We start from the raw sequence: 80,897 nt of genomic DNA, 5'->3' as shown, positions 1-80,897 counted from the left end.
TGCCTGGCGGCGATAGCGCGGTGGTCCCACCTGACCCCATGCCGAACTCAGAAGTGAAACGCCGTAGCGCCGATGGTAGTGTGGGGCTTCCCCATGTGAGAGTAGGGAACTGCCAGGCATCAAATTACACAGGTGCGCTGATATGGCTCAGTTGGTAGAGCGCACCCTTGGTAAGGGTGAGGTCCCCAGTTCGACTCTGGGTATCAGCACCAGTTATTTGGGTTAATGTTCGGCTTAAAAAAGAATTTACCTGGCGGCGATAGCGCGGTGGTCCCACCTGACCCCATGCCGAACTCAGAAGTGAAACGCCGTAGCGCCGATGGTAGTGTGGGGCTTCCCCATGTGAGAGTAGGGAACTGCCAGGTTTCAATTAAGACAAAAGGCCATCCTGTTAAGGATGGCCTTTTGTTTATTTTTATTTCAGGATATTAGCCCTTTCCTTTTACCTGAATAGACTCTGCTTATCTTTTTATTAACTCTCCTCATAATAACGTTTTGTTTATATCTGCTTTATTTATCCCGGTTTCATTTAATGGTAATTAAAAGCACTGCCTGTGTTGTTACATTAATAAATTATTACAATCAGGAACTTTTTGCTTCAGTGTTTAAGTGCTGCTTTACTATAGCGGGCATCGTTTCATGCCCGGAAAAACAGGAGAATAAATAAGATGACTGATCTAACGGAGAATGCGAAAGATACGCGTCAGCGTATTCGAGCTATAGTTGGCGCTTCATCGGGTAATTTAGTCGAGTGGTTTGATTTTTATGTTTATTCCTTTTGCTCAATCTATTTTGCCCATATCTTTTTCCCTTCGGGAAATACCACGACTCAATTACTACAAACAGCAGGGGTTTTTGCAGCAGGCTTTTTAATGAGACCGATTGGCGGTTGGCTTTTCGGTTACATTGCTGACAAGCATGGTCGTAAAAATTCAATGCTAATTTCGGTTTGCATGATGTGTTTTGGATCTCTGGTTATTGCATGTTTGCCAGGATATGAAACTATTGGCACCTGGGCTCCCTTTTTATTGTTATTAGCTCGCTTATTTCAGGGACTTTCCGTCGGTGGGGAATACGGTACCAGTGCAACATATATGAGTGAGGTTGCCGTTGAAGGAAGAAAGGGATTTTATGCCTCTTTTCAATATGTCACGCTGATTGGTGGCCAACTGCTGGCACTGTTAGTTGTTGTGATATTGCAGCAAATTCTGAGTGATGAAGATTTGCATGCGTGGGGATGGCGTATTCCTTTTGCTCTCGGTGCTATTTTGGCGATTGTTGCGCTTTATTTACGTCGCTCCCTGAATGAAACGTCTGATAAAACAACTCGTGAACATAAAGATGCTGGTTCGCTTGCGGGGCTGTGGAAACATCGTCGCGCCTTTATTACCGTACTAGGTTTTACAGCCGGCGGTTCCTTAGCCTTTTATACGTTTACCACTTACATGCAAAAATATTTGGTGAATACAGCAGGGATGCATGCGAAAACGGCTAGTGGATTAATGACCCTCGCACTGTTTATCTTTATGCTGCTTCAGCCGTTCTTTGGTGCATTGTCGGATAAGATTGGCCGTCGTAGCTCAATGCTCTGCTTCGGCGGACTTGCGGCACTGCTGACGGTGCCGATTCTGACAGTGCTACAGGGGGTGACTAGCCCTGTTATTGCCTTCGCGTTGGTGATGCTTTCACTGATTATTGTCAGTTTCTACACGTCCATCAGTGGTATTTTAAAAGCGGAAATGTTCCCGCCTGAAGTCCGTGCATTAGGCGTTGGCTTATCTTATGCCGTGGCTAATGCCTTGTTTGGTGGTTCGGCGGAGTATGTGGCGCTTTCGCTGAAATCGTTTGGCATGGAAACGACGTTCTTCTGGTATGTCTCGGCAATGGGGGCGATTGCATTTATTGTGTCATTAACGCTGCATCGTAAAGGCAGTGGGATGAAGCTTTAGTGTTCAGATAATTGCCATAGCGCGTAGCCGGTGGTTGCACCGGCTACATCCCAGACGAGATCCTGCCAGCTCCACCCTGTTCCGCCTTCCCGGCTATCATAAAGCTCTTTTGCCATGCCGAGGCTGATTGACAGCATAATGCCGAATCCGCCGCTACGATCTGAACTCCAGCGCTGATGCGTGCCATATTCATATCCGGCGGCGCTGATGGCAGCTGAGGCGAGAAAATGTTGGGCTTTATCCTGACCTGTCCAGCGATCTTGCGCAATGTGGCTACATCCAGAGCAGCACATTATTGCAGCAACGCACAGTAAGCGCATGGAACCTCTCCCTATAGATAATAAAAAACCCCGGAAGCCGAGGTTTTTCAAAGTATAGCGTGAGTCTTAGAGAATGCGACTGATGAGCCGGTCGATACGAATACGGCGCAGGCGTCGTATTAGCTTACGGACTTTCACTGGGTATTGCGCGATGCTCTCCAGTTCCATATAGCTTTTTACGATGTGGGTGTGCGTCCTGATTTTATCCAGTTCGTCAAGACGTTGCTGCAATAGAACCTGCTGAGGGTCGTGAATCAGGATGGCGTTTTCCAGATCAAGACGCCATGCGCGAGGGTTAAGGTTGTTCCCCGTCAGCAGTTGCCATTTATCATCCACCCACATACCTTTCAGGTGGAAGCTGTTGTCGCCATCTTTCCATAGGCGCACAACAAGCTGTTGATTCTCAATGTAGCGTTCCAGACGACTCAGGAAGCGACGCAGGTTGATCTCATAGAGATACGGTAACGCCCCGATGATTTTGAAAGGCTGGTCTTCCGGAATATAGAAATCGTTAGCGGTCTTATCGCCAATAATAATTTCTACTTTCTTGCCATCCCGCAATAGCCGGATGATATTTCTGACCAGCAGCGCTGGCAGGTTGAAATACGGAGTACAGATAACCAGATGCTCGTCGGCGCAATACATCAGGTGGTGTATAGTCTTATTCAGCGGGCTTTGCTTTCCTAACCCGACCAATGGCGTGACGGTTAATTCGCTCGCATCCGCACGGTGTTCTGGAGCCTGATAGCTGGCAGTACGCAACGTTTGGCGGAACTGCTTGATATCATTTTTGATTTCCAGACTCTTCGGGCGATCGGTATGATCCAATCGTTGCACTGCCGGTGCCGACAGCATTGTCTGGATATATTGCACCATCGTATCAGCCAACACCGGATTATGAATCAGCTGGTAGCGGTCATAGCGGTACCTCTGATGCTGATGCAGATAAACATCATTCAGGCTGGCTCCGCTATAGATGACGGTGTCATCGACAATAAACCCTTTCAGATGCAGCACGCCCAACGCTTCGCGTGTGTTGACAGGAATACCATAGATAGGGAAATGGGTGTCTGGATGTTTTTTCGCCATATCGCAATACCAATCGGCATTGGTATTTTCTGCCGCTGCGCCGATCCTGCCACGCTGAGCACGATGCCAGTCTACCAGAACGCGGACATCCAGTTCTGGGCACTGCCGTTTGGCTTCATAAATTGCGGATAGAATCCCCATGCCGCCGTCATCACGTTCAAGATACAACGCCACGATATAGATGCGCTTTTTAGCACTCAAAATGGCGTTAATCAGCGTCGTGCGGAAAAGCTCAGGAGAATGCAACGTCTGAACATCGTCTGCGTTCTGAGGGATTCTGGGCAGTTGTGCAAGGTGCTGTTGGTATTTATTGCGTTTAAAATTTGACAGCATCACAGTGCGTTTCTTCTCTCATCAGTTTATACCCACCATACTTCGAGCTGCACTAGGGTATATGACCTTCTGGTCATTATCAAAAGTTAAGGAGTAGCCGAATGGGCGATAATACCATTACTTTCCGGCTGTTGTGACCCTGTTTTGCTATAACAATTCCCGTTGCAAGAGCCATGTCACGTCGTGCGATCAGTCTTTCAGCGGCAACTCCAGCGTCACAATACCCTCTTCTAATTGTACGTCGATGTGAAAACCGAGCTTTTTGGACAGCTGGATCATGCCTTGATTATGCGGCATGGTGATGCCGGTCAAGCGGAAGAGACCGTGCGCCCGGGCGTAATCGATCAGCTTTTCCAACAACCGTCTGCCAAGGCCCAGCCCTTTTAGATCGGATCGCACCAGCACGGCAAATTCCGCATCCGTATTATCCGGATCGGAAATCGCGCGCGTCACGCCAATAATCTCTGTTTCCTCACCGAGCTGGCGTACGGCAACGAATGCCATCTCACGATCGTAGTCAATTTGCGTCATATTGGCTAAGTCTTCGTGAGTAAATTCATTAATTTCGCTGAAATAACGGTAATACAGGTCTTCTTTCGTCACCCTTGCGATGAACGAGCTGAGCAGCGGTTCGTCTTCCGGCAAAATCGGTCTGAACAGGCAAATATCACTATTTTTGAGGATGACCGTTTCTTCCAGTTCATGTGGATAGGGGCGGATTGCCAGCCTTGACTGGGGATCGCCACTGAACGGTGTCAGATGCAGCGTGACATCCAGCAGCGTAAACGCATCCCCAGATGCCAGCAGCGGATGAATGTCTAGCCGGGAAATTTCAGGGCAGTCGAGAATCAGGTTGGAAACCTGAACTAGCAAGCGGCTAAGCGCGGGAATATCCAGCGGACGCAACGCGCTGTATTCGCGAATCTTGCCGCCTTTCACTGCTTGCAGCACCAGATAGCGGGCCAGCGTCATATTCAGCGGAGGCAATGCGACGGCGGTCTGCTTTTCTCGCCATTCAACGCCGCCTTCGCCCAGCATAATCAGCGGACCAAAAACGGGATCCTGTTCGACGGCAATCCTGAGCTCCTGCGCGCCGGCGCGATTTGCCATGCTCTGCACCAGCAGGCCGTAAATGCGCGCCTGCGGATAGGTGCGTTTCACCCGGTCAAGAATGGCATCCGCCGCCTGTTGAACTTCTCTGGCGGTTCGCAGATATAGCATGACGCCCTGAACTTCCGATTTATGCGGAATATCTGGCGATCTCAGTTTAATCGCGACCGGGTAGCCAATCTGCTCGGCAATATGGACGGCTTCTGCGCTGTCGCCAGCAATCCAGGTAGGTAATGTATTCAAACCATAGGCTTGCAGGATTGGCTGAACTTCATGCGTATCGAGCTGAGTGACGCCATCGGACAGTGCCTGATGAATCAGCGCATGTGCCTGACTGGCGTTGATGCCTAAATCCAGCGGCAGCGCCGGGGTTTCCTTTAACTGTTTCTGATTACGTCGATATTCGACGATATGCATAAATGCTGTTACCGCGCCTTCTGGCGTGCGATAGGTCGGAATGCCGGCGTCGTTAAACAAGCGCCGCGCTTCCTGCGAGGAGAATTCGCCGCACCAGTTGGTCAGTAGCGTAATTCTCTTCCCACGCGGATGTTGTTGAAAGAGCGTAATCAACTGCGCAGCGCTCTCGGTGCTGGGGGCGGCAGCGCTGGGCGCGTGAATGATCAAGAGTGCATCGACGTCGTCGCTGTCGAGTAAGACAGAAATCGCTGCCAGATAGCGGGCGGCTGTCGCATCATCACGCAGGTCGAGCGGATTACCGATAGTGACGGTCTGCGGTAACGCTTCCTGTAACGCTTGGCGGGTCACCTCGCTGAGCTGTGCCAGCTTGCCTTGTCGGCTGAGAAGCTGATCCAGCGCCTGTGCGGCCGGCGACGCGCCGTTGCTCACCAACATCAAGCGTTCACCGCGCAGCGGTCGCAGGTGGCTTAAAGTTTCCACCGCGGAAAAAAGCTCATGCGTATCCCGTACCCGCAACAAACCTGCACGCTGAATGGCTGCGTCATAGGCGGCATCCAAACCGTGGCGCTGGTCATTCAGCAGTTGCTGTGCCTGCTGGCTGCGCCCGCTTTTTATCACCAGTATCGGTTTATTTCGGGAGGCACTACGGGAGGCGGAAAGAAAGCGGCGTGCATCGCTGATGTGTTCCAGATGCAACAGAATTGCACTGGTTTTTCCATCGCGTGCCAGAAAATCTAATAGGTCGTCGACATCGATATCCAGGCTGTCGCCCAAGGCGATAAAATAGGAAAAGCCAATACCGCGCTGCTGCGCCCAGTCCAGTATCGTGTTGGAAACGGCGGCCGACTGCGAGATAAATGCCAGTTTGCCTTTCATAATCGGGACTGGGGAGAAACTGGCATTCAGGCCTTGCCAGGGGGCGAGTAGCCCGAGGCTGTTGGGGCCAAGCAGTCGCATGTGGTAGCGCACGGCGCAGGCCTTTAATTCGCTGAACTGGGTTGGCGGTGCGGAGAGGATGATGACCGTTTTGCAGCCTTTCTGTCCAAGAGCTTCTAACAGCGTGAGATTACGGCTGGCATTGGTGCAAATCACGGCAAGGTCGGGCGTCATCGGCAGGCTGTCGACCGTCGGGTAGGCCAGCACGCCGCAAACGGCACGATATTTCGGTGTAACAGGCAACACGGGACCGCTGAAATGACCGTCCAGCAGGTTTTTCATCATTAGAAAACCGGCTCGTCCCGGTTTTTCGGATGCGCCGAGAACGGCGATAGACTTAGGGCGTAACAGTGCTTCCAATCCGCGCTGGCTCATGCGTCACTCCTTACACATCAATCCCCTTTGATACTAAACGCTTTCTGCCAGTTGTGCTGTGACGATGGGTAAATTTTCCCGCACGTTGTGGTGTGATTTCCCTGCCAGATAGTGTCGCCGGAAACGGTCAAAGTGCTGCGATAGCGCGTCAGCCGCAACGGTGTCGCCTGCCTGAGCGAGCAGAGCGATAGCAATCTCGGCGGTGCAGTGTTGTCCTGCGCTACTGGCTTCACGCAACTGATAGCGGGAAAGTGCCTCTACATTCAGCGACAGGATCGGCAGATTGTCCAGATAGGGGCTTTTGCGGAACATTTTACGCGCTTCCGGCCACGTACCATCGAGTAAGACAAATAGCGCAGGCTTTTCCGTTGCGGGAAGTTGGTGAAACACCTGGCGTCCTTCTTCCGCGGCATCGGCAAGGAAAACCAGATACGGCTGAACGTCCGGGTTTTGCAGAGTAGCCAGCAATTCGGGATCGGGATCGGTACGTGACCAGCGAAACGCCTGCGTCTCAGGGAGAATATCGGCGATAAGACGTCCGGTATTGCTCGGCTTTAACGGTTCGGTATCAAACATTACCAGACAGACGCGGCTGCGGGACTCCTGCGCCTGAATGGTGTGACACAGGCAGTTGGTTGCGGGCAACAAACACTGCTGGCAGCGTACTACGCGGCAGCCACGGGCGCGGAACGGTTTGGTTGACTGCTCAAGACGCTGCTGGCGCAGGCGGAGTACGGCATTGTCCCTGGTAGGACGGTTGACCATTAAAGGATGGTTGATCATGAAATAGGTGACGCCATGAGATTCTGCAACGAACCTGCTTCGTTTTAATGCTTGAGAAGCAGGTTCAGAAAGGCGACATTCTAATCGACAGGCGGGTTGACCAAAAGGGGAGGAGGCAATAATGCCTCACGATCCTATCCCAATTCTCTACAGCGATTCGTCCAGCCAGCTCTCAAACGGTGCTTTTGGCAATGCGCCGTTGAGGATATCCACCATCTGGCCCTGTTTGAAGATCATGAGGGTTGGAATGCTGCGGATGCGGAAACGAGCGCTGAGCGCCGGTTCGGCTTCGGTGTTGACCTTAATAAAGCGGATTTTCCCACTACGTTCCTGCGCGACATTTTCAAATATGGGAGCGAAGTTGACGCAGGGGCCGCACCAGGGCGCCCAGAAGTCGACCACGACGGGAAGATCGTCCTGCAACAGTTTATCGAGCGTTGCCTCTGTGGCATTGATGACGTCACCGCTGAATAAGGTTTCTCCGCAACGACCACATTTTGCATGGTCATCAACACGCTCTTCTGGCAGGCGATTGGTTGTTTGGCAAGATCCACATACCGTATTCATAACAGGGCCTCAGATAAAAGGGCTAAAATAAAGATGTCGCTGATAAAATGCGCGTAACGCGGCATTGGAAAGTCAACGGCATGTTGCTTAAGCGTGAATAAATTATGGTGGGGAGACATTATGGCAACAACGTGGTTTGCCCAATAGCTACAATAGCTTCTGACTGTTAGCGCTCTTTTACCACAAGCGTGTGGCTAAGCGGGTGTACATAAGGTAATCTTCGCGCCCAGCGCGTAGGTGGAGAAAACAATGAGCGATTCATTCAATAGTAAAAGCGGCAAAGTCCGCGTGATGTACGTCCGTAGTGATGATGAGGGCGAGAAAGAGAATAAAAACAAGCGCCCTGCTGACAAAGATCGCCGTGGCGATCGGCGTGATGGCGGCGGCTCACGGGATCAGCGTGAAAAGCCGAAGCATCCGCGCGACGTTAACCCGCGCTATGCCCGGGAAAATCCGTCCCGCGACGGCGATAGCAATGCGAAAACGCCGTGGGGCAATAAAGATCGTAACGAACGCAGCGGCGATCGTCCTCGGCGTCCACGCGGTGAAGAGACGGGCGGTTATGAATCCCCGTGGAAAACCGTGTCTCGTGCGCCGGGCGACAGCGAAACGCCGGATCACGGCGGTATTACGGGCAAAAGCCAGATCGATCCTGAGCAACTGCGTCGCCAGCGTCAGGAAGAAACACGGGTTTACGGCGAAAACGCCTGTCAGGCGCTGTTTAAAAACCGTTCTGAGGTGATTGTTCGCGCCTGGTTCCTGCAAGAAGTGACGCCGCGTTTCCGCGATGCACTGCGCTGGATGGCGGCAAACCGCAAGGCGTACCACGTTGTGGAAGAGGAAGAGCTGATCAAGGCTTCCGGTACTGAACACCACGGCGGCGTCTGCTTCCTGATTAAAAAGCGTCAGGGAATGGATGTGCGTGAGTACCTGAAAACGGCGGGTGAGCATGACTGTGTACTGGCGCTGGAAGATGTGGGCAACCCGCACAACCTCGGCGGTATTATGCGCAGCTGCGCACATTTCGGCGTGAAAGGTATTCTGGTTCAGGATGCAGCGCTGCTGGAATCTGGCGCGGCCGTGCGTACGGCGGAAGGCGGGGCAGAACACGTTAAAGCGATTAACGCTGACGATTTCCTGTCCGTGCTGGCGGAATTCCGTCGCGCTGGCTACACCATTGTGACCACGTCCAGCCATAAAGGCACGGCATTGTCGCAAGCGACGCTTCCGGCGAAAACCGTGATCGTGCTGGGTCAGGAAGGTGATGGCCTGTCAGATAGCGCCTGGCAACAAGGGGATGTAAAAGTCTCTATCGGCGGTACCGGTAAGGTTGAAAGTCTGAATATTTCTGTCGCAACGGGCATTTTGCTGTCCGAGTGGTGGCGACAGAATCAGGCCTGATAGTACGTGTTGGCTGATCGTGCGCGTCGGCTCTCAGGGGGAATGCCCCCTGAGAAAGCATAACCACGGATGAGAGAACGAGTAATGAAGCAGAAAGTTATCGCGGTATCGTTGCTGTTGGGCGCACTACTGGCAAGCGGTTGCAGTTCGCTGCCGCGCTCATCCACTGCTGTTGCCGCTGCACCGGCCGCTGAGTCGTGCCAGATTGGCGACAAGCAGGTGCAGACCACGCTTTATTTTGGTTTGAATCGTCCTGCTGGCCCGGTGATTTCCGATGCCGAGTGGAAAGCGTTTCTGGACGGTGAGGTAACACCGCGCTTTAAAGAAGGGCTGACGGTGTTCGATGCCAAAGGACAATGGCTGGGGAACGATGGAGTTGTTGCCCGAGAGAACAGCAAGGCGCTGATGTTGATTCATGGCGCTGATAAAGAGCGCGATATTGAAGCGTTGCGTACCCTCTACAAATCACGTTTCGCGCAGGAATCCGTTATGCGGATTGATGCGCCCGTCTGCGTCGCATTTTGATCCTTCATCAGCCCCTCTTTCAGGGGCCGATTCAGGCCGTTTGCAAATCTATCTACAGAACAAGAACGGTGATAATGGGATAGAAGAGTAAAGCGTTTGCGCCATGGATGGCGCAATCCGAGCGTACAGGGATGTATTTACAGCGTCTTTACGATCTACCCATTATCATCGCTCGACTGAATTTATCATCAGCCTAATGATTTTCATCACACACGTTTACAGCACCAGTCCCGCGACTGCCGCAGACAGTAAACTCACCAGCGTAGAACCATAAACCAGCTTCAGGCCGAAGCGCGATACCACGTTGCCCTGTGCTTCATTCAGCCCTTTGATCGCACCGGCGATAATGCCGATTGACGCGAAGTTGGCGAAGGAAATCAGGAACACGGACAAAATGCCCAGTCCGCGTGGTGACATCTCTGCCGCGATATTCTTCAATTCGATCATGGCAACGAATTCATTCGCTACCAGTTTGGTTGCCATAATGCTGCCCGCGTTCAGGATATCGGAAGACGGAATGCCGATCAGCCATGCCAGCGGTGAAAAGACATAGCCCATAATTGCCTGGAAGCTAATACCGAAAATGGTGCTGAACAGCGCATTGACGGCGGCAATCAAGGCCACGAAACCGATCAGCATCGCCATAATAATCATCGCCACTTTAAAACCAGCAAGGATGTATTCTCCCAGCATTTCAAAGAAGCTTTGGTCTTCATGCAGCTTTTCCAGCTTCAATTCTGGTTCATCATCAGGCTGATAAGGGTTGATGATCGACAGCACGATAAAGGTGCTGAACATATTCAGAATCAGCGCTGCAACCACGTATTTGGCGTCCAGCATGGTCATGTAGGCGCTGATGATCGACATCGAAACGGTCGACATCGCCGTCGCGGCCATCGTGTACATCCGCCGTGGTGACATGTCAGCAATGATGCCTTTATAGACGATAAAGTTCTCCGACTGCCCGAGCATCAGCGTACTCACGGCGTTAAACGACTCCAGTTTCCCCATCCCGTTGACTTTGGACAATAACGTACCGATGCCTTTGATAATCAAAGGTAAAATTCGCCAGTGCTGCAAAATGCCGATCAGCGCGGAAATAAAGACAATAGGGCAGAGCACATTGAGGAAGATAAAGGAAAGCCCTTGTGCGTTCATGCCGCCAAACACAAAGTCGGTGCCTTGATTGGCGAAAGATAAGAGCTTTTCAAACAAACCGGCAAAGGAACTAATCGCATTAAGCCCGATGCTGGAATGCAAAAGGAAATAGGCCAGCAAAACTTCGATGACCAGCAACTGCACAATAAAGCGCAGGCGGATGCGTTTTCTGTCATGGCTGACGAGTAGCGCCAGCAAAAAAATTGCCGCCGTTGCCAAAATGAAATGTAAAACCTGTGACATAGAAGAATCACTCAATCCCCGAATAAAAAGAGGCGCATTGTAATCGGAATGTGAAAATATGTTTATCCCGAATCTGTAAATCGTTATTCGCTACTGTGCTATCAGGAGAGTGGCGGGAGGCGTCTGATTAATCAGGGAAAGATGGGAAGAGTAAAAGAAGGGTTCCCCTTCGGCCCGCTGTTGGCCGAAGGGGAAAAACAGCGTGTAACGAACTAGTGCGCGCCACCGCCTCCGCCGCCGGTAGTAAAGGGCGGTTTAGCGAACCAGACCAGTACCAGCAGCACCAGGAATACGCCGGCAGCGGCCCAGAAGATCTCGTTGGCGGAGATAATCAGTCCCTGCGCGGTAATCTGCTCTGCGATGTAGGCCGAGGCCTGCGTTTGGTTCATTCCCATCGCCTGAAGCTGCTGGTACGTTTCCTGCGCAATCGGATTATACGGCGTGATAGATTCCGTCAGGTGCGCATGGTGCAGCGACTCACGCTGTGTCCAGAGCGTGGTGGTAATCGACGTCCCGATCGATCCCGCCAGCGTGCGGGCAAAGTTCGACAGGCTCGATGCTGCCGCCAGCCGCTCCGGCGGAAGCCCAGACAGCGTTATGGTCGTCAGCGGCATGAAGAAGCAGGCGACGGCAAACCCCTGAACGAACTGCGGCCAGGCCGATGCGCCGAAATCCATGCCCGGCTCGAAGGTGTACGCACGCCAATAGAAACAGACGGCATACATAATAAAGCTGAACGTCACCAGCTTGCGCATGTCCAGACGCGGTGCGAAGCGACCGATAATCGGCGACAGCACCACCGGCATCAGCCCAACGGGTGCGGACGCCAACCCGGCCCAGGTGGCGGTATAGCCATACACCTCCTGCAACAGCTGCGGCAAGAGTACGATCGCCCCAAAGTAGAACATGTAGGCGAGACTGATACACAGACAGCCAATGGTGAAGTTACGCGACTTAAACAGCGACAAATCTACCACCGGGTGGTCATCCGTCAGTTCCCAGACAATCAGGAACGCTATCGCGACCACGGCCACTACGGTCAGGGTGATGATTTCCGTCGAGTTAAACCAGTCCAGCTCTTTCCCGCGGTCAAGCATCATCTGCAGGCTACCGATGCCGACGATCAACAGTGCCAGCCCGATAGTATCAATGGGCTTGATCTCGGTTTTGGTTTCTCGCCCGCGCAGTGTTTGCATGGCAATAAATACCACGGCGATGCCCAGCGGAACGTTGATGAAGAATATCCAGCCCCAGTGATAGTTGTCGCTAATCCAGCCGCCCAGAATCGGGCCACAGATCGGTGCGACGACCACGGTCATTGACCACAGCGCCAGGGCGATGCTGCGTTTCGCGGGGGGATAGTTGCTGAGCAACAGACTCTGTGACAGCGGGATCAGCGGCCCTGCAACAATCCCCTGCAACACGCGGGCGAAAATCAGCATTTCCAGGCTGGTGGATACACCACACAGCCAGGACGTCAGGGCGAAGAGCGCCGTTGACCACAGGAACAGGCGGACTTCACCAAACCGTTTGGCCAGCCAGCCGGTGATAGGGATGGAGATGGCGTTAGCGACCCCGAACGAGGTGATGACCCATGTTCCCTGCGAGTTGGACGCACCCAGATTACCGGCGATGGTCGGAATAGCGACGTTGGCGATGGTGGAATCCAGCACCTGCATAAACGTTGCCAGCGACAGAGCAACGGTCATCCAGGCCAGACTGGCACCTTTAAGCGGTTCTCTCTGCACGTTTCTCTCCTGCCCGATTAACCGGCGTTCGCCTGAATAATGGCGCTGATGTCCTGGTTAACAGGGGTGAGATCCAGCGTCAGCGCATCGCTTTGGTAGGCTGGCGTGGTTCGTGAGGTTTCTGCTAACGCGCTGCCTTCTGTATTGGCGGTATCGACATTAACCAGCGCGGACAGGCCGATACGCAACGGATGTTCGGCGACCTGCTGTGGATCGAGTTCAATACGGACGGGCAGGCGCTGAACGACCTTAATCCAGTTGCCGGTTGCGTTCTGGGCGGGCAGCAGCGAGAACGCGCTACCGGTTCCCATATCGAGACCGACCACTTTTCCCTGATACACCACATCGTCACCGTAGATGTCTGCGATCACGGTAGCCGGTTGGCCGATACGCATATTGGCTAGCTGTGTCTCTTTGAAGTTAGCATCGATCCACAGGTGATTGGCAGGAACGACGGCCATCAGCGCTGACGTCGAAGAGATACGCGCGCCAATCTGCACGCTGCGGCGTGAGACATAACCGTCGATCGGGCTGACGATTTTGGTACGCTGTAACGCCAGCCAGGCATCGCGCATTTCTACCGAGGCTTGCTGTATGGCAGGCTGCTTCTCAAGCGGGGTATCCAGAATCATTGCCTGATTCGCCTGATATTGCTGTCTGGCGACTTCCAGCGCGGCTTTGGCGGTCGCGACGGCATCACGAGCATGCTGCACTTCTTCACGCCCGATGGCGTTGGCGCTGCCCAGCGCTTCCCGGCGGCTCAAGTCGCTTTGCGCCTTGTTCAACTCGGTTTGGCGCAGTTCAATATTGGCCTGGTACTGCTTGCTGTTAATAATCAACTGATGCGTTTGGCGCACGCTGTTGGCCAGCCCGGTTTTTGCGCGTTCAAACGCCTGCTGAGCATCGGTAGGATCAAGCTCCACCAGTACCTGTCCCTGCTTAACAAAATCGGTATTGTCGACGTTAACATGGGTGACGCTGCCGCTGACCTGCGCCATGATCTGAATCTGATTACCTGCGACGTAGGCATCGTCGGTGCTTTGGTGGTGTCTGAGTACCAGGAACCAGTAAACCAGCCAGGCGCAGCCCAGCACGACGAAAATAAATGTCATCAGCGATAGCACTCGCTTACGTTGCTGTTTTTTGTTTCTTTGTGGCGTTTTCGGCACCTGATTTTCCACACTTTCACTCATGCTGTTCTCTCTCTTTTTATTCTCTTTGTATCGGCTATCGCACCAGACTGTGCAGCCTGGCGATAGTCGCAATGAATTCATCTTGCTGTGCTGCTCGGGGGGATCTTTCAGATCGCTGCGCCCGGAGCGTGAGATTGCCGTTTTGCCAAGTCGCACGTTGCGACTGCGGGCTGGTCATGCCTATTTTTCGCAGCAAAACCCACCTGCCCGATACGTATGCATCGGGTCATTCCGGGTGAAAAAGGTGCCGACTATGATGCTTTGTTGTTGTTTTTCTGTTGCTATTGACTGTCGACGCTATTGGCTATCGATGTTATAGGTTATCGAGTTCGTCCATTTCATCCAGCCGAACCAGAAGTTTTCTCATCAGGGTTTCGAGCTGCTTTTGCTCGCCGGATTCAAGTGATGAACAAAGCACATGCAGGCTGCTGTGCTGTGGTGGAATCAGTTGACCGAGAAACGCTTTCCCTTCTTCCGTCAGGTGCAGGTGCAGGCAGCGTCTATCGCTGTTGCTTTCACGTCGCTCTATCCAGCCTCTTTTCTCCAGATCGTCAGCGATGCGCGTTGCATTCGTACGTGAAGATCCCAGGGCAGCGCTGAGCTCGGAAGGTTGAATACTGTAAGATTCCTGAGATTCCAGCGTCAGCAACGCCATAAAGAGGGTTTCGTTGATTCCCTGATCTTTCAGCATTCTGTTTCTGTGTTCCAGAATTTTGCCCTGAACGTGCATGAATAGACGTAGTAGCAAAACTTCCTGACGTGGAAATCCGGGTTTACGTGAAGCACGCAGGTCGAGCATTTGTTCTATAGGAGTGAATGAACTGTCCATTTTTTATATAAACCTCATTAATCACGGTATGCATAGTAACTAATGTTACTAACTGGGTAAACGCCATTCAGGTGGGAAATTGTGCTTATTTCTGTGACAGAAAGTAAGCGGAGAATCGCGTTACGTGGAAATAATTCACCGTTTACTTTATTTAAATCAAAATGTTATTTGATAATCCAGACTGCGGATTCAAAGCAGCTTAAAAGCAATTCCGTAGCACAGCGCTCCCAGTAATGTCGATAAGACGATACTGCGGGTTTTATAAAAACAGGCCGTCAGCGTCATAAAGCCTACCAGCGTTGGCAGCAGTTTTTCGTGATGCGCGAGAATATCCGGTACGCTGGAAACGATCAGCAGCGCACAGATAGAGGCAATGCCGATGCTGTCCAGTACCAGTGCTTTTTTACCGCGCTGCAGCGAGCCGGAAGCACGCGAGGCACTCAGCCGGAGAGGCAGATAACGGAAGAGGTAGTTCACCAACCCCACAATCAGTCCGATAAGAATGACTTCCGTACTCATGTGTTCACCTGTGACGTGGCGGGGTTAACCAGCGAAGCCAGACAGCCGCTGAGAATGCCGAGCAGTATTGCGGCTGGAATGGAGGAAAGCAGTAATCCCAGCAGCGCGCCGCCTAGCGCGCAGGCGACGACCAGACTTTGTTTGCGCTTGAAAGAGGCGAGTAAAAAGCTCAGGAAAAGCGCGGGTAGCATGAAAGACAGCGCGGATTCGACGGCTGGGTAGTCATCCAATGGGCCGTTGCCGAATACGGCGCCGATCACCGTGCCGAGCACCCATGAGAGCCAGGCGAGCAGTGATACGCCCATCATCCAGTTTTCTGACCAGCGTCGGTTATCTTTCGCCAGCCGGGTCGCGGCGGCGGCAAAGACTTCATCCGTCAGACCGAACGCCCAGAGCGCCGTTTTCCGGGTGGGCAGCCGTTGTGCAATGCGGTGCCGTAACGCGGGTCCATACAGCACATGGCGGACATCCATCGCCATGACGGTCAAGGCTGCCACCCAGATGGACATGCCTGCGCTGAGCAGAGCGGTGATGACGAACTGGCTGGCGCCAGCGTAAATGATGCAGGAGAGAAAAATGCCTTCCAGCGGCGTAAATCCTAACTTGACGGCGTTCATGCCAAACGCGAATGCCACAGGCATGTAGCCGATAACTATCGGCAGACTGTCAAAGACGCCTTCGCGAAAAGACGCAGATTTTGTCGGTACCGATGATGCGGGGGTGGTTAATGTCTTCACTGGCCTGATATTTTTTGTACTTAAAGGAAATTAATCGATAACACTAGCAAAGCGTTACCGGAATTTCACGCTATTGCGAAACGGACGTGATGATTTTTGATGCAATGGTCTCGGGCGTAACTTTCCCGGAGGAAACCGTCTTGAATAAGAGGGTCTCGACCGGGAGAGTGACAAACGAAAAGGCTACAGCGCCGCCATGGCTTCCTGCGTCTCGTGATGATGGCTTCGCCACCACACCAGCAGGTTCAACAGGCTGATAATCGCGCCTGCGGCACAGACGCCCAGCCAGCCCCATTGCTGGTAAGCCGAGGCTGAGAGAAGTGAGCCCAATGCGCCACCAATGAAGTAGCTGGTCATATAGCCAGCTGTCAGGCGATTACGTGCTTCGGGCATCATTCGGTAGATTACGCTTTGGTTGGTTACGTGCACGCCCTGAACCGCCAGATCCAGCACGATGATACCAATGAGCAGCGCCGTGATGGAATGAATGCCGAGCGCGATACAGCCCCATGAGAGTAAAAGCAGGATAATCCCCACGCTGGTGGTTGGCTTGGCTTTGCCCTGATCGACCAGACGTCCGGCGCGCGAGGCCGCTAAGGCTCCCGCCGCGCCAACCAGCCCGAACAGGCCGATAACGCCTTCGGAATAACTGTATGGCGGCGAGGCGAGCAGGAATGCCATCGACGTCCACAGAATGCTGAAATTGGCAAAGGATAGGCAGCCCAGGATGGCGCGCGTGCGCAGCAGTGGGGTGGTGGAGAACAGGCGGAAGATTGAGGTCAGCAACTGCGGGTAGTTCAGCGTGCTTTGCTGAGGAATGCGCGGCAACGCCCGCCACAGAATCAGCGCCATGATGACCATCAGCGTGCTGGCAACCCAGTACACGGTACGCCAGTCGCCGAGCGAAGCAAGCGCACCCGCGACGGTACGCGCCAGCAGAATCCCCAGCAGCAGGCCACTCATAATCGTGCCGACAACTTTACCACGGGTTTCCGGCGTCGCCAGCGTCGCGGCAAGAGGCACCAGCAACTGGGCGACAACGGAGAACAGCCCGGTTAACGCCGTACCGGCAATCATGAGCCAGAGCGTAGGCGCGGAGGCGGTGAGCAGCATCCCGCCCGCGGCGAGTAACGTCATGCCGACGATCAGCGTCCGGCGTTCAAACATGTCTCCCAGCGGAACCAAAAACAGCAGGCCGACGGCATAACCCAGCTGTGCGGCGGTGACAATGAACCCCGCCTGATTGACGGAAAGCTCAAACACTCTGGCAATGGTTTCCAACAGCGGCTGGGCATAATAGTTACTGGCGACGGCGAGGCCGGTCGCGATAGACATAATCAGGGTCAAAGACAGGCTGAGCCCCGGTTGCGGCTGGGGTGATACAGATTGTTGCTGAAGAGACATAGTGTGAACGTTAATATGATGTTAAAAGCAGAAGCTATAGTATCCGGCAGAGCCTAATCAGATACCAGAATATCTTTACATGTATGACGGGAATGTTTTGTTTTTTCTGAGATTGATTTAGCTTATCGCCAACGTTATACGACTATCGACAGGGGACAGTATGTTTAAACATTATCGGGTGTTTAAGAAAAAAAGCGTTGCGGTATTAATGGGATGTGCACTTTTTCCAGCCGCAGCGCTGTGGTCGATGGGGGCACAGGCGGTAACGGCCGTCTACGTCTCTGCGGCCACTGACGGCGCAATCGACGCCTATACGCTCAATACGCAAAGCGGCGAATTGACCGCTATCGGGAAAGTGGCCGCAGGGCCGAAAGTGATGCCGATGGCCGTTAGCCCGGATAAATCGTTCCTCTATGCGGCCACGCGCGGTATTCCTTACTCGGCGGTGAGTTATAAAATCAATCCTAAAAGCGGTGCGCTCAGCCCGTTAGGCAAAGCGGAACTGCCGGACAGCATGGCTTACCTCTCGACGGATTTCACGGGTAAGTGGTTGTTCAGCGCCTCGTACGGCGGTAATAAAGTTGCGGTTAACGGCATTGATAAAGATGGCAAGGTTAACGCGAGCGCGGTCACGGTGGTGCCGACAGGGGAGAAAGCACACAGTATTATTGCCGACCGCCAAAATAAGTTCGTCTTTGCCAGCAATCTGGGCAGCGATCAAATTGTACAGTTCCGATTTGATGCGAAAACAGGCACGTTGACGCCGAATGAACCGGCGGAAATTAAATTGCCTGAAGGGAACGGGCCGCGTCATCTGGTGTTATCGCCAGATAATAAAACGCTCTATGTGAGCAATGAACTGTCTGGCAAGGTCGCGCGTCTGGCGCTGAATGAAAAGACGGGGCAGCTTACACTACTGGATTACACGGACACCGTTCCGGCCGATGCAGGAATGCGGGCGGGGACGATGACACCGGATAAAAATAGCACCGACAACCGACCGCAGATATGGAGCGCCGATTTACGTCTGACGCCAAATGGAAAATTCTTGTACGTATCGGAACGTACCAAAAGCACGATTACGCTGCTGCGGGTAGAACCGAAAACCGGTCAGTTGAAATACATTACGCGCTACCCGACGGAAACCCAGCCGCGCGGTATTCAGATCGATCCAAGCGGGAAATTCCTGATTGCCAGCGGTGAGAAATCGACGTCGCTGTCGGTGTACCGTATCAATCAGGACAACGGAGACTTAGTGCGAGTTGGGCAATATCCGACCGGAAAAGGCGCGAATTGGGTCGAAATCGTTAACCTGCCGTAATTGCTGGAGCTTCAATAAAAAGCGCCCTTTCGTTAGAAAGGGCGCTGATCTACAGGTGGTTATTTCGCGGCGTCAGCGGCGGTTTTCACCCAGCCGTCAAACAGCTGCTGGTGGGCTTTGATCCAGCCATCAACATGACGTTCGATATCCTGCTGTGAACCCTGGCCTTCATGCATACGCAGGTTCTGCGCATTCACGTCGGCAATCGGTAGTTTCATGATGGCGAACAGCTTGGCCGCTGCCGGATTTTTCTCTGCCCATGCCTTATTCGCGGCAATTCTCATGTTGTTAACCGGGAAGCCGTAGTCGGCCCCGTTGGGCAGTTTGGTGCTGACATCCTTCATTTCTCCCGGTTGAGAAGAGAAGGGTACCTGCAACCAGACTACGTCACGCCCCGGTACCAGCACATCACTCACCCAGTACGGCGTCCAGGTGTAGTACAGGATCGGCTTACCTTCTTTATAACGGGTGATGGTGTCGGCGATCATCGCCGCATAGTTACCTTGGTTATGCTCTACCGTGTTGGTTAAGCCATAGGCGGGAAGGTGGTGATTGATGGCTGCTTCACATCCCCAGCCCGGCGTACAGCCTGTTAGGTCGGCTTTGCCGTCACCGTTGGTGTCAAACAGCTTGGCGATTTTCGGATCTTTTAACTGCGCAATATTGGTGATTTTGTATTTTTCAGCCGTTTTCTTATCGATCAGGTAACCCTGTGCGGCGCCGGAAACATATTCACCCTGACGGTAGAATTTTGCGTCCCCGCCTGCGGCTTTATATTGGTCGGCATGTAGCGGATCCCAGTTCACGGCGATAAATGTCGCATCGCCGGAGGCGATAGAGGTGTAGGCCACGTTGTAGTCCACTTCACGGGGAGGCTGCACGTCATAGCCCAGCTTTTCCAACGCGCGGCTGACCAGCAGCGTCTGGAACGTTTCCTCGGAGATGGTGCTCTGCACCGGAATAACGGAAATACCTTTACCAGGTTGCGCGGTGTCTACAGCGTAAACCTGCGTACTCAACAGTGTGGTCGTCAGGGCGGCGGCCCAAAGTGTGGTGTTACGCATCATGATTCCCTCTGTTTTTATCGTGCGTTGATTCGCGAGTGTTGCTAATAAAATGAATAGTGCTGATAAAACGAATAGTGAATGTCGCCGCTTGTCTGATATCGTCCAGACAAGCGGGACGAGCGTTACTGCTTGATGAAAGGACGGGTCAGCAGGCCAATCGGGCCGCTGGCGTACCAGCTCTTGTTGCCTTTGCTGCGGCGATCGCGTCCCAATGATTGAGTCAGACGGTCAAGAATAATCGCCAGAATAACAATTCCGACGCCGCCGACGGCAGCTAAACCCATATCCAGACGGCCAATACCGCGCAGCACCATCTGACCCAGACCGCCCACGGCGATCATCGAGGCGATAACCACCATCGACAGTGCCAGCATCAGCGTTTGGTTAACCCCGGCCATGATGGTCGGCATAGCCAGCGGGAGCTGAACCTTAAACAGCATCTGGCGCGGGCTGGCACCGAATGACTCGGCGGCTTCAATCAAATCGGCCGGTACCTGACGAATACCCAGAATCGTTAAGCGAATAATCGGTGGCAGGGCAAAGATGATGGTCACCACGACGCCCGGCACGTTACCGATACCGAACAGCATGACGATAGGCACCAGATAGACAAACGCAGGCGTGGTCTGCATGGCATCCAATAGCGGCCGGATGAACTTCGCCGCCCGTTCGCTACGCGCCAGCCAGATCCCCATGGGGAGCCCGATGAGCACGCAGAAGAACAGTGCCGTCAGCACCAGCGCTAAGGTGATCATGGCCTGCGACCAGGCACCAATCGCGCCGATGGCGATCAGCGACAGCAGGGTGGCGACACCCATGCCGAGGCTGGACATCTGCCAGGCAAGCAGTGAAAACACCAGAATGGCAATGGGGGCCGGCATCCCCAGCAGAAACTGCTGGAAGCCGCTCAGAATAAAATCGACCGGGACGCGAACGCCCTGAAAAACCGGTCTGAAGTGCAGCACAACCCAGTCGATACCGTGGGTAACCCAGCTGTCCAGCGGGATCAGCGTGTCCTTAAACGGATCGAGCAGGTTGAAATGCTCGGGTGTCGCGGGAGCCGCACTGTTTAACCAGTCACTGCCGGATTGCGCCGTCTGATGGGCCGCATCGGCGGAACCATCGGGAGCTGGCGAGCTGCTCCAGGCATCGCTGCCGTTAGTGGGCGCATCTTGTGCTGGCGCGCCAGTAGACCAGGGATCGCTCTGCGGTGCGCTGTCTGGCGTCGCGCTGTGTTGGGCTGGTGCAGAATCGGCTGGCGCGTTCTGCGTGCTGGTCGCCCACGGATCGTTCTGCTGTGCGCCATTGACCTGTTCAGGTGCTGCGCTCTGGTCGGCCGGCTGATGCTGTGCCGCGGCGTTGTCCCACGGGTTCGATGTTGATTTACTCATTGGTCACTCCTTCCTTATCCAGTGCTTGCAGCAACATTCCTTTGGAAATGATGCCAATGTACTCATGGTTTTCGCCGACGACAGGAACGGCACAGGGGGCCTGTGCAACCTGAGAAATCAGCTCGTTGAGTGACATATCTGCGGGCACGGGAGCAGGTTCGGGCAGTAACGCCTGTTCCAGCGGCTGCTGTTCTTTCAGCGCCTGCTTCAGTGAATCAATAGACACGACGCCAATGAAGCGTTTTCCGCCTTCCAGCACATAGCCGTAATCACGGTCTTCGTCCTGAAGGATTTTCAGCGCAGAACGTGGGCCTACGCCGGGTGTTTTACGGATGAGAGTGACTGGGCGACGACGGGCGATATCTTTGGCGCTAAACACGTGGCTGATATCGACACCGCGGAAAAAGGTGCGCACATAGTCATTGGCCGGGTTATTCAGGATCTCATCGGGCGTACCGACCTGAATCACTTCACCGCCGTGCATGATGGCAATCCGGTCACCGATGCGCATCGCTTCATCCAGATCGTGCGAGATAAAGACGATAGTGCGTTGATGACGAGACTGGAGTTTGATCAACTCGTCCTGCATTTCAGTACGGATCAGCGGATCGAGCGCGGAGAACGCCTCATCCATCAGCAGGATATCGGGATCGTTCGCCAACGCGCGAGCCAGACCGACACGCTGACGCATCCCGCCGGATAGCTCATCCGGGTAAGACGCGGCGTAGGCTTCAAGACCGACCTGCTGCAAGGCATCCAGCGCTTTTTGCTCACGTTCCGCTTTCGGCACGCCAGCGAGTTCCATACCAAACGCGGTATTGCTGAGAATGTTCAGGTGCGGCATCAGTGCAAAGGACTGGAACACCATACTGATCTTCTTGCGGCGCACGTCGCGCAGCGCGGTATCGGATATCTGGGAAATATCCTCACCGTCGATCAGCACCTGACCCCGAGTGGGTTCTATCAGACGATTGAGAAGGCGTACCATGGTTGATTTGCCGGAACCGGATAATCCCATGATGACAAATATCTCGCCTTCTTCAATGGCCAGACTGGCATCTTTTACCCCGACAGTAAGCCCTGTTTTTTCAAATACCTGATCTTTGCTCAGGCCTTTATCAATCAGTTTAAATGCTCTGTCTGGGTGCTCGCCAAATATCTTATAAAGATTCTTTACTTCAAGTTTAATTGCCATGAAATTATTGTTTTCCTGTGTCGTTTATAATTCTATAACGTAGCCCTGATAATGATTAAACATAATCTACCCTACCATACTCAGATTCTGAGACAACCCTTTATTGCCTTTGCGAGGTTTCTAGCCATGCCAATATCAGCGATATCGGCAGCGCTATTATTGCTGTCTTATCTTCATGATTTATGTGATATTTATGATTCTGTTCTTGAGGGTAATTCTTTTTATAACAGTACGTTATCTATTGATTTCTACGTGATGTATGAGTGGCTGATATAACCTTTTCTGATTATGGATAAACCGCGATTTATAGTGAATTCCACTAATCGAATAATATGATAAATAAATCACATTTTTTGTCTTATAGACACCAAAATAGACCGACGTAAGTACATTTTTTACTTATGTTATCTGTCGGTATTTTATACAGTATAGCAAAGATATAATGGGTGAAATGATAGTGTTTATTCTCACCAATAAATGAGAGTGTTCTGAATAATATATCTGTCATATTCAGAGGAAATACAGGGGAAATAAAAGCAGGGTAGTAATGCGGATTCGATAAGCTGTTTTGCCAGCTATCGCGCCTTTCTATTTTGCCGATCGCGATCATGTTATCCATGTGAAAGTTATGGTTATAGTGGCTGGTTCCATCACGACTTCATTCATAACGACTATCGAAAGAGGTTAACGTGTTAGATCACCTGAGCATCCCGGTGAGGGATATTGCCCGCAGCCGACACTTCTATGAAGCGGCACTCAAGCCGTTGGGTTATTGCCTGATTAAGGATATGTCATTCGCCGTCAGTTTTGCGGTAACGGAAGGGTATGGTCAATCAAGCGATCCCGGTGGTGAATTCTGGATTTACCAGTCAAAGGGCGAGCCCTGTCCGGCGGTGCATTTTGCGTTCAGCGCCGCCTCGCGAGAGCATGTAGACGCTTTTTTTGCTGCCGCGATAGCGGCGGGAGGTCGCGATAATGGGCCGCCGGGGCTGCGCCCGAATTATCATCAGGATTATTACGCCGCATTCGTGCACGATCTCGATGGGTACAATATTGAAGCGGTCTATCACCGTCAGCCTTGAAGTATCTACTCAGTAACAGGAGGGGGAAATCCCCCGCCATCATTCGCTCATCAGGCTGACGTGGGCGGCGACAATGCGCCAGCCTTCGGGCATTTTTACCCAGGTTTGCATTTGGCGACCAATCTTCGTGCTGCCTGCGCGGGTGAACTCCGTACTGGCGACGGCCATATCGTGGCCGTAAGTGGTGATGACCGTATTACGTAGCGTCCTGTCCAGACCGGCTGAAGGGCGAGCGAGGCGAAAAGCACGGATTTCCTCGATCCCGTACAGGTTTTCTCCCGCGCCGTAGCGCACCGTTTTTTCATCGTGCCAGAACAGCTCATCCAGCACCGCAATGTCATTTCCCGTTAGGGCTTTCTCGTAGCGATAGAACGCGTCGGTCACGTCGGCCAGCACATCCGGCTGGTTAATATCGTCAGGCAACATATTTTCTTTCCTCTACTGTATAGGTGATGCCCTGTTGCTCAAGCACCCACGCCGTCCGCAAACACAGGTCTTCGCGCCACGGTGCGGCAATAATCTGCACGCCTATCGGTAAGCCGTTGGCGGTCGCCACCGGCACCGTTACGACTGGCAGCCCGACGAAAGAGATCGGCTGTGTCAGCATGCCCATACTGGCGCGCACGGGCAGGTCGGTATCATTAATGCGCATGGTTTCCTGCCCGATGAGCGTGGCGGAGCAGGGGGTTGCAGGGGCGATCAGCAGGTCGGTATGTTCAAACAACGACAGCGTCTGTTGGCGGAAATAGTTACGGAAGCGCTGTGCCTGCACATACCAGGCGGCGGGGATCATCGCGCCAGCCAGCAGCCTCTCGCGTGACAGCGGTTCGAAACGCTCAGACTGAGTACGTAAGTCAGGCAGATACTGGTTCCCGCCTTCGCTGGCTGACAGAATAAAGGCGGCGCTGCGTGCCAGTGCGGCATCGGTTAGCGTCAGGCTCTCCTGTGCGCCCAGCGCCTGTGCGATCTGGCGCACGGCGGCGTTGGCTTCCTCGCTGGCCCAGGTAGAGAAATAGCCATCCAGCACCGCGTAGCGTAATCCCTCGCTGCCGATTTCCAACTGCTCTGCGGTATGCCGCGTTTCCTGATTAGCCTGAAAACGATCGTGCTCATCGTGACCTTGTAAGGTGTCGAACACTAATGCCAGATCGTCCGCACGCCGCGCCAGCGGGCCGATGTGGTCGAGGCTGGCGACAAACGGGTGGCTACCGTGGCGTGATAAGCGACCAAATGTCGGCTTCAGCCCGAAAATGCCGCACAGCGACGACGGCACGCGGATCGAACCATTGGTGTCGCTGCCGAGTGTGAAGTTAACCAGTCCGGCCGCGACAGCCGCTGCCGACCCGCCAGACGATCCGCCGGCGATGCGCTGTGTGTCGAGCGGATTACGCGTGGGGCCGTAATGGCTGTTTTCGGTGGTAAAGCCATAGGCATAAGCGTCCATATTCAACATGCCGGACAGCAGCGCCCCCTGGTTGGCAAGCTGGCGGATGGCAAAAGCATCCTGCGTAGCGGGTGGGCGCTGGCTGAAAAGTTCGGCACCTGCCAGCGTGGTTTCACCGCTGACATCAAACAGGTTCTTGACGGCGTAAGGCACACCAGCCAGCGGCGGTAACGTTTCTCCACGTTGGCGGCGCGTGTCGATACATTTAGCTTCTGCCAGCATACGTTCGCCAGTGACATGGGTGTAGGCATTGATGGTGGGATTGGCTTGCTCAATCGCGTCCAGCGTCTGCTGCGCCAGCTCTCTCGCGGAGAACGTGCCAGCCTGCAAACCTTGTTGTATTTGCCGGATCGAGAGCGATGAGGACGCGTTTCGGGCGTATAAACTCATAACGTATACACCCCGGCAATCTCCTGATGCTCATCAAGAGGAAAAGCCATCAGCGGCTGCGCCATGGCATGAATGCGGCTGAACTGCACAAGCAGCTCCTGACGCCGCTCTTGGCTAAGTTGCAGCGCCAGTAGCGTTTCCATCTGTTGCAGATAGGCTGCAAGGGCATCGTGTTCGATCATTGTCATTCTGTTTTCTCCCGGTTAAATAAAAACTAGAAACCTGCCGCGCTGCCGTTGCTGCGTGGATCGAACGCCCCTTCCAGCATGCCGTTGGTGTGTCGCACGATGGCACCGGCGTGGCCGACCGTTTCACTAAAGCTGCCCAGCAGCTCGACGTCGTGGCCTAACTGACGCAGGGCATCCACCGTGGCAGGCTTAAAGCGATCTTCGATCTTTAGCGTATCGGAGGCTTGTCCCCAGGTTCTGCCCAGCAGCCAGCGTGGAGCGGTAATCGCCTGTTGCAGGGGCATGCCTTGCTGGACGTGGCGGATGAAGAGCGCTGCCTGCGTCTGCGGTTGCCCATCACCGCCCATCGACCCGTAGACCATCGTCCGTCCGTCGGACAGGCGTGCGGCGGCGGGGTTTAAGGTATGGAAAGGCTGCTTACCCGGTTCTAACGCCAGCAGGTGTGCGGGATCGAGGCTGAAGGAGGCACCGCGGTTCTGCCAGAGCACGCCGGTTCCCGGCAATACCACGCCGCTGCCGAACTCGTGGTAAATACTTTGAATGAAAGAGACGCACAGGCCGCTGCTATCGCATACGCCCATCCAGACGGTGTCCCCGGGGCCTTTGCCTTCTCCCCACGGTGCGGCGTTGCGGGTATCGATTTGCCGGGCCAGCACGCCGAGCGTATCGCTTTCCAGCAGCGCCTGAACGTCCTGCGTCATCAGTTTGGGATCGGTAATGAAACGGTCGCGCAGGCCAAACGCCAGCTTGGTCGATTCGACAATGCGGTGGATCGTCTGGCTATCGTTCAGATCTTCCATGTCTAAATGATCGGTCAGGCCGAGAATGGCGAGCGACACCAGACCTTGCGTTGGCGGCGCGAGGTTATAGATGTCGCCTTTACTGTGCTTCAGCACCAGCGGCGCTGTCCGTTTGGCGCGGTAATTCGCCAGATCCTCAGCCGTCAGCGGCATACCGATCAGCGCCATCTGTGCCGCCAGCCTGGCGGCGATGGAGCCGCGATAAAAACTGTCCAGCCCTTCAATGCTGAGTGTCGTCAGGGTATCGGCTAGATCCGGCTGCGTGAAACGGCTGCCCGCGCGCGGGACATTCCCCTGCGGCATAAAAAGCTGGCTAAAGGCAGGGAAATCGATCAATTCGTGATAGCGCTGGGTAAGCGCATCTTCCTGCGATTGCGTGACGGGAATACCGTCGGCCGCATAGCGGATCGCGTCAGATAACAGGCGGGCCAGCGGCATCGGGGAACTGCCCATTTCTTGTGAGTAGGTCAGTTCTTGTGAATAGGCCAGCGCTTCCTGCCAGCCGCCGACGGTGCCTGCGACCGTCAGCGCCGCTTTAGGGCCGCGATGCGGAATGCGGCTTTCGCCCTGATAGTATTCACGGCAGGCCAGCGACCCGGCAGCACCGCTGGCATCAATGGCGACAGGGTCGCCGTGTGGCGGAACAATCAGCCAGAAACCGTCGCCGCCGATTCCATTCATGTGTGGGTACACCACGGCAATAGTTGCCGCTGCTGCGACCATGGCTTCAATGGCGTTCCCGCCCTCACGCAGAATGGCTAATGCGCTGGCACTGGCTAAATGATGAGGTGCCACCGCCATGCCCAACGGGGCGGTATTGCTTTGCATCATTTCAAGATTCCTTTTTTATGTAGGGTAAGAGTGAGTTGCTCCATTAACCCTAGCAACAAGCAAACGGCGTTCCAGTTTTTCGGGACGCTGGAAAGTCTGTCTGCGGTTCCAAAAGGGGTATCTGTATCATCCCGACAATCCTGTGCTATGTTCTGCGACATGAAACAAACGTTACAGCAAGCGCAATGGGTGAGAGACGATGATGCAAATAGATGAACGATTACGGGATCGCTATGGCGAACTTTCACCGCAGGAGCAGCGCGTCGCGGATTTCATCTTCGATCACTTTGACGATTTAATTAGCTACAACAGCGCCGAGCTGGCGCGGCTGAGCGGCGTCTCCAAAGCGACCGTCAGCCGGTTGTTCAAACGGCTGGGCTACCCCAGCTACCGCGACATGCGCGATGAGCTCAGAACGTTGCGCCAGAGTGGGATGCCGCTGGCGGATAACCGCGATGCCGTGCAGGGCAATACGCTGCTGGCGCGGCATTACAAGCAGGAGATGGCGAATCTGACGCAGTGGATAAGCCAAATTGACCCTGTGCAGTTTGGCGTGGTGATTCAGGCGCTGATGCAGGCGCAGCGTTTGTGCCTGATTGGGTTGCGCAATAGCTATCCGGTGTCGCTGCACCTGCGCCAACAGCTACTCCAGATTCGCCAACAGGTCACGCTGCTGACGCAGCCGGGGCAGACGCTATCCGAAGAGCTGGTGGATCTCACTGCGCAGGATGTCGTGATTGTGGTGGCCTTTCGTCGCCGCCCGCGCCTGATTCAGCCGCTGCTGGCGCAGCTGCAAAAACGCGGTGTGCCTGTGCTGCTGCTGTGTGAACCACAGGTCAGCACGTTGATGCCGCTGGCAACCTGGTCATTGTGCGTCCCGCTGGACAGCGTCTCGGCGTTTGACAGCTATTCCTCCGCCATGAGTTTGGTGAATGTAGTCAGCAATGCGCTACTGCATGAAATGCTGCGTGATGGACGCCAGCGTATCCACCAGATCGCGGATCTTTATGGTGAACTGGATGAGCTTGAACAACGCTAATGGGGCGTTGGGATGGTGCTATTGCACCAATATGGTGCAATTTGGTTGGTGTTTGGTGTTCTTCTGATGCCCTTATGTGTCATGCCGTCATGTGGATCTGTCATATAGTCATGCAGATCGTTTCGGGCGTGATAGCACCGGATTATTTTTGTGACGCAGTGCTGTGGATTGTTTCTCGTTGTTATCTGTTCATAGGCGTAAAAAATTATGATGAGAAATGCGGGTCATCCCGAATGAGCAGCATGGACGCTGCGAAAGCCTGTGCCGCGTCGGGAGCGCGTCACAGGCGGTTCGACAGGATGACACGCGTTTCGAATGTACCGCGTAGCGGCATAATTCACGCCGAAAGCCAGGGTTCGTAGGGCTGCGGCGACTGAGCAGCCCTACGTCGGGCGTGGTGCATGAGTTGCATAAATGATCTCTCTGTAATCACGCCCGAAACTGTTCTTCAATATTCCATATCCACAGCTATGCCATATTCCAGCATGATTCTCTGACCTTCTACGTTGTTCCTCACAGTCAAAGGTAACCACGTGATCTGGCATGCTACTTGCTTAATGTCTGTAACGATAGTTTCAATATTTGTTTTTAAAGAATCTTTCGTTTCAATTACACTAACCGGGGGCAGAGACGATGTTGATCAATAAACTGGGCATCAAAAAAGGGTTACTGGCGGTGATGGGCGCGGCAATGTTACTGGTTCAGGCCGGTAGCGCGATGGCCGATCAGTTGCAGGATATCGAGAAGCGCGGCGTGCTGCGTGTCGCTGTGCCGCAGGATTTCCCGCCGTTTGGATCGGTCGGGACGGATCTGCAACCGCAGGGGTATGACATCGATATTGCTCGCTATCTGGCGAAAGAGATGAAACTAAAGTTGCAGCTGGTTCCGGTAACCAGCGCCAACCGCGTGCCGTATCTGCAAACCAACAAAGTTGACCTGGTGATCTCCAGCTTGGGCAAAAACGCCGAGCGTGAAAAAGTGATCGATTTCAGCCGCGCCTATGCGCCGTTTTTCCTCGGTGTATTTGGGCCGAAAGACAGCACGCTGACATCATCAGAAGCGCTGGCAGGCAAAAGCATCGGCGTCACGCGTGGTGCGGTAGAAGACATGGTACTGACGGATATCGCGCCGAAAGCCGCACAGATTAAGCGCTACGAAGATAACAACACCACGCTGTCGGCGTATCTGTCCGGGCAGGTGGAATATGTTGCGACGGGGAACCTGGTTGTCGCGGCTATCGCTGAGCAGAACCCGACGAAAGCACCAGTGGCGAAGTTTATGCTGAAAGATTCGCCGTGCTACATCGGGCTGAAAAAGGATGAACCCGCGCTGAAAGCGAAAGTCGATGCGTTAATTGAGCAGGCGCTGAAAGACAACACGCTCAATACCCTGTCGGAAAAATGGCTGAAAGCGCCGCTGCCGGCCAGCATCAAGGCTTAATAGGAGCACGCCATGACCTATCAGCTTAATTTTTCCGCGCTGTTTCCGTTCTGGCCTGAGCTGCTGGCGGGGTTGTGGGTCACCATTGAGCTGACGGTCATGGCCACCCTCGGCGGTATTGCTATCGGTATCTGCGGGGCGGCCTTGCGCAGCGGCAAACCCACCCTGCTGAGTCGGCTGTGGGGAATCTACGTCGAGCTGATCCGCAATACGCCGTTTGTGGTGCAGCTGTTCTTCATCGTCTTCGGTTTGCCGAGTTTGGGCTGGAAGCTCACCGCCGGGCAGGCCGCGCTGTTGGCGATGCTGATTAACCTCGGTGCGTACAGTACCGAGATAATCCGTGCGGGGATTCAGGTGACGCCGAAAGGCCAGTGGGAAGCGGCCCGCGTGCTGGGGCTGACGCGGGTGCAGACCTTTTTACGTGTCATTCTGCCGCCCGCGCTCCAGCGGATTTATCCGGCGTTGGTCAGCCAATGCATCATCGTCATGCTGGGATCGTCGGTCGTGTCGCAGGTGTCTTATGAGGAACTGACCTTTGCCGCCAACCTGATTCAGTCCCGTACGTTTTTAAGCTTTGAAGTGTATCTGGCGACCACGCTGTGTTATCTGGCGCTGTCTGTCCTGATGCGGCAACTCTTGCTGCTGGCGGGACGGCGTTTCTTAGGGAGTCAGTCATAATGGCATTTACCGACTGGGATATTGTGCGCAACCTGCTGCTGGCGGCGCGCTGGACGCTGTTGTTGTCGCTGACGGCCTTCATCGGCGGCGCGCTGGTGACGTTTCCGCTGATGCTGCTGCGGCTGACCAAACGCAAATGGCCGACGCGCTTTGTCCATCTGTATTCCGAACTGTTTCAGGGCACGCCGCTGCTGATGCAGCTGTTTCTTGCCTTTTTCGGGCTGGCGCTGTTCGGCATCGATGTGAGCCCGTGGACGGCGGCGGCACTGGCGCTGACGTTATTTACCAGCGCCTTTCTGGTTGATATCTGGTGCGGCAGCGTGGAAGCCTTGCCGAAAGGGCAGTGGGAAGCCTCGCGCTGTCTCGGGCTGGATTTCGGCCAGACGCTCTATCGGGTGATTGCGCCGCAGGCGATGCGTATCGCCATCGCGCCCACGGTGGGGTTTTCCGTACAGGTCATTAAAGGCACCGCGCTGGCGTCAATCATCGGATTTGTCGAACTGACCAAAGCGGGAACCATGCTGAATAACGTGACCTATCAGCCGTTTAAAGTGTTCGGATTGGTGGCGCTGGGCTACTTCCTGATGTGCTATCCGCTCTCTTACTACAGCCGCTATCTGGAGAAGAAATTCAATGCCGCTCATCACCATTAATCAGGTTCAAAAGTATTACGGCCAGAACCATGTCCTGAAAGGGGTGGATCTGGATATCGAAATGGGCGAAGTCATTTCGATCATCGGGCGCAGCGGCTCCGGTAAGAGCACGCTCCTGCGCTGTATGAACGGTCTGGAAGGCTATCAGGACGGCAGCATCAAACTGGGCGGGATGACGGTCACCGACAGGGATTCACAGGCGCGGGAAATCAGCCGCTCGGTCGGGATGGTGTTCCAGAATTTCAATCTGTTTCCGCACATGACAGCGTTGGAAAATGTGATGCTGGCACCGCGTCGCGTGCTGGGTAAAAGCGCAGCGGAATGCCATGAGCTGGGCGAACAGATGCTCAATAAAGTCGGGTTGGGTGAGCGCCTTCACTACTATCCTGCCAACCTGTCGGGCGGCCAGCAGCAGCGTGTCGCGATTGCCCGCGCGCTGGCGATGAACCCGAAAGTCCTGCTGTGCGATGAAATTACCTCGGCGCTCGATCCTGAATTAGTCGGCGAAGTGCTGAAAGTGCTGGAACAGCTGGCCGCAGAAGGGATGACGCTGATTCTGGTGACGCATGAAATGAATTTTGCCCGTGAAGTGGGTGACCGCGTGGTGTTTATGCATCAGGGCACCGTCTGGGAGCAGGGCGACAGCAAAACGCTGTTTGCTAACCCGCAGACTCGTGAATTGAAACAGTTTATCGCCTCGGTCCGGGGACTATCGGAAGCGTAATGACGCTTGTCGAATGTGTAAGTCGAAACAAAAGTTTGGAGCATATAACCATGAGCAGCGAACTGTACGCGCAAATTAACCCACCTCATCGCTTACTGATGGGGCCGGGGCCGATCAATGCCGATCCGCGCGTATTACGGGCAATGGCCAGCCAGTTGGTTGGCCAGTATGACCCCGCGATGACGAACTACATGAATCAGGTCATGGAACTCTATCGTCAGCTTTTCCGCACGGAAAACCGCTGGACGATGCTGGTTGATGGCACTTCGCGCGCGGGGATCGAAGCGATTCTGCTGTCGGCGATCCGCCCCGGCGACAAGGTGCTGGTGCCGGTGTTCGGTCGTTTTGGTCATCTGCTATGCGAGATTGCCCGCCGCTGTCGCGCTGACGTTCATACTATCGAAGTGCCGTGGGGCGAGGTGTTCTCGCCAGATCAGATTGAAGATGCGATCAAAGCGGTACGCCCGCGCCTGCTACTGACGGTGCAGGGCGACACCTCCACCACCATGCTGCAACCGCTGGAAGAGCTGGGCGAAATTTGCCGCCGTCATGGCGTGCTGTTTTATACCGATGCGACGGCGTCTTTTGGCGGCAACCCGTTGGAAACGGATAAATGGGGATTGGATGCGGTTTCCGCTGGATTGCAGAAGTGTCTCGGCGGGCCGTCTGGCAGTTCACCGATCACGCTCAGCCCGCAGATGGAAGCGGTGATCCGCCGTCGTAAATGCGTAGAACAAGGGATCCGAACGGACGCGCATCAGGATGGCGATGACGAGATGATCTATTCCAACTATTTCGATCTGGGCATGGTAATGGATTACTGGGGGCCGGAGCGTCTGAACCACCATACGGAGGCGACGAGCATGTTGTTTGCCGCCCGCGAATGTGCCCGAACGATCCTCGAAGAGGGGCTGGATCGCAGTATTGGCCGCCATGCGCTGCATGGTAATGCGTTAGTGGCGGGGATTCAGGGAATGGGACTGGAAACTTTTGGTTCGTTGCCCCACAAAATGAATAACGTACTGGGCGTGGTGATTCCTGACGGTGTGCACGGTGAGCAAGTGCGTAAGCTATTGCTGGAAGATTTCGCTATTGAGATCGGCACCTCATTTGGCCCACTTCAGGGCAAGATCTGGCGCATCGGCACGATGGGCTACAACGCGCGTAAAGACTGCGTGATGCAAACGCTGACGGCGCTGGAGGCGGTGCTGAATCGCCTTGGCTTCCGCACCGTGCAGGGCGAAGCCTTGCAGGCCGCCTGGAATTGTTACACGGCGGATGAGGGACGTGCATGAGTGAAATCTTGATGTCGCCCGCTGCTGCACGGGCCGCTGCTGAGCAGATTATGTCGCGCTGCGATACGCTGGCTGAAATCAGCGAAACGCCCGGCCAACTGACCCGCGTTTATCTGTCGCTGGAGCACCTGCGTGCCAATGCGCAGGTGGGAGAATGGATGCGCGAAGCGGGTATGAACGTCTGGCAGGATAGCGTGGGCAACATTTGTGGCCGCTATGAAGGATTAACACCGGATGCGCCAGCGCTGTTGCTCGGTTCGCATCTGGACACGGTGCGCAATGCCGGACGATATGACGGCATGCTGGGCGTATTGACGGCAATTGAAGTCGTGCGCGCATTCCATCAACAGGGGATACGTTTGCCCGTGGCGCTGGAAATCATCGGTTTCGGCGATGAGGAAGGTACGCGTTTTGGTATTACGCTGCTGGGCAGCCGAGGGTTAACGGGCACCTGGCCGGAGAACTGGCTGGATTGTCAGGATGCAGAAGGCACTAGCGTGGCGCAGGCGTTGACTATTGCGGGGCTGGATCCGCTTGAAGTGGCACAGGCCGCACGTCCGGTCAGCGATATCGCCGCCTATCTGGAATTGCACATCGAACAAGGGCCGTGTCTGGAACAGCAGGATCTGGCGCTGGGAGTGGTCACCGCGATTAACGGTGCGCGGCGGCTGAACTGCACGTTCCTCGGGCTGGCGGGGCATGCGGGCACGGTGCCGATGACGCAGCGGCAGGATGCGCTGGCGGCGGCGGCGGACTGGATGGCGCAGGCAGAGCGGGTCACGCGGGAAAGCGATCCTCATCTGGTCGCTACATTTGGCACGTTGCAGTGCCTACCGGGCGCGGTGAACGTCATCCCCGGTGAGGTGAAGATGACGCTGGATATTCGCGGGCCGGAGGATACACCGCTGGATGCGTTGTTAGAGAAACTCCTGACGCTAGGGCAGGCTATTGCACACCAGCGCGGCTGCCAGTTCAGCGCCGAAGAGTATTATCGTATCGCGGCCACCCGCTGCGATCCCGCGTTGCAGTCGGTACTAAACGACGCGGTGACGCAGGTGCAGGGGAAAACGCTGATGCTGCCAAGCGGCGCGGGGCACGATGCGATTGCCATCGCCGAATGCTGGCCGGTGGCAATGCTGTTTGTTCGCTGTCGCGGTGGCATCAGCCACCATCCTGACGAATCCGTGACCACGGCGGATGTGGCGCTGGCGCTGTCAGCACTTTATCGCACGGTGCATCAAGTGGCGTGATGTAATAGGTAACGATAGGTATTTTATTTTTCTGATTGAATCATCATTCTGACATCGCTCAGGCAGCCTTTAGCCTGAGCGGTATTATCCTTTCCTTAGCGTTCTCCTGCTTATTGTTCTTATTTTCATATAACAACTCTGATATTTAATGGCATAACCGGATTTGTTTTTTATATCGTAGATATGTTTTATCGCTATATGAAATGTTTATTTGTTATTTTCGGTTTGAAGCGTGAGTGTGTTGTTTTTTATGGATAATTTACTGTTATAGGTGAAAGCGAAAGGACTGTATCTGTATACGCAGAATTATCGCTGTTTTACTTCGTTTGTATTATTCCAATAAATAATAACGAGTGAGATAGCATAATGAGTGATAAAAAACTGTCGGATAATGAACGGCTTAAAACACAAAGTAATTATCTGCGAGGAACCATTCAAGACGATTTGGCCGACCCGTTAACGGGAGGATTTGTCGCAGATAACTTTCAGCTAATTCGCTTTCATGGGATGTATCAACAAGACGATAGGGACATCAGGCAAGAACGTATCGCTCAGAAATTAGAGCCACTGCATACCGTTATGCTGCGTGTCCGCTTGCCGGGTGGGATCATTACGCCGCATCAGTGGTTAGGTATCGATGCCTTTGCGCACGAGCACACGCTTTATGGCAGCATTCGTATTACCAATCGACAGACGGTGCAACTGCACGGCGTGCTTAAAGATGACATCAAGCCGGTACATAAACTGCTTAATCATCTCGGGTTGGATTCGCGAGCCACCGCAGGGGATGTTAACCGTAATGTGTTGTGTACGGCTAACCCGGTTGAATCTATTTTGCATCGTCAGGCCTGGGAATGGGCAAAGAAAATATCTGAGCACCTTTTACCGCGTACCCATGCTTATGCCGAGGTGTGGCTGGATAAAGAGAAAATTATTCAGACTGATGAAGAACCGATTTTGGGAAAAAGTTATCTGCCGAGAAAATTCAAAACGGCAGTGGTTATTCCGCCGCAGAATGACGTGGATATTCACGCCAACGATCTGAGTTTTGTTGCCATCGGTGAGGGTGACCAGTTGGTTGGTTTCAATGTATTGGTGGGCGGCGGGTTGGCGATGACGCAGGGAGACACCAGCACGTATCCTCGTCTGGCGACGGAGTTTGGTTTTATCCCATTGGTGCATACGCTGGCGATTGCCGAAGCGGTGGTATCGACCCAGCGCGATTGGGGGAATCGTGAGAATCGCCGTAACGCGAAGACAAAATATACGCTTGAACGTGTCGGGGTCGATGTCTTTAAAGCTGAAGTCGAGCGGCGTAGCGGAGTGACGTTTTCTCCGTTGAGACCTTATGTCTTTTCTGAACGTGGCGATCGTATTGGTTGGGTTGACGGGATTGATGGCAAACATCACCTGACCCTGTTTATTCCCAGCGGGCGTCTGTTGGATAAACCGGGCTTACCGAATAAAAGCGGGATTGCGGCAATTGCCAACGTGCATAAAGGTGATTTTCGCCTGACAGCGAATCAGAACATCATCATCGCTGGGGTGGCAAGTGAAGACAAAGCGCAGATAGATGCGCTAGCTCGGCAGTATGGATTGCTGGGGTCATCGCTATCGTTACAGCGTAAGGATTCGATGGCCTGCGTCTCGTTTCCCACTTGCCCGCTGGCGATGGCCGAGGCGGAGCGGGTTCTGCCGGATGTGGTTTCAGCGATAGAGCATCTGCTACACCAATATGGCGTAGGTGATGAGTCGTTCGTTTTTCGTATCACTGGCTGCCCAAATGGCTGTGGACGAGCCATGTTAGCGGAGGTGGGACTGATTGGACGCGCGGTGGGGCGCTATAGCCTTTACATTGGTGGCAATCGTAAAGGGACGCGCATTCCTCGCTTATATAAAGATAATATCGACGTACCGACATTACTTAGCGAAATCGAACGGCTGATTGGTTTATGGGCGAAAGAGAGGACGGCGGGTGAAGGCTTTGGTGATTTTGTTATCAGGGCGAAAATTGTTATGCCTGTACTTAATGCGCCCGTGGATTTTCATACGGCGGTGTAGCTGAAACGGTTTCCCAACCTCATCTTTATATGACGGGGTTGGGATGATGCGTTCGGTCTCTATAGCGTAAAGCGGTCGGCGTCGCGCCAGGCGGGGAAGGATTCCCGGTAGCTTTGCAACGCTTCCAGCGACAGCTCGGCGTCCAGACGGGCGGGCTGGTTGGGGGCGGCAGAGGCCAGAATCTCTCCCTGTGCATTAATAATCAGGCTATCGCCACGGTAGCTGTGGCCGTTGCCGTCGGTGCCGATGCGGTTACAGCCTGCAACGTAGGCCTGATTTTCAATGGCGCGCGCGGCCAGCAGCGTCTGCCAGTGTGCTGCGCGAGGCGCAGGCCAGTTGGCGACATACAGCGCCAGATCGTAGTCCTGCCGATTGCGCGACCAGACCGGGAAACGCAGGTCGTAACAGATCATCGGGCAGATGCGCCAGCCGCGCCACTCAAGGGTGACGCGCTCCGTGCCTGCCTGATAGTGGTGGTGTTCGTCCGCCATGCGGAACAGGTGGCGCTTATCGTAGTGATGCACCTCGCCGTGCGGATCGACCAGCAGGAAACGGTTCACCGCGCCTTTCGGCGTATTTACCGCGACGCTGCCGCCGATCAGCGCGTTCGTCTTCTGCGCCCACTGATGCAGCCACGCTTCTACAACCGATTGATCCAGACTGCCTTTGGCAGCTTCCATCGCAAAGCCGGTAGTGAACATCTCCGGCAGCACAATAACATCACGTCCGCCTATCTCCGCCAATAAGGTATCGAAGTGGCGCAGATTGGCTTCCCCATCGCGCCAGACCAGCGGCTGTTGCAGCAATGAAATCTTTAAAGTCGACATAAACGCTCCGCAGCGGCATCCAACGTGGCTTCCTGTTTAGCAAAGCATAGCCGAATCAACGTATGTGGGAACGGATCGGCGCAAAAGACGGAAAGCGGAATGGCGGCAACGCCAACGTGCTCGGTCAGCCAGCGGCAGAAGCTGACATCGTCCAGATCGGAAATCGCCCGATAGTCCGCCAGCAGGAAGTAGGTGCCTTCGCAGGGCAAAATGTCAAAACGGCTACCCGCCAGCGCATTGATGAAGCGATCACGTTTGGCACGGTAAAAATCGGGCAGTTCACGCCAGTGTTGCGGCTGTTCACGCAACATATCGGCAAGGGCGAACTGGGCGGGTGTGTTCACGGAGAACGTCAGATACTGGTGAACCTTACGCACTTCTGCGCTCAATACCGCAGGTGCGACACAGTAGCCGACTTTCCAACCGGTCATATGGAACGTTTTACCAAATGATGAAACGGCGATGGCGCGTTGGCGCAGCGATGGGTGTGCCAGCACGCTGGCGTGCCCTTCGCTGTCGAAACAGATGTGCTCGTAGACTTCATCGCTCAGCACAAAGATGTTACGCGCGGCAATCGCCTGCCACAGATGCTCGAAATCCGCTTTCTGCCAGACGGTGGCGGACGGATTGTGCGGCGTATTCAGAATAACCAGCCGGGTGCGATCGCTCAGCACATCGGCAAAATGCGACCAGTCCACGTGAAACGTGGGCGGCTGCAAGGCGATGCGCTTGAGTACGCCGCCAGCCAGCGTCACAGCGGGTGCATAGCTGTCATAGCTGGGATCGAAACAAATGACTTCGTCGCCGGGACGTACCAGCGCCGCAATGGCAGCAAACAGCGCTTCGGTCGCGCCTGCCGTGACGGTCACTTCGCTGTCGGCATCCGGTCGCCAGCCGTACAGTTCTTCCGTTTTTTCGGCAATCACCTGACGCAGCGGCGCCACACCGGTCATCGGCGCATATTGGTTGGCGCCCTGACTGACGTGATACGCCAGCCGCTGCTGTAAATAGTCCGGGCCGTCAAAATCAGGGAAACCTTGTGATAGATTGATGGCCTGATGCTGTTGGGCCAGCGCACTCATCTGAGTAAAGATGGTGGTGCCCAGCGAAGGCAGTTTACTGTCGGGGATTAACGCGGCGCTCATAGCGGGTAGGACTCCTGCAAGCCTGTATTGCCTCGTAATATAACATGCTGTTAGTATTTGGCAATCAAGACGCTTGGACGTTTAAACGGCTAAATGCTTTTATGTACTAAGACATAACAAAAGTATCTAAATCGCCAAAAAGCATCCAGAAACGTTGCTAGAAAAATGGACCAAAAACGGGAAGCCTCATGACTGAAAATCAACAATTGACGGCGCTGCTTGCGGCCTGCCACTGGATAGGTGAGAAGGGCTGGTGTCCGGCGACGGGCGGCAATATGTCCGTACGCCTTGATGAAGCGCAGTGCCTGATTACCGAATCGGGTAAAGATAAAGGCAGCCTTCAGGCAGAGGATTTCCTGCTGGTGGAAATTGCTACTAACCACGTGCCAAGTGGCCGCACGCCGTCGGCGGAAACGGGGCTGCATACGCTGCTGTATCGCCGCGAGCCGACTATCGGCGCGGTGCTGCACACGCACTCGGTGAACGCGACGGTATTATCCCGTGTAGAGAAGGGCGCTGAACTGGTGCTGCACGGCTATGAAATGCAGAAGTCGCTGGCGGGGCAAATCACCCATTTGGATCGCGTGGCGATCCCGATTTTCGATAACGATCAGGATATTCCGGCGCTGGCGCAGCGGGTAACCGAGTATGCCAGCCACACGCCGCTTCGCTACGGTTTTCTGGTACGCGGCCACGGCCTTTACTGCTGGGGCGCGACGGTGAAAGAAGCGCGTCGTCATCTGGAAGGGCTGGAGTTCCTGTTCCAGTGTGAATTGCAACGGCGACTGCTGGAGGCGAAAGCATGATTAAGGCCATTGTGACGGATATTGAAGGGACTACCAGCGACATCCGTTTTGTTCACCGCGTGCTGTTTCCTTATGCCCGCGAACGTCTGGCCGACACCGTTCGGCAGCACGGTAGCGAGCCTGAGATTGCGCAGGCGCTGAACGCATTGCGTCAGGAGCTGGGTCAGCCGGATGCGGATAGCGAGACGCTGATCGCCGCGCTGAACCAGTTTATGGATGAAGATCGTAAATCTACCGCGCTGAAACTGCTGCAAGGTATTATCTGGCGGGCGGGCTACCGCAACGGTGATTTTCAGGGGCACTTGTATCCTGAAGTGGCGGCGCAGCTCGCCGCATGGCAACAGCAGGGCCTGCGCCTGTATGTGTACTCGTCAGGCTCGGTGGAAGCGCAGCAGTTGCTGTTCGGCTATAGCAACGCTGGCGATCTACGCCCGCTGTTCAGCGACTATTTTGATACGCGCGTCGGTGCGAAGCGCGAGACCGACTCTTATCGCACGATTGCACAAGCCATCGGGCTACCGGCGGAGCAACTGTTGTTCCTGTCGGACATTCGTCAGGAGCTGGATGCCGCACAGGAAGCCGGTTGGCACACCTGTCAGCTTATTCGTGATGACGCGGATAACGTAAGCCGTCACCGTCAGGTGGCACGTTTTGACCAGATCGACTTACCGGAGTACGCCCAATGAGTGGATTAACCATTTTTAGCGACAGCGATGCAAGCCAGCCGATTTGGCAAAGTCAGGATGCTGAGGCGATTCAGAAGCAACTGAACGAAATTGGTGTGCGTTTTGAACGCTGGGAAGCCAGCCAGAAGCTGAGCGACGCGCCGTCGTCGGAGGAAGTGCTGGCGGCCTATCAGCATGAAATCGATAAGCTGGTGGCAGAAAAAGGCTATCAGAGCTGGGACGTCATCAGCATGCGTTCTGATAACCCGCAGCGTGCGGAGCTACGCACCAAGTTTTTATCCGAGCATGTGCATCACGAAGATGAAGTGCGCTTTTTCGTGGAAGGCGCGGGGCTGTTCTGTCTGCACCTGAACGGCAAGATTTACCAGATCCTGTGTGAAAAGAACGATCTGCTGTCCGTACCGGCGGGCACGGCGCACTGGTTTGATATGGGGCCGGAACCGCACTTCACCGCCATCCGCCTGTTCGATAACCCGGAAGGGTGGATCGCGCATTTTACCGGCGATAAGATCGCCGATGCGTATCCGAAGTTGGAGCGCTAGCGCACCGCTAATTATTTAAGATGAAAGGGCATTTTTATCGGTCAGATGCTTGTAAGCATCTGACCGATTTTTTATAGGCGTAAAAAATTGTGCTGAGGTGGGCATGAGGGCTGGGTGAGCCGCATGGATGCGGCGAGAGCCAGTGCCGCGTCGGGAACGCGTCACTGGCGGCCCTCAAGCAATCATGAACGCCGAAGGCACCGCGCAGCGGCACAATTCACGCCGAAAGCCAGTGGTCAAGGAGCTGCGGCAATTGAGCGCTCCTTGTCGGGCGTGTGATGAAATCACAGAAGAATCGAGCAATTAACACGCCCGAAATATTCGCGCTATCGGACATAGAAAAATGGCGTTTTCTGCCACTCAATTGCTTTGCAACGCCATCTGAAATATCCCTTCTTTCACGTCCTGTGGCGTGACCACTCCAGTGTCGAGTACCCAGCCGCTGATTAATTCGGCGGGGGTGACGTCAAACGCTGGGTTGTATACCGCGGCGTTCTGCGGTGCCCACTGGCAGTGACCGAAGCTGCCGGAAACGCCGGTGACTTCGGCGGCGGCGCGCTGTTCGATAGGGATGGCTCGACCGTCCGGGCACGTGGGATCGTGCGTGGTGTGCGGTGCCGCAACATAAAACGGAATCTGATGATAGTGCGCCAGCACCGCGAGGCTGTAGGTGCCGATCTTATTGGCGACGTCGCCGTTGGCGGCAATGCGGTCTGCGCCGACCCAAATCGCATCGACCTGACCCTGCGCCATCAGGCTGGCGGCCATCGAATCACAGATTAGCTGATAAGGAATGCCTAGCTCACCCAACTCCCAGGCCGTGAGACGTCCTCCCTGTAAGAGCGGGCGCGTTTCATCGACCCACACCTGAGTGACCTTTCCCTGCTGATGCGCACGCAGCAGCACGCCGATGGCGGTGCCGATACCTGCCGTTGCCAGTCCGCCAGTGTTGCAGTGGGTCAGCAGGCGGCTGTTGGGTTTCACCAGCGCTGCGCCGTGATCGGCAATGCGTTCACACAGCGCGCGATCTTCTTCTACCAGCCGCAGAGCTTCCTGCACTAGCGCGTTGACAAACTGCGGCTGTGCCAGCGCCAGCTTCATGCGATCCAGATTGTTCATCAGGTTCACGGCGGTAGGGCGCGATGCTCTCAGCGTCTCCAGCGCCTGCGCCAGTTCGGCCTGCGATAATCCTTTCTCCGCCAGCAGCGCGAGTAGCAGGCTCGCGGACAGGCCAATCAGCGGGGCGCCGCGTACTCGCAGCGTCTGAATATGTTCAACCAGTGAGGCGACATCCAGGCAAGGGCGCCAGCGTTTTTCTTGCGGTAGCGCCTGCTGGTCGAGGATCCACAGTTGGTTATCAACGATTTTCAGGCTGGTTGTGTTAAGTGTCTGCATAGGTCGTTAAATCCATGTTGCATCGATATTCTTATTCTGCCAAGATGCCTGATAGATGTATAGACGTCCGAACGTTTTTATGTCCGTATCTTTGGTTTTAGAATCGTTTTGATTGCGGAAACGGTTTTGATTTCGGAAATAGTTTTGATGGCAGAATAGCGAGGGGTTGGAATGTCACTTTACCGCACTTTTACGGCGGATGACGCTGTTGAATATGCCCGCCAGTACGGCGGTGTCAGTCAGCCGCAGACGCTGGTAGCCGCAGAAGAGATCGGCGATGGCAATCTGAATCTGGTGTTTAAAATTAAAGATGAAACGGGCGTTAGTCGAGTGATCGTCAAACAGGCGCTGCCCTACGTGCGCTGCGTCGGGGAATCCTGGCCGCTGACGCTTGACCGCGCCCGCATTGAAGCCGAAACGTTGCTGACGCACGCGCAGTTTTGCCCGCAGCATACCGTGACCGTGCTATATCACGATCCCGAACTGGCGGTGATGGTGCAGGAAGATCTCTCCGATCATCGCATCTGGCGCAGCGAGCTGGTTAACGGCGCGGATTATCCGCAGGCGGCGGCACAGCTGGGAGAATATCTGGCACAAACGTTATTCCACACTTCTGATTTTCATCAGCACCCGCATGAGAAGAAGGCCGCGGTAAGCCAGTTCACTAACCCTGAGCTGTGTCAGATTACCGAAGATCTCTTCTTTACCGACCCCTATATCGACCATGAAAGAAACCAGTTTGACGCTGCGCTGACGCCGGATGTACAGGCGTTGCGTGACGATCGGGCGTTGAAGCTGGCAGTTGCCGGACTGAAGCACGGCTTCCTGAGCAAAGCCGAAGCGCTGCTCCACGGTGATCTCCACAGTGGGTCGATCTTTGTCGCAGAAGGGCGTTTAAAGGCGATTGATGCTGAATTCGGTTTCTATGGACCAATAGGTTTTGATGTTGGCACGGCAATTGGCAACCTGCTGCTGAATTATTGTGGCCTGCCGGGGCTGTTGGCACCGCGTGAGGCAGCGGCGGGGCGTGAACGACGTCTGGAAGATATTCGTACGCTGTGGCAGACCTTTTCCGCCCGTTTTCTGACGTTGAGCGAAAATGACAGCTGCGATCCGGCGCTGGCGGAGTCGGGCTATGCTGCGATGTTTTTACAGCAAGTGTGGCGGGATGCCGTTGGCTACTGTGGCACCGAACTGATTCGCCGCACGATTGGGCTGGCGCACGTCGCCGATCTGGACGGCATTCAGGAGACGGAAGCGCGTTTAGCGTGTCAGCGTCATGCGATTTCACTGGGCAGAACGCTGGTGCTGGCGGCTCCGCATATTGCAGATGTTGACGCGCTGCTGGCGCGTGTACGGCAGAGCGGTGCCTGATTCGCGGCACGATTAATGAACTGGGCTATTTAATGCTTCGTGGCACCATGAATTAGTTGCTGTACGATGCAATTCGTCGCTCCCATCGTGAACCGGATGGGAGCGGCAACAGATTATTTCTTCCCTTTATTCATCATCGCCTTCAAATCCGCGAAAGGATTATGAGTGGCAACGCCGACATCCTTCTGCGCATCTTCACCCGCGACAACAGTCGAACCGTACATATCCGCATCGGTATACTTTGAATGCTCATTGTCGTGGCAGTAGAGGCACAGCATTTCCCAGTTACTGCCGTCTTCCGGGTTATTGCTGTGATCGTGATCGATGTGATGAACGGTTAATTCACGCAGGTTGGAATAGACGAATTCGCGTGAACAGCGACCACACACCCACGGGAAAAGTTTGAGCGCTTTTTCGCGGTAGCCGCTTTCAAGTCTGGCGTAGTTCTTGGGGATGTAAGCCATGTGTCGGGTTTCATTCAGAAGGAAAGATGACGTAGATTTTACAACTGATGGGCGTCTAAAAGAAAGAACAGGCCGCCATATTGGCGGCCTGAGATTGTGAACAAAGGCCATTGAGCAGTAGTAACGGATAGGTCGTAAAGACGCTGTAAACACGTCCCTGTGCGCTCGGCTTGCGCAGATATGAATCTCATCCCTGAGATTCACCCTTTCAGGGCCGTCGCTAGCGACGTTCAAAAACGTTCCTGACGTTTTTGTCCCTGGCGCAAACGCTTTACTCTTCTATTCCGTTACTACCGTTTTCGTTCTTCAAATATCAAAGGTCTGAGGCCGGTATAACTGGCCTGATTCTGTTTATGCTGCTTCGGTTTTTCTTTCCGGCTGCGGTACGGGCGCGGGCTTGTTGGCGGCCAGTGCATCGAACGCAAAGTCATCCACGTTGATTGAACGTAAGCGGCTGGCTTCGGCTTTGGTCAGAATATTCGCTTCTTCTGCGGTAATCTGACCTTCCACCAGCGCCTGTTCTGCCAACTGATCCAGTCGCATGAACGGCAGCGGTTTGTCGCTGGCTTTAGACAGACGTTGATAAATCGGCTCGGCGGCGATGATATCCAGCAGCGCCTCTTCCAGCAGCCCGACCGGGTTGTGCTCGCTGGCAACCAGATATTGACCGCGTCCCAGACGATTACGCGTCTCTGACGGCGTTTGCAGAATCTTCGCGACCTCATGGTCGAGGCGGTCAGACGGGGCCGGGCAGCGCAGACCCAGTGGGAAGATGATGAACGTCAGCAGCCCTGCAACAACACGATTCGGGAAGTTACGCAGCAGATCGTCCAGCGCCTGCTCGGCCTGATGCAGACTGTCCTGCACGCCCCAGTGCACCAGCGGTAAATCCGCTTTTTGACGCCCTTCGTCCTCATAGCGTTTCAGCGTCGCAGAAGCCAGATAGAGCTGGCTGAGAATATCCCCCAGACGCGCCGAGATACGCTCGCGACGCTTCAGGCTGCCGCCCAGAACCGCCATCGACACATCCGCCAGCAGGGCCAGGTTCGCGCTGAGTCGATTGAGCTGCTGATAGTAGCGGCGTGTTTTGTCGTTCACTGGCGCACGACTCAGGCGGCCGTTGGTCAACCCAAGCCAGAAGCTGCGCACCTTGTTGCTGCCGACGTGGCCGATATGACCAACCAGCGCACGGTCAAAGCGTGATACGTCGTTCTCCTGCGCCGCTGCCATCTCTTCCAGCACATAAGGGTGACAGCGGATGGCGCCTTGCCCGAAGATGATCATACTGCGCGTCAGGATATTTGCCCCTTCCACGGTGATCGCAATCGGTGCGCCCTGATAGCTGCGCGCCAGGAAGTTGGTCGGGCCGAGACAGATACCTTTGCCCCCGGCGATATCCATCGCATCCATCACGCTGCGCTGACCGCGGTGGGTACAGTGATATTTGACGATAGCCGAGAGCACCGCCGGTTTTTCACCCTGCATGATGCCGCTGGTAATCAATGTGGCGGCGGCGTCCATCACATAAGCGTTACCCGCGATGCGTGCCAGCGGCTCTTCGATGCCTTCCATCTTACCGATAGAGATTTTGAACTGGCGGCGAATGTGCGCGTAAGCACCGATGCCGAGAGCAATGGACTTCAGTCCGCCGGTGGAGTTGGACGGCAGCGTAATACCGCGCCCGACTGACAGGCATTCCATCAGCATACGCCAGCCCTGACCCGCCATCTTCGCGCCGCCGATGATGTAATCCAACGGGACAAAAATGTTCTCACCCTGCGTCGGCCCATTCTGGAATGGAACGTTCAGCGGGAAATGGCGGCGGCCGATTTTAACGCCGTCGGTATCCGTCGGAATCAACGCGCAGGTAATACCTACGTCGTCTTCATCGCCTAACAGATGGTCGGGATCGTACAGCTTAAAGGCCAGCCCCAACACGGTAGCGACTGGCGCGAGTGTGATGTAGCGTTTATTCCAGGTCAGGCGCATACCTAAAACCTGTTCGCCGTGCCAGTTGCCGTAGCAGACAATACCGGTATCGGGAATCGAACCTGCATCCGAGCCCGCTTCCGGGCTGGTCAGCGCAAAGCAGGGGACTTCCTGACCGCGTGCCAGACGTGGCAGGTAGTGATCTTTTTGCGCTTCCGTTCCGTAGTGTTGTAGCAGTTCGCCGGGGCCGAGTGAGTTAGGCACGCCGACGGTGATTGCCACAATACTGGAGACGCCCGCCAGTTTTTGCAGCACCTGCGCCTGTGCGTAAGCCGAGAATTCCAGCCCGCCGTATTGCTTCTTGATGATCATGGCGAAGAAACGGTGCTCTTTTAAAAATTCCCACAGTTCTGGTGGGATATCGGCGCGTTCGTGGGTGATTTCAAAGTCGTTTGCCATCCGGCAGGCTTCAGCAACCGGCCCGTCGATAAACGCCTGCTCTTCGGCGGTCAATTGCGGACGAGGGTAGTTATGCAGCTTTTTCCAGTCCGGCGCGCCGCGAAACAAGTCGCCTTCCCACCAGGTTGTCCCAGCATCAATTGCTTCTTTTTCCGTGTTCGACATCGGTGGCATGACTTTCTGGAACATGTGCAGCGCGGAAGCGGAAACCAGCTTTTGGCGCAGAGAAGGCACCGTAATCGGAATCAGCAGAATCACGAGCGGAATCATCAACCAGACGGGCCACAGTAACATCGCGGACATGGCTGCGAAGTAGGCCAGCAGAATGGCGCTGCCGAGCAGCAGGCTGAGCCGATGATAAAACATCGCTCCGATGATAATCAGTAGTAGGAGGATACTGACAGCAACCATAACGTGTCTCCAGCATTGTGATCGAATGGAGGGTTTTCATTCTTCCCCGAGCGTTGTGTGACGGGGAAAGCGAGAACCGTTTTCATCAGTGAAATAAGGCGTAATAGGTCAATGTCGTAAGAGGTCTGACCTGTTGCTTATATTCGTTGTAGTTTATCTGATTATTTTTATCAATTCGTTTACATCATAATTACAACTCACTTCACAAACCGAACGACAGTCGTGCGTTTTCTGACGCGCGTCAGCGATCCTCTCGATCCCGTGATTACGCGCTTCTCGCTGTTAGTACGATCCGCTACACTGCATGGCAGAAGATGATACTGTCACCAGACAAAATGAGAGGATTCCATGTATCAGGATTTAATCCGTAGTGAACTGAAAGAAGCGGCAGAAACACTGAATAATTTCTTGAGTGATGATGCAAACATTCAGTCGATCCAAAACGCTGCGGTGCTGTTGGCTAACGCTTTTAAAGCGGGTGGTAAAGTGATTTCCTGTGGTAACGGTGGTTCACACTGTGATGCCATGCACTTTGCTGAAGAGCTGACGGGGCGCTATCGCGAGAACCGTCCTGGCTATCCGGCCATTGCGATTTCCGATCCAAGCCACCTGTCCTGTGTCAGCAACGATTTTGGCTATGACTTTGTCTTCTCGCGCTATGTCGAGTCACTGGGGCGTGAAGGCGATGTGCTGCTGGGGATTTCCACTTCGGGCAACTCCGGCAACATTATTAAAGCGATTGCCGCAGCAAAAGCGAAAGGCATGAAGGTCATTACGCTGACCGGGAAAGACGGCGGTAAAATGGCAGGTTCGGCCGACGTGGAAATCCGTGTTCCGCACTTCGGCTATGCTGACCGTATTCAGGAAATCCATATTAAAGCGATTCACATCCTGATTCAGCTGATTGAAAAAGAGATGGCGGATCAGTAAGCCACGTTAACATGCTCTAAAAAGGCGAGAAGGGAAGGGTAGAAAGTCAGATGTGTGAACTGCTGGGGATGAGCGCGAATGTACCGACGGATATCTGCTTTAGCTTTACCGGGCTGATACAACGCGGTGGGAATACCGGGCCGCATCGGGATGGCTGGGGGATTACCTTTTATGAAGGGAACGGCTGTCGTACGTTTAAAGATCCGCTGCCAAGCTATAACTCGCCGATTGCCCGGCTGGTGCAGGATTACCCAATCAAATCATGTGCGGTGGTTTCACACATTCGGCAGGCGAATCGCGGTGCGGTGTCGCTGGAAAATACCCATCCTTTTACCCGTGAGCTGTGGGGGCGGAACTGGACGTACGCCCATAACGGGCAACTGAAAGGGTACAACACCCTGAAAACGGGGATGTTTCGCCCCGTAGGCCAAACGGACAGCGAATTTGCTTTCTGCTGGCTGCTCTCCCAATTGTCTGAACGCTACCCGCGCACGCCGGGCAACTGGCCAGCGGTATTCCGCTATATCGCCAAACAGGCGGATGTCCTGCGGGAGAAAGGCGTGTTTAACATGCTGTTGTCGGACGGGCGCTTCGTGATGGGGTACTGCTCAACCAAACTCTACTGGATCACCCGTCGCGCGCCGTTTGGTAAAGCGACGCTGTTGGATCAGGATGTGGAGATTGATTTCCAGCAGCAGACGACACCCAATGATGTCGTCACCGTGCTGGCGACGCAGCCGCTAACGGGCAACGAAACCTGGCATCAGATCATGCCAGGTGAATTCGTTCTATTTTGTTTCGGCGAGCGCGTACTTTAAGGTCGGCTGAGTGGTCATCAGCGGTGGGTTAACGACGTATTGCCCGTTAAATACCGTGACGGCCGGTGGCTGATTGTGCTGATTAAAATAGGCGTACCCCGGCTGAAGCTGTTTCCAGAAGCTGGCGTAGGTGGAATTACGGTGGCGCTGCATGTTCTGTTCCGTCATGCGGAACGGGTAGATGGCGATATCAATCTTCGCCTGTCCATTGCGTAACGCCGCTTCGGCATAGCGATAAATCTCATCCATGTAGGTGTTGGTCATGGCATAGCAGCCAACCGACACACATTCGCCGTGGATCATCAAATAGCGGCCAGAATATCCCTGTGATTTATCATAGTCGTTGGGGAAACCGATATTGATCGCGCGGTAATATTGGCTGTCTGGTTTTAACTGACGCAGATCGACCTGATAGAAACCTTCCGGACTTTTTAAATCGCCTTCAACGCGTTTTGGCCCTAACCCGCCCGAATATTTACAGATGGGGTATTGGTCCAATAAACGGTATTCGTTACCGACTTTCGCATAGAGTTCGAATATTCGCTCTTCTTTAAAGATCTGAATATAGATCGGAGAGCCTAATAATTGCTGTTTTAATTCTTTTGCTATCGGCGCTAGCGGCGGTGCGGTCTCGCTGGCTGCGCTGGTAACAACAAGAGAAGGCAAAAAAAACAACATCGCAAACGACAGCGCGATTTTTTGCATTATGGTTCCTGATAATAAAATTGCCTGCTACACGCGGCATCCGCGTCGCGCTACTGGTGTGTTAGCGAAAGCGTTAGGACAGCCGTTATCGGTATATATTTCGCCGGCGAATAGATAACGACGAAAACGAAATCACATTATCATTGGTTTCATATTAATCAAGCGTTGAAAAGCGCTAAAAAATAACATTTACAAAAAACAGCCCGAATGGATTGGGCTGCTCAATGTGAGGTTGTTAATGGCAGGGGAAAGCGGGTCAGGCGCGGGTGGCTTCTATCATCATTATGTCGGTGACAAAGGAACCGTCTGCCTGTACGTCAAAATGCTGCACTACCTCGTGCGCCAGCGTTTTTTGCAGCTCGCGAATCGCGACAGAGAAATGTTCTGGCGTACGCATACGTGCGATCCAACTGCTGAACTCCAGCATCAGCCTGTCACTGGTGACGTTACGCACGATAAAGCCTGCTTCCGTAAACAGACTCAGCCACTCGCCCGGTGCGTAATTACGCACGTGTGAAGTGTCGCGCAGCTTCTCTACCGTCTGCAAATAGCTGTCCAGCAGCGGATGGCCGGGAGACACGACATCCATCATGATCACGCGCCCGCCCGGTTTCAGGACACGCCGCATTTCACGTAACGCCTGTCCGACATCATGCCAGTGATGCGCGGAGTAACGGCTGATGATGATGTCTGCGCTGCTATCCTCGAACGGTAAAGACTCGGCTACGCCTTGCTGAACGTTAATGTTGTACAGTCCTTTGTCTGCGGCAGCCTGACTCACCACGTCCAGCATTTGGGAAGACAGGTCGTAGGCAACAACCTCTGCAACGGCCTGTGCGGCAACGAAGCTGGCGTGTCCGGCACCGCAGCCGAGGTCGATCACCCGCGCCTGCGGGAAGGGCGCTAATAACGCGGCCAGTTGGGTTAAATCTTTGCCCTGTGCATGCACCGCACTGGTCAGGTAGTTCTGCGCCTGTGAGCCGAACTGGTGTTCGACGCGATGATTATGGTTCTGTTTTTCTTCCATCATTGCTCTCGCTTTATCTGAATTGCTTTCGTTTCATCATGGTTAAACGGCGGCGCGCCAGCCACTAAAGAAGACGTCGGTCTGAGAACACTATCCTTGGTCTAAGAACACTGTCTTTGGCTTAAGAACACTATAGTGAGGGAAAAATACGGGTACAATATGAGCATTTATACGGGTATAAAATACTCCCTGTTTGATTAACATCGCTTTCACTCATGCTGTTGCCGTCTCGAGCTTGCCTTGACGAGCAGGATGAAAAGGACACCTGGTTATGTCTGCAAATTCATTTATGTCTGCCAGTTCTCTGAGCGGCCCAAAGGCACTGGGAGCTTTCTTACGGGCGCTGCGTGAGCGAACCTCGCCGGAAATGGTCGGCCTGCCAGCATCCGGGCGGCGGCGCACCAGCGGATTACGCCGCGAAGAGTTGGCGCAAATCGCCCGCATCAGCACCACCTGGTATACCTGGCTTGAGCAGGGGCGCGATGTGTCCGCTTCAGCCTCGGCGCTGACTCGCTTGTCGCTGGCTTTAAAGCTGGAACCCGCAGAGCATGACTATCTTTTTAGTCTGGCTGGCGTGAAGGATCCTCAGAAGCAGAGTAGGGCAACGTCGCTGGATACGCAGATTGCCGCCAGCCTGCACCATATTACCTGTCCTGCGTATCTTCTGGATGGCTGCTGGAACATGCTGGCGTGGAATGCGCCGTCGGAACAGCTGTTTGCCGGATGGCTGGGAAGCGATCCTGAACCGAATCTGCTGCGCTTTATGTTTCTCAATCCGCTGGCACACTCACTGGTGGTCGATTGGCCGGAACGCGCCAAACGGGTGGTGGCGGAGTTTCGGGCGGAATCCAGCCATTACGCGTCTGCCGAGGCCGTGCGGCAAGTCGTGATGGCGCTGTGTGAAGAAAGCCGTGAGTTCAACCTCTGGTGGTCGCAGCAGGCGGTAACCGCCCGTGAAGGTGGCGAGCGACGTTTCCACCATCCTTCGCTTGGCGATATTGCCTATCATCAACAGACTTTCCACCCTGCCGTGCAGAGCGAATTTAAGCTGGTGATGCTGATCGTGCAGTAAACGCGGGCAGTATCGCGCTGCTTGTCTATACTGACTTTGATCTGTATATTTATACAGTGTTGTCAGAGGGCCAGTATGCGCAAAATCATTCATGTTGATATGGACTGCTTCTACGCAGCAATTGAGATGCGTGATAACCCGCGCCTGCGCGATATTCCTCTGGCGATAGGGGGGAGCGCCGATCGTCGTGGCGTCATCAGCACCGCTAACTACCCTGCCCGACGCTACGGCGTCCGCAGCGCGATGGCGACGGCAACCGCTTTGCGCCTGTGTCCACACCTCACCTTGTTGTCGGGGCGCATGGAGGTGTATAAGTCCACCTCGCGCCAAATCCGCGAGATTTTCTCTCGCTACACGTCGCTGATCGAACCGCTTTCTCTGGATGAAGCTTATCTGGATGTCACCGATAGCCCGCACTGCAACGGCTCGGCGACGCGCATCGCCGAAGACATCCGTCGAACCATCGCGGATGAACTGGATCTGACCGCCTCGGCGGGGATTGCACCGATCAAGTTTCTGGCGAAGATCGCGTCTGAGTTAAATAAGCCGAATGGACAATATGTGATTACACCCGAGCAGGTGGATGATTTCCTGTTGGCGCTGCCGCTGGAGAAAATCCCCGGCGTCGGGAAAGTGACGGCGAAACGGCTGGAAGAACGCGGCCTGCATACCTGTGCGGATGTGCGGGGGTATGCGCTGGCGGATCTACTTAAAGAATTCGGCAAGTTTGGTCGCGTCCTGTGGGAGCGATGTCAGGGGATCGATGAGCGACGGATTTCACCGGATCGGCTGAGGAAGTCGGTCGGCGTGGAAAAGACGCTGGCGCAGGATATTCACGACTGGGAACAGTGTGAAAACCTGATCGAACAGCTTTATGAGGAACTGGAAGTTCGCCTGAAACGGGTGAAGCCCGATCTGCATATTGCGCGTCAGGGCGTCAAACTCAAGTTTGATGATTTTCAGCAAACGACGCAGGAACATGTGTGGCCGATGTTGAATAAACAGGATCTGCTGAAGCTGGCGCAACAAACCTGGCAGGAGCGGCGTAAATCCAGAGGCGTTCGGTTGGTTGGGCTACATGTGACGCTGCTCGACCCGCAAATTGAGCGACAGCTGGTGTTTGATTGGGGATAAGGCTGTTTAGTTGAGGATAAAAAAGGGGCGACGTCTATGCGCCGCCCTGATTTTTACTCGTGTACGTTTTATTCGTGGGCGATTAAGCGCGGGGCGGAATCGCTTTCAGCAGCGCTGTCAGCAATTTCCAGTACAAATCGACGCTGCCGATATGCACTTGTTCATCCGGCGAGTGCGGCCCGGTGATGGTCGGCCCGATGGAAACCATATCCATGTCCGGGTAAGGTTTCTTGAACAGACCGCATTCCAGACCGGCGTGAATCACCATGATGTTTGGCGTCTTGTTGAACAGCTTCTGGTAGGTTTCGCGCACCAGCGCCATGACCGGCGAATGCGCATCCGGCTGCCAGCCTGGGTAGCCGCCTTTCGGTGACGTTTTCGCGCCAGCCAATTGGCCCAGCGACGTCAGCGTACCGACGACGGCATCTTTACCGCTGTCGATCAGCGAACGAATCAGGCAGATAATTTCCGCGTGGTCGTCTTCCATCGTCACAACGCCCAGGTTCAGTGACGTTTCCACCACGCCTTTGACTTCGTCGCTCATGCGGATCACGCCGTTTGGCGTGGCATTGAGCAGCGCCAGCAGACGATCGCGGCTGTCCTGCGTTAGCGGGTGCTCATTGCTGTCGCTGGCTTCCACCAGTACGGTCAGGTTTTTCTCAACGGCGGACAGTTCATTTTTCAGCACGGCCAGATACTCCTGGCTCAGCGCTTTTAACGACTCGACGTTCGCCGCTGGCAGTGACAGCGTGGCGAAGGCTTCACGTGGAATCGCGTTACGCAATGTCCCGCCGTTCAGATCGAGAATGCGGATATCCAGCGCTTTCGCCTGCTCGGACAGGAAACGTGCCAGCAGTTTGTTGGCGTTGCCCAGCCCCAGATGGATGTCGCCGCCGGAGTGGCCGCCTTTCAGCCCTTTAATCGTCAGCTTCAGCGTGTGATAGCCAGCCGGCGGTACTTCGCGCGTCAGCGGCAGACGGGTAATGAAATCAATACCGCCTGCGCAACCCATGTAGATCTCGCCTTCTTCTTCCGAATCGGTATTGATCAGGATTTCACCCTGAAGCCAATTTGGTTGCAGGCCAAATGCGCCATCCATACCGGCTTCTTCCGTCATGGTCAGCAGCACTTCCAGCGGACCGTGCTCAACACTTGGATCGGCCAGTACCGCCAGCGCAGATGCCATACCAATGCCGTTATCCGCGCCCAGCGTGGTGCCGCGCGCTTTCAGCCATTCGCCGTCAACATAAGGCTGGATCGGATCGGTGGTGAAATCGTGTACGGTGTCGTTGTTTTTCTGCGGCACCATGTCCAGATGCGCCTGCAATACGACAGGTTTGCGATTTTCCATGCCTGTGGTTGCCGCTTTGCGCAGCAGAATATTGCCGACCTGATCGCGCTCGGCATGTATGCCTTTCTCTTTAGCCCATTCCAGAATGTGTGCGGCCAACGCTTCTTCATGATAAGACGGGTGCGGAATGGAACAGATCTTGGCGAAAATATCCCACAGCGGCTGGGGGGAAAGTTGAGACAATTCAGACACTATTTCAGTCTCCTTGTTAGCGGCCAGCCTTCGTGTTCTGGCGGGCAGGGCTATAGGTTAAAAGTTAATCGCGGTTAGCCACATAACATGGCGTGTCACAACAGAATATCATTTTCCATCAAAGCAGGGGAATTGCCGTCGGCCCTGCCTTATTTTTCCTGCTGCAATATGAACCAACGGGCTCGGCAGGGTGCAGGTTGACGGGAAAAACTCGGCTCTCACGTTGAGAAAAACTGGTTTTTATGTTGTTGGCTATCTATAATCTCGCGCAACCTTTTTCCCCCCTCAGACTCAAATTAAGCCGACTTTTATTCGGCTGGGATATATTTTATGAGCGAAAAGTACGTCGTAACCTGGGATATGTTGCAAATTCATGCCCGCAAACTGGCACAGCGTTTACTGCCTGCCGATCAATGGAAAGGCATCATTGCCGTTAGCCGTGGTGGTCTGGTGCCAAGTGCACTGCTGGCGCGTGAGCTGGGCATTCGTCACGTTGATACCGTTTGCATCTCCAGTTATGACCACGACAACCAGCGCGAAATGAAAGTGCTGAAGCGTGCCGAGGGAGATGGCGAAGGGTTTATCGTGATTGACGATCTGGTTGACACGGGCGGTACGGCGAAAGCGATTCGTGATATGTACCCGAAAGCGCACTTTGTGACCATTTTCGCCAAACCAGCTGGTAAGCCTCTGGTTGACGACTACGTGATCGATATCCCGCAGGACACCTGGATTGAACAGCCGTGGGACATGGGCGTGGTATTTGTTCCGCCGTTGTCTGGCCGTTAATCGCTAGAGCGAATATCGATTTCCACCAATGCCCGGTTTAGCCGGGCATTGTTGTTTTTGAACCTCATCATTTTTGCCGTAGGCTTTGATCCGATCGTGTGTTTCTGCCGTTGGTGTTTGTCTTCTCTGGCCTGAGTTCGTTACACTTTAGCGGGTGACGAAGAAGTCGTCTGATGTCCGCTAACAGCGGTTTACATTAATGGAGGCTGCTGTGGCGCAAGCTAACCTGTCTGAAACGCTATTCAAACCATCCTTTAAACATCCAGAAACCTCGACGTTGGTCAGACGTACGCGGAATAGTCAGGATGTGCAGGGGCTGCATTCTACGCTGGAAGGGGAGAAGACCCGCAGCTGGTATCGGATGATTAACCGGCTGATGTGGATTTGGCGTGGCGTCGACCCGTGGGAAATTGAAGATGTGCTGTCACGCATCGCAGCCAGCAAGGCTGACAGAAGCAACGAGCAGCTGCTTGATACGGTGATCGGCTACCGGGGCGGTAACTGGATTTATGAATGGGCGAAGCAGGGCGCAGACTGGCAGCAGCGAGCAACAGAAAGCGGTGATGACGCACAAACCGGGCAGTTCTGGTTGAATGCTGCCAACCTCTACAGCATTGCTGCCTATCCGCATATTAAAGGCGATGAGCTGGCGGAGCAGGCGCAAACGCTGGCAAATCGCGCCTATGAAGAGGCCGCCAAATACCTGCCTTATGAACTCAAAGAACTGACCTTCCCGATTACGGGTGGCGGCACGCTGACCGGTTTTCTGCATATGCCATCGCAGGCGAAAGCGCCTTTCCCTACCGTTCTGATGTGCGGCAGCCTGGAAATGTTGCAGAGCGATTATCATCGCCTGTTTCAGGACTATTTTGCGCCAGCTGGCATGGCGATGCTGACGATTGATGTTCCTTCCGTTGGATTTTCTTCCCGCTGGAAGCTGACTCAGGATTCCAGTTTCCTGCATCAGCAGGTCTTGCGCGCGCTGCCGGATGTCCCGTGGGTCGATCACTCCCGCGTTGTCGCGTTTGGCTTCCGTTTTGGCGCCAACATTGCCGTTCGGCTGGCGTATCTGGAATCGCAGCGCTTACGCGGTGTGGCCTGTCTCGGTCCTTTGGTGCATCATCTGTTAAGCGATCCGAATCGCCAGCAGCAGGTGCCGGATATGTTTATGGATGTGCTGGCGAGTCGCTTGGGCATGCCGTTCTCGACGGATACCTCGTTGAAAACCGAGCTGGGGCGCTATTCGCTGAAAACGCAGGGGCTGCTAGGACGCCGCTGCCCGACGCCGATGCTGGCAGGCTACTGGGATAACGATCCGCTCTGCCCGAAAGAAGAAGCCAGCCTGATTGTGAATTCATCCGCACAAGGGAAACTGCTGCCGGTTAATTTCTCGCCGGTGTACCAGAATTTCCACCGCGCACTACAGCAAATCAGCGGTTGGTTGCAGGATAAAGTGTGTTAAGCATGATCAATGGCAGGCGTAGAACCTGCCAATTTTTTACCCGTTTGGGGATCGTTGAAGGATGCAATGATGTGGGGAATATTATCTCGTCAGCAGCAAAGTCTGCATGACATCTGCTGTTCAGAACTACCGCTGGAAAAGAAAAAACGACAAATCGACCGCTTTCTGGCGCAGGGTGGCAGCATCAATGAAAGGCAGCGCCATACTGCTAATATACTCGGTTTGCTAACGGTCAATACGGACGCGCCGGATACGGAGTTGGTTCGTTACCTGCTGGATAAAGGGGCTTTTATTGAACAGCCTGGAGGATTCAGCGCATTGCATAATGCGATCGAGTTTTTCCATCTGGAACTGGCCGAGCTCTACCTTCAGTACGGCGCTGATGTGCACTACCTCAATTTCTTCAGCAACTCATGGCTGAACTACCTGTACTGCCCACAAGATCGACATACCTACACCGACGACCAGCGTAAGCAAATGCTCGATCTATTGTTACGCTACGGCTTGGATCTCAATCGTGAAACCATTTTCTGGACATCACTGGAAACCAGCTTTCCGATCGAGATCGTGATGTGTGAGAAGGATGTGAGCCTGCTGGAGCACATCTTTCAGCTTGATATCCCGATTCATTTCGCCGAAACCGGCATTTTTGAACGCCTCTTTAACTATAAAAGCGAGTGGCTGCCACTCCCGCTCTTTCAGCAGATCGTGAAACGGGCTGGGGGATCGGCTTATCGTGAGCCCGGTGTGATTCTTTCCGAAGACAAGAAGATCCGTACCGATGGATCGCTATTGGAAATGGCCATTTTTTACGCCGCGGACGAACGACTCTGTGAATACTTGCTTGATACCTATCCTGATATCCGCTGCGATTTAAGCAACTACAGTTTTGTTCTGGATGCCTTGCTTAACCGCTATTCGACCGCGCTGGTGGAGCGGATTATTCAAAAAACGGCAGATATTGACCGACCTTATTCCCTGTTCATTTCTTCTGGCCGGAAAAAACAGAGCGGGTGGGAGGCCGATGCGTACCCTGACGTCGGTAGCTCGGCCATGATGCAATTTGTGGACAACCGTCTGATAAAGGCGCTGAGCGAGCCTGACTATTACGCCTATTTTTACGATGCCATGAGCCTGTTGCTGCAATACGGTGCGTCGCCTCTGGTTGATAAAATGAGCGGGGGGCGTAGCTATGAAATGCGGAACTGGTCATTGCTTTACCTCGTTTGCGTTGAAATGGTGTCGGCGAATAACTTTCGCCCCGATCTGCTGGATTTACTGGTGGCACACGGTGCGAATTTCAACGTGAAGAAAAGTGCGGTCAGCGAACCGCTCTGCATTACGCTGCTTCAGCGTGGCTACAATTCGACACATGAAGATGTACTGCTTCAGGTGATGAACTACCTGTACGAACACGGTATGGATTTGCAGGCGACCAATGCTTACCTGATCAACACGGCAGCCGCTGCGGGAATAGGCTCTCGACCACAGGTTTTACAGTGGCTTATTGCGCACGGTGTGGATATTCACACGCTGAGCGGATTCGACAATTCCCCCGTTCTGCATAAAACCATCAGCCTGTATAGCGATGAAGCGCTGACGCCGGAGCGACGTGCTGAAACCGTCGCGGTGCTGCTGGATAACGGCGCGAATATTGATGAGTTCTCGATTGATGAGCAGTTCACGCCGCTAATGTGCGCGGCTTACTATGGTGAAGCGAAGTGTGCCGAGGTGCTGCTGGTGCGAGGAGCCAACCCGCATGCCCGCAGTGCTAACGGCATGACACCCCTGCGCTGTGCGCTACACCGCGCCGATGCGGCGGCGGCGCGAATTGTGACCCTGCTTCATCAGTATGGCGTGACGATCGCGCGGGTGGACGAAGCGGGTAACGATCTGCTGGTTCGCTGTATTCGCAATAAACACGAAGCGGTGTTCAAAGCGCTACTGGAGATACTGTCTCCCAGTCTGGATGACATGCATCGGCTGCTGGACTGGCTGGCGCAGGGCAACCGCTACTGCTATTTCTCCGATCAGCTACGCCAACAGATTGCGCGACTCAGCGCAGGCGAGTCGTCGTCTTCCCATCATCCGTTGCCGCTATAAGGACGTCGTATATGTTTGATTCATCTTCCAAAACGGATACGTTAGAGGCGATTTGCTTCTCTGATGTCCCCACCAGCAAGAAGCGGAAACTGATCGAGCGCTATCTGTTGGCTAAAGGCGACATCAACGTGCTGAGCGGCGGGCAAACGGTTTTGCATCAATTGAGTCAGGATCGCGACACGGAAATCGATCTTGTCCGCCATCTGCTGGAAAAAGGGGCGAGTATCGAAACGCCTGAGGGCGAAAGTGCGCTCTTCGCGGCGATCACGTCTTACTCTCCTGAGATTGCGACATTACTTTTACAGCACGGGGCCCGGCTGGATTTTCATGATAATCAGGGGCGCAGTTGGCTACACTGCTTTTTTGATCTGCCCGAAAGCCCGGTCTATACCCATGCTCAGCGCAGTACGATGCTGGAGCTGTTGCTGGCAAACGGGTTGGATATCAATCAGCCCGTCCTGTTTCACCCCGAGGCGGAGAAACGCCATCCCGTCGATATTCTGCTGGAAAAGCAGGATCGCTTTTTGTTAATGCGGCTGTTCCACGCGGATAGCCCGGTACGCCTGACGGGGACGTCGATACTGGAAACGGTATTTCGGCATGCCGGGTCATGGATGACGCTGGAAGTATTTCAGCCGATCGTTGCACAGGCCGAGCGAGAAGGCATGCTGGAATCGGGCTTTACGCTGTCATTTAATCAAACCCTGAAAAATCAGGAACAGAAAACCTCGGTGACCTGGCTGGAATTGGCGCTGCATTGCGGCCTGCCTGCGCCGTGCTGTGCGTTCTTGCTGGACAGATTCCCGGATATGCGCTGCGATGTGCCTGCACACAGCGTCCTGCTGGATGCGCTGGAAAGGTCGTTTCCTCCTGCGCTGATACGGCGTATTGCGGAACGGACTGCCGATCTCGATCGCCGTTATCCGCTGCGTTTTGAACAGCACGAACCTGACGATGATGAGGATGACGCAGAGTACGAACGCGATGCTGAGCGCGGAAATGATGTCAATCAGGGTACGGTGCTGGCGCAATATCTTGTGCTGCGAGCCAAAGCTGCGGTAACGGATAGCCGCGTCCAGCGCGTGTTTTCTTCCTCTCTCGAACACCTACTGGAATCAGGTGCTTCTCCCAATATTGGCTATACGATGTGGGAGGAGGAGGACGATACGCCGACAACGTGGCCAGCGCTTTATACGCTCTGTGAGGCGATGATTGCCACCGGACAATATCATGCTGACCTGCTCGATCTGCTGCTCGCGCACGGTGCTGATTTCAATCAACAGCATGTGCTGCAAGAAAGCGGTGCGCTGCCGCTGGGGATGGCGCTGTTGCTGTATTTACAGCCCGGCCCGCATGAAAGCGTGCTGCTTGATATTTTCCGGCATCTGCATTCCTGTGGGATGAACCTGCATAGCACGGCACCAGACGGGATGAACATGGTTTATGCCGCTGCGGCAGGGTGTCGTCCGCTGGTGCTGAACTGGTTGATTCAGCAAGGCGTTGGTCTCAATGCGGAAACGGCGAGCACCCTTGCGCCGCCGCTGCATCGAGTGATTGATAATACGAGTGTGACGCCCGAACGGCGTAAAGCAACGCTTGAGGTTCTGTTGCAACAGGGGATAGAGAAGGACGTCGCGTGGGGTGAGCCCGCGATGACGCCGCTGATGCTGGCAGCGAAACAGGGCGCACAGCATTGCCTTGAGGTGTTGCTGCACTATGGCGCCAATCCGAATGCGCGTATCGCAGGCGGAATGACCCCCGCGCTGTGTGCGATAACGAGTCGCCGTTCTGTTGATTTCCCGCCGCGCCCGGAATCGGTATCCGCCCGCATGCTGGCGATACTACATGCCTACGGTGCGGATCTCCGCCAAAGCAATGATGATGGAGTAACGCCGCTGTCACTCAGCGTGCAGGACGAGCGGAAAGAGATCTTCGAAGCGCTGCTCAGGCTGACGCCATTTACAGAAGCACAGCTGCGAAGTGCGCTGGACGGCAAGCATCCGGTTCACGCTTATTTTGCTGAACGTCTGCAAACGCTGCTGGCATTGCCTGCGCTACATACTGAAACAGGGCTTTCACGCTTTGCCGTGCAGCGTCAACCGACCGCATAGGAGCACGTCGGTGTAAAAGCTGAAAAGCCGGGCGTTGGGCAGTAACCTGACGCCAGGTGGTTGATAAATTGCCATTCTCTGCTAAAAAGAAGGTTCAACCAGAGGAGATCGTAAATGATGTTACCGAGTGGACACCCCAAAAGCCGACTCATGAAAAATTTTACGTCGTTGGGGCCTTATATCCGTGAAGCGCAGTGCGAGGATACCGCGTTCTTCTTTGATTGCCTGGCGGTTTGCGTCAACATCAAGCCTGCGCCAGAAAATCGTGAGTTCTGGGGCTGGTGGCTGAATCTGGAAGATACTGGCCAGGCTTTTGCCTATGATTATCACTACGGTCTGTTTGATAAGCAGGGCAACTGGCGTGAGGAAAAAATCAAGGATAAAGCCGTGATGGAACAGGTGGAAAATGCCAAACAGGCTTTCCATGTCCGACTGGAGAAACTGCTGCGCTCGCTGGAACCCGCCTGTACCCTCGTCGCCCGACCGTGATGCTTCCCTGACGATCCCCGATTTATTCGCAGGTTTTCGCGTTGTGCCTGTTGGCATAACGCGTCTGTCCTGCTACAACGTTTTCCTTATTCTTATTTTTTGACATCCAACGGCAGAGAAATTATGAGCGGCAGCCAGACTTTGGTTGTGAAACTGGGCACCAGCGTGCTAACCGGCGGTTCGCGCCGTCTTAACCGCGCCCACATTGTTGAACTGGTGCGCCAGTGCGCGCAGCAACATGCGGCAGGGCATCGGATTGTTATTGTCACCTCAGGGGCGATTGCCGCCGGGCGTGAACATTTGGGTTACCCCGAACTCCCGGCCACGATTGCGACCAAACAACTGCTGGCCGCCGTGGGTCAAAGCCGCTTGATTCAACTGTGGGAACAGCTTTTTTCCATCTACGGTATCCACGTCGGGCAGATGCTGCTGACGCGTGCGGATATGGAAGATCGTGAGCGTTTCCTCAACGCGCGCGACACCATGCGGGCGCTGCTGGATAACAATATTGTTCCGGTGATTAATGAAAACGACGCCGTTGCCACCGCCGAAATCAAGGTGGGTGACAACGACAACCTGTCTGCGCTGGCGGCGATTCTGGCCGATGCGGATAAGCTGCTGCTGCTGACCGATCAGGCCGGGCTGTTTACCGCCGATCCGCGCAATAATCCTGATGCGGAGCTGATCCGTGAAGTCACTGGCATCAACGATGCGCTGCGCAGCATTGCCGGTGATAGCGTGTCAGGTCTCGGAACGGGCGGTATGTCGACCAAATTACAGGCTGCCGATGTGGCCTGTCGTGCTGGTATCGATGTGGTGATTGCCGCAGGCAGCAAGCCGGGCGTAATTGGCGATGTGATTGCGGATATCTCCGTCGGAACGCGTTTTCATGCGCTCGATGCGCCGCTGGAAAGCCGTAAACACTGGATTTTCGGCGCACCGCCGGCGGGGGAAATCACCGTCGACGACGGCGCGCTCTCGGCGATCCTCGAGCGTGGCAGTTCGCTGCTGCCTAAAGGTATCCGCACCGTAGAAGGGAATTTCTCCCGTGGTGAAGTGATCCGCGTGCGTAGTCTGGCGGGGCGCGATGTGGCGCATGCCGTGACGCGCTATAACAGCGATGCGCTGCGTATGATTGCCGGACACCACTCTCAACAGATTGCCGATATTCTTGGCTACGAATATGGTCCGGTGGCTATCCACCGCGACGATATGATTATCAATTAAGGAGTTCGCGATGCTTGAACAAATGGGTAAAGCGGCAAAAGCGGCCTCTTATCAGCTAGCAGTCTTGAGCACGGCTCAGAAAGATCGCGCGCTGCTGACGATTGCGGATTTGCTGGAGGCCGAGAGCGCGACGATTCTCGCGGCTAACGCGCTGGATTTAACCGATGCGCGCCAAAATGGCATGAGTGAGGCATTGCAGGATCGTCTGCTTCTGACGCAGGAACGACTGAGTGCGATCGCCAGCGATGTGCGCCAGGTCTGTCGCCTGACCGATCCGGTAGGGCAGGTGATGGACGGCAGCATGCTGGATAACGGCCTGAAGCTGGAACGTCGCCGCGTGCCGCTGGGCGTGGTCGGTGTGATTTATGAAGCGCGCCCGAACGTCACTATCGATGTGGCGTCACTGTGCCTGAAAACCGGTAACGCTGTGATTCTGCGCGGTGGCAAAGAGACGTACCGCACCAACGCGGCGACGGTAAAAGTGATTCAGCAGGCGCTGTCGCAGTGCGGCCTGCCAGCCGCTGCGGTGCAGGCGATTGAAAGCCCGGATCGTGAACTGGTTAATCAACTGCTGAAGCTGGATCGCTACGTGGATATGCTGATTCCGCGCGGTGGTGCTGGCCTGCATAAGCTGTGCCGTGAACAATCGACGATTCCGGTCATTACCGGGGGGATCGGCGTTTGTCACATCTATGCTGACGACAGCATCGATTTCGACAAGGCGCTGACCGTCATTGAAAGCGCCAAGGTGCAGCGCCCTAGCGCCTGTAATAGCCTGGAAACGCTGCTGGTCAATCAACGTATTGCCGATCGCTTCCTGCCAGCTCTGAGCAAGAAAATGGCGGCGGCAGGCGTTACGCTCCATGCCAGTCCTTCCGCGATGCCTTACCTGAAAGGTGGCCCGGCAAGCGTCGTTGCCGTGGAAGAAGCCAACTATAATGACGAATGGCTCTCTAACGACCTGAACGTTACGCTGGTGGACTCCCTGGATGCGGCAGTTGCCCATATTCGCGAACATGGTACGCAGCACTCTGATGCGATTCTGACGCGCTCCTTGAGCAATGCAGAACGTTTCGTACGTGAAGTGGATTCCTCCGCGGTGTATGTCAACGCCAGTACGCGCTTCACCGACGGCGGCCAGTTTGGTTTGGGGGCAGAAGTGGCGGTCAGCACCCAGAAACTGCATGCGCGTGGCCCAATGGGGTTGGAAGCGCTGACCACCTATAAGTGGATTGGTTATGGCGACGATTTGATTCGCGCCTAATCGATTAATGGCTGCGTATATCAAATTGGTATGCGCAGCGTTATTTTCACGCCATTTTTTACTTCAGCCTTTTTTTCTAAATAAGACATCTCATTTCAGCTGTAATTTTTTGCTGTGTTATATGTAGTTAACTTAAAATGTAATACAGCAATAAAAATGCAATAAAATAACCGCATAAAATAAATATCCTCCAATAGTAACAAACTATGCTTTGTGTGATATTTCACAAATACATAACCTGTCTTGCTATCGGAGGATAAAAGGTAATAATTATTTATCCTCTATTACAATAACGCGTTATTTCATATTAACGCTGATGCTTCTCTGCGGCATTGTGGATGGAGTCGGCGGTTTCACGAGCATTCTTTTCCGCACGGCTGTTAAAACTATCCGCTTTAGATTTGACGTCGGCCCAGCCTTTTTCGGCGTCTTTTCTGGCTTCGGATTCTCTGGATTTCACATCAGCTTTGACTTTGTCTGCCCGTTCTTTGGCTTCTGGTTCCCTTGATTTGAGATCCGCTTTGAAATCATTCGCTTTTTCCCGCGCCTGGGCTTCATGCTCATGCGCCTTGGTTCGCGCTTCTGACGCTTTTTCTCTTGCTTCAGCGCGATCGTGGCTGAGAGCGGATTCTGCGGATGCCCGGGCAGAATCCAGATCATTTGCTGCCGCCATGCCAATGTAACTGGTTCCCAGTATTAAGCCTAAAAACAATGGTTTCATATTCATGGTCTATTTCCTCTTACAGCGCTCTATGACTACGCTAACAATAACCTTGTCGTCGACAACATATTATTGAAAGCTTCACGTTAAGACCGCCTCCTTGTCGTCTTGGTCATTTAAGTAGAGCAAAATAGAAAATAAAAAGAATAGGGAATTATCCTAAACCGTACAGGTGGGTTTTGTTATGTATTACATTTATATCGGAAAGGTAAAAAGATATTTTTATTGTAAATATCACCCTTTATAAAACAGGAATATTTATCTGCAAATAAAATGGTGTTTTCACATGATTAGGTACTCTCTCTTTCTGGTACTTCACCCGAAGAAAAGGGGGACTATAGGAAACATACTCTGCATGTGCGTCCGTTAAGCCGAAAAGCTATAGCCTATAGCGTTATTAGTACGGAAAATTATCAGAAATGCCTTATCAACGTAAGGGTGATGATAAAATCGGCAGACGATCGCCAAACGCTTGACTTGACGTACCATTATCACTAATTTGTCACCCCGTAGTTCACGTCTGGCTCTCGCCACGACGATCCCAAAGCCGATATAGCTCAGTTGGTAGAGCAGCGCATTCGTAATGCGAAGGTCGTAGGTTCGACTCCTATTATCGGCACCATCCTACCTATTTTAACGTCCCCCTAAGCCTACTCAAACACCCTTTAAACCTTTATAATACGCGGTTTCACGGCCCTTATTGTCTCTGCTCGTCTACTCTCTCCTGAGCTACGCGAACAGCTAGATGAAGTCGTAGCAAAAGAAGGGGTCAGCCTCGGCAACTGATTCAAAGAACTTGCCCGTCAGGAATTGAGAAAGCAGGGGATTGAGCCGAAGGGGTAAGGTTTAGCTGGTTAGTAGGACAAACAATCAAGGGAATGGATGATGGATAAAAGAGCACTACTCTTAAAATCAGGGCTTACAGTCAGGGAGCTACTTCGCCTGAAAAATAATTATGTCTATGTAAAAAGTGATGATTTCAAATTTAACACTCCAACGAAGAAAGCTGAGTCCTTTGCAGACTATGTTTTTATCGTTACTCGTTTATGCTGGGAAGCAATGTATCTTCCGGTCTTCATGAGCTTATTTTTTTCAATTTACGCTTACTATGATAGTGGCAATGTGATTGCCTTTGTCAAAACTTTTTTTATTATTTATTCGATATCGATTTTTTGCGTATTAAAAGTTGAGGCTAATCATTATAATATACATATGATTACGGTTTTAAAATTAATTAAATTTAAATTGATGATTTTTTTTGCTAACTGATTTTATTTTAACGTTATTCAGCGGCGATATTGGTTAATCAGGAATGACTTGTATTATGAGCGAGGGAGCGTGTAATGAATAAAAGAGTGTTAATCTTAAAATCAGGATTGAGTGTCAGGGAATTACTTCGCCTGAAAAATAACTATGTAGATACAAAAAACAGGGCTTATGGAAAAAATATAAAAATAAAAGACATTGAATCTTTTTCTGATTATATTTATTTCATCGCATATCTGTGCTGGAATAAAATGCTGATGCTTTTTCTTATGTCTCTAGGGTTTGCTATTTATGGATACTATGAGTATGGTGTTGTAATAAAAAGTATAAAAATATTTTTATTAATTTATGGGATTTCGGTTATTAGTTTTATGAAAGCTAAAAGTGAAAACTATAAAATCACAATGATTATGATGATTAAATTAATCCCTCTGCGGGTTTTAAATTCATTTAATTGTTTAGTCAGATTTTAAATGATATATAATTTTTATACTTATGGAAGTTAGCAATGACAACTGTCATTGCTACAGGGTAATGATGGGATAACGTATTTAAACTAAAAAATCACTTATCGCCTAAACGATAATTGTCATCTGTGAATTCAGCATATATCTTATAAGCAGAGCCCCCTACCATATAAAGCTTCATTATGCTACTTGCCGCAGTATATTTGGGTTTAAAATCGCCATGAGCATATTTGAATAGTTTTGTTGTTCCTGGTTTATCCATAAAACCTCGTGAGGCCAATCGAGTAGGACTGTCCACTAATACTGGTGTTCTTAAAGAGGCGTAAATGGTGAGTGACAAATCACCTGCGCTATACAAGGCATCTCCGGCATCATCGTTATATCCTGCAAGAGAAGCAAGACCTCTGTATATGTGTCTGACTGGTCCTGCACTATATTTACCATCAAATATTATAGGGGTTGCTGACTCATAAGCATTATTGAATCCGTGGGAGATTAATAAAACTCCAAATGATTTAAAATGTTTTATATTGAGATATCTCCCTAATTGATTTAATCGATATCCCATAAATGCCTGAAAACCACCCGAAACAACACCAGATGCGATTTTGGTGTATTTTAAAACACCCTGGTCTTCAAATATATCCGTAACGATATATTTTACATAATCACCGGTTCGTAGTTTTTGGTAGTCTCTTTCTGTTTCTTCACGCTCGGTTACCAATTCATATAGAATATGATTTTTATCAAAAAAACTAATTGTTGATGACCTGAGTTTCATCTCTGTTTCATTGATGAAATCCTCAATTTCACGAAGATAACGCATTCTTAATGTTTTATCTTGAATGAAAAAAGAGGAAGCCAGCAGAGCAACTCTCCTCAGGCGGTTGCTTTCCTCTAAAAAGTGAAATTGATGGGATGAATCAATACTCATTTTAATACTCCACATCTTTCCATAAGATATAAGAGCTTGTCCGAGCGACCACATGCTCCCATTCAATCGATGCGAACTTAAATGAAATATTCTCTTGTGGTTGTAATTCGTTATGCGTTAATGAGTTTGGGGCGAAAAAACGGATATCATTGATAACCGCATCTCTTAACACCATTTTGAAATAGAGTTCATTACCACCTGATTGAGAAGTCCTGTAAAAAAAGAACTCACAGGTTAGTTTTTCATTACCATTCAATGCCTGTGCCAGAAGCGGGGTGGCTTTATCTATTGGCTTTCTGATTTCCACAGGGGAGAGTGAAACGTTATCTTGTCTTGTTATCTGGTTCATTAACTCATAAACAAAAATTTCATCTTCATGGGAAGCCTGATATTTATTGCCTATGGAGTCTGCACTTGAACAGCCCGCAGAGATCAGACCTTGTTTGATGCCGGTGAGTTTCAGATAGATCAAATTTGCCATTATTTATTCCTTAACGTTGTCCATAATCCGGCCCCATAAATCCTTTTTCCTTATGGGAGGGGTAATTTCTGCATTTTTTAGTCAACGAGTCAATAGCCGTTATCGTTCAATGTGTATGATTTTAAATGATTATTTTGGTTATAATTATTGTGATAATTATTTAAGTGGGATTTAATTCTGGTAGAAGAGAACGATATCCCTTCACCACCTATAAACATAAGCCTTAAATTGGTCAAAAAATTATTCGGGGGCATTATTGGGGGCATGTGTGAAAATGGAACAGGGAATTAATATTTATAATCAATGGAATACATGATAGGTATTGTTCCTATTATCACCATAAACTCAATGAGTTATCTAGCATTAATGTAAATCACGTTCCCCACTTGTGCCATTGCGTTCTAAAATCGCATCAAATTATTCTAGTAGTGTGCTCACTCAACTGCTTCGCCGACAAATGAGTATACGCTGCACCATTACCTGTCCGCCGACTCATCACCCATTAATTTATTGATTAATAAAAATAAAAAACTGTGGTGAAGAGGGGGGAACAGTGTTGTGCAAAATCTTTTTATTGAAGGGGTCAGAGAATACTTTTCTCAAAAATATCGGCTAATGGTCGAATATTACCGTGGTATCCGGCCACGTTAGCCGCTAACCACTCCTGAACGCCGATATTTTCGAAAGAGACACCATAGCCACAATTGATAATCATATGCTCGAACAATAAACGCTGAGAACGCCCATTGCCTTCCCGAAACGGATGAATTACATTCAAATCTGAATAGTATTCTGCTAGTTGAACTATTAGATCTGGACGTTCAAGGCCTTGTAAAAAATCATCACTGGATAGTTGAGTAAAAATTTTATTGGCTTCAATTTCAATACGGGATACGGTGCAAAAACGTGTTTGTCCTTTAGATATATCGATACGCCGTATTTCTCCTGCCCAATCGAATAAATCCCCGAATATTTTCCCGTGCAGCCCACACCAATAATGTAAATCGTAAGGCGGTTCTTCAAATTCAATATCGAGAACGGCCAATTCGGATAACTGACGCTCCGCATCGTCGAATTGACTGTCATCGTTGATGCCGAGCTTATTTATCAGAACATCGCTATCAGGGTAGATATAAGGATCTTGCCCTGAGCCGTATTTATCAGACATAACCACCCGCTTTATACATAGCAATCAGGTTTTTTCTCAGCGCTTCCCTTTCCTGTTTGTCAGAGGGAAGTGGTGTATCCTCAACGTTGAATCCCTCAAGGCGCATACTGTCCCGATAGTTTTTGAGTTTCACCTGATTGTAGTAATCACGCTTTTCTTCCAGCGTCACCATGCGCGAGGATCGCGTTTTGTTTGGCAACGCTTTTGTGGTGATTTTACGATGTTGTTTAAATATCAACAGGTCGGTATTTTTCAATTTCTTGACCAACCTTTCTCCGTCACCGAACACGCCCCATGAAGAGATAGACAAGGCTTGCCGTTTGCCATTTTTGACGCGTGTAATGCTGATATCCATTGTTGACTGAAGGGTGCTTAACACTTCCTGTACTTTTCTTTCAGAGATACCTGTAGCGGTGACGATAGAGTGCGTATTCGGGGAATCCTCTTGTACCAGAGCCGCGAGTACCGCCATTTCATAGCGCATGTGCTTTCACCTTTAATCCGCATATATATGCGATCAAGAGTACCACAATTGCAGCCTGGCAGTATCTTACCTGAATGGGTGATGAGTAACTCGTCGCCTGTTCACTCACTGTTACCACTTAACCAGCTAAAAATAAAGATAAAAAATGAAAGCTTAAAAGGGTGAACAGTTTTGTGAAAAGTCGTTTTATTGGTCGGTATTGTGCATATTACACAGCGAAGTTTTGCATTTGCTTTTTGGGACTCAAGCGCCGATGTGTATAAATGAAATTTTAATAACAAAAAATAATCAATAAAAACAATAATATGAATAGTCTGGCCAGACTCCTGTTGTTACGTATCTTATTGATTTAATTAACATTAAATTCATTTAGAGTGAAATCGCGTAGCCTATCTTACATAGGGGCCCTACTACCTCGCTCAGAACGATTCTGACGCGTTTTTTTCGTAAATGTTTCCTCTGAACGTCCTTTGGGCAAGATCAGTCAGGCAAACTGAATCGCCTTCGAGCATATTAAGCAGCACGGAGGAAGCCATGTGTGATAATAAAACTGATAGTTACGCCAGACGTTTTAAACAGGTCTTTGATTATATTGACTGTCATCTCGATGACACATTATCACTGGAAAAACTCAGTGAAGTCGCTCACTTCTCGCCATTTCATTTCCATCGTCAATTTTGTAGTTATTGTGGGATGCCACCTGGTCGTTACATCCAGATGATGCGTTTAAAACGCGCATCTTATCGGCTGGCTTTTAATCCGTTAGAGAAAATCACTGATATCGCGTTCGACGCCGGTTTTCAGCATGCTGAATCATTTAGTCGTGCTTTCAGGCAAATGTTCGGTCTATCACCGACGCAATTTCGCCAGCAGCCCCCTTGGGTAGATTGGCATAAACGCATATCCGAACCTTATAAACTCAGGAGACAAACAATGCAAGGCCAGGTCAAAATCATCAATTTTCCCGCGACACCAGTCGCAATGTTGACTCATTATGGACAACCGGAACTAATAAACGAAACTGCTGCTCGCTTTATTGAATGGCGAAAAAACACGGGGTATTCGCCTGTTACCAGCAGCCAGACATACGGTATTGCACCACATGATCCTACCTTAACACCGCAGGATGAATTTGAGTTCCATATTTGCGGAACAGTAACGTCAGCGATTGCGGAAGACAGTCGCTTCGGGGTGGTAAATAGTGTCATCCCTTCTGGTCGATGTGCGGTGTTGCGCCATCAAGGATCGCATGATGCGTTAACCGAGTTGGCTAAGGCTCTTTATCGCGACTGGTTGCCTGAGAGCGGAGAGGAACTGCGCGATTTCCCGCTTTTCTTCCATTACCACAACTTTGTGCATGAGGTAGCGGAACATGAATTGCTCACGGATATCTATTTGCCGTTGAAATAAACTGATTCAGCCTGTCATGTTCAGAGCCGCATCAGATGTGATACGCGCAGGGAAGCTCTCTGCGCGTTTTTTATTAAAAGCCGTAGAAAATCATGGTGCAGAATTCGTGGTGCTCTCTAGCGGCTGGCGGAGCCAGATGAAGCTTTAACACGCTGCCACTTTCGGTATATGCGGTATCAGGTGGAAAAATTATCAACCAGAGGGGCGTGGACGTTTATGGCGACTTACCGACAAATTGTCGATGATGTTAAATCCTGGATGGGTAGAACAGTACAAACATGCTGGATCGCTTATGTTAAGTCATTGCATGGGCTAACCCGCCGCGTATCTCCGAACCGTATCAACACCGAAAGCCGGGTTTACCCTTGTCCCGATAATGGGTAGCGGAGATCGAGCAATCACTGAGAAATCTGGGTGAGCTTTAGCTTAGCCGCACCGCTTAACGTCGTTCTGTTTTGATCGCTCCATACCAGCCCCTCATCTCCCTCTCTATCACGCACAGAGAGAGCAGTATCACCTGAAATATTATCCTGCCGAATAGCTGCCATTTTTTAACCTGAAAACGACACTAAAAAGATCATTTCACTGCCATTTTCGGCAGTTTTTGTTATGAAATAACGCATTAAACACACTATTGGTTAATCATGCTTGTTATGATATTTTTAATAGTATAAAAATCTAAAAATTTTAATTAAAAAGTAAATGATTGCTAAATTATCTAATATTTATTTCTTAATTGAAAAATAATTACCTTACGTTATATAGATATTTGTTCTGTCAAAAGTAAAAAATAGAGGCTAAATTGTTTTACTAAATTAAAATTAATGGGCTATTTGTTATTGATTATTTTTATTAGCTTATTAAGTATTTCGTTTTTAACGAAATTAAAAGGCACAAAATATATCCCTTTTCCGTTAATTGGAAATCGAAGATATATTCTTTTTTCTTTTGTCTATTTTTACTTAGGAGTGGTTTAATTTTTTGTTTTTATTGGGTTTTGTGTTTTAGTTGTTCGGTTTAGTTGCTCTGCTATATAAGCATTGACCGTGCATTTGTGTTGTGTGTATGATCCAAACTCAAAATATAAATGTATTTAATTCCTTCTTGGTGTGACTCTTTTACACCGATATAAATCTTAAAATTACGGTTTTATTATGGTTTTTTAATTCGGTTTTAATTTATTTCATCTCGCTGGTCGAAAAACAAATACGTTATACCCTAAATAATTCGAGTTTCAGGCAGGCGGCAAGAGAAGGCATCCCGATGAGCTTACTTAGGCAAGTGATTCGGGTGACTAAACGCAGCCAGCACACATGCAACTTGAAGTATGACGGGGATATTTGTTTGCCGAATTACTGCCGTGCTTATGGACTACGGCGGGCTTTTGGTAGGAATCGACTTTACTTCTCCGGGCCCGAGAGCCCTTACGTTGGTATAGACACATGGCAAAAGGAACTGACGGTGCATCTGTCGCACCAAAGGAACGTATTAATATCAAATATGTTCCAGCCACTGGTGGTCAGCAGGCGGAAATAGAATTGCCGTTGACGCTGATGATCGTGGGAAATATGAAAGGGCGCACAGAGGAAACGCCGATCGAAGAACGTCAGACCGTCTCGATCGATAAGAACAATTTTACCTCGGTGATGAAAGAAGCAGAGCTGGAACTGAATTTCAGTGTGCCAAACCGCCTTGAAGAAGAAAGTCAGGATGACCTGCCAGTGAAATTGAACATTGGTGGCCTGAATGATTTCTCCCCTGACCGTATCGCCCAGCAGGTGCCTGAATTGCGTAAATTGCTTGATTTACGTGAGGCACTGGTCGCGCTGAAAGGCCCTCTCGGCAATATTCCCTCATTCCGTAATCGTTTGCAGGATCTGTTGTCCAGCGAAGAAGCCAGAGAGCAGCTTTTGAAAGAGCTCGATCTGGTAAAACCCGCCGAATAATTGACGAAATAGGGAAACAATATGTCAATAATTGAAGAACAGGCCCAGACAGGGGCTGCCAGCGCCTCTGGATCGCTGCTTGATGACATCATGGCTCAGGCGCGTATCACCCCGGTCGATGAAGGCTACAGTGTTGCTAAGCAGGGGATTGCCGCACTGGTCGCTAACATTCTTGATAGCGGTAATGCAGCAGAACCCGTGAATAAAGCGCTGGTCGATAGCATGATCGTCGAACTGGATAAAAAGCTCAGCAAGCAGATTGACGTCATTCTGCATGCTAAAGAACTTCAGGAGCTGGAATCTTCCTGGCGTTCGCTGAAGCTGCTTGTCGATCGCACTGATTTTCGCGAAAACATCAAGCTGTTGGTGTTACATGCGACGAAAGAAGAGCTGTTGGAAGATTTCGAGTTTGCCCCTGAAATCTCACAGTCTGGCTTCTATAAGCACGTGTATTCCAGCGGTTACGGCCAGTTCGGCGGCCAGCCTATCGGTGGCGTAATCGGTGACTATGCGATGACGCAAAGCTCACCGGATATCAAACTGATGCAGTACGTCAGCGCCGTTGGTGCGATGGCGCACGCGCCGTTCATCTCTTCCGTTGCGCCGACCTTCTTTGGCGTGGACAGCTTCACCGATTTACCTTCCATCAAAGATCTGAAATCCGTTTTCGAAGGCCCGGCCTACACGAAATGGCGTTCGCTGCGTGAATCTGAAGACGGTCGCTATCTGGGACTGACGGCACCGCGCTTCCTGGCTCGCCTGCCTTATGACCCAGTAGAAAACCCGATTAAGGGCTTCAACTACAAAGAAGATATCAGCACCGATCACGAACACTATCTGTGGGGCAACACCGCCTATCTGATGGGAACGGCGCTGACGGACAGCTTCGCGAAATACCGCTGGTGTCCGAACATCATTGGCCCGCAGAGCGGCGGTGCGATTACCGATCTGCCGGTACATGTTTATGAAGCTATGGGTCAACTTCAGGCCAAAATCCCGACTGAAGTCCTGATCACCGATCGTCGCGAATATGAAATGGCCGAAGAAGGCTTTATCACGCTGACGATGCGTAAAGACAGCGACAACGCGGCCTTCTTCTCGGCTAACTCGGTGCAGAAACCGAAGGTGTTCCCGAACACCAAAGAAGGTAAAGAAGCGGAAACCAACTACAAGCTGGGTACGCAACTGCCGTACATGTTCATCATCAACCGTCTGGCGCACTACATCAAAGTGCTACAGCGCGAACAGATTGGCTCATGGAAAGAGCGTCAGGATCTGGAGCGTGAGTTGAATACCTGGATTAAACAGTACATCGCCGATCAGGAAAACCCGCCGGCAGATGTTCGTAGCCGTCGTCCTCTGCGTGCCGCACAAATCAAAGTGCTGGATGTAGAAGGAGAACCAGGTTGGTATCAGGTCACCATGTCTGTGCGCCCGCACTTCAAGTACATGGGGGCAAACTTTGAACTGTCGCTGGTAGGTCGTTTGGATAAGGAATAAGACTTATGCCGTCTCTTTCTGCCTGGGAAAGGGGAAACGCGGCAAGTCTGTTTGATCGTATCCGTGGGGAGGAGCGTCGCTCCTCCCCTGAAACGGAAGTTGAAGCACTGATCGAGTCCGTTAAGCGTCAACTGGACAATGTGCTCAACACCCGGCCCGGAAATTGTCGCAGCGCACCTGAGCTTGGCGTGATTGATTTTAATGACGCGACGCAGGGGGGGGCGGACATTCGAGGGAAAATCCGGGAGGCGATCCGGCAGTGTATCTGTCGCTTTGAACCTCGAATTGTTCATGTGGATGTCGACGCATCGGACTATTTATCGAATCCGATGGAGATGTCGTTTCAGGTTACCGCGCATGTCAGATTGGAAGATCTGGAGCAGGTCACCTCTTTCAATATCCATATGGATAGCCACCGCCATTACAGAATGATCTGATTATGTCACTGGAACATTTTTTCAGGGATGAGCTGACCTACTTGCGCCTGCAAGGGCGTGAATTCGCCAAGGCGCACCCTGAGCTTACCCGATTTTTGTCAGAACAGACCACGGATCCAGACGTCGAGCGTCTGCTGGAAGGGTTCGCCTTTTTGACAGGGAGCCTGCGGGCGAAGATCGAGGATGAATTTCCGGAGCTGACACACGGCCTGCTGGGCATGCTGTGGCCTAATTACCTGCGCCCCGTACCGAGCATGACGATTATGCAGTTTTCGGTACTCCCCGGCGCAATTGCCCAACCCGCGTTTGTTGCGCGCGGCTGTGAGCTTGATAGCTTGCCGATTGATGATGTGGTCTGCCATTTTCAGACCTGTCACGATGCCTGGATTTATCCGGCGGATATCCGTGAAATCAAAGTACAGAGCGGCAACGATCTTTCCACCATTACACTGGATATTGGGCTGCATGGCCCGCTATCGCTAAGCGACCTGCAACTCGACAAGCTGCGCTTTTATCTGGGCGGTGATACCTATACAGCCTACGAGCTCTATTTCTGGATCGCCAGCCAGCTGTCGCATATTGAGCTGGAAGTCGATGGTCAACGCTTCCGTCAGGAGGCCAGCGTGCTGAAGACGGTTGGCTTTGAGCGTGAAGACGCACTATTGCCTTACCCCGGCAACGTTTACTCGGGCTATCGCATTTTGCAGGAATACTTCTGTTTTCCTGAAAGCTTCCTCTTTTTCCAACTCGCGGGCGCGGTATGGCCAGATTTGCCGCTGACGGTAACGGAATTCCGTCTGCATTTCTGCTTTGACCGCCCGCTGCCGGCGGAACTGAAGATTCGTCCTGATTCGTTCATGCTCAACTGCGTGCCGGCGATTAACCTCTTCCAGCATGACAGCGAGCCGATCAACCTCAGCGGTCGCCAGACGGATTACCCGCTGAAAGCCAGCTACCGCAACGCCGATAGCTTTGAAATCTTCTCTGTCGATAAGGTGGAAGGCTGGGTTGAAGGGAATTCCGGCCGTGCCCGGGGGATTCCAAGGACGTATCAGCCTTTTGAGAGCTTTCAGCACCAAATCGAGCGTGCTAAAGGACGGCTGGCGCTCTATTACCGTATCCGGGTAAAAGAAGCGGTGAACGGCAACGGCTTTGATCACATGCTCTCTTTTGTCCGCGGCGATGAGCAGGAAGTGATTGATTTGGATGAATCCATCTCGGTCACCCTGACCTGCACCAATCGCTCGCGTGCGGCACAGTTACCCGTTGGGGCAATTTGTGTACCCACCGGAAATTCGCCGTCTTTCGCGACGTTTCGCAATCTGGTGCGGCCAACGCGACCGCTGCGGCCCGCGATGGATGGCAGCCTGCACTGGACGCTGATCTCCAACCTGTCCCTGAACTATGTGTCGCTGCTGCGGCGCGATGCGCTGGTGCAAATTCTGCGTACCTACGATTTCCCGGCGCTGCATGACAAGCAGGCCGAACAGGCCTCGCGTAAGCGTCTGGCGGGTATCGAATCTATCGAAACCACCCCGATCGATCGTCTGGTTCAGGGGATGCCGGTGCGCGGCTTGAAATCCATCCTGTCAGTACGGCAATCCGCGTTTTCCAGTGAAGGAGAACTCTATCTGTTCAGTACGGTGCTGGCGCACTTCTTCTCGTTATATGCCAGCGTCAACGCTTTCCACCTGTTGGAAGTGGTCAACATCGATAACAAGGAGCGCTACCGATGGCCGGTACAGATAGGTCAACACTCAATGATGTGACGTTCCGTCAGGATGTCTCACGCTTTAATTTTTTCCAGCTGGTGGAATTGCTTAACCAACTGGAAGGCGTGGATCTGGAACAAGAGCTGGATTTCCGCCCGGAGCAGGAGCGTCTGCGCTTTCGCTCTACGGCCTCCATTGGTTTTCACCCCGGCGATATCTTGCAGGTGGAATGCGATGACGAGGGGCGTCAGGAACTGGAGGTCGCGTTTCTGGGCCTGCACGGCAGCCAGTCACCGATGCCCGGTTATTACCTTGAAGAGCTGGCCTGGGAATACGCACAGGGCGAGCAGAAGCTGGGCGTGTTTCTCGACTTCTTTCACCACCGCTTACTGACGCTGCTGCACCGCGCATGGCGCAAATACCGCTATCACGTGCGTTTTCAGAACGATGGGGAGGATGGATTCTCCCGCCTGATGTTTGCGCTCGTGGGGTTAGGGAATGACGCCGTACGCGACAGCCTGCCGGTTAACCGTGCCAAGATGCTGTCCTACGCCGGAGTGCTCGCCAGCCCCAGCCGTTCGCCGGAAGTGGTCGCGGGGTTGGTTATTCACTGTTTTGATTTGGACGATGTGGCCGTTATGGCCTGGCAGCATCGCCGTGTCCCCATTCATGAAGGGCAGCAGAACCGCCTGGGCAAAGCCAACATGATGTTGGGCGGTGATTTTGTTATCGGCGATAAAGTGAATGACTGCGCTGGCAAGTTTTTGCTCAAGGTCGGCAACCTCAGCTTTAGTCGCTTCCTCAGCTTTTTGCCCAACGGCGAGCATTTTCAGCCGCTGGTGCGTTTTGTCTCTTTCATTCTTCGCGATCAGCTGGCCTGGGATCTGCGTCTTGGCTTTGCGGAAGGCGAAGCCAAGGGCTTAAGCCTGGGCAGTGAACAAAGTAGCCGATTGGGATGGAGCAGCTTTCTCGGGCAGCCGCCCGCGGATCCCTATGTGACGATTTGTGTGCAGGAGTAAATGTGAACGTAACCCACCCACTCACGTTGGTTGTGCTCAACAGTGAGCAGCTCGATATCAATTCTCAGGTACAGCACCAGTTCGATCATCGTGGTGGCACGCTGGGCGCGTCGGAAAAAGACCAGTGGCAACTGCGGGATCGGCTGGGTGCCGTGGTCCCGGCACATGCCCGTATTGACATGACCGATGGCTATTTCAGCCTGTGCGATCTGAGCGGTCAGTCTTTTATTAACGGATCGCTGTCGCCGATTGGGCGCGATCGTAAAGTCATTTTGTCGCACGGCGATGAACTGGTGATTGGGCCTTTCCGGCTGGGCGTTTACATCGGCGATCCCACCACGGAACAGGATATCGATCAGGTATTAGGGCAGCGCACGGACGATGTGCTGGGCGGCTGGCTGAGTGACGATAAAAAAAGGCGAACGACGGATCTGGCGGATCCCTCGGTCACGTTGAACGACCCGCTGTGGGCGCTACAAAAAGAACAGAGCCAGCCACTCTTGCCATCAGACAGTGAGACGGTCGGAGCATCGCTCACGACCTCTCTTTCTTCTTTTTCTTCTGGTGAGGACACCATGGATCAGAAATTTGTGGAACTACCGACCATCAACACACCGTACGCGGGAGAAGGGTTGGAGGGCTACAGCGATGGCACCTCGCTGGCACCCCTGATGCGCGGGCTGGGGATGTCGCTTCAGCCGGGCGATGATGCGCGGTTGCGTGAAATGCTGGAAGAGATGGGGAAAAGCCTGCGCGCGATGGTGGAAGGTCTGCTGGCATTGCAGACGGAGCAGGCGGCAATGGCCGATACGCATTTACGCCCGATTGAAGATAACCCGCTGCGTCTTGGGCTGGGTTATACCGATACGCTGTCGGTGCTGTTTGCTGAAGGGAAAAGCCCGGTTCACCTGTCTGCGCCCGCTGCCGTGGAAGAAGTGTTGAACAATGTGCGGGTGCATCACATCGCGAATCAGCAAGCGATTGCCGTCGCGCTGGAAAATATTCTTCAGGCTTTCTCGCCTGCCGCGCTGCTCAACCGCTTTGAACACTATCGTCGCAGTGGCGAGCAGTTGGCGGCGGATGACGGCTGGGCGTGGCAGATGTATCAGCACTACTACCGTGAATTAACGTCGCCGCGCCAGCAGGGCTTCCAAAAACTGTTCCATCAGGTGTATGCGCAGGCGTATGACCGTGCCGTGCGTCAGCAGCAGGAGCAAAAATAATGCTGCGAGCACTGTGCTTATGTTCCCTGATGTTCGTGCTGTCAGGGTGCACCACGCTGGGCAAGATGGCGCAGGTGGCGGCGAATCCTGATATTCAGGTTGGTAGCAACAATCATCAGCCTTCTACCGTGGGTTTTAGCCTGTTGGCGGAGCCGGACGTTAACCCGAACGACAGCGGTGAGGCTGCCCCTATCGAATTCCAACTGGTTCTGCTGGCGGAAGATTCACGTCTGCTGGCCACCGATTACGATCAGGTAACGACGGATATCGAAAAGGCGTTAGCCAAGAATTACATCAATCATCAGGACTACACGCTGCTGCCGGGACAGTTCAAATACCTGCCGCCTGAAGCGCTGGATGAAAAGGTGCATTACCTCGGTGTGATCGCGCGCTATGCGGATTCGGAAAGCTCGGAATGGCGCAAAGTCATCAAGCTAAAAAATACCGGGCAAACGTATCAGATCCTCGTGCACCTGCGCCGGGATGAAGTCGAAATCAAAAAAGACCAAGAAGAAGAATAACTATGTCGAGTCGCAATCGCATTATCTGGCGGGAAGGCCTATTCATTAAACCGCAGCATTTTCAACAGCAGCAAAGACACACCGATTACGCACTGCATGCGCGCCTCAGCGCCCTCAGTGACTATTTCTATGGTTTGCAGTCGCTGGCGATTAATGAGGAATACCTCAATTTTGGCCGTATCGCGCTGGTGAACGCCAGCGGGGTGATGCCGGACGGCACCGTGTTCAACATTCCGGGTGATGACGCCTTGCCGCTGCCGTTGGAGATTACCGACGTCGCGCTGGCAAACCAGAAAGTGTATCTGGCGCTGCCGCTGGCGGTAAATGGCGTCAGTGAAGTCGGTCAACCGGGGCAGGGGATCGCCAGCCGCTTGCAATCGCACCGGCATGACGTACGCGATCTGCACAGCGACGGCGGCGATATCGTTTCTCTGGAGGTCGGTAAGGTCAGCCTGCGCCTGATGCTCGATCGTGACGATCGCAGTGCTTATGCCTCGCTGGCGATTGCCAACATTCTGGATAAACGCCCTGACGGCGGCTTGATTCTGGATCCTAACTTCATGCCGTGCAGCATCAGCGTTACGGCTATCCCCACCTTAAAACGCTTTTTGGGGGAGTCCGCCGGTCTGGTCGCGGAGCGTGCGCGCAGTCTGGCGCAGCGTATTGCCGCACCGGGACAGCAGGGCGTCGCAGACGTGGCCGAATTTATGATGCTGCAATTGCTTAACCGCGCGCAGCCCAGGCTGTCGCATTTGGCGCGCCTTGGCACGTTGCACCCTGAACGTCTGCACGAAACGCTGGTTGAGCTGTGCGGTGAACTGATGACGTTCACCGATGAGTCGCGCCTGCCGCCGGAGTTCCCCGCCTACCGTCACGAACACCAGCAGGCCAGTTTTGAGCCGCTGATGATGGCGCTGCGTCAGGCGCTGAGCACCGTGCTGTCGCCGCGTGCCGTTTCCATCCAACTGAAGAAACAGCCGTATGGCGTGATGGTGGCGATGGTTGGCGATGCGGAATTGATGACCAGCGCCGAGTTTGTGCTGGCAGTGCGCGCGCGTATGCCGCAGGAACACCTGCGTAAACAGCTGCTGCAACAAACGAAGATCGCTTCCAGCGAGAAGATCCGTGAACTGATCAGCCTGCAACTGCCGGGTATCCCGCTGCTGCCGCTGCCAGTGGCGCCGCGCCAACTGCCTTATCACGCGGGTTACAGCTATTTCCAACTGGATAGACAAAGCCCCGCCTGGCAGATGCTGGTGTCAGGCAATACGCTGGCGTTCCACATTGCTGGCGAATTCCCGGAACTGGATATGCAGCTTTGGGCCATCCGCGGCCAGTAGTAAGGAGAGGAAGAGATGAGCATCGAGGTTATTAAAAACGATCAACTGGGCGATCTGCTGTTTGATCATGCCCGACAGCTGGATATGGACTCCGACTACTGGTTCCGCCTGCGCGGGCAAAGCATTAATCCGATGATTGATGCGGTCACGCCGCTATTGGGCATGGTGGAACGGGTGCGCCAGCTCTCTGCCTATGAGGGCGTAGAAGATCTCTATCAGCGTGTGGTATCCGAGATTCAGGCTATCGAGCAGGAATTACATTCTCATGGCTATGAAAATGGCGTGATTCTGTCATTCCGCTACATCCTCTGCACTTTCATTGATGAAGCCGTGATGGGACGCGAATGGGGCGGGCAGAGCATGTGGTCGGCACATTCCCTGCTGACCCGTTTTCACAATGAGACCTGGGGGGGCGAAAAGGTGTTTGTCCTACTGGAGAAGCTGCTGGACGACCCAACCCGCTATCGCGACATTCTGGAGTTTATCTACCTCTGCCTCTGTCTGGGTTTTGAAGGGCGCTATCGGGTGATGACCCAGGGGCGTGAGGAACTCAATCGCGTCGTGAACAAACTGCATGACACTCTGCGCCCTGAGCCGGCGAATTCCCCGACGGTTTTCCACCTGAATCTGGGGCAGCAGGCCTCGCGCTACCACCTGCGCAGACAGGTGTCATTGCGCACGCTGTTCATTGGCGTGTGTGTGGTTTTGGTGGCCGCCTTCGGCCTGTACCGTTACCAGCTAACTCATCAAACCCAGGACGTACTGCGTCAGCTGGGAGAATTATTACAATAACAGGAGCTACACCGTGATTCGAATTGAACTGCCGACACTGGTTGAACGACTCAACCCCGTGTGCCGTCATATGCTGGAAGAAGCGGCGGCACTCTGTATTCAGCATCAGGGGGCGGAAATCCGCATTGAGCACCTGTTGATGAAAATGCTGGAAACGCCGCTGTGCGATGTGCGCCAGATCCTCAAGCGTGCAGGCGTGGATGCGGATGAGCTGTCTTCATTGCTTCTGCCTTCCTCCGTGGATAAAGAATTTGACGCGGGCTACCCTTCATTCTCCCC

The 80,897-nt window shown here is 53.0% G+C and carries 72 protein-coding genes, 2 tRNA genes, 2 rRNA genes and 1 pseudogene (1 of these 77 cut by a window edge); 45 read left to right on the top strand and 32 right to left on the bottom strand.

Annotation, left to right across the window (positions count from 1 at the left end):
* Positions 1-2 precede the first annotated feature (2 nt).
* The 4 genes from rrf (R9X49_RS21885) (at position 3) to R9X49_RS21870 (ending at position 1,949) form a co-directional block, all read left to right on the top strand.
* Positions 3-118 (top strand): 5S ribosomal RNA (rrf, locus tag R9X49_RS21885).
* Positions 119-136: 18 nt separating this feature from the next.
* A tRNA-Thr gene (locus R9X49_RS21880) sits at positions 137-212 on the top strand.
* A gap of 37 nt (positions 213-249) precedes the next feature.
* Positions 250-365, top strand: a 5S ribosomal RNA gene (gene rrf, locus R9X49_RS21875).
* Positions 366-668: 303 nt separating this feature from the next.
* Positions 669-1,949, top strand: coding sequence for an MFS transporter (locus R9X49_RS21870; RefSeq protein WP_319850361.1), 1,281 nt, complete (start codon positions 669-671; stop codon positions 1,947-1,949).
* Here the strand turns inward: R9X49_RS21870 and R9X49_RS21865 are convergent.
* The 5 genes from R9X49_RS21865 to trxC all read right to left on the bottom strand — a co-directional run bounded on the left by R9X49_RS21865 (position 1,946) and on the right by trxC (position 7,879).
* Entirely contained in the window at positions 1,946-2,269 is a 324-nt protein-coding gene (locus R9X49_RS21865) for a YfiM family lipoprotein (protein WP_015841486.1), read from the bottom strand. The two genes, R9X49_RS21870 and R9X49_RS21865, sit on opposite strands and share 4 nt — an antisense overlap.
* Positions 2,270-2,335: 66 nt before the next feature.
* Entirely contained in the window at positions 2,336-3,691 is a 1,356-nt protein-coding gene (gene pssA, locus R9X49_RS21860; RefSeq protein ID WP_319850370.1) for a CDP-diacylglycerol--serine O-phosphatidyltransferase, read from the bottom strand.
* Between the two features lie 189 nt (positions 3,692-3,880).
* On the bottom strand, positions 3,881-6,529 hold the full coding sequence (locus tag R9X49_RS21855; RefSeq protein WP_319850359.1) for a bifunctional acetate--CoA ligase family protein/GNAT family N-acetyltransferase: 2,649 nt from the start codon (positions 6,527-6,529) through the stop codon (positions 3,881-3,883).
* A 33-nt stretch (positions 6,530-6,562) separates the two neighbouring features.
* A complete protein-coding gene (locus R9X49_RS21850) occupies positions 6,563-7,312 on the bottom strand; it encodes a tRNA-uridine aminocarboxypropyltransferase (RefSeq protein ID WP_413775907.1) in 750 nt (249 codons plus the stop codon).
* Between the two features lie 147 nt (positions 7,313-7,459).
* Positions 7,460-7,879, bottom strand: coding sequence for a thioredoxin TrxC (gene trxC, locus R9X49_RS21845; RefSeq protein ID WP_319850358.1), 420 nt, complete (start codon positions 7,877-7,879; stop codon positions 7,460-7,462).
* A gap of 249 nt (positions 7,880-8,128) precedes the next feature.
* Between trxC and R9X49_RS21840 the strand changes: the two genes are divergently transcribed.
* Both R9X49_RS21840 and R9X49_RS21835 read left to right on the top strand, forming a co-directional pair.
* The gene (locus R9X49_RS21840; RefSeq protein WP_319850357.1) at positions 8,129-9,280 is read left to right on the top strand and encodes a tRNA/rRNA methyltransferase; all 1,152 of its coding nucleotides are present in this window, start codon (positions 8,129-8,131) and stop codon (positions 9,278-9,280) included.
* A gap of 84 nt (positions 9,281-9,364) precedes the next feature.
* Positions 9,365-9,805: a DUF3574 domain-containing protein gene (locus tag R9X49_RS21835; RefSeq protein WP_319850356.1), complete on the top strand. Its 441-nt coding sequence runs from the start codon at positions 9,365-9,367 to the stop codon at positions 9,803-9,805.
* A gap of 216 nt (positions 9,806-10,021) precedes the next feature.
* Here the strand turns inward: R9X49_RS21835 and R9X49_RS21830 are convergent, their stop codons facing one another.
* From R9X49_RS21830 to R9X49_RS21800, 7 genes are all read right to left on the bottom strand, one after another.
* The gene (locus R9X49_RS21830; RefSeq protein WP_319850355.1) at positions 10,022-11,206 is read right to left on the bottom strand and encodes a NupC/NupG family nucleoside CNT transporter; all 1,185 of its coding nucleotides are present in this window, start codon (positions 11,204-11,206) and stop codon (positions 10,022-10,024) included.
* A gap of 212 nt (positions 11,207-11,418) precedes the next feature.
* Complete coding sequence (emrB, locus tag R9X49_RS21825) at positions 11,419-12,954, bottom strand: multidrug efflux MFS transporter permease subunit EmrB (protein WP_319850354.1); 1,536 nt, start codon at positions 12,952-12,954, stop codon at positions 11,419-11,421.
* A gap of 17 nt (positions 12,955-12,971) precedes the next feature.
* Entirely contained in the window at positions 12,972-14,147 is a 1,176-nt protein-coding gene (emrA, locus tag R9X49_RS21820; RefSeq protein ID WP_319850353.1) for a multidrug efflux MFS transporter periplasmic adaptor subunit EmrA, read from the bottom strand.
* 313 nt (positions 14,148-14,460) lie between these two features.
* Positions 14,461-14,976 carry a transcriptional repressor MprA gene (mprA, locus tag R9X49_RS21815; protein WP_319850352.1) on the bottom strand — a complete coding sequence of 172 codons (516 nt, stop codon included), beginning with the start codon at positions 14,974-14,976 and terminating at the stop codon, positions 14,461-14,463.
* 189 nt (positions 14,977-15,165) lie between these two features.
* A complete protein-coding gene (ygaH, locus tag R9X49_RS21810; protein ID WP_180740710.1) occupies positions 15,166-15,495 on the bottom strand; it encodes an L-valine transporter subunit YgaH in 330 nt (109 codons plus the stop codon).
* Positions 15,492-16,232, bottom strand: coding sequence for an AzlC family ABC transporter permease (locus tag R9X49_RS21805; protein ID WP_319850351.1), 741 nt, complete (start codon positions 16,230-16,232; stop codon positions 15,492-15,494). The genes ygaH and R9X49_RS21805 overlap by 4 nt, the downstream gene beginning before the upstream one ends.
* 183 nt (positions 16,233-16,415) lie before the next feature.
* Positions 16,416-17,636: an MFS transporter gene (locus R9X49_RS21800; RefSeq protein WP_319850350.1), complete on the bottom strand. Its 1,221-nt coding sequence runs from the start codon at positions 17,634-17,636 to the stop codon at positions 16,416-16,418.
* A gap of 160 nt (positions 17,637-17,796) precedes the next feature.
* Here R9X49_RS21800 and R9X49_RS21795 point away from each other — a divergent pair, with 160 nt between their 5' ends.
* On the top strand, positions 17,797-18,957 hold the full coding sequence (locus R9X49_RS21795) for a lactonase family protein (RefSeq protein ID WP_319850349.1): 1,161 nt from the start codon (positions 17,797-17,799) through the stop codon (positions 18,955-18,957).
* Positions 18,958-19,016: 59 nt separating this feature from the next.
* Here the strand turns inward: R9X49_RS21795 and proX are convergent, their stop codons facing one another.
* From proX to proV, 3 genes are all read right to left on the bottom strand, one after another.
* A complete protein-coding gene (gene proX / locus R9X49_RS21790; RefSeq protein ID WP_319850367.1) occupies positions 19,017-20,021 on the bottom strand; it encodes a glycine betaine/L-proline ABC transporter substrate-binding protein ProX in 1,005 nt (334 codons plus the stop codon).
* Between the two features lie 125 nt (positions 20,022-20,146).
* The gene (gene proW, locus R9X49_RS21785) at positions 20,147-21,415 is read right to left on the bottom strand and encodes a glycine betaine/L-proline ABC transporter permease ProW (protein WP_319850348.1); all 1,269 of its coding nucleotides are present in this window, start codon (positions 21,413-21,415) and stop codon (positions 20,147-20,149) included.
* Entirely contained in the window at positions 21,408-22,610 is a 1,203-nt protein-coding gene (gene proV, locus R9X49_RS21780; RefSeq protein ID WP_319850347.1) for a glycine betaine/L-proline ABC transporter ATP-binding protein ProV, read from the bottom strand. Before proV ends, proW begins: the two co-directional genes overlap by 8 nt.
* Before the next feature lie 689 nt (positions 22,611-23,299).
* Here proV and R9X49_RS21775 point away from each other — a divergent pair.
* Positions 23,300-23,692 carry a VOC family protein gene (locus R9X49_RS21775; RefSeq protein WP_319850346.1) on the top strand — a complete coding sequence of 131 codons (393 nt, stop codon included), beginning with the start codon at positions 23,300-23,302 and terminating at the stop codon, positions 23,690-23,692.
* 39 nt (positions 23,693-23,731) lie between these two features.
* Here R9X49_RS21775 and hpxZ read toward each other — a convergent pair whose 3' ends face one another.
* From hpxZ to R9X49_RS21755, 4 genes are read right to left on the bottom strand one after another with little or no spacing between them, the layout of a single operon-like run.
* Entirely contained in the window at positions 23,732-24,118 is a 387-nt protein-coding gene (gene hpxZ, locus R9X49_RS21770; protein WP_015841465.1) for an oxalurate catabolism protein HpxZ, read from the bottom strand.
* Complete coding sequence (locus tag R9X49_RS21765; RefSeq protein WP_319850345.1) at positions 24,108-25,526, bottom strand: AtzE family amidohydrolase; 1,419 nt, start codon at positions 25,524-25,526, stop codon at positions 24,108-24,110. The genes hpxZ and R9X49_RS21765 overlap by 11 nt, the downstream gene beginning before the upstream one ends.
* Entirely contained in the window at positions 25,523-25,714 is a 192-nt protein-coding gene (gene hpxX, locus R9X49_RS21760; protein ID WP_116166865.1) for an oxalurate catabolism protein HpxX, read from the bottom strand. The genes R9X49_RS21765 and hpxX overlap by 4 nt, the downstream gene beginning before the upstream one ends.
* Before the next feature lie 26 nt (positions 25,715-25,740).
* Positions 25,741-27,345: a gamma-glutamyltransferase family protein gene (locus R9X49_RS21755; RefSeq protein ID WP_319850344.1), complete on the bottom strand. Its 1,605-nt coding sequence runs from the start codon at positions 27,343-27,345 to the stop codon at positions 25,741-25,743.
* 199 nt (positions 27,346-27,544) lie between these two features.
* Between R9X49_RS21755 and R9X49_RS21750 the strand changes: the two genes are divergently transcribed.
* From R9X49_RS21750 to cysI, 8 genes are all read left to right on the top strand, one after another.
* Positions 27,545-28,384, top strand: a complete 840-nt coding sequence (locus R9X49_RS21750) for a MurR/RpiR family transcriptional regulator (protein ID WP_319850343.1) — start codon at positions 27,545-27,547, stop codon at positions 28,382-28,384.
* A gap of 633 nt (positions 28,385-29,017) precedes the next feature.
* Positions 29,018-29,824, top strand: coding sequence for a transporter substrate-binding domain-containing protein (locus tag R9X49_RS21745; RefSeq protein WP_319850342.1), 807 nt, complete (start codon positions 29,018-29,020; stop codon positions 29,822-29,824).
* Between the two features lie 12 nt (positions 29,825-29,836).
* A complete protein-coding gene (locus tag R9X49_RS21740; RefSeq protein ID WP_319850341.1) occupies positions 29,837-30,502 on the top strand; it encodes an amino acid ABC transporter permease in 666 nt (221 codons plus the stop codon).
* Entirely contained in the window at positions 30,502-31,155 is a 654-nt protein-coding gene (locus R9X49_RS21735; protein WP_155116522.1) for an amino acid ABC transporter permease, read from the top strand. The genes R9X49_RS21740 and R9X49_RS21735 overlap by 1 nt, the downstream gene beginning before the upstream one ends.
* Positions 31,136-31,879 (top strand): amino acid ABC transporter ATP-binding protein, encoded by a 744-nt coding sequence (locus R9X49_RS21730; protein WP_319850340.1) that lies wholly within the window; start codon positions 31,136-31,138, stop codon positions 31,877-31,879. The genes R9X49_RS21735 and R9X49_RS21730 overlap by 20 nt, the downstream gene beginning before the upstream one ends.
* A gap of 50 nt (positions 31,880-31,929) precedes the next feature.
* Positions 31,930-33,174, top strand: a complete 1,245-nt coding sequence (locus R9X49_RS21725; protein WP_319850339.1) for an alanine--glyoxylate aminotransferase family protein — start codon at positions 31,930-31,932, stop codon at positions 33,172-33,174.
* Positions 33,171-34,424 carry an allantoate amidohydrolase gene (gene hpxK, locus R9X49_RS21720; RefSeq protein ID WP_319850338.1) on the top strand — a complete coding sequence of 418 codons (1,254 nt, stop codon included), beginning with the start codon at positions 33,171-33,173 and terminating at the stop codon, positions 34,422-34,424. The genes R9X49_RS21725 and hpxK overlap by 4 nt, the downstream gene beginning before the upstream one ends.
* Positions 34,425-34,790: 366 nt before the next feature.
* Positions 34,791-36,485, top strand: a complete 1,695-nt coding sequence (gene cysI, locus R9X49_RS21715; RefSeq protein ID WP_319850337.1) for an assimilatory sulfite reductase (NADPH) hemoprotein subunit — start codon at positions 34,791-34,793, stop codon at positions 36,483-36,485.
* Positions 36,486-36,544: 59 nt separating this feature from the next.
* Here the strand turns inward: cysI and R9X49_RS21710 are convergent, their stop codons facing one another.
* Complete coding sequence (locus R9X49_RS21710) at positions 36,545-37,312, bottom strand: amidohydrolase (protein ID WP_319850336.1); 768 nt, start codon at positions 37,310-37,312, stop codon at positions 36,545-36,547.
* On the bottom strand, positions 37,300-38,457 hold the full coding sequence (locus R9X49_RS21705) for a pyridoxal phosphate-dependent aminotransferase (protein ID WP_319850335.1): 1,158 nt from the start codon (positions 38,455-38,457) through the stop codon (positions 37,300-37,302). Before R9X49_RS21705 ends, R9X49_RS21710 begins: the two co-directional genes overlap by 13 nt.
* A gap of 188 nt (positions 38,458-38,645) precedes the next feature.
* Between R9X49_RS21705 and R9X49_RS21700 the strand changes: the two genes are divergently transcribed.
* From R9X49_RS21700 to R9X49_RS21690, 3 genes are read left to right on the top strand one after another with little or no spacing between them, the layout of a single operon-like run.
* The gene (locus R9X49_RS21700; protein WP_319850334.1) at positions 38,646-39,263 is read left to right on the top strand and encodes a methylthioribulose 1-phosphate dehydratase; all 618 of its coding nucleotides are present in this window, start codon (positions 38,646-38,648) and stop codon (positions 39,261-39,263) included.
* Complete coding sequence (mtnC, locus tag R9X49_RS21695; RefSeq protein WP_319850333.1) at positions 39,260-39,949, top strand: acireductone synthase; 690 nt, start codon at positions 39,260-39,262, stop codon at positions 39,947-39,949. The genes R9X49_RS21700 and mtnC overlap by 4 nt, the downstream gene beginning before the upstream one ends.
* Positions 39,946-40,491 (top strand): 1,2-dihydroxy-3-keto-5-methylthiopentene dioxygenase, encoded by a 546-nt coding sequence (locus R9X49_RS21690; protein ID WP_039508764.1) that lies wholly within the window; start codon positions 39,946-39,948, stop codon positions 40,489-40,491. Before mtnC ends, R9X49_RS21690 begins: the two co-directional genes overlap by 4 nt.
* Positions 40,492-40,851: 360 nt before the next feature.
* On the opposite strand, the gene mtnA is transcribed toward R9X49_RS21690, so the two are convergent.
* Positions 40,852-41,886, bottom strand: coding sequence for an S-methyl-5-thioribose-1-phosphate isomerase (gene mtnA / locus R9X49_RS21685; protein WP_319850332.1), 1,035 nt, complete (start codon positions 41,884-41,886; stop codon positions 40,852-40,854).
* Positions 41,887-42,057: 171 nt separating this feature from the next.
* Here mtnA and mtnK point away from each other — a divergent pair, with 171 nt between their 5' ends.
* A complete protein-coding gene (gene mtnK / locus R9X49_RS21680; protein ID WP_319850331.1) occupies positions 42,058-43,260 on the top strand; it encodes an S-methyl-5-thioribose kinase in 1,203 nt (400 codons plus the stop codon).
* Positions 43,261-43,373: 113 nt separating this feature from the next.
* On the opposite strand, the gene yajD is transcribed toward mtnK, so the two are convergent.
* Both yajD and fadE read right to left on the bottom strand, forming a co-directional pair.
* Positions 43,374-43,724 (bottom strand): HNH nuclease YajD, encoded by a 351-nt coding sequence (gene yajD / locus R9X49_RS21675; RefSeq protein ID WP_039277633.1) that lies wholly within the window; start codon positions 43,722-43,724, stop codon positions 43,374-43,376.
* 351 nt (positions 43,725-44,075) lie between these two features.
* Complete coding sequence (gene fadE, locus R9X49_RS21670; RefSeq protein ID WP_319850330.1) at positions 44,076-46,523, bottom strand: acyl-CoA dehydrogenase FadE; 2,448 nt, start codon at positions 46,521-46,523, stop codon at positions 44,076-44,078.
* A 348-nt stretch (positions 46,524-46,871) separates the two neighbouring features.
* Between fadE and lpcA the strand changes: the two genes are divergently transcribed.
* Positions 46,872-47,453 carry a D-sedoheptulose 7-phosphate isomerase gene (gene lpcA / locus R9X49_RS21665; RefSeq protein ID WP_005975726.1) on the top strand — a complete coding sequence of 194 codons (582 nt, stop codon included), beginning with the start codon at positions 46,872-46,874 and terminating at the stop codon, positions 47,451-47,453.
* A gap of 50 nt (positions 47,454-47,503) precedes the next feature.
* On the top strand, positions 47,504-48,271 hold the full coding sequence (locus tag R9X49_RS21660) for a class II glutamine amidotransferase (RefSeq protein WP_319850328.1): 768 nt from the start codon (positions 47,504-47,506) through the stop codon (positions 48,269-48,271).
* Here R9X49_RS21660 and dpaA read toward each other — a convergent pair.
* A complete protein-coding gene (gene dpaA, locus R9X49_RS21655) occupies positions 48,242-48,976 on the bottom strand; it encodes a peptidoglycan meso-diaminopimelic acid protein amidase (RefSeq protein WP_319850327.1) in 735 nt (244 codons plus the stop codon). The genes R9X49_RS21660 and dpaA overlap by 30 nt on opposite strands.
* A 256-nt stretch (positions 48,977-49,232) precedes the next feature.
* Positions 49,233-50,015: pseudogene (locus tag R9X49_RS21650) on the bottom strand (class I SAM-dependent methyltransferase); the annotation flags it as partial.
* A 259-nt stretch (positions 50,016-50,274) separates the two neighbouring features.
* Here R9X49_RS21650 and R9X49_RS21645 point away from each other — a divergent pair.
* Together R9X49_RS21645 and dinB are read left to right on the top strand one after the other, a co-directional pair.
* Positions 50,275-51,075, top strand: coding sequence for a helix-turn-helix transcriptional regulator (locus R9X49_RS21645; protein ID WP_319850326.1), 801 nt, complete (start codon positions 50,275-50,277; stop codon positions 51,073-51,075).
* A 75-nt stretch (positions 51,076-51,150) separates the two neighbouring features.
* Positions 51,151-52,209 (top strand): DNA polymerase IV, encoded by a 1,059-nt coding sequence (gene dinB, locus R9X49_RS21640; RefSeq protein WP_319850325.1) that lies wholly within the window; start codon positions 51,151-51,153, stop codon positions 52,207-52,209.
* 82 nt (positions 52,210-52,291) lie between these two features.
* On the opposite strand, the gene pepD is transcribed toward dinB, so the two are convergent.
* Positions 52,292-53,752 (bottom strand): beta-Ala-His dipeptidase, encoded by a 1,461-nt coding sequence (gene pepD, locus R9X49_RS21635; RefSeq protein WP_319850324.1) that lies wholly within the window; start codon positions 53,750-53,752, stop codon positions 52,292-52,294.
* Positions 53,753-54,082: 330 nt separating this feature from the next.
* Between pepD and gpt the strand changes: the two genes are divergently transcribed.
* The 7 genes from gpt (at position 54,083) to proA (ending at position 63,197) form a co-directional block, all read left to right on the top strand.
* On the top strand, positions 54,083-54,541 hold the full coding sequence (gpt, locus tag R9X49_RS21630) for a xanthine phosphoribosyltransferase (RefSeq protein WP_010282559.1): 459 nt from the start codon (positions 54,083-54,085) through the stop codon (positions 54,539-54,541).
* 211 nt (positions 54,542-54,752) lie between these two features.
* Positions 54,753-56,003: an esterase FrsA gene (gene frsA / locus R9X49_RS21625; RefSeq protein WP_319850323.1), complete on the top strand. Its 1,251-nt coding sequence runs from the start codon at positions 54,753-54,755 to the stop codon at positions 56,001-56,003.
* A gap of 9 nt (positions 56,004-56,012) precedes the next feature.
* The gene (locus tag R9X49_RS21620; RefSeq protein WP_319850322.1) at positions 56,013-58,106 is read left to right on the top strand and encodes an ankyrin repeat domain-containing protein; all 2,094 of its coding nucleotides are present in this window, start codon (positions 56,013-56,015) and stop codon (positions 58,104-58,106) included.
* Positions 58,107-58,117: 11 nt separating this feature from the next.
* Positions 58,118-60,217, top strand: a complete 2,100-nt coding sequence (locus R9X49_RS21615) for an ankyrin repeat domain-containing protein (RefSeq protein WP_319850321.1) — start codon at positions 58,118-58,120, stop codon at positions 60,215-60,217.
* A 114-nt stretch (positions 60,218-60,331) separates the two neighbouring features.
* Positions 60,332-60,706, top strand: a complete 375-nt coding sequence (crl, locus tag R9X49_RS21610; RefSeq protein WP_319850320.1) for a sigma factor-binding protein Crl — start codon at positions 60,332-60,334, stop codon at positions 60,704-60,706.
* Between the two features lie 123 nt (positions 60,707-60,829).
* The gene (proB, locus tag R9X49_RS21605; RefSeq protein WP_005975751.1) at positions 60,830-61,933 is read left to right on the top strand and encodes a glutamate 5-kinase; all 1,104 of its coding nucleotides are present in this window, start codon (positions 60,830-60,832) and stop codon (positions 61,931-61,933) included.
* Positions 61,934-61,943: 10 nt separating this feature from the next.
* Positions 61,944-63,197, top strand: a complete 1,254-nt coding sequence (proA, locus tag R9X49_RS21600; protein WP_319850319.1) for a glutamate-5-semialdehyde dehydrogenase — start codon at positions 61,944-61,946, stop codon at positions 63,195-63,197.
* A gap of 307 nt (positions 63,198-63,504) precedes the next feature.
* Here proA and R9X49_RS21595 read toward each other — a convergent pair whose 3' ends face one another.
* Entirely contained in the window at positions 63,505-63,924 is a 420-nt protein-coding gene (locus R9X49_RS21595; protein ID WP_319850318.1) for a hypothetical protein, read from the bottom strand.
* Between the two features lie 540 nt (positions 63,925-64,464).
* On the opposite strand from R9X49_RS21595, the gene R9X49_RS21590 reads away from it, so the two are divergent.
* From R9X49_RS21590 to R9X49_RS21575, 3 genes are all read left to right on the top strand, one after another.
* Positions 64,465-64,540, top strand: a tRNA-Thr gene (locus R9X49_RS21590).
* Positions 64,541-64,800: 260 nt separating this feature from the next.
* Complete coding sequence (locus R9X49_RS21580) at positions 64,801-65,187, top strand: hypothetical protein (RefSeq protein WP_319850317.1); 387 nt, start codon at positions 64,801-64,803, stop codon at positions 65,185-65,187.
* Positions 65,188-65,261: 74 nt separating this feature from the next.
* Entirely contained in the window at positions 65,262-65,657 is a 396-nt protein-coding gene (locus tag R9X49_RS21575; protein ID WP_319850315.1) for a hypothetical protein, read from the top strand.
* Between the two features lie 91 nt (positions 65,658-65,748).
* Here the strand turns inward: R9X49_RS21575 and R9X49_RS21570 are convergent, their stop codons facing one another.
* From R9X49_RS21570 to R9X49_RS21555, 4 genes are all read right to left on the bottom strand, one after another.
* Positions 65,749-66,585, bottom strand: a complete 837-nt coding sequence (locus R9X49_RS21570; protein WP_248465818.1) for a DUF4225 domain-containing protein — start codon at positions 66,583-66,585, stop codon at positions 65,749-65,751.
* 1 nt (position 66,586) lies between these two features.
* On the bottom strand, positions 66,587-67,066 hold the full coding sequence (locus tag R9X49_RS21565) for an Hcp family type VI secretion system effector (protein ID WP_039280041.1): 480 nt from the start codon (positions 67,064-67,066) through the stop codon (positions 66,587-66,589).
* 583 nt (positions 67,067-67,649) lie between these two features.
* Entirely contained in the window at positions 67,650-68,234 is a 585-nt protein-coding gene (locus R9X49_RS21560) for a putative adenosine monophosphate-protein transferase Fic (RefSeq protein ID WP_319850313.1), read from the bottom strand.
* The gene (locus R9X49_RS21555) at positions 68,227-68,718 is read right to left on the bottom strand and encodes a YhfG family protein (protein WP_319850312.1); all 492 of its coding nucleotides are present in this window, start codon (positions 68,716-68,718) and stop codon (positions 68,227-68,229) included. The genes R9X49_RS21560 and R9X49_RS21555 overlap by 8 nt, the downstream gene beginning before the upstream one ends.
* A gap of 534 nt (positions 68,719-69,252) precedes the next feature.
* On the opposite strand from R9X49_RS21555, the gene R9X49_RS21550 reads away from it, so the two are divergent.
* The 11 genes from R9X49_RS21550 to tssH form a co-directional block, all read left to right on the top strand.
* Positions 69,253-70,128: an AraC family transcriptional regulator gene (locus tag R9X49_RS21550; RefSeq protein WP_319850311.1), complete on the top strand. Its 876-nt coding sequence runs from the start codon at positions 69,253-69,255 to the stop codon at positions 70,126-70,128.
* 1,442 nt (positions 70,129-71,570) lie between these two features.
* A complete protein-coding gene (gene tssB, locus R9X49_RS21545) occupies positions 71,571-72,074 on the top strand; it encodes a type VI secretion system contractile sheath small subunit (protein WP_319850310.1) in 504 nt (167 codons plus the stop codon).
* 21 nt (positions 72,075-72,095) lie between these two features.
* Positions 72,096-73,574 carry a type VI secretion system contractile sheath large subunit gene (tssC, locus tag R9X49_RS21540; protein WP_319850309.1) on the top strand — a complete coding sequence of 493 codons (1,479 nt, stop codon included), beginning with the start codon at positions 72,096-72,098 and terminating at the stop codon, positions 73,572-73,574.
* A gap of 5 nt (positions 73,575-73,579) precedes the next feature.
* Positions 73,580-74,011, top strand: a complete 432-nt coding sequence (gene tssE, locus R9X49_RS21535) for a type VI secretion system baseplate subunit TssE (RefSeq protein ID WP_015841408.1) — start codon at positions 73,580-73,582, stop codon at positions 74,009-74,011.
* 2 nt (positions 74,012-74,013) lie between these two features.
* Positions 74,014-75,780 (top strand): type VI secretion system baseplate subunit TssF, encoded by a 1,767-nt coding sequence (tssF, locus tag R9X49_RS21530; protein WP_319850308.1) that lies wholly within the window; start codon positions 74,014-74,016, stop codon positions 75,778-75,780.
* Positions 75,744-76,742 (top strand): type VI secretion system baseplate subunit TssG, encoded by a 999-nt coding sequence (gene tssG, locus R9X49_RS21525; protein ID WP_319850307.1) that lies wholly within the window; start codon positions 75,744-75,746, stop codon positions 76,740-76,742. The genes tssF and tssG overlap by 37 nt, the downstream gene beginning before the upstream one ends.
* Positions 76,743-76,744: 2 nt before the next feature.
* Positions 76,745-77,965, top strand: a complete 1,221-nt coding sequence (gene tagH / locus R9X49_RS21520; protein WP_319850306.1) for a type VI secretion system-associated FHA domain protein TagH — start codon at positions 76,745-76,747, stop codon at positions 77,963-77,965.
* Positions 77,965-78,486, top strand: a complete 522-nt coding sequence (gene tssJ / locus R9X49_RS21515) for a type VI secretion system lipoprotein TssJ (protein WP_015841404.1) — start codon at positions 77,965-77,967, stop codon at positions 78,484-78,486. Before tagH ends, tssJ begins: the two co-directional genes overlap by 1 nt.
* Positions 78,487-78,488: 2 nt before the next feature.
* Complete coding sequence (gene tssK, locus R9X49_RS21510) at positions 78,489-79,826, top strand: type VI secretion system baseplate subunit TssK (RefSeq protein ID WP_319850305.1); 1,338 nt, start codon at positions 78,489-78,491, stop codon at positions 79,824-79,826.
* A gap of 15 nt (positions 79,827-79,841) precedes the next feature.
* Entirely contained in the window at positions 79,842-80,618 is a 777-nt protein-coding gene (gene icmH / locus R9X49_RS21505) for a type IVB secretion system protein IcmH/DotU (protein ID WP_319850303.1), read from the top strand.
* Positions 80,619-80,631: 13 nt separating this feature from the next.
* A protein-coding gene (gene tssH, locus R9X49_RS21500) for a type VI secretion system ATPase TssH (RefSeq protein ID WP_319850302.1) crosses the window boundary here: on the top strand, positions 80,632-80,897 show its start. The gene runs 2,332 nt beyond the window's last position; 266 of the gene's 2,598 nt are visible here — the first part of the coding sequence; it begins with the start codon at positions 80,632-80,634; its stop codon lies beyond the right edge, outside the window.

This window comes from Pectobacterium carotovorum (assembly GCF_033898505.1).
GTDB lineage: Bacteria > Pseudomonadota > Gammaproteobacteria > Enterobacterales > Enterobacteriaceae > Pectobacterium > Pectobacterium carotovorum_J.
The sequence above is the reverse complement of the archived record's forward strand: the minus strand, read 5'-3'. Positions and strand labels throughout refer to the sequence as shown.

Coding starts and splice junctions, on each gene's coding strand:
- R9X49_RS21830 (WP_319850355.1), bottom strand. CDS start 11,206: ATGTCACAGGTTTTACATTTCATTTTGGCAACGGCGGCAATTTTTTTG.
- R9X49_RS21555 (WP_319850312.1), bottom strand. CDS start 68,718: ATGCGCTATGAAATGGCGGTACTCGCGGCTCTGGTACAAGAGGATTCC.
- R9X49_RS21730 (WP_319850340.1), top strand. CDS start 31,136: ATGCCGCTCATCACCATTAATCAGGTTCAAAAGTATTACGGCCAGAAC.
- R9X49_RS21690 (WP_039508764.1), top strand. CDS start 39,946: ATGAGTGGATTAACCATTTTTAGCGACAGCGATGCAAGCCAGCCGATT.
- R9X49_RS21620 (WP_319850322.1), top strand. CDS start 56,013: ATGGCAGGCGTAGAACCTGCCAATTTTTTACCCGTTTGGGGATCGTTG.
- cysI (WP_319850337.1), top strand. CDS start 34,791: ATGAGTGATAAAAAACTGTCGGATAATGAACGGCTTAAAACACAAAGT.
- R9X49_RS21580 (WP_319850317.1), top strand. CDS start 64,801: ATGATGGATAAAAGAGCACTACTCTTAAAATCAGGGCTTACAGTCAGG.
- hpxK (WP_319850338.1), top strand. CDS start 33,171: ATGAGTGAAATCTTGATGTCGCCCGCTGCTGCACGGGCCGCTGCTGAG.
- tssK (WP_319850305.1), top strand. CDS start 78,489: ATGTCGAGTCGCAATCGCATTATCTGGCGGGAAGGCCTATTCATTAAA.
- R9X49_RS21575 (WP_319850315.1), top strand. CDS start 65,262: ATGAATAAAAGAGTGTTAATCTTAAAATCAGGATTGAGTGTCAGGGAA.
- R9X49_RS21595 (WP_319850318.1), bottom strand. CDS start 63,924: ATGAATATGAAACCATTGTTTTTAGGCTTAATACTGGGAACCAGTTAC.
- R9X49_RS21740 (WP_319850341.1), top strand. CDS start 29,837: ATGACCTATCAGCTTAATTTTTCCGCGCTGTTTCCGTTCTGGCCTGAG.
- mtnA (WP_319850332.1), bottom strand. CDS start 41,886: ATGCAGACACTTAACACAACCAGCCTGAAAATCGTTGATAACCAACTG.
- R9X49_RS21645 (WP_319850326.1), top strand. CDS start 50,275: ATGTCTGCAAATTCATTTATGTCTGCCAGTTCTCTGAGCGGCCCAAAG.
- tssG (WP_319850307.1), top strand. CDS start 75,744: ATGGCCGGTACAGATAGGTCAACACTCAATGATGTGACGTTCCGTCAG.
- R9X49_RS21870 (WP_319850361.1), top strand. CDS start 669: ATGACTGATCTAACGGAGAATGCGAAAGATACGCGTCAGCGTATTCGA.
- tssJ (WP_015841404.1), top strand. CDS start 77,965: ATGCTGCGAGCACTGTGCTTATGTTCCCTGATGTTCGTGCTGTCAGGG.
- ygaH (WP_180740710.1), bottom strand. CDS start 15,495: ATGAGTACGGAAGTCATTCTTATCGGACTGATTGTGGGGTTGGTGAAC.
- R9X49_RS21615 (WP_319850321.1), top strand. CDS start 58,118: ATGTTTGATTCATCTTCCAAAACGGATACGTTAGAGGCGATTTGCTTC.
- crl (WP_319850320.1), top strand. CDS start 60,332: ATGATGTTACCGAGTGGACACCCCAAAAGCCGACTCATGAAAAATTTT.
- R9X49_RS21865 (WP_015841486.1), bottom strand. CDS start 2,269: ATGCGCTTACTGTGCGTTGCTGCAATAATGTGCTGCTCTGGATGTAGC.
- pssA (WP_319850370.1), bottom strand. CDS start 3,691: ATGCTGTCAAATTTTAAACGCAATAAATACCAACAGCACCTTGCACAA.
- proW (WP_319850348.1), bottom strand. CDS start 21,415: ATGAGTAAATCAACATCGAACCCGTGGGACAACGCCGCGGCACAGCAT.
- R9X49_RS21565 (WP_039280041.1), bottom strand. CDS start 67,066: ATGGCAAATTTGATCTATCTGAAACTCACCGGCATCAAACAAGGTCTG.
- mtnC (WP_319850333.1), top strand. CDS start 39,260: ATGATTAAGGCCATTGTGACGGATATTGAAGGGACTACCAGCGACATC.
- dpaA (WP_319850327.1), bottom strand. CDS start 48,976: ATGCAAAAAATCGCGCTGTCGTTTGCGATGTTGTTTTTTTTGCCTTCT.
- mprA (WP_319850352.1), bottom strand. CDS start 14,976: ATGGACAGTTCATTCACTCCTATAGAACAAATGCTCGACCTGCGTGCT.
- trxC (WP_319850358.1), bottom strand. CDS start 7,879: ATGAATACGGTATGTGGATCTTGCCAAACAACCAATCGCCTGCCAGAA.
- R9X49_RS21800 (WP_319850350.1), bottom strand. CDS start 17,636: ATGTCTCTTCAGCAACAATCTGTATCACCCCAGCCGCAACCGGGGCTC.
- tssE (WP_015841408.1), top strand. CDS start 73,580: ATGCCGTCTCTTTCTGCCTGGGAAAGGGGAAACGCGGCAAGTCTGTTT.
- icmH (WP_319850303.1), top strand. CDS start 79,842: ATGAGCATCGAGGTTATTAAAAACGATCAACTGGGCGATCTGCTGTTT.
- R9X49_RS21550 (WP_319850311.1), top strand. CDS start 69,253: ATGTGTGATAATAAAACTGATAGTTACGCCAGACGTTTTAAACAGGTC.
- R9X49_RS21850 (WP_413775907.1), bottom strand. CDS start 7,312: ATGATCAACCATCCTTTAATGGTCAACCGTCCTACCAGGGACAATGCC.
- R9X49_RS21705 (WP_319850335.1), bottom strand. CDS start 38,457: ATGAGCGCCGCGTTAATCCCCGACAGTAAACTGCCTTCGCTGGGCACC.
- emrA (WP_319850353.1), bottom strand. CDS start 14,147: ATGAGTGAAAGTGTGGAAAATCAGGTGCCGAAAACGCCACAAAGAAAC.
- proA (WP_319850319.1), top strand. CDS start 61,944: ATGCTTGAACAAATGGGTAAAGCGGCAAAAGCGGCCTCTTATCAGCTA.
- hpxX (WP_116166865.1), bottom strand. CDS start 25,714: ATGACAATGATCGAACACGATGCCCTTGCAGCCTATCTGCAACAGATG.
- R9X49_RS21745 (WP_319850342.1), top strand. CDS start 29,018: ATGTTGATCAATAAACTGGGCATCAAAAAAGGGTTACTGGCGGTGATG.
- yajD (WP_039277633.1), bottom strand. CDS start 43,724: ATGGCTTACATCCCCAAGAACTACGCCAGACTTGAAAGCGGCTACCGC.
- gpt (WP_010282559.1), top strand. CDS start 54,083: ATGAGCGAAAAGTACGTCGTAACCTGGGATATGTTGCAAATTCATGCC.
- R9X49_RS21700 (WP_319850334.1), top strand. CDS start 38,646: ATGACTGAAAATCAACAATTGACGGCGCTGCTTGCGGCCTGCCACTGG.
- tssF (WP_319850308.1), top strand. CDS start 74,014: ATGTCACTGGAACATTTTTTCAGGGATGAGCTGACCTACTTGCGCCTG.
- R9X49_RS21725 (WP_319850339.1), top strand. CDS start 31,930: ATGAGCAGCGAACTGTACGCGCAAATTAACCCACCTCATCGCTTACTG.
- R9X49_RS21560 (WP_319850313.1), bottom strand. CDS start 68,234: ATGTCTGATAAATACGGCTCAGGGCAAGATCCTTATATCTACCCTGAT.
- R9X49_RS21755 (WP_319850344.1), bottom strand. CDS start 27,345: ATGATGCAAAGCAATACCGCCCCGTTGGGCATGGCGGTGGCACCTCAT.
- lpcA (WP_005975726.1), top strand. CDS start 46,872: ATGTATCAGGATTTAATCCGTAGTGAACTGAAAGAAGCGGCAGAAACA.
- tssC (WP_319850309.1), top strand. CDS start 72,096: ATGTCAATAATTGAAGAACAGGCCCAGACAGGGGCTGCCAGCGCCTCT.
- R9X49_RS21835 (WP_319850356.1), top strand. CDS start 9,365: ATGAAGCAGAAAGTTATCGCGGTATCGTTGCTGTTGGGCGCACTACTG.
- fadE (WP_319850330.1), bottom strand. CDS start 46,523: ATGGTTGCTGTCAGTATCCTCCTACTACTGATTATCATCGGAGCGATG.
- R9X49_RS21855 (WP_319850359.1), bottom strand. CDS start 6,529: ATGAGCCAGCGCGGATTGGAAGCACTGTTACGCCCTAAGTCTATCGCC.
- R9X49_RS21840 (WP_319850357.1), top strand. CDS start 8,129: ATGAGCGATTCATTCAATAGTAAAAGCGGCAAAGTCCGCGTGATGTAC.
- proV (WP_319850347.1), bottom strand. CDS start 22,610: ATGGCAATTAAACTTGAAGTAAAGAATCTTTATAAGATATTTGGCGAG.
- R9X49_RS21765 (WP_319850345.1), bottom strand. CDS start 25,526: ATGAGTTTATACGCCCGAAACGCGTCCTCATCGCTCTCGATCCGGCAA.
- R9X49_RS21735 (WP_155116522.1), top strand. CDS start 30,502: ATGGCATTTACCGACTGGGATATTGTGCGCAACCTGCTGCTGGCGGCG.
- mtnK (WP_319850331.1), top strand. CDS start 42,058: ATGTCACTTTACCGCACTTTTACGGCGGATGACGCTGTTGAATATGCC.
- R9X49_RS21750 (WP_319850343.1), top strand. CDS start 27,545: ATGATGCAAATAGATGAACGATTACGGGATCGCTATGGCGAACTTTCA.
- dinB (WP_319850325.1), top strand. CDS start 51,151: ATGCGCAAAATCATTCATGTTGATATGGACTGCTTCTACGCAGCAATT.
- R9X49_RS21660 (WP_319850328.1), top strand. CDS start 47,504: ATGTGTGAACTGCTGGGGATGAGCGCGAATGTACCGACGGATATCTGC.
- R9X49_RS21710 (WP_319850336.1), bottom strand. CDS start 37,312: ATGTCGACTTTAAAGATTTCATTGCTGCAACAGCCGCTGGTCTGGCGC.
- proX (WP_319850367.1), bottom strand. CDS start 20,021: ATGCGTAACACCACACTTTGGGCCGCCGCCCTGACGACCACACTGTTG.
- tssB (WP_319850310.1), top strand. CDS start 71,571: ATGGCAAAAGGAACTGACGGTGCATCTGTCGCACCAAAGGAACGTATT.
- proB (WP_005975751.1), top strand. CDS start 60,830: ATGAGCGGCAGCCAGACTTTGGTTGTGAAACTGGGCACCAGCGTGCTA.
- R9X49_RS21795 (WP_319850349.1), top strand. CDS start 17,797: ATGTTTAAACATTATCGGGTGTTTAAGAAAAAAAGCGTTGCGGTATTA.
- R9X49_RS21570 (WP_248465818.1), bottom strand. CDS start 66,585: ATGAGTATTGATTCATCCCATCAATTTCACTTTTTAGAGGAAAGCAAC.
- hpxZ (WP_015841465.1), bottom strand. CDS start 24,118: ATGTTGCCTGACGATATTAACCAGCCGGATGTGCTGGCCGACGTGACC.